Source organism: Pantoea sp. GM01 (genome assembly GCF_000282675.1).
Lineage (GTDB): Bacteria > Pseudomonadota > Gammaproteobacteria > Enterobacterales > Enterobacteriaceae > Pantoea > Pantoea nemavictus.
The window spans coordinates 168,243-258,974 of record NZ_AKIU01000029.1 but is presented as its reverse complement, the minus strand read 5'-3'; the positions used below and the strand labels follow the sequence as shown (position 1 = coordinate 258,974).

Genomic DNA, 90,732 nt, shown 5'->3' with positions numbered 1-90,732 from the left:
GATAAGCGAGGGAACAGCGAGGACGGCGCAGGCGCGGATTGCTAAGGTCCGCGCCTTCGGACCTTAGCCCGGCCGCCGGCTTCACACATTCTGAAACTGCCATATGCATAGCGGGCGGAACCCCCGCAGAGCCAGTACGCTGCTTAACTAACGTGCATTACGCCATGAACGGCGACCCTACGAAAGCCGTACCAGCAGGTAGGGTGCGCATGTAGTTAGGCTTTAATTCGCCGGTCAAGCGTGAAGGGCGCTGAAGTGGCCTGGGCGATAAGGGCTGCAGCGGCGGGGTGATCGGGATGCAAAATGGCATTGTCTTCACCGGTCAAAATGCTCGGCACCGTCAGCAGCAGAGGCAATTTACTCTCCAGATTGAGAAATGCCGCGCCAATCGCCTGTGTCTCTTCCTGCTGCTGATATTTGTGCCAGTCGCTGGGCAGTTTGCTGCTGTCCAGCGCCATAATTTCGCTCTCCGGAATCGGCACGGTAAAGATCACAAAGCGACTCTTCTCCAGCATGGCTTTGCCCGTATGCACCACCAGTTCGAGCGTGGCGAGCGCCTTTGAGCTGCTGAGGTAAACCGTTTTAATGCCGGGCGGATTCCAGCGGCCGCCCCATTTTTCTGCGCCAGCGCCGCTAAACGCCTCGCTGGCGTACTCTTCTTTCACTAAACGATAAAACAGTCGGTAGGGAGCATCCGGTTCCTTCCGTTGCGTCATTACACAATCACTCCGTGTTCCAGACGGCCAATCAGCGTTAACACCGCATCACACCCGGCGGGCGTGCTGAGCATATCCATGGGCAAGGCATCATCCAGTGCCAGTGCAGGTTGATACATCCAGTTCATTGCGGCGTCAACGTCGCCCGCAAACAATTGCAGTACAGCATCCAGAATTTCGAACACCTGATAAACCCGCGCGCCTTGCTCGACGGAGAGCTGCGAACCGGCTTTCTCACGACGACGATAGGTATTGCGATCGATTGAAACCATTTGGGCAACGTCGAGCGGCGTCGCTTTGAGCACCGTGGCAGCGCGTTCAACAATAGCGACATCCAGGCCCTCGGTTATCAGCTGGTGTGCTTTCAGCGGATTGCGTGGCAAGCCCATCTGATCCATAAAGGATTGATGGACGTGCTGGATCAGCGTCGGGTCAAAGACGCGCGCGGCATTGCCGTGATTGAAAGGGGATGCAGTTGTCATAACAACCTCCTGTGCAATGTTCATTTGAACATTTTGATAGTTCAAGTGTACAGCACTGCACAGCGGTTGTCATTTTTTGTCCACGCGTAAAAATAAACGGCGATTAATCCACAATAAATAACGTTGCGCCCTGAGTCGTTGAGGAGCGATGTGCTTCCGCATTGTCCGCAACCTGGTAACTGACGCCAGCGGTTAAGGTGAAGGTGCGTCCATCATCCAGCTCGGTCACCATTTCACCCTGCAGGCACAGCAAAATATGTCCTTTACTGCACCAGTGATCCGCCAGATACCCCGCTGAATACTCGACCATGCGCACGCGAATATCGCCGAAGCGCTGGGTACGCCACAGCGCAAAGCCCTGTTCGCCGGGATGCGTTTCAGGTGCGATGTCGTCCCAGGTGGTGATGCCAAAAGGAAGCTGATCGATTTGCATGCGGATACCCTAATGATATTAAGGCATCCATGATTAGCAGCCAGCGGCCATATTAGCCAGTAAAATCAACTGGCTTCCTGCCACATCTCGCGCATTGCCAGCTCCAGCTTTTTAAACACCCGATAGCGCGAGTCATGGAACGCAAAACGTTCCGCACGCGGCAGCAGTTCGCCAGGATTGATCTGCACCGCCTGCTGCGCGGCTGCGGCGAGATTACGCCATGCGCCGACGCCCACCCCGGCACACAAGGCGGCGCCCAGCGCACCGGTCTCTTTGCACTCTGCCACGCGGATAGGAATGCCCAACACATCGGCAAACATCTGCGGCCAGATACAGCTGCGCGCCGCGCCGCCGGACAAAATCGCATGGGTAAACGGAATGCCGGCCGCACGCAAGCGATCGATATGCGCCCGATGCGCAAAGGTCACGCCTTCAAATAGCGCGAACAGCATATCGGCACGCGTATGCCAGCCGCCAAGACCGTAAAATCCGGCTTTTGCCGGTTCCGATTTGCGCCCGGAATAGAGGTAAGGATGATAGAGCGGCAGCTGCACATTCGGTTGCACGTGGGCCACGATATCGCTGCTGCGCGCGGCGCCCTGACCGCTGCGACCGTCGTCGAATTCACGCAGGAACCAGTCCAGATTGGCCGCTGACGTGGCGCTGGCTTCAATCGCCATATAGCGATCCGTTTCAATAATCGAATTCATAAACACCGGACGCAGATAATCAGGTTTATCCACCACCACCTGATTGATGCTCCAGGTGCCTGCCACAATCGATGCTTCGCCGCTGTTAACCACGCCCGAACCCACCGCGCTGGCCACCACATCGAAAATACCGGCCACCACCGGAATGCCGGCGGGTAAACCGGTGAGCTGAGCTGCCCGTGCGGTGACATGGCCGACCACCTCACAAGATTCACGCAGTGCGGGTAACAGGGCGAGGGCTTCTTCGATGCCGTACAGCGCCAGCAGTTCACGGCTGTAACCCCGTTGGCGATAATCAATCAAACCGGCACCGGCCGCATCCGAATAATCTGCGCTAATGGCACCACTGAGGAAATGGGCGATAACGTCTTTGGCGCAGAGTAAATGGCCGATCTGCGCCCAGCGTTCGGGCTGATGCTGCTTGATCCAGCTGATCAAAACCGGCGTGGCCGCGGGCCAGGGTTTTTGCAGTGAAATCTGGTAAATGCGCTGGTCTGCGCCGCTGCTTTCCAGCGCCTGCACCGTTTCACTGGCGCGATGATCGATAGACTGAATACCAAACAGCGGCTGCTGCTGTTTATCCAGCGCGTACAAGCCGTTGCCGTGGCCGGCAGCGCCCACCGCGATCACATCACTCGCTGGCGTTCCTGCCTGTTGCAAACAGCGGCTCACGGCATCGCTAACGCCATGCCAGATATCCGCGACTGGCCGTTCGGCGTAACCTTCCTGCGGCCGATGCGTTTCGCCAGCGCACTCGGCAACGGACAATACGCGCCCGCTGAGATCAAACAGCACCGCTTTGATCATGGTGTTTCCGGCATCAATACCGACTATCTTCATATCCGACTCCGTTCCATTCGCGAAGACGGCGCACCGCTTAAGCGCCGGTGCAGGTAAGGCTTAACCCTGCTGATAGATTTCCAGTGCGTCCTGGCCGCTGGCACCCTGATGAATAATCGCCATCAGCGCTTTCACCACGCGTGACGGATTATCGTGCTGATAAACGTTGCGGCCATACACCATGCCGCTGGCACCTTGCGCCATCAGCGCAGCGCTTTTTGCCAGCACGCCCGCCAGCTCGCCTTTGCCGCCGCCGCGTACCAGCGTGGGGCAGCGCGCCGCTTCGACCACGCGATGGAAATCTTCCACGTGTTCGGTGGGATCGGCTTTGATGATATCCGCACCCAGCTCACGCGCCAGGCGTACCAGCGGCACAATCTTCTCCACATCGCCAAGGGATCCATACGCCGCGCCTTGCCCGGCGGGCGCCATTACCAGCGGTTCAATCATCAGCGGCATGCCATAGCGATCGCACGCCTGGCGCAGGCGGCCAATATTCTCGACGCACATGCGGAAAATACCCGGCTCATCGGAGATCAGATAGAGATTCACCACCACCGCAGCGGCGTCCATCTGCAGCGCGGCGAGAATCGGCTCATCGGGATTGTGCAGCACCGCCCACATTTCACGATGGCGCGCGGCGTTGTAGGCGTTGCCGACATCGGTGCGCATCACCAGCGCCGGTTTGCGCCCGGCGACGCGCTGCAGCAAATCGGCCTGGCCGTAATTCACCTGAATCGCATCCGGCTGTGCGGCGATCAGGTTATCCATCACTGCCTCTATATTCTCCAGCCCGATAAGAAAATCCGGCTCGTTGGCGATGCCATGATCGATCGCCACATCCAGACATTTGCCGTGTTGCAACAGGCGATGCATGCGCACTTTATTGGTGACTGACATGGGGTGTTTCCTCCTGAAAAACGGTGGGGTAAAGACCGGTGAGGCCGTGTAAACGCGCCAGATTGTTACAGCCGCGTTGCAGCTGCTGCGCGCGTTCGGTGTCGCTCCAGCCCAGCGTGGTCGCCATTAACTGGGCAATTTCCTGCACCAGCGGCGCGTTGAGTTCACCGCAAATCGCCAGCGAGGTGCGGCGCACCAGCAGATCTTCCAACTGGCACACCTGCTCGTGCTCAATCAGATAGCGCAGTTCGAGGTCGCTGTACGCCGCATGATGCTGCAGCGGTTGCTCGCCGTGCTGCTGAATCAGCGCCAGCAGCGGCACGGCGCGGCTGCCGTAGCGTTTAGCCAACTGCCTGACGCGCGGCAGCGGCACGGCAAAACGCTGCGCCAGCTGAGCCAGCCACGGCGTTTGCTCTGAAGGTTGCGGGAAGTCACGGCCACCGCCAATCGGCACCTCGCCGCTGGAGAGCTGGCGCTTTTCCCCCAGCAGACGTAACACCCGATCCGCCGCTTCTTCACCGAACTGGCGGAAAGTGGTCCATTTGCCGCCCACCAGACACAGCGTGCTCCAGGCGCGATTGACGTCGGGCGGCAGCATCACTATTGAGTGATTACGCGAGATTTGGCCGTTGAGTTTGGCATCGCTGGCAGGCAGCGGACGCACGCCGCAGAAGGTGTAAACAATGGCGGAATCAGGCACTTCAACCTGCGGAAAGACGAAGCGCAGCGAGTCGAGAATATAGGCCTTTTCATCCTCTTCACACACCACCGCATCAGGATCGTCAACGCGGATATCGGTTGAACCCACCAGCACCTTGCCGAACCACGGGAACATGATGCAGACCCGGCCTTCCTGATTTTCGAAGTAGACCATTTCGCCATCCAGCATATGCAGCAGCTCCGGATGATCGAGGATCAGATGCGATCCTTTGGTGCCGCCAATCAGCTTCGGCAGGTCGTCGCGAGCAGAGAGTCGTTGATTGAGCCGATCGATCCACGCGCCACCGGCATTCACCAGCACGTGCGGTTGCAGGCGAAAGCGCTCGCCGCTTAGCACATCCTGCAACACCACGGTTTCACCCTCGGCGCTGACCAGCTGCAGATAGTTGAGCGCCAGCGCATCCGGACACGCCTTTTCAGCATCATCAATGAGCTCAAATCCCAGACGTTCCGGCGCGCTGATCCACGCATCGTAGTAACTGGCACTGTATTTCACCCAGGGCGCGAATCCCGGCCAGCGATCGCGCGTGGCGGCTTCATTACGCACCTGATGCTTCGGCATCGAACCATACTGGCGGGTGTAGATGTCGTACAGGCTGAGCCCGGTTTTAATCAGCAATGCACCGCGCCGCGTGGGTTTATCACTGAGGCGCAGAAAGCGGCGCGTGGCGTTGATTAACCCCCCCGCGAGATTGTCGATCGGCACCGTGGTGCGCAGCGGAAAGACATAGTGCGAGGCATTTTTTAACAGGCGATCGCGCTCGGTAACCGACTCTTTCACCAGCGTAAACTCGCCGGTTTCCAGATAACGCAATCCACCGTGGATCATGCGCGACAGCGCACCGCTGGCCGCCTGGCACCAGTCGCCTTTCTCCACCAGAATCGCCGGAATACCTTGCAGCGCCAGTTCACGGAAGGTACTGATGCCGTTAATGCCGCCGCCGACAATCAATACCGGCGTGGAAGACCGCTGGCGCAGGGCGCTCAGACGCTGTTCGCGCGTTTGCCTATTACTCATGGTTCGCTCCTCGGCTGATGGCCAGTTCCAGTACGCCAGCCGCAGTGGATTCATCAGTGACTATCCCTTGCAGCCACTGACCGTGCAGGGCGCAGTGAATCGGGTCGACTTTGTCACGCCCGGCCACCACGGCCATGGAAAAGGGAATGCGCTGCAGTTCGGGCAAGGTCAGTCCGACTAAACGACGGTTGGCGTCAAACGGGGCGGGCTGGCCGTTGGCATCCAGCAGCCAGGCTAACAGTTCACTGCGCGCACCGCTGGTTTCGATGCTGGCCGAAGCGTGGCGTGCCGCCAGGTTGAGATCGTAATAGCTGGAACTGTCGCTATGAATCGATCCTAATCCCACCACCGCCAGCGTGGCATTGCGCGCTTTATCCAGCACCTGTTCGACGGCGCTGATGCCCATCAGCATGTCGCGTTCGTCGGCAGAATCGGTAAACAGCGGGGCGTGGATCTGCCAGGCGTGCCCGCCAAGCCGCGCGGCCATTTCCGATGCCACATGATTAACATCGGTGTAGTGTTTGCCTTGCACGCAACCCAGGGCAGGCACCACCTGCACGTCGTATTTGCGCGTCGGCTGCAGGGCGTCAACTAACGCGCTGACGCCTTTGCCACCGGTGATGGCAATCACATCACCATCCTTTAGGCGTGAAAGCAGATACTCTGCCGCCGCCGCGCCAACCATCTGCAGGCTATGATCCTCGCTGCGCGCCACGTTGGGCGCGACCACCACCTGTTGCAGCTGGCCGAGCGCGGCCAGATCGCTCTCCAGCTGGTGCGCAGACAGCCACGGTGATTTGATGGTGATCTCCACCATACCGCTCTCTTTACCCTGACGAATCAGCCGATTGACGCTGGCCACCGACAGGCCGGTCTCCACCGCGATATCTGACTGCTTCTTACCGTCGAGGTAATACATCACCAGTACCTGGTAAATCTGACGCGCACTATGAAACGCGGGATGTTCGCTAGCAAATTCCATGGGCGATAAGTCCTTATGCAGCACGGTATTTATTCAGTAAGTGATCGATGGACACCGCCGCTAGCAGGATGAGACCTTTGATCAGCTCCTGCCAGTAAACGGAAACGTTAATTAAAATCAGCGAGCTGGTCACAATCGACAGCAGCGCCACACCCAGTACCGCGCCGAGAATCGATCCGGTGCCGCCTTTCAGGCTGGCGCCGCCAATCACCGCCGCCGCAATAACATTCAGCTCCATGCCGACACCAAAGGTGGGCGTGGCCGAGCCGAGCCGCGCCATATAGATGATGCCAGCCACACCGGCGAGCGTTGAGGTCAGTACCGTGACCCACAGTTTGATGCGATTGATATTAATGCCGGAGTAGGCGGCGGCACGTTCGTTGCTGCCGGTATAAAAGACTTTGCGAAAAAGAGTGGCTTTGCGCAGCAGGACGTCAAACAACGCAACCAGGACAAAAAACAGCACGATGACAAACGGAATGCCCCAGATCGCGCCCTGGCCGATGAATTTGAAACTCACGGGCAGAGTAAAGAGTGAGAGCGGCGTGCCCTGAGTCACAATCATGCACAGGCCACGCACAATCACCATCGCCGCTAACGACGCGATAAAGTGGCTGAGGCCGATTTTGGTCACGGTTAATCCCATCAGCAAACCGACCAGCGCCGCCGCGCCAATGCCGCCCAGGCTTGCCAGCCAGGGATCGATGCCGCTCAGGAACAACTGTCCGGCGACCACCATCGAAAGACAAACCACCGCACCAACGGAGAGATCGATACCGCCGACAATCAGCAAAATGGTCATGCCGATGACGACGATGCCTTCAATGGAAAACGACAGCAACATCGCCTTCATGTTGGCCCAGGTGAGAAAGTAGGGCGAGGTAAAGCTCATCACCACGAAGATCAGCGCGATGATGACAATCAATCCCACTTCGCGCTGCTTATGTATGCCGCCGAACAGCGACCAGCGGGATTTTTGCAGGGTGGGCAGGGTGGTATTCATGGTCATACGGCCTCCGCTTCGGGAATGATGCCAGCGGCGAGCCGCATCAGGTTCTGTTCTGTCATGGCTGCACCCGCCACTTCGCCGCTGATGCGCCCTTCATGAATCACGATGATGCGATCGCACAGGCCAATTAACTCAGGTAGCTCCGACGAAATCACCACCAGACCCACACCGTTCGCCGCCAGTTTGGCGAGAATGCTATAGATTTCCGCCTTGGCGCTGACATCCACACCGCGCGTTGGCTCGTCGAGAAACACAATTTCCGGTTGCACCGAGAGCACGCGCGCCAGCGCCACTTTTTGCTGATTACCGCCCGACAGCGAAGAGACCGGATCGCTCAACTTGCCATGCTTCAGTTTCACCTGCTGTGCCAGCGCTTCAGCCTGCTGCCGCTCGCGGCGCGGACTGAGCAGCAGCCGATGATGACTCACCGCATTGATATCCAGCGCCGAGATATTCCATTCGATTGGCATCGCCAGAAACAGTCCGGCATCTTTGCGATCTTCCGATAAATAGACCATGCGCTGTGCGATGCTGGCGGCGTAATTGCGCAGCGTTACCGCTTCGCCTTTAATCCGGATTACGCCGCGTTTGGTTGGCAACAAACCACAAACTCCCTGCGCGATTTCACTGCGTCCGGCGCCCATCAATCCGCCAATACCGAGAATTTCACCGGGACGCAGATCAAACTGGATATCGTGGAAGTGTTTGCCATCGCCCAGTTCGCGCACTTCCAGCAACGGCGACGCCGCACTAACCGGACGTTTATCTGGATAGAGCTGCGACAGTTCACGTCCGACCAACCGGGTAATCACCTCATCGGGCGTCATACTCTGCAGCGTCGCACTGTGTACGGTGCGGCCATCGCGCAGGATGGTGATGTGCTGGCACAGCGCAAAAATTTCCGCCATGCGATGGCTGATATACACCACCGCGATCCCTTGCGCCTGCAGTTGGCGCACAATGGTAAACAGCGTCTGGGCTTCCGGCTCGGTCAATGCGGCAGTGGGTTCATCCAGAATCAGCAGGCGGCAATCGAGCGTCAACGCTTTGGCAATCTCCACCAGTTGCTGCTGCGACAGAGAGAGCTCGCCGACCTTGCGGGTTACCGCTATCGGCGCCAGGCGGTTCATCACCTGTTGGGCCTTTTCACGCAGCGCTTTATGCGGCATCAGCACGCCACGCTGGCTGGCGGCGTGCGCCATCCAGATGTTTTCGTACACGCTGATATCCGGGCACAAGGCAATTTCCTGATGCACCAAACCAATACCCAGCTGTTGCGCTTCGCGCGGCGAACGGATGGTCACCGCCTTACCCTCCAGCAATATCTCGCCGCCGTCCGGACGCAAAATGCCATCAATGATATTCATCAGCGTCGATTTACCCGCGCCGTTCTCGCCGGCCAGCGCATGAATTTCACCGGCGCGCAGGGTGAGATCCACGCCCTGTAAAGCCCGCACCGCGCCAAAGCTTTTACTGATGCCGCGCAATTCCAGTAGTGCCGTCATGATCGTCACCTTTACTCGTTGATGCCTTTGGTACCACGGCGTTTCAGATAGGCATCCCAGCGGAAATCGTCAGCATTTTCTTTTGTCACCACCGCGTAGCCGTTATCGAGGATCGGGAAGGCGAAGGGATTGGTGCCGGTGCGTTTGGCATCATTCATGGGATCGATCAGTTCAGGATGGGCGGCGAGGAAAAGCGTCATAAAGCCCATGTAACCCTGAATGCCCTGATTCGGGTTGATGGCGCCAAACACCTCGCCGCTTTTGATCATATCCAGCACCTTGGCGTTAACATCGACGGTCATCACTTTCACTTTGCCGCCATTTTCCGCGACCGCCTGAGCGGCACCAATCGCCGAACTGGCTTCCGGCATAAAGATACCCTTCAGGTTGGGATTGGCCTGCAGCATCGAGAGTACGGCGTTATAGGCCTTAGAAGGATCCTGATTGGTGGCGGCGCGCGCGACCAGTTTGCTATCCGGGAAGGCGGTTTTCATTTCATTGATAAAGGCGCTAACGCGGCGATCGTGATTATCCTGACCCGGGTTTTCCAGCACCGCAAACTCGGCGCCTTTGCCCATCGCCTTGCCGAGTTCATCAGCGGCAGCTTTCCCTTCGCGGAAGTTGTCTGAGGTGATATAACCCACGCGTTTGCTGTTAGGCGAATCGGCGGCGAAGGTAACGACCGGAATACCCATTTCGGCGGCACGATTAATCGGCTCAATAAAGGGATCGGGATTCATTGGATGCAGAAAGATGCCGGCGGGTTTTTGCGCCAGGATCTGCTCAAAGCTGGAGAGCTGTTGGTTAACGTCATAAGCCGGCGTTCCACCGTAAACGGTTTTACAACCGAGCTGGTGCGCTGCCTGTTTAAACATTTCATACACCGGGAACCAGTATTCAACACCGGTTACCATCACGTTCATGTAGTAGGTTTCGCCGGGCTTACAGCGAAATTGAGGCGCGTCATCAGCGGCGCTTACGGTGCTGGTGAAACTGCTCGCTAAACATAAACTGGCGAGAAGTGCGGTGATTTTTTTCATGTTTTTTCCCCGGAACTGACGCTGAATGTGTATGGCTCAGCCGTGACAACAAAACGCGGAAAAACGAGCCGGGGCGAAATTGAAAATTATTTCTAATGCGTGAAATAATTTTCACAATGTATAAAAGCTGGCGCGGGAAAGATCAATTTATGGTTAATGAATTGTTTCGTAGTTGTGATTGTGTTCACTAATTGCCCATTGCTCCCGGCTAAAACCAAAACTTTCATATGAAATCTATCCAATCTTTTTAATGTGACCTTCATCGATATTTTGAGGTTGCGTGATTGTTAAGTGCTGCCCATTTGTTATGAATGAAGCTTAATTAAGTTTCGAATGAAGCAATCAAGCCAACAAATCGGAGCAGCAAATGAATACAACGTTCACTTCATTGCAACAACCTGATGATTTCAAACAAAACGTTCGCCAGATGAAAAAAGTGCTCAGAGAGCAGATCGGCGATGTAGAAGGGCTGTTTGAACAAGTCAGAGCGAAAATCGTCAGCGAAATAGCGGCAGCGCGTGCAGAAGAAGCGCAATACGGTTCAGCCTGGCCGCAGATTAGCCAGGAAGATATCGCTGCCGGGCGTATCAGCGAAGAGGTGAAGGATCATATTCGTCGGCGCGGTTGTGTGGTGGTCAAACAGACCTTCAGCCGCGATCAAGCATTGGCGTGGGATGAATCGATGCTCAAGTACCTCGATGACAACGATTTCGACAACGTCTATAAAGGCCCAGGTGATAACTTCTTCGGTAATCTTGAGGCTTCACGCCCGGAAATCTATCCGATTTACTGGAGCGAGGCACAAATGTCAGCGCGCCAAAGTGACGCTATGGCGCAGACACAATCCTTTCTCAATCGCCTGTGGAAGTTTGAGTCGCGCGGTACACGCTGGTTCGAGCCAGACGTCAGCATTATCTATCCCGATCGCATTCGCCGCCGTTTGCCTGGCACCACCTCGAAGGGGCTCGGCGCACATACCGATTCCGGCGCGCTGGAGCGCTGGCTGCTGCCGGCTTATCAGCAGGTGTTCAGCAAAATCTTCACCCATCAGTTTGATCAATACGATGCGTGGGATGCCGCACACCGCACCGAAGTGAATGAATACCAATCTGGCACCACCACCAAATGCTCGGCATTCCGCACCTTCCAGGGCTGGACCGCGCTGTCAGATATGCAGATTGGGCAGGGCCTGTTGCATGTGGTGCCGGTACCAGAAGCGATGGCCTATTTGCTGCTGCGTCCGCTGCTGAAGGATGTGCCGGAGGATGAACTGTGCGGCGTTGCGCCGGGTAAAGTGCTGCCGGTTTCTGCGCAGTGGCATCCTGAGTTGATTGAGGGGTTATGCTCGATTCCCGCGCTGCAAGCCGGCGATTCGGTGTGGTGGCACTGTGACGTGATCCATTCGGTTGCACCAGTTGACGATCAGCAAGGCTGGGGCAATGTGATGTACATCCCCGCTGCGCCGCTGTGTGAGAAAAACGCCGCCTACGCCAGCAAAGTGGCACAGGCGCTGGCCAGCGGGGCTTCGCCAGGTGATTTTCCACAGGAGGATTATGAAACCCAGTGGCGCGATCGTTTCACGCTCGATGCGCTGAATGCCAATGGGCGCCGCAGTCTGGGATTGCGCTAAATTTCTGGTAAGCTTGGCAAAAATCTTTCAGTAGCGGGTGTTATGAACGCACGTCATCAGCAAATTATCCAGTTGGTTAGTGAACGCGGCAGCGTCAGTGTCAATGAGCTGGCGCAAACCACCGGCGTATCGGAAGTGACCGTGCGTCAGGACCTCAATCTATTGGAGAAAGGCGGCTTTCTGCGCCGCGTGCACGGTTCTGCCGTGGCGGCAGAAAGCGATGATGTGGGCGCGCGCATGCAGACCCGCTTTGCGGTGAAGAAGCGTCTGGCAGAGCACGCTGCGTCGTTGGTGAACAGCGGTGAAACGGTGTTCATTGAAGGCGGCAGCACCAATGCGTTGCTGGCACGCGAACTGAGCGATCGCAGCGATATCACCATCATCACCGTGAGCCACTACATCGCCGGATTGCTGCGTGAAAAGGGTGGCGATGTGATTATCCTCGGCGGTCTTTTTCAAAAAAGCAGCGAATCGGTGGTGGGGCCGCTGACGCGTTTATGTATTCAACATCTGAATTTCCACAAGGCGTTTATCGGCATTGATGGCTGGGATAGTGTCACCGGCTTTACCGGTCGCGACATGCTGCGCTGTGACGTGGTGAATGCCATTATGGAAAAGCCGACGCACACCATCGCGCTGACTGATTCATCGAAATTTGGTCAGATCCACCCGTTTGCGCTTGCCCCGACGCAGCCGTTTAACACGCTTATCACCGATGCCGAACTGGATGCCGCCTATCAAAAGGCGCTGCGCGCGCAGGGTGTGGCGCTGAATTTGATTTAACTATGAACCCATCATTTCGTGTGTCATTCAAGTGAAAAATAGTGAGTAGGATGTTCGCTGTACAGTACGTATAGGCCTTATATGTACCATACAGAGAACATTGAGGTTAAAATGACGAAATCAGCGCCTGCGCCGTCATTTCATCAGTAATCAAACCGGTAACCAATCCGCTGGCCAGCACCGCGCGAATCGCTGCGACTTTGCTGGCACCGCCGGCTAGCGCCACAATCTCAGCGCGATGTGCCAGATCCAGCTCCACCGATAGGGTGCGCGCCGTCAGGCTGGTGTGGATCATCTGTCCTTTAGCATCAAAGAAATGCCCCAGTAATTCACCCACCGCGCCGGAAGAGGAGATGTCATTAATCTCGGCTTCATCGATCATACCGGCTTCCACCAGCTGAGCGGCAGGTTCCACCGTCCCGATGCCCACCAGTTTGACTTCACTTTGCGCCGCCATGGCAAACACTTCACTTACACCGCGCTGCGCCAGCAAAACGTCACGATCTTCCTGCGTGTTGGCGAAAAAAGGGACCGGCATCATGTAGGCCTGCGCACCGGTTTTCTCGGCGATGCGATGCATCACATCATGCGGATTCAGTGCGTAGTTGCGGGTTAAACAACCGAGCAGCGAGACAAAACGCATATGCGGTGCGTCGATGCGCGGCAGCTGATGGATGGCGGCGGAAAGGGTGCGGCCATGTCCGAGACCCAGGGTGGTGGAGGGGGATGACGTAAGCAGGTTACGCAGGTAATCCGCGCCCGCCATGCCTAATGCGCGCACCGGCAAGCCCTCCTCGCCGAGGTCGGGCGCGACGTGGCAGAAGTTCAAGCCGAACTGCGCGCGCAGTCGATCTTCTAACGCCACGCAGGCGACGATATCGCCATCAATCGATACTTTTACCGCGCCTTCTGCCACCATGCGCGCAATCATGCGATGGGTTTTCACCGACGGCAGGCCGAGCCGTTTCGCCACCTCAGCCTGCGTCAAACCGCCGACGTAGTGCAGCCAGGCGGCACGCAGGGCCAGAGATTCGTCGCGTTCAGTCGAGGTTGAAGCCGTTTTCATCATGTGTGCCTGTGGTTGGTTATGGTTGGGTGATGTGCGTTTTCCCCTCACCCGCCAGCAGGAGAGGGAACTGTCTGCTGCGGCCTGCTCGATTGGCTCCTTCTCCCGCCAGCGGGAGAGGGAACTGTCTGCTGCGGCCTGCTCGATCGGCTCCTTCTCCCGCCAGCGGGAGAGGGAACTGTCTGCTGTGGCATGCTCGATTGGCTCCTTCTCCCGCTGGCGGGAAAAGGTTGGGATGAGGGACAGCGCGCACATCAGTGCGCACATCCCATCACTCCGCTAAATGCAGATCCTGCACCCCGGTATCAATATGCCCCGCCCAGAAGGCAACGCTCTCGGCAATCTCTGCCACCACCTTGCTGTCCGTCGGCTCGCGCTCTTTGAAGCTCAATTCAAGACAGATTTCATTATCCTGCGCGCCGCCGCGCGCCAGCGCGTCCAGCAGCGGCTGCGGTTGAATGCGGCCGCCGGCATTGTACTGCAATGTAAAAGGTCTGTGTCCGCCTTTATCCAGCATGCTCTGCTTAATGTGAATGATCGGCGAGTAACGCGGCACCGCTTCCGCCCATGCGTAGGGATCGAAGTCGCGCGGGTCGGCGGAGGTCACATCGCCGTGATCGATGTCCGCCATCATCCACATTGGCAGCGCGAAAGCGTGCGCGCTCAGGCGCTGTTGCAGCGCTAAACAGGCCGGAATGGTTTCACCAAACTCGCGTCCAATACTCATTGGCTCCCAGAACAGGTATTTCAAACCGGCGGCTTTGGCATGCTCAGCCACCTCAGCCCAGCACTCTATGGCGATATCAATCAGCGCTTCGCGGCGTGCAACATGGTTGAAATCTTGCTGGGTAAAGATGGCAAACTGCGACCCCACCGCGTCACCGCCCAGTTCGGCGGTGATATCGGCGAAGGTTTTGAACCAGTTGACGTAATAGCGGCGCACTTCAACATCAGGGTGGCCAAAATGGTTGAGGCGGCCATACGGCCCGGTCATTCCCGAGGTCACGCGCACGCCAGTAGCGCGCAGCGCCTGCTGCATACGCCGTGTCATGCGGGTGATGGTGGCGGCAGGCCAGCCGGGATTGATGAACTCATGCGTGAGCTGCAGATCACGGATGCGAATCTGCTGCGCCACGGTAGCGATCAAATCCTGCGGATCGGCAAAGCGGTTCACCAGCGGGTTGGTATTCAGTGATAGCGTTAACGGCATGGTTCACCTCTTATCCAGCGTGTGCCCGCAGCGGCGCGGCGGCAGTGAAGGTCGCGTTGAACCACTGCGTGAAGGCTTGCTGCTGTGCGTCATTCAGGTGCAACTGATGTTTGGTGCGGCGCCACAACACATCTTCCGGCTGTTGCGCCCACTCGTTTTCCACCAGATAGCGCACCTCGGCCTCAAACAGTTGCCCACCAAAGTGACGCCCCAGATCGCTCAGCGCATTGGCATGACCGATCAACTTATCGATGCGCGTGCCGTACAACCGCGCATAGTGCTTACGCAGCGGCTGTGGCAGCCACGGCCAGCGCGCCTTTATCTGCTCTAAGAAACTGTCGAAATCGGCATTGGGCATATCGCCGCCCGGCAAGGTGGCGGCGCGCGTCCAGTCGGCGCCCATGTTCGGGAAGTAGGGTGCCAGCTTCTGTATCGCGTGCTCGGCCAGCTTACGGAAGGTGGTGATCTTGCCGCCAAATACATGCAGCAGCGGGGCGTTTTGCTGATCGTCGAGGTCGAATACATAATCACGCGTGACGGCCGACGGGTTGCCTTTGCCATCATCAAACAGCGGACGTACGCCGGAGAAGCGCGTGATCACATCGCTGGCGCGCAGTTTTACCTTGAAGTAGCGATTGACCACATCGATGAGATATTGCTGCTCGCTGTCGTCAGCGGTAACCGCTTCCGCTTTGCCTTGCCACGGAATATCGGTGGTGCCGATCAGCGCTTTGTCGCCTTCATACGGGTTAATGAAAATCACCCGTTTATCCGTGTTCTGCACCAGGTAAGCCTGCTGACCTTCCCAGAATTTCGGCACGATAATGTGAGAGCCTTTCACCAGGCGCACATTGCGGTTGCTTTTGGTGTGGGTGACCTGATTGACGATATCCAGCACCCACGGCCCGGCGGCATTCACTAGCACTTTGGCAAACACGGTGCGTGACGCGCCGCTGGCATCCTGTAGCGTGATCTCCCACTTGCCGTGATGCCGCGTGGCTGCGACACAGCGCGTGCGCGGCAGAATGGTGGCACCGCGCTCGGCGGCATCCAGCGCATTCAGCGTCACCAGACGTGCGTCGTCCACCCAGCAATCGGAGTATTCGAAACCTTTTTGATAGCTATCCAGCAGCGGCGCACCTTCCGGATCGCGGTGTAAATCCAGCGAACGCGTGCCCGGTAATTTCTGACGCCCGCCAAGGTGGTCATAGAGAAACAGCCCAAGGCGCACCAGCCACGCCGGGCGATCGCTGGGGCTGTGCGGCAAAACAAAGCGCATCGGCCAGATAATGTGCGGTGCCGCGTTAAGCAAAACTTCCCGCTCAATCAGCGCCTCGCGCACCAGCCGAAACTCGTAATACTCGAGATAACGCAGCCCGCCGTGCACCAGCTTGCCAGAGCGCGATGAGGTGCCCTGCGCAAGGTCATCTTTCTCGCACATCATCACCGTTAAACCGCGTCCGGCGGCATCGCGCGCAATACCTGCCCCGTTGATACCGCCACCAATCACAAATAGATCCAGCATGTGTTCACTCATGATTTACTCCTTAAAACTGTTTTAGCGCGTGCCAGGCGGCAGGAAGATCGTTACGCATCTGCTGATAGGTGGGGAAAAGCTGGTTATAACGCTGCTGCAAATCGGCCGAGGGCGCTTCGGGCGCATCGAGTAACGGCATCACCCAGGTTTTGACGCAGCTCTCCATCGATGGGTAAGCCCCAATCGCCACCGCCGCCATCATGGCGGCACCCGCCGCGCCAGCTTCTTCGCGCTGGCTGATACGCACCGGTGCGCCAATACAGGCCGAAAGGATCTGCCGTAGCGGCTGTGAACGCACCGCGCCGCCGGTTAAGCGAATTTCGCCCGGCAGGCTGCCCATTGCCTGATAGCAATCGCGGGCCGCCATGCCGATACCTTCGATCACCGCACGCACCAGATCGCCAAAGTTGTGGGTGTAACTCAGTCCGGTAAAACTGGCGCGCGCCTCGGCATTCACAAAGGGTCCACGCTCACCGGCAATCGAAATATAGGGGTGATAGAGCAGGCTGCCGGGCTTCGCGGCGTTGAGCCAGCGATCGATATGTCCGACTAAACGCGCGTGATCGATTTCGCAGCCAAAACTGTTCAGCAGCTCGCTGGCGAGGTTTAACAGCCAATCGAGATTAAGCGTGGACGCCATATTGGTTTGCACCTGAGTGACACAACCCGGCCACGGCAGCGGAATCACATAGCCGGTTTGCGCCGGATTAAGCCACACCTCATCGATGGTGACGCTGCGCAGATGCACGCCGGTGGAACCGACAATCGAGCAGGCGGTATTGGCTTCACCGGTATGCACGCCCGCGCCGAGTGCTGTCATCGCCATATCGACATAGCCAAGGCAGATCGGTGTGCCGGCGCGTAATCCGGTGGCCTGTGCGGCTGCGGCGGTGAGTGGATGCGTGGTTTGCGTACCCTCGATAATGTCTGGCAGCAGCGTGCGACGATGCTCAAGTCCCAGTGCGGCTATCACCTGATCGTCATAGCGCTGGTGGCGGAAGTTGCCAAAGGTAAAGCTGGCCTCCGAAGGATCGGTGGCGCGAATGCCGGTGAGATTGAGATACAGCCAATCTTTGCAGTGCAGCGCCACTTCGCTGTTTGCCAGTAGCTCGGGGTAGAAGCGATCCATATGCGCCAGCTGCGATCCCTGCTGGCAGGTATTGAGCCCGGTGCCGGTGGCGCTAAAGCGTGCGGCGGCTAACGGCTGCTGATTCAGTCTCTCTACCGTCGGTGCCGCGCGCGCATCCAGCCAAATCCATGCATCGCCAACCGGCTGATTATTCGCGCCCACCAGCCAGCTACCGTCGCCCTGGGCGGTCACCGCGACAGCGACCACGCGCGCCGCCAGATTTTCCACCCGATCGCCCAACTTGCGTATCGCCGTCACCGCATCCTGCCAGGTTTGCGTCATCGACTGCTGCGCTGCGCCGCCTTCACTGCGGTAATAGCTATTTCGTACCGATGCGCATGCCAGCTGCGTGCCTTCCAGATCAAACGCCACCGCTTTCACTACCGAGGTGCCGGAATCCAGACCCAGAATGATATCGCCACTATCCACGTACACCTCCGAGAGAAGAAGAGTTCAGTTCATCGCCGTTAATCACCCCGCAAGGTGTTAACGGTCTGTGATGATTTTGCTAAATAATGTCTTACACCACTTCCCACTGAGATAACATATCGATTGTATTATTTTTCTAAAAAACGAATAAATTTCACACGAGAAAGCGAAGTCGATCACGAAATGAGCGATGTAGGCGAGTAAATGAAAATGAAATATCAGGTGGAAAAGCTATACAAGGCGCGGAAATAGCGGTTTGTGACGCGACCGGCATCAATTAAGCGATCCAGATCGCTCTCCTGAAAAAATTGCGCGTCAGCTGTTGACAATTTAGTCACATCAGCACAATTCTCATCACACAAGTTATCACATTTATAACATTATCGGCGCGATTATCGCAGCTGATAGCTTGAGAGGTCACGTTATGTCCGATGTCTCGATACTGGCTCAACAGATTGCCCGTAAGCGGGTTAAGCGCTACGCGGCGATAGGCATTGTGGTGATCGCCGTTATCAGTGCGATGGCGCTCGACACCAAAGTGGTGAAAATTGGCTCCGCTGATGACGCGCAAGAGCAGGGCTTTTCACCCGACAGCTACGGCCAGAAAACCTTCCCAACCATTCAGCAGGATGTGCAGTCACGTGCCGTAGACGCGAAAACCCTGGCCGATGCGCTACAGGCTAATCAGCAGGACGCAGTGCAGAAATATGGCGTAGGGGCGCCGCTGCCGGTGTTCGCGGTAAAACTGCAAGGCGTAGTGCAGGCGGGTCAGATGGGCATTTTCCCGCTGAAAATCGACGGATTAGCGGGGGATATGCAGGTGCGACTGCAAACCGGTCCGGCGATTACCGGCACCGATCTGCGTGACGCCAGCGGCAAGATTCAGTTCGGCGATTTCACTAACCAAATCGAGTATCAAAATGCCGGTTCAGCCATTAATCGCGCAATGAAAACCGCCGTGCTCGACCCGCTGGATCGCGACGCGCTGCCGGGGAAAACCGTGCAGGTAGTCGGCGTGTTCCGTCTGCTCAACGCGAAAAACTGGATGGTGACGCCGGTAAGCATGGAGGTGAAATGAAACCGTTCAATGTTAATCCTGCCTTGCTAAAAGGCGAGGTGATCCTGCAGGCGCGCAACATCAGCAAAATTTACGGCTCCACGCACGCGCTGAAGGGCGTCAATTTCGAGATTCGTCGTGGCGAAGTGACCACGCTGTTTGGTGAAAACGGCGCGGGTAAATCGACGCTGATGAAAATTTTGTCTGGTGTGATTACGCCAACAACCGGGGAAATTCTACTACACGGCGAAGAGAAAACGTTTCGATCCGCCACTGAAGCGCGTGACTGCGGCATCTCGATTATCCATCAAGAGCTCAACCTCGCGCCAAATATGAACGTGCGCGACAACATCTTTATGGGGCGCGAAATCATGAAGCCAGGCGGCGTCGATTACGCTGAAGAGGCGCGCGTGACGGCGCACCTGATGGCGGCGCTGGAAGAGGAGATCGATCCGCTTACGCCGGTAGAAAACCTGCGTCTCGGTCAGCAGCAGATTGTCGAAATTGCCCGCGCGCTATCGGTGAACTCACAGATTTTAATCATGGATGAACCAACGTCGGCGCTGAGCGCGGCAGAGGTAGCGGTACTGTTCCAGGTGATTCGCGATTTAACCAGCCAGGGCGTGGCGATTGTCTATATCTCGCACCACCTGGAAGAAGCGCTGGAGATTACCGACCGCGCGGTGGTGCTGCGTGACGGTGCGATGACGGCGTATGCCAAACGCGATGAGATCGACCTCGAATGGATCGTGCGCAATATGGTGGGCGACCATTTTGATCTTGGCTCGCCGCCGCAGGGTTATGAGTTCGGCCAACCGGCGTTGACGGTAAAAGATCTCACGCTGAAGAGTAAAACCGGCATCCGGCTGGTGGACAACCTGTCACTGGCGGTACGGGCCGGTGAGATCGTCTGCATTTATGGCCTGATGGGCGCCGGACGCACCGAGCTGCTGGAGTGCATCGCCGGACGTCTGCCGCAAAACAGCGGGCAGATTCTGCTGCAGGATACCGATATTTCCGCACTGACCATTTCACAACGCATTCAAATCGGGCTGGCGCTGGTGCCGGAAGATCGGCAACGCGACGGCCTGGTGCAAACCATGTCGGTGGGCGAGAACCTGTCGCTCGCCAGCATCGGCGACTTTGTACGTGGCCTGGTGCTGTCGAGAAGTCGTGAAAAGCAGCTGGTTAACGACAATATTCGCAATGTCACGGTGAAAACCGCCGGCGGCGAAGCGGCGATTGGGTCGCTCTCCGGCGGTAATCAGCAAAAAGTGGTGATCGGCAAGATGCTCGCCACCCGTCCTAAGGTGATTTTGCTGGATGAACCGAGTCGCGGCATCGATATCGGCGCTAAAGCGGAAGTGTTTCGCCTGCTGGCGGAGAACGCCAAAAAAGGGCTGGCGGTGGTGTATACCACGTCGGAAGTGGGCGAGTGCCTGAGTATTGCGCATCGCATTGTGGTGATGAGCAAAGGGCGCATCTCCGCCATCTTCGATGCGTCAGTCAGCAAAGAACGCATTATGGCCGCTTCAGGCGAGTCTCTGGTGGCATGACATGAAAAACGGAGCAAAACAGATGAGTGACAGAACACAAACGCTGGCTTCGCCGCCGGTGGCCGCAGCAAAAAAGCGTGATAAACAGCTCAACGTGGCGCGCCTGCTACTGGAAGGGCGTGCCTTTATCGCGCTGCTGGTGATTATTGCGACTTTTTCCTTCCTGTCGCCTAACTACTTTACCGGCGCCAACTTTCTTACCATGGCGTCACATGTGGCGATCTTCGGCTTGCCGGCGATTGGCATGCTGTTGGTGATCCTGAACGGCGGCATCGATCTCTCGGTGGGATCAACGCTCGGTCTGGCGGGCGTGATGGCCGGATTTATGATGCAGGGCATCAATCTGGAGGCGCTCGGCGTGGTGCTCTATCTGCCAGTGTGGGCGGTAGCGATTTTGACGCTGGTGGTGGGCGCGCTGGTGGGCTTAGTCAACGGCGTACTGATTGCCTGGTTCCGCGTCCCGGCGTTCGTCGCTACGCTTGGCACCATGTACGTGGCGCGCGGTATTGCGCTGCTGATCACCAACGGCCTGACTTACAACAAACTCTCTGGCAGCGAAGCGTTAGGCAATACCGGTTTCGACTGGCTTGGCTTCAACCGCATCTTCAATATCCCGGTCGGCGTGCTGGTACTCGGCGCGGTGGCGCTGGCCTGTGGCTTCCTGCTCAGCCGCTCGGCATTTGGTCGCTGGCTCTACGCTTCTGGCGGCAATGAACGTGCTGCCGATCTGTCGGGCGTGCCGGTGAAGCGCATCAAGATCAGCGTATACGTTTTGTCCGGCGTTTGCGCCGCATTAGCCGGGCTGGTGCTCTCTTCCCAGCTCACCTCGGCAGGGCCAACGGCGGGTACCACCTATGAGCTAACGGCAATTGCCGCCGTGGTGATTGGTGGCGCGGCCTTAACCGGTGGACGCGGTAACGTGCGCGGCACGCTGCTTGGCGCGTTCGTGATTGGTTTTCTCTCTGATGGCCTGGTGATTATCGGCGTCTCTGCTTACTGGCAGACGGTGTTCACTGGTGCCGTGATCGTGCTAGCGGTATTGCTCAATACCTTGCAATACGGGCGGCGCGCTCGCTAATTCACGCGCGCTGCTTCAGCAGCGTGCGGATATCCGTAAAACCTGTACCCCAATAATAACGGAGCACCTACTATGTTCACAAAACGTCTCTTCATCGCTGCTGCGGCGATGGCCATTACCACCTTTGCGGCACCCACCTGGGCCGACAACGGCTTAATGACCATCATCGTTAACGATCCCTCTAACCCTTACTGGCTGACAGAAGGTCAGGTGGCGCAAAAGGCCGCTGAAAAGCTCGGCTACAGCGCCAAAGTCAGCGCGCACAAAGGTGACACCAACACCGAAAGCCAATTGATTGATACGGCGATCACCAACAAATCCAAAGCGATTATTCTCGACCCGGCTAACGCCGATGGATCGGTCGGATCGGTGAAAAAGGCCATCGCCGCTAATATTCCCGTGTTTATCATTAACGCCGAGCTTAATCAGAGCGGCCTCGCCAAAGCGCAGCTGGTCTCGAATAACGCCCAGGGCGCCGCGGTCGGCGCGATGGAGTGGGTGAAGCAGGTGGGCGATACCGCGAACTATGTTGAGCTGGTTGGCCCGCCATCGGATAACAATGCCGCCACCCGCGCCAACGGTTTTGATACCGTATTGACGCAATACCCGACCCTGAAAAAAGTCGGCCAGGAAGTGGCCAACTGGGATCGTACCCAAGGCTTCAATAAGATGCAGTCGCTGCTGCAGGCCAATCCCAACATTAAAGGCGTGATCAGCGGCAACGACGAGATGGCGCTGGGCGCCATTGCTGCACTGAAAGAGGCGGGCAAGCTGAATCAGATTAAAGTTGGCGGCTTTGACGGATCGCCTGATGCGGTTGACGCCGTGAAAGCCGGCACGCTGGCCTACACCGTGATGCAGCCGGTGGCACAGTTCGCGCAGAAAGCAGTAGAGCAGGCGGACAGTTTCCTGAAAACCGGTAAAACCGGTGCCGCATCCGAGAAGCAGCTGTTTGACTGCATCCTGATCACCAAAGAGAACGCCGGCAACTTCGCCTCGCCGTTTGTGTTGAAGCAGTAAGTTACAGAGCGCACAGTCCTGTAGCGGCGCGATTCATCGCGCAATAAATTGCGCCGCTACGGTACGTGCGATCATCATTACCTGTCGTCATTTGCCAAAACCTTGTTTAAACGCTGTAATAAGTGCCGAACCCGCTTTTCGCTTCAAACCGGATGAAATATGGCGCACAACCCGCAGGACTCTTCCCTTGGCGTTTTTATGGCCGAAACCCTCCCCAGCGATAGCCGTCAGGCACGCCAGCTGGCGCGTCGCCAATTGATCGCTGAAGCGGTAATGGCTGAAGGGGCGATTCGCATCGAAGATATCACCGATCGCTTCGGCATCAGTTTGATGACCGCACACCGGGATATCGATGAGATGGTGGAGCGTGGGCTGCTGCATAAATCTCGCGGCGTGGTTTCAGCCACGCCAACCAGCCTCGTCGAATCCAGTGATATTTACCGTGCCACGCGCCAGCTGGAAGAGAAGCAGGCCATTGCCGATGTGGCCGCGACTTATCTGGAGCCGGGCCAGGCCATTTTTCTTGATGATTCCACCACCGTATTGCAGATGGCGCGGCTGCTGGCCGCACGCGCGCCGCTGACGGTGATCACCAACTCGCTAACCTTAATGAACGAGCTGCGCAACGGCCGTGATATCACCTTAATGGGGCTGGGCGGACAGTTTTATCACTGGTGCAATGCCTTTATGGGCCGCATGACGCGCGAAGAGATTGCCAGCCTGCGCGCCGACGTGTTTTTCGTCAGCATGTCGGCGATTATCGACGACGCGGTGTTCCATCAGTCCGCTGAGACGGTAGAAACTAAACGCGCGATGTTTGATGCGGCGCAGAAACGCATTTTGATGATGGATGATACAAAGTTTGAACGTCGGGCGCTGCACCGCTTTGCGCATCTCAGTGAATTCGACGTGGTGATTGTCAATCAGGGCACGCCGGTACCGATTCTGCGCCGTATGCAGGATTTGGGCGTCAACGTCGTAGTGGCACCGATGAAAATAGCCAGCCACGTTCCATCGTAAGCAATGCATTATCACGCTGCGTCTCTTTACATTTATTTAAATATATCGAGACTTAATTGCTTTTTTTAGTTTCTTTAACACTCTTGTTAATTATTCAGGGGTTTCCTAGTCATAATATTGCCAATTTGCTCTACGTTTACTATTCGGCCAAATTTCAGAATGATGGGGTATCTGATGCTGATTAAACTTAAACGTACGCGCACGCATGATGAGGATCGCAATCTGGCGATGTGGTTAGCCACCGCCGCTGGAGTGCTTAATGCGATCGCCCTCGGGGCATTTGGTTTTTTCCCCTCACACATGTCAGGCAATACCTCACAATTATCCAGTGAAGTGTCGAACGTTAATTTCCGCGACATCACCTTTTTAGCTACCATTCTGTTTGCTTTTGTTTGTGGCGCGGTCACCGCCAGAATGGTGGTGATTAGCGGATTGGCCAATGGCAACCGGATTATTTTCTGCCAGATTCTCTGGGTGGAAGGGCTGGCATTAATATTATTATCGCTGTTTGAAATGTTCTTTTATTCATCGGCCAATAATCGCGAAGTTATTGTCATTCTGGGCTTCCTGATGGGCATACATAATTCAACATCAACGCAATTATCCAATGGCCGCGTACGCTCAACCCATATTACCGGCACCTTAACCGATGCCGGGATTTCACTGGCTTCGGTCATAGCGGCGCTGTTTCGTCGCGATCCGTCGAAAAACGTATCCGGGCAGAAGCGCCAGCTGTGGACGCATCTGACCACCATTTTCTCCTTCCTGATCGGTGGCATTGTCGGTTTGATGATGTTCAAACATCTCGGCTTTAAAGCCATGGCGATGGTTGGTGCCATTCTGTTGATAGTCGCCACGCTGGCGATGGTGAGAACGGTGGTGCGGGTAAAGCGCACGGCGGCATAACCTGGTGATGACGAGCAAAGCGGCTCCGCTTAAGCCGCTTTGCTAGTGCCAGCTTCAAATAGGAATTTTTACCTTCCACAGCGTCTGAAAACCCCTTAAATTCACGCCGACGAGCAGTGCCAGTCACAACAGATTGGGTATTTTAACAACAATCAAATAAACACTTTTGCATGCCATAAAATAATGGCAGTGAGGCTTTGTATGCTTTTAAAACGCAGCTGTAAAATTGCTATGGTTATGTTGGTGATGTTTTCGGTGACCGCTTGCGGCATGTCTCATCGTGGCAGAAACACCGCGATTGGTGCCGGTGTCGGTGCCGTAGGCGGCGCGGTATTAACCGGCGGCAGCACCTTCGGCACGCTGGGCGGTGCGGCGATTGGTGGCTTAATCGGACATGAAGTGAGCCGTTAATTTTCTTGCCATTGAGATTCGCTGCCTTATTTAGCGGCAGCGAATCATAACAACCATTACTATCTGGAACACTCCGCTTCATTGCTTATTGCTGGTGAATAGAAAAATGTCTTAAACTTACTCATTTAATCATCCAGATTAACAAGGTATTTGAATATGGAATTTCACCATAAAGCGTGGAAAGAGAAAGCTTTAGATTTAGCTAATCAAGGTATTTCTCTGGGTGTAATCAATGAGAAGCTTGCCTCAGCTTTTGCCTGGGCTGCTGCGGCTGAATTAGCGAAGGCACATCTACGAGACGACGAGATTTATTTCTGGATTTTGGGTGGTTATGGCGCAGCATTAGTGAATTGTCAACGCTATCATGAGGCTATTGAAGCAGCAAAAGAAGCGCTTGATTGGGAAGCGAAGCATGATCAAATACTTTCAAGAATGACAATGGCCCGTGCGCTCTACAATATGGGTGCCATTGACGGTGCAAAAACCTATTTTCAGCAAATCTATGCCATGAAGAGTGAAGACATTTATCAAGCCTTCCCTGAAATTGATCGGCAGACACTCACTGATTTGATCGAATTGTCCTGATACGCCATTCCAATAGGTTTCGGGGCGTTAGTTGCTCGCTGCATTAATCTGGAAAACGTTTGTCATGGAGATTCACCATAGCGAAAAGCGATCGGTGAAGCAGGGCGCGCATTACTGGCCGAGATTCGACGAGCGTTAACTACATTATAATAAAATGGCCTTAGGGCATTTTCGTCTGTGCGATAATTCTGAGCTCAATATCTACGTGGTCGTCAACAATACCGACTAGCCGATCAACGCGGAAAGCCGTGCGTTCGGTATTGATAAAATAGTTAATCGTCTCAGCCTGTGCTGTCGAACACATCAGGAATAAAAGGCTGACTAAATAAGTAGAGCGGATCACGGGTTTACTCCAGTTCTGTATATGCAGAGTTAACACTTATCGAGCCGAATTTATTCAATCTATTTTTCAGGGCGGCGAACGTTGGCTGGAGTCATTAGGGTAGGAGATAAGGTTTGTTGGGCCTGAGTGCGCATTGGCATATCTCATTTAACATAATCAAGATTATGCGCACTTAGATTGTAGCACCCCAATAGTAATGTCCGCCTGGGAGATGCGGATATTTTGTTGGACTGGTTATGTTGAGATCCTCAGATGCTGACGGTATTTCACCGGGCTCATTGCACCTAGTGAGATTTTAATACGCTCCTCGTTATACCAGCGTATGTACCTGTTCAGGAAGCACATAAAATCTTCCAGAGTTGTGCCTGCCCAGTTTCTGCCGTAGTACATTTCATTTTTGACACGCCCGAAGCACCGGATTGGTGATGCATTGCTCTACCGGATACTGACGCTGCTACGCGAAAATTACGTCGGCTTCGGTCCCACACTTGCCGCAAAAACGCTCCAGCCGCGTCACGGTTTTACACCGTTCCGTTTGAGATATTATGCCGCCACCAGACTCTGAACGCGGCACGCTCAACGCCATCCGGATTTTTCAGCCGGACATCCTCTCAGTCAGGCAACATGAACTCAAGCAAACCATGGTAAATACCTGATTAATAGCCCTAATCCACGCCAAAAGCCCCTTCCAATTTAAATTGACTTCAATCTAATTTATGTCAATATATTTGTCGCCAACGGGAAGGCTTTTATCGTCTGTTTTCCTTTGTGCCTGTCGTAAAAAGAGTGATACGTAATCAGAGTGCTGGGGATCTTCGTGGTTTCTACGGGAGCTGCCCCGGTCGAGAATTAGTGGTGATATGAAAGAGTTAAACGATGAAGTGTGCTGTACAGGACCAGAAAATGAAGCACCGGTTACCGTCGATCAGTTTCTGTGCTTTGCACTTTATTCCGCATCCCTTGCGATGACTAAACTTTATCAATCAAGACTAAAGCCCCTTGGCCTGACATATCCCCAATATCTGGTGATGCTCGCACTGTGGGAAAAAGATAATGTCACGGTTTCAGATCTAGGCGCACGCGTTCAGCTCGATTCAGGAACACTCAGCCAGTTGTTAAAACGACTTGAGCAGAGCGGCGTGATCTGCAGAACGCGAGATGTGGGACGCGATGAGCGCAGAGTACTGATTTCTGTTACCGCGCAGGGTCAACAATTGAAAATTGAGGCTGCCGGCGTTCCCGCCGACATGGTGTCAGTGATGGATACACCTTATGAGGAACTGGCGGATTTGACCGTGAGAATTGCCGAGTTGCGTAAAAAACTTATTAGGGCACTCCCCTGACGGGCTTTGAGCATAGGGAAGTCATTCATTCACCTAACTATTTTGGAACAGGCTGTAATTTTATCAGCTAATGAACTCAGGAGTTTTTATGTCATTTGATAAATCAGAAAATATGGATGACATTCATGCGGTAATAGGTCATGCAGTCTCATGCTTGCTTAAATCCGATCAACCTTTGCAAATTGACCTGATCACCGCGCTTTTGAAACAACATGAAGAACAAGCGCCGATTCAGCTCAAAAGAGGTTATGTTGACGCCATGGGCAAAATCGCGGAAAAGATGAGCTAATAAAAGGCGTTGAGCAATGCGTCGATACCTCACAAGGTGTGCCCTTTGCCCTATTCCTGCTGTTCACTGAATTGGTATTACAATTAACAAAAGCGTTGGCATATGAGTTAAAGCAGAGCCTTAAATCAGTGCTTTTTATCATCCCGAGCATAGTTTTGATGACTAAACGTCGCATCACCGAAATCCCGCTCAATACTCAACTTGTTTGTCCTGACGCTATGGCTTCTTATCTCCGTCAACGCGTATTGACAGGCCGCCTTCTTGTAACTTTCTTCTTCTTTTTCCGCCATAAACTCGAGTTTTGCAATGAGTGCCACAGGCGATATCGCAATGCCATCTTCTAAAAGCGCCAGAAGAGCCTCGCCAATCATTCTGTCTTTCATCAGTTCATCGTAACTTCTATTCATCAAGATCTCTGTATTGTCACTGTTTCCCAGGCATGAGTGCGTTAGCAATGGTGTTGTTCTGTCTCGCAAAATCAACATGCGTTGGTCAGGTTAAGAGAAAAATATTGTTTTGTAAAACTGAATCCGCTGCGACGTGCGGCGGTTGCAGCCTGGTGCAGTAAACACGCTATTTATAGCCTGAATGCCACTTCCAGTTTATCGATATGAGCCTGCCATTCTGCCGGTTTTTTCTTCTGGAAAGTTTCCAGGTTAAACAGTTTCCATTTCACTGATGGGAAATCCTGGAAGTTAAGCACATCCAGCAGCAGCTGGACTTGTTTTCTGTAGGTATCCTTCATTGGCCTGACTCCAGTTCCTTTGGAATAGTTATCTGATATTTATTACTCAAACTACCGCCTGGAACGATGACTCTTTTACCACTTCCCAGGTTAATATTTTCGGTTTTTAGAAAACTGAACCAGTCATGACCGGCTTTCTCTGCCATGTAGAGGAAGAGCCTTTTTACTTTTATCGACGTGCAGCTTTCAAGCAGCTTTTGCACGGTGAGTGGCCGCAAATTATTTAAGCCCTCCATCAGCTCGAAGACTTCCATCAACGGCTGGTGATCGGGTGCCAGATAAAGGCATTCCATAATGGCTCGAGCCGGGCTCGATACCTTTACTTTGAATGACTTATGCTCCATCTCAATCAGTCCGAGGTTCGGAGGTAGAAAACCCGACGACTTGCAGTCTATTTGCATACTCCAGTCATAACTCTCATACCATTTGGGCAGCTTCTCCCCAGGCGGACCGAAAAGCATCACGCGATTTTCATTCAGGCCTAGATAATGTGATTTGCCCTGGAGAGCAAGTGCCGTTTTGGCAGCAGGATGGATTGCCATTCCCAGCTGTGACTGTAGAGCATAGAGTCCGCCAAGGTAGTCAACTCTGTCGCCCTTGCGTATCACCGCGCCCGTTCCAATTGACTGAAACCACTGGCTTTTACGGTACTGCTTCTGCAACTCCAGGCTGTATCCCTGCTCTATCAGCCACGCGGAGGTAAGCACCACTCCAGCAGGAATGGTGCTCAACAGATGGTTTAATTTTGATGGTTTTAGGGTAGTCATAATGCTTTTATAGATTATTTTTCAAACCATAGCAAACTTTTGGTTTGAAAATATAATTATTAAGGTACTAAAGGTACCCTTTAGAAAATTTATTTAAACCATTCATTGGGAATTGGTTTGTGGTAAGGCTAGGTTGGCATATAGCGCTGGAGCGCCGTCATTCATTTAAATCTCGCCCGCCACTCCCTAAGGTGCGCCTTCAGCTACAGTTAACATCATCAACCATTTCAGAACGATGACCTGCATGAGCGCTTCATTAACCACTCACCTGTTCGCCCGTTTGCGGCTACTGATTTCAATTATTGCTGGCGTCATTTGTTATTACGCACTTCCGGCGCAGTTAGGCATGATGCAGCGCATGTTAATTGGCTGGAATGCTTTGGCGTGGTTATATCTGTTTTTTATCTGGTTTCGCATGTTGCGCACCGAGGGGAAAGATATTCAGCGCATTGCCAAAATACAGGACCAAAGCGCCGCTTTAGTGTTAGGCATGGTGATTTTTGCTTGTATGATCAGTATCGTCGCGATTCTGAGTGAGCTTTCATCCCTGCACGCTCTCACGGGAACGCCGCGCGCGCTGCATTTACTGCTAACGGCGATGACGCTGATTGTGTCGTGGGCATTACTGCCCAGTTCCTTTGCAATGCACTATGCCCACCATCACTATCTGCACCGCAGCAAAGACGTCACGCCGATGATCTTCCCGGAAAAGCCTGACGATCCCGACTACTGGGATTTTATCTACTTCGCCTTCACCATCGCCGTCGCGTCGCAAACAGCGGATGTTGCCACCGGCACCACGGAAATGCGCAAAATAACGCTGTTGCAATCGGTCATCTCGTTTATCTTCAATCTGGCGATACTGGGGTTATCGGTAAACGTGGGTGCCGGATTGCTGAGTTGAGCCAGCAACAGCAGCGGATTAACGGCGACCTTTAATCACTGACGCTTTCCAGTTGAAATCGCTGACTTCGCTCTCTTTCAACGATTCCGGTTTCTTGCGGCGGGTCGGCGTTTTTTTGGCTTTTTCCGCGATGGCTTTCTCTTTAGCCAGTTTCGTGGTCATAACCTGTTGCCGGGCTTCTGCCGTGAACTCTTTCTCTTTTTTGGCGTCCGGCTCTTTGCCGGTGCGCTGGCGATACTTCTCTACCAACCCGCGCATCACCTCTTCTACCGCCACGCGTTCATTGAGATTGAATTGATCGATGGAAATCATTTTCTTGTCGTTCATAGCGTATCGTCCATTAGTGAATTCGCAGCCACAAGTGTACAGCATTGAGGTGGAATTACCGGCAATGAAGATCGCCCCATTGCCGCTAGCCTGGCTTTCTTGTAACCTTCCCCGTCACCATTTTTAAGGAATTTCTATGAACGATCATCGCTCTAAAGACCCGTTGCACGGCGTAACGCTTGAGATGCAAATCAATGCGCTGGTCGCTCATTATGGCTGGGCTGCACTGGCTAAGCTGATTAATATCAACTGCTTTAAAAGCGATCCCAGCGTTAAATCAAGCCTGAAATTTTTGCGCCGCACGCCGTGGGCACGCGCTGAGGTGGAGGCGCTGTACCTGGATTCACTGGACGATTTCGCCGTTAATAAAAGCGATGATGCCGAGCCCAATCCCTGGACGATGGGTCGCGACAAGTAATTTCAGGCGACAATCCCGCCAACGCTACGTGAAATCTCAGCAATAATCCCCCTGCGCTTTTTCCAGAATTCACGTAGCAGCGTCATTAAACTCACGCACTTTCCCTGCGCGTAATACCACGCAAAACTTCATAACCTTGCCCGCGTCATCACATTTTCCAATGGCTGAGCATATTGTAAGTTTCCATTCTGCATGCCAGTATCGATACATGTATATACATGTATCACCAAGAGATCTCACATCCTACTAACAATAATTCGCCACTCTTAGACGCTTCAGCGAGGAAACTATGTCAGCCGAATCACCTGCAGCAGATTACGCGGGCGCGGATAAACAGCGCCTGTCAGAAACGCGGTCCATTGATTACATTCCACCAGGCGAACGTCACGGCCATCCGTTCAGCCAGTTCACCCTGTGGTTTGGCGGTAACTTGCAAATCACCGCCATTGTGACGGGCGCGCTGGCCGTGGTGTTGGGCGGCGATGTGGTGTGGTCGATTATTGGTTTACTGGTTGGGCAGATTGTTGGTGCAGCGATCATGTCACTGCACGCCATCCAGGGGCCGCGCCTGGGATTACCGCAAATGATCACCAGCCGCATGCAGTTTGGCGTTTATGGTGCGGTGATTCCGTTAGTGCTGGTTTGTATTATGTACGTCGGATTTTCTGCCAGCGGCACGGTGCTGGCCGGCCAGGCGCTGGCTAAACTGATCAATACCAGCAATGCGGCTGGCATGATTCTGTTCAGTGCCATCATTGTGGTGATTGCGGTACTGGGGTATCGCGTCATTCATAAGCTCGGTAAAGTGGCCAGCGTGATTGGCGTCCTCGCCTTTATTTATCTGTTCATCACGCTACTCTCCAGTCATGACTTATCAGCGGTATGGCAAAACCAGCATTTCACTGTCGGCAATTTCTTACTGGCCGTATCGCTCTCCTCCTCATGGCAGATTGCATTTTGCCCGTACGTCTCTGACTATTCGCGCTATTTACCCGAAAATGTCTCAGCGAAGCAACTGTTCAGCAGCGTGTTCTTCGGCACGGTTTTAGGCACTCAGGCTTCAATGACCTTAGGTGTGATCGTCGCAGCCATTGCGGGTAAGGCTTTTTCAGTGAATGAAGTCGGCTATATCGTCAGTTTAGGCAGCAGCGCGACCATGGCGATGGTGATCTATTTCGCGATCTGTTTTGGCAAGATCACCTTTACTACCCTGAACGCCTACGGCAGCTTTATGTCGCTCACCACCATCGTCTCAGGATTTCGGCAGAAAACCTCGCTCAGCCGCGCGGGTCGTATCCTGTTTGTGGTACTGATGGTGACGATCTCTTGCGTCATTGCGTTGATTAGCGAACCGGCATTTCTTAAATCATTTACCCATTTCCTGCTGTTTTTGCTGGCCTTTTTCGTACCGTGGAGCGCGATTAGCCTGACGGATTTCTATTTGATCACCAAAGGAAAGGTCGATGTCCCGGCGCTTTCTCAGCCGCACGGTCGCTACGGCCGCTGGAACTGGGCGGGCATTATTGTCTACTTCTGCGGCGTGCTGGTACAGCTGCCGTTTATTGATAACCCGCTGCATCACGGATCATTAACCTGGATCTTCGCGGGGAATGATGTGTCATGGATTATTGGCTGGTTTGTTACTGCACTGCTGTGGCTCATCGCCAGCAAGTTCGATCGTCGCGGCCGACTAATGCAATCTGTTTACCCCAATCAGTGACGTTGTCACCGCAATTGCATTAATGAATGGCGCTCACAAGTGTATTCTGCTGTGAGCGCATTATCATTCCATCGCCCCGCCGCTACACTTTATCAACGCTGCATATATGGAGAAAAAGATGAGCGAGCAATTTGATGGCAATGGTATTTTCCCGAAAGGGCCAAAAAACGACGCATTGGCACAGTATTTTACCGGTACCAGCTATCTAAACATGCTGACAACCGAAGGCGTCACGATCGGTAATGTGGTGTTTGAACCGGGTTGCCGTAACAACTGGCATATCCATCATGGGGGTGGCCAGATCTTGCTGGTGACGGGAGGACGCGGTTGGTATCAGGCCTGGAACCAACCGGCGCGTCAGTTAGTGTCTGGCGACGTGGTTAACATTCCTGCGGGATTGAAGCACTGGCATGGCGCCGCAGCGGACAGCTGGTTCGCCCACATTGCCATCGCGGTGCCGGCCGAAGGCGCCTCAAACGAGTGGCTGGAACCTGTCTCTGACGAGCATTATCAGCAGCTTTGATGGGTTAATGATGCGAACCTGGTCGCCATCAATGCCGACCAGGTTCGCATGAACGGCTATTTGTAACTGACTATCGTCACCCAGTTCGCATCGCGTCCGGCAGGTGCTTCGCTAACTCGCTTCAGCGCCCCACTTTCTGCATCAATTTCATAGCTACCGATGACCTTACTCTTCTCGCCGCTGGCAATTAACCAGCGTCCATCAGCGGTGATGGCCATGCTGCGCGGCTGCTTCTCCACTTGCCAGCTAGCAATCAGCGTCAGTTTGCCATCGGCGCTATTGACCCGATAGCCGGTAATGGTGCTACTGGTTCGCTCGCTAACATAGAGAAAACGTCCGTCCGGCGTCAGGCCAATATCGGCCGACCAGATGCGTGGCGTGGTGTCGCTATAACCTGGCGGACGCTCACGGCCATGTTCGAGTTTATATTGCGCGGCGACGGCATTCGGCGTCTCCGCCACTTTTACCAGCTCTCCGCTGGCTTCGCGGCGGAATTGCGCGATAATGCCGCCCATCTCGCCGATGTTGTAGAGATAGCGATTGTCAGGTGAAAGCACTGAATGGCGCGGGCCATTTTCCGCAGCCGTTTTGACGTAACCGTTACCCAGCGCAGTTAATTCACCCTGCGCGCTTAGCGTTAGCTGCAGCACGCGGTCGGTGCCGAGATTGCCGACATAAGCAGAATTGCCGCTCGCATCCACAATCACTGAATGTGCCGCATGGCCGGTTTTGAAGCTGCCAACCGGCGGCGCAATCACCTTGCCATCGCTATTGAGCTTATAAACATGCACCACGTCACCGTCGTAAGAGTCGCCGAGCAAAAAGCGTCCCTGTTTATCCGTGCTGATATAAGGATAACTGGCTGCGGCGGTGACGGCGCTGGTTTGGCTCAGATCGCCGGTTTTACTGTCGATGTTCCAGCTCACCAGTTGCAAAGGCTTGCTGCGGATCGCCGCATAAAGATGTCGATGATCGGCACTCAACGCCATTGGCATCACTTTGCCGCCGGCATGGGTACGACCCAGCAATTGCAGCGCACCGGTTTGCTCATTGAGCGCGTAGCGGGCGATGGTGCCGTCATCCGCTTCCGAAACATAAACAAAGGTTTGTGCCAGTAAAGGCGCACTCGCCATCATTGACGCTATTAGCGTCACCGTAGGTAATAAGGTCTTCATCCTGCTCCTTTAGCGTACCAATGACGGACGTTTGGCGTCGTAGCGCCAGTTATCAATCAAAAACTGCATACCCAGCGCATCGTTACGATTCTTGTCCGGCAGCGCCTGATAAAGCGCATGCGCCTGTTCGAGGCGCTCCATATCCAGCTCAATGCCCAAGCCTGGCCCAGGCGGTAATTCCAGATAACCATCGCGGATTTGCGGCGGTTGACGCGTCAGCTGCTGGCCATCCTGCCATATCCAGTGCGTATCGAAAGCCGTCTGACGATCGCCCGGCGCGGCGGCGCCCAGATGCGCCACCATCGCCAGCGAAATATCAAAGTGATTATTGGAGTGACAGCCGGTGGTCAGCCCCCATTCGTTGCACAGCTGTGCCACTACGTTGGCGTTACGCATCGTCCAGAAGTGCGGATCGGCCAGCGGAATATCAATAGCATTAAGCTGTAGCGCGTGATGCAGCTGGCGCCAGTCGTTGGCGATCATGTTGGTGGCGACCGGCACGCCGGTGGCGCGGCGAAACTCAGCCAGCGTTTCCCGCCCGGAATAGCCCTGTTCCGCGCCGCAAGGATCTTCCAGATATGGCACTTTACCCGCCAGCTGTTTGCCAAAGCGGATCGCGTCCTCTAATGACCAGCTGGCATTGGGATCCACCGTCACGCGCGCCTCGGGAAAGCGTGCCAGCAGCGCTTCTACCGTTTCAACTTCCACTTCACCGGCCTGCACGCCGCCTTTTAGTTTGAAGTCGCGGAAGCCGTATTGCTCAACCGCGGCTTCGGCTAAACGCACCAGCGCTGCGCTATCCATCGCCGCTTGATGACGCAGGCGGAACCAGCCCTCTTGCTCATCATCTCCCGAGCGATAATTCATCGTGGTGCGCTTGCGATCGGCGATGTAGAACAAATATCCCAGCACCGGAATGCGATCGCGCTGTTTGCCGCTGGCGAGCAGATCCGCCACCGGCAGATTAAACAGTTTGCCTTGCAGATCCAGCAGCGCCGCTTCTATCGCTGCGGCAGCATTATAGAACTTCTCCGGATTCATCTGCGGGATATGGATGTCGTTGGTATGCGAGGTTTGTTGCAGACGCGCTTCACTGCTGAATAGCTGGCTCAGCGTGGCATTGAGGCGCAGCAGCGAACTGCCCTCAATCAGCGGACGGAACTGCTCCAGCAGTTGCAAGGTCGACGCATGACACGGCGTTTCGCCCACGCCGGTATGCCCGGCAGAATCGGTCAATATCACGATAATGCGCGTGAAGTAGCAATTATGGGCGCCGCCGATGTTCAGTAGCATGCTGTCGTAACCGGCAACCGGCACGATGCGCATCGATTTAATGACTGGACTGTCTGACATGGTTTCTCTCCGTGTGACCGAATGCGGGGGGAACGGGTTTGCGACGCAGCAGCAGCCACAGGCCGGTAATCACTGACACGCTGGTCAGTGCGTAGAGGCCGCCGGTGGTGCTGCCGGTGTGCATTTCCAGGTAGCCGAATACCGTGGGCGCAAAGAAGCCGCCGAGGTTGCCAATCGAATTGATGAGTGCAATGCCGGGTGCGGCAATCGACGCGGGCAATTCACTTTGCGGCATCGGCCAGAAGAAGGCCGCGCTCACCTTGGAACCAATGCAAGCCACAATCATCGCCACAAAGCCAAACCACGGCGTGCCAAGCGTAGCCATAAAGGTGCCGCATGCGGCAATCAGCATGGCGATGCCGAGTCCTTTATCCAGCTTATCGCGATAGCGATCGGTGGCTTTACCCAGCAGAAACAGCGCAACGATGGCGAACAGCCAGGGAATGGCGGTCAGCAGCCCGGTTTCGAAACTGTTGAAGCCCTGAATGCGTTGAATGATTTGCGGCAACCAGAACACCAGGGTGTAACCGGTCATGGTCATCGTGAAGAAGATCAGGCAGTAGGTGAGCAAACTGCGGTCGGCGATCAATCCCCAGCGACTGTGGCTAACGGCATGCTCTTCGCGGGCATCATCCTCAAGCGCCAACTGCTGCGCCAGCGCCTGTTTTTCCGCTTCGCTGAGCCATTTTGCCCCTTGCGGTTTTGATACCAGCACAAAGGCAGCCAGCAAACCGATCACTATCGATCCGCCGCCTTCCATAAACATCACCCATTTCCAACCGGCGATCCCGCCGACATCATGCATCATCAGAATCGCGCCGGTAAGCGGACCGGAAAACAGAAAAGCGCTGGCCGTGGCGCTCAGCACCATCGCCGTGGCGCGGCCTCGCCAGGCGTTGGGCACCCATTGACGAAAATAGAACAGCACGCCGGGAAAGAAGCCAGCTTCCGCCACGCCCAGCAGAAAACGCAGCAGATAAAAATGCAGCGGCGTGCTAACGAAACCGGTCAGCACCACCACCATGCCCCATGTAATCATGATGCGCGTCAGCCACACGCGTGCGCCGAGCTTCTTCAGCATCATATTGCTCGGCACTTCAAACAGCGCATAGCCGATGAAGAACAGCCCGGCACCTAAGCCGAAAGCCGCAGCACTGATGCCCGCATCGGTTTGCAGTTCAGCTTTCACAAAACCGATATTGGCGCGATCGATCTGGTTAACGATCAGCATCAGCGCCAGCATCGGAATAATGCGGCGGAAAAACTTGCCGATGGCGGAGGCGATAAGCGCCTGATGATCGGGGGATAATGGATATTGTTGTTGTGTCATGCGTCACCTGTAGGGATTAAAACACCGTATAGATATACGCAGCAGAGTTAACGCACGGGTATGGGATATTGCCCGAGACCGCTTAGGCAAATGCCCTATGATTGTTAAAATTCATAGGGTTATGTTAATTTCCAACGTAAAGTTTTGTCGCGCTTTGTGCGCTGGCTCAACATCGGCTTTAAAAACAGATGTTGAGCCAGCGCACAAACCTCCCTATTCCTCAACTACACTTGCCTCACGTGAAAACGCTAATAGAGGTAAAAATGTCGCAATCCAATCAACGTAACCAGGCCTGGCTTTTAGCCTCACGCCCTGAAGGCGAACCGGTAAAAGAGAATTTTCGCCTGGTTGAGCAGCCGATTCCTGAACTGAAGGATGGCGAGATCCTGCTGCGCACGCTGTACTTATCGCTTGACCCGTACATGCGTGGGCGCATGGATGACAGCAAATCCTACGCCGCACCGGCTGAGCTTGATCAGCCCATGGTAGGCGGCACGGTAAGCGAAGTTGCTGCATCCAAACATGCCGATTTTAAGCAAGGCGATCGGGTTCTCGCGCAAAGCGGCTGGCAAAGCTATGCGGTGTCAGACGGCACTGGCGTCGCGAAACTGGGCGATCTGCCCCATCCTTCCTGGGCGCTGGGTATTCTCGGCATGCCGGGCTTCACCGCCTTTATGGGATTGATGGATATCGGCCAGCCGAAAGAAGGCGAAACCCTGGTGGTCGCGGCGGCCACCGGACCGGTGGGAGCAACCGTTGGTCAGTTGGGTAAACTCAAGGGCTGTCATGTCGTGGGCGTCGCGGGTGGTGAAGAGAAGTGTCGCTACGCCATTGAGAAGCTCGGTTTTTCCGCCTGCATCGATCATCATCGTGACGATTTTGCACAACAGCTGGCGGCGGCCTGCCCGGACGGTATCGATATCTACTTCGAGAATGTCGGCGGCAAAGTGTTTGATGCGGTATTCCCGCTGCTGAATACCGCCGCGCGCGTGCCGGTGTGCGGCCTGGTTTCTGGCTACAGCAGTCGCGAATTGCCGCCAGGCCCGGATCGCACGCCGCAAATTATGGGCGGCATTCTTAAGCGTCGTATTCGCATGCAGGGCTTTATCATCTTCCAGGATTACGGCGATCGTTATCCGGAATTCCTCAAGGCGATGACACCGCTGGTGGAGCAGCAAAAAATCCACTATCGCGAACATATGATCGACGGATTAGAAAACGCGCCGCAGGCGTTTTTCGACATGTTGCAAGGCAAAAACTTCGGTAAAACCGTGGTGAAAGTGACGCGGTAACTTTTTTGCCATGTATTAGCCTATCGCATAACGACATCGTTACTGTTTATGGTATCGAAGGCAATTTGTCACAGGTTTGGCTGGATAAAAAATAAGCTCAGCCGGAAGCCTTGTACCGCATGGCTTCCGGCGCTGTTTCACGCTTCGCTTGTTCGAATATTGTTAAGATCTGCTTAAAGATTACTGGTAATCCATACAGATAAGGTTCAGGATGGTTGCTCATCCTGGGTTAACGCCCACGGCAATTCACCCTCAATCTGAGGGCTCGTTATGTACTTTTATTCAACTGAAACCGTATGCGCCATTACCGGTGCTAATCGCGCGAATTTGCGTCGCTGGTTACGCGGTGGATTAATTTCTGAAAACCACGTCAATCAGGACTGGAGCCGTCATCAGGTTGATGAAGTTCTGGCCATGATGGCGTTAACCGCCGGTGGTGCCACGCTGTGGCAGATCTATCAGGGACGCCATTGCGGACTGGAATACACCTCCTCAGCCTGGATGGCACGTCGCGGTGATGTATTACGCCAGCTGGAAATCGGCTCCGACCGCGAACTGGCGCGCACCGTGCGCAATCTGGCGGGCGATTACAGCAGCGACGATTTTATCGAGGTGTTGATGAAACCGCTTAACCGCTGGCTGCGCGATGATACCCGTCGCGGCGCATCCCGGCGTCTGGCGCGCTTTCATGATGCCATCCTGCATCACAGCGATTGCGTGAAACGCGCGTCATCACGGCAGCAAAATATGCCTCTGCTGCTGGAAGTGGTGAGTAAAGGCGATGAAACCGAGATTTGGCTGGAAGCGATTCGCCTGACCGGACAAGGATTCTGTGTCGAGGTGGATCAAACTTCGCAACCGATCCTTTATGGTTCTGAAAGCCGCCACGATCATCACCTGCTGTGGTGCGGAGCCGGCATTAGCGAAGAGCGAATGAGCCAGTTCCAGCGTGGACTACGTTCAGGTAAAACCGTGATGCTTAGCGGACCCGACCGTAGTATTCATTCGGCGATTGTGGCTGCGCAAGTCGCTTAGCCGGTGCTGCATGCACCGGCTCTATTTTTTTAATCCTATCCGCACTTTGCTTATGCAAAATAAGTAGTTAGCCACGGCAACAACGGTTAAATCCACTTACACCGACTTCTGTTACGCTCTCGCCTCCCAATCTGGAGGAACAATGAGTTCATTAATCGATATTTTCACCACCCACAAAAGCGACCGCAGTTTCACCGATCAATCCGTTGAGGATGCGGTGCTGGATCGCATCATTTCGGCCGCTTATCACGCGCCTACTTCGGTGAACTCGCAGCAAGTCTCATTGGTGGTCACACGTGATGCCGCGAAACGCGCGCAGATTTCACAAATTGCCGGCGGTCAGCCGTGGATTGCCAAAGCACCGGTATTTATTACCCTGGTGCTGGATATGCATAAATCTCGTCTGGCGATGCAGGCCATCGATCGCGAACAAATTGCGCAGCAGAGTATCGAAAGCATTGTCTCGGGCTCGACCGATATTGGTATTGCGCTGGGTTCAATTATGGCGGCGGCGCGTGCGGAAGGTCTGGGTATTGTGCCGATTGGCGGCATTCGTCGCGATCCGCAGGCGTTAATTAGCCTGCTCGATCTGCCGCAATACACCTTCCCGGTGGCTGGCGTGGTGATTGGTCATGTGGATCAACCTGCACATCAGAAACCGCGTCTGCCGTTAGCCACTTTCCGTCATGAAGAGCAGTATCAGCCTGCCGGGCTGGAGCAACATATCGACGCTTACAATCAGCAGATGGTGCAGCACTGGAAGAACATCGGACGCGATGATGGTGAGAGCTGGAGCGAAAGCGTCAGCGGCTATTATCACAAGATCTACTTCCCGCACGTGCTGGACGCGCTGAAAAAGCAGGGATTTGGCAACGACAAGTAATTTCGTTTCCCCGCGCCGGGTGCGCGGGGAATGAAGAATTAACGCCCTTTCTTTTTACGTCCTGGCTGGGCGAACCGCTGGCGATTAGCCGGTTTCGCGCCCGCTTTCTCACCGGATTTCGCCGCGCTGACGGCCGGTTTTTTCCCCGCTGCGGCCGGTTTCTTCTTCGCCTGCGTCTTCTGCGTTTTTTGATCTTCGGATGATGAGTCCTCAATCAGTTTGAACAGATCGATCAGTTCGTCATCGGTCAAATCCCGCCATTCGCCGAGCGGAATGCCTTTCAGGCTGACGTTCATGATGCGCGTGCGCTCAAGCTTGGTCACTTCAAAACCGAAGTGCTTGGTCATGCGACGAATCTGACGATTCAGCCCCTGAACCAGGATGATGCGAAACACAAAGGTCGACTCTTTCTTAACTTTGCACTTCTTCGTCACGGTGCCGAGCATCGGTACGCCTGCGCCCATGCCGGCAATAAATTCATCGGTGATCGGCTTATCAACGGTAACCACATACTCTTTTTCGTGGTTATTACCGGCACGCAGGATCTTATTCACCAGGTCGCCGTGATTGGTGAGGAAGATCAGCCCCTGCGAATCTTTATCCAGACGACCAATCGGGAACACGCGTTTGCTGTGATTGACGAAATCGCCGATGTTATCGCGCTCACCCTCTTCCATGGTGGTGATGATGCCAACCGGTTTGTTCAGCGCAATCAGCACCAAATCTTCTTCGTCACGCGGTTCAATCAGCTGCCCATTCACTTTCACTTCATCCCCAGCAAATACCTGCGCACCGACGGCCGCGCGTTTGCCGTTAATGAAAACGTTGCCTTGTTCGATATAACGATCGGCATCGCGGCGTGAGCAGATACCGCTCTCGCTGATGTATTTATTCAGGCGGGTAGATGAGTTAGGCAGCATGGTTCCTCCGAAAAAAAACGGACTATACAGCAACCTTAGGCGTTGGTTAAGCGTCGCGACAATCATCAGCATTTCTCTCACCTTAAGATAACAGCACACTAACAATGTGGTTGTTCCTATAGGATCGATCGGCGACAATTCGCCTCCATCGTTTTTTCTTATGACAGAGTGACCCCCCGCATGACACATCAGCCATCGGTGACATGGATTGCATCCGTGCGCACGTTTCTGGCCCGCCTTTGGCCACATCCTTTACCGGTGGGCAAAAAGCAGCGGGTCATCGCCAGTATTGGCGCAGGATTGGGATTAATGATTACCAGCCTTACCAGTCATTGGCTGCTGGGCGAAGTGAATCTGTGGTTTGTCGCGCCGATGGGCGCTTCTGCGGTGTTGCTGTTCGGCCTACCCAATAGTCCGCTGGCACAGCCGTGGTCGATTGTCGGTGGCAATCTGGTAGCGGGCGTCATCGGTGTAACCACCGCGCTGTATATTCCCCATCCTGCGCTGGCATGCGGCGTGGCGGCTTGTTTGACGATTGCCGTGATGTTTCAGCTACGATGCCTGCACCCGCCTAGCGGCGCGGTGGCGCTTACCGCTATTCTTGGCGGCAACGGCGTGCAGCAGTTGGGTTACCACTTTATTCTTACGCCGGTGCTGTTGAATTCGGTGTGTCTGGCACTGCTGGCGCTGGTGTTTAATAATCTGGCCGGACGCCGCTACCCGCATCCGCTGGCGGCGACGGAAGCCAAAGCACCGCCCGTCGTGATTGATGTGCCGATTACGCGCGACGACCTGCATCAGGCGCTGAAAAGTGGCGAGCTGCTGGATATCGATGAAGATGATTTGCAGCAGCTGCTGCAACGTGCCGAAGAGATCGCCATTCGTCGGCAGCGGCTAGCATCATAGTGATGTGGCGTAATGCCGAGAAGTTAAGCGCTGAGCGACTTTCGTTCGCCATCGCTGTCATGCCTGTGGGGTCGCCATTCATGGCGACCAGCTAACTTCCCCGCCATAACCTGTCACGCGTACCGATTCACCCTCAATCTCCACCACGGCAAACGGCACATCCTCTGCACCGTCCAGCATGCCTTTCTGGGTATAAAAGCCTGTTTGACCGATGCGCGCAAAGCCGCCGCGATGGTCATGTCCGGAAAAACAACAAAGTATGTTGTAACTAGAAAGCAGATCTGCCAGCTCACTACCGTTGAGTAAGTTGTGGCTGTTGTGTGGCGCCAGCGGATAGTGGCCAAATACCACCACTTTTTCCCCCTGCTGCGCGGCTTGCTGCAGCTGCTGTTCAATCCACGCCAGCTGTTGTGATCCTACCGCGCCATTCCACGGTTTTGCCTGCGGCTGTTGTCGCGCGGTGAGATCCACCAGCATCGCCTCCGCCTGCGCACGGTCGTCACCGTTCAGCGTGTTGCAATACAGACTGACATCGTTGCCGTCGTAAACAATAAAGCGCCAGCCCGGCAGCCCGAAGGCGTAGTAGCTTTTTGGCAGCGCGGCGGCCTCATTGAGATGCTGCGTAATGGTCTGCGCATCGTGATTGCCCAGCACCACCGCATGCGGATGTTCGAGGCGGTCGTAAAGCGGCAGTATCGCCGCATAGCTGTGCCAGTGGCGATCGACAAGGTCACCGAGCGTGACGACAAAATCCAGCGGCTGCTGATTCAGCTCCTCAATGGCCTGCGGCAGCTTGTGCAACGCCTGCCGATAGTAGAGATTTTTCGCAACATCGGCGTCGATGTCGGCATATTGCGGATCGGCAATCAAACCAAAGCGCAGCGTGCCATTCAGCGGCGCGGCACGCAGGCCAGGCCGTGCATACAACTCGGCGACATCGCCGAGCAACTCACGCTGCAAGGCGGTCAGCGGATGCGGATGCGGATGCGGATGCGGATAAGACACGAAAATCACTCCTTAGCGAATGCCGGCACGCATAAACGACTGAATAAACTGACGCTGAAAAATCAGGAACAGCACCAGCAGCGGCAAGGTGGTCATCAATGTGGCGGCACCAATCAACGCCCACTGCACGCCCTGCTCCGGCGCGGAGAACAGCTGCAGGCCGACAGTCAGCGGCCGAACGTTGACCGAATCGGTGATCACCAGCGGCCAGAGGAAATCATTCCAGTGGAAGCTGATCGATACCAGTGCAAAGGCTACGTAAATCGGCTTCGCCAGCGGAATATAAATTTTGCGCAGAATATAGAATCGGCTGGCGCCTTCGACAATCGCCGCCTCTTCCAGCACCAGCGGAATACTTTTGAAGGTTTGCCGCAGCAGAAAGATGGCAAACGCCGAGGAGAAATACGGCAGCGCGATGCCGGTCAGCGTATCGCGTAAACCCAGCGCACCGATGGTTTTGTAGTTATTCAGAATCAGCACATCGGGACTGATCATCAGCTGCAGCAGAATCAGCGCAAAGATCACGCCGGAGAATTTGAGCCGTAAACGCACCAGCGCATAGGCAGCCATGGTCGCCAGAATCAGCTGCACCACCACAATCATCAGCACCAGCAGTGTAGTGTTGAGAAAATAGCGGCCAAACGGCGCGGCGTGCCAGGCATTGACGAAGTTTTGCAGCGTCAGCGGCGACAGCAGCGCGAAGCTAGCCTGATCCGACGCCGGATGAATCGCCACCCACAACGCCACCAGAATCGGCAAAAACCACAGTAGCGCCGCAAGCCCAATTGCGCTGTTCAGGCACAGACGGCCAACAGAAAGTTTTGGCTTCATTGGTAATGGGCTCGCTTGTCCAACAGGTTAAATTTGATCAGCGCAATGGCGGCGAGGATCACCAGCAGCACCACCGTCATCGCCGCGGCCGCCGGCATATCCCAGAAGCTAAAGGCGGTGCGATAGATATAAAACAGCAGCAGGCTGCTGCTGTTATTCGGTCCGCCGTTGGTCATCGCAATCACCTGATCGACAATGCGGAAAGCATTCATCGACGCGTTGATCAGCACAAACAGCGTGGTGGGCATCAACAGCGGCCACTGCACGCGCCGGAAGAAATAGCGACGCGACGCCCCTTCTATTTGCGCGGCTTCGCTCAGGCGTGGATCGATCTGCTGTAATGCGGCGAGATAGAAAATCATGAAAAAGCCCGCTTCGCGCCACACTGACACCGCCATCAGACAATAGAGCGCGCTTTCCGGTTCGCCGAGCCAGTTGATCGCTGGCAGGGAAAAGAGCGCCAACAGCTTATTCAGCAAACCGAGCTGCGGCGTATAAAAAAACAGCCATAAATTGGCGATGGCGATCATCGGCAGCAGCGATGGAATAAAGAATGCGCTACGCACCAGCGCATTGGCGCGCATCTGTCGATTGACCGCCAGCGCCATTAGCAACGCCAGCGTCACCGCCAGCGGAATGGTGATCGCCGCATACAGCAGGTTGTTCCACAGCGACTGAATAAAGATGTCGTCATCCAGCAGCGCAACATAGTTATCCAGCCCAACAAAATGGGCGGGATGTCCGTTACGTGCCGCGCTAAACAGACTCTCCCACACCGTCGCCACTGCCGGATAGTGCGTAAACAGCAGCAAAAAGCTCAGCGCTGGCAAAATCAGCAGATAACCATACAGCTGCATCGACCATAACCGGGGACGACAAACCGGCGCGACGGTGAGGAGTGTGCTCATGATTATTGGTAGGACTTGAGCAGACGATCGGCCTGCTTCTGCGCGCCTTCCAGCGCTTCAGCCGGCGTTTTCGCCTGGGTGACCGCCGCTTCGACCGCGTGATTCAACGCATCCTGAATCTGCACGCTGTTATAGGTTGAAAGCTCGGGCTGGGCATATTTCAACTGCTCACGCGCCACCAGCGCCTGCGGCACCTGTTTAACGTAATCCTTCATCACCGTGGTGTCCCAGGCAGCTGGCGAGGTGGCCACATAACCGGTGGCGATACTCCAGCGCGCGGCTTGCTCAGGCGATGTCACCCAGCGAATAAATTCCATCGCCGCCTTCTGCTGTTGCGCTGAAGCGTTTTTGAAGACATACAGGTTACCGCCGCCGGTTGGGCTGCCGCGTTGGGTTTTCTCGGGCAGCATCGCCACGCCAAACGGGAATTTTGCATTATCACGCACGTTGGTCAGGTTACCGGTGGTGGTCACCATCATGGCGGTTTTACCGCTAATAAAGTCCTGCGGTGTGGTGCCCCACGCAATCGCGCCTTTCGGCGATACCTGCTCTTTCTGACCGAGATCGGTCAGCCACTGCAGGGTTTCTACGTTGCCCGGCGTGTTGAAGTTAACGGCGGTGCCTTTGCCGTTATCCAGACGGCCGCCGTTGGTGGCGGATAAGCCCTGGAAATTCCAGTAGCCGTTTGGCGTAGACGGAATTTCGATGCCCCATTGGCTGACGCCGTTAGCATCTTTAATCGTCAGCTTCTTACTGAACTCCACCACCTGCTGCCAGTTAGCCGGCGGCGTATCGGCGTTCAAACCGGCTTTCTCAAACGCCTGTTTGTTCCAGTACATCACTACGGTTGAGCGCTGGAACGGCACGCCCCACACTTTGCCGCCAATGTGGCGCAGAAACGCTGGATAGAAACCATCGATCCACTTTTTACCCTCGTCGCCGCTCGCCAGATCGCTGGTGGCAACAATCGCCCCGGCATCTATCAATGAATAGGCTTCGATATCGCCGATCACCGCCATTTGCGGGGCGTTACCACCGCGAAATGCGGTCAGCGCTTTGGTTACGGTGGTGGCATAGTCACCGGTATACACCGGCTGGATACTCACCTCCGGGTGCTGTTTTTGGAAATCAGCCACCAGCGCATCCACGGTGTGGCTGACTTTGCCACCTACCGCGATGGGATAATACATTTGCAGCTTGACCGGATCGGCGGCGAAGGCCGAAGCAGCAACCGCGAGCATTAAAGCAGAGGCAACGCGTGAGTAACGAATCGCAGACATGATTTTCCCTTCAGCAAATGACAATGGTTAAACGGCGTATTTTTTCTGTGCAGTAAACAACTGTTGTTCAGCGGCGAGGCAGCGCTTACCGCTCTCACTGTGGAACAGATATTGTCGGGCGGCGGACCACTGCAATCCCACTTCGCTGCCATCGCTGAAGCGCTGCATTCCCGGCACTTTAACCGTCAACGGCGGCTCAATGCCCGGCAGCACGCACACCAGCAAGGTATCGGCACCCATATATTCAGCGCTGATCACCCGCGCAGTCAGTGCCGCCTGTTCCGGCGCCATCAGCTGAATATCTTCAGCGCGTAATCCCAGGCTCAGCGTCGCTTCGCGGTACTCCACCACCGGTGCGCTGAGATGCATCAGGTAGTGATGAGATCCGTTGCGTTGCAGCGGCAGAATATTCATGGGCGGCGCGCCGATAAACTGCGCGGCGAAAATAGTGGCGGGTTGGTTATAGAGTTGGTCCGGCGTGCCGTGCTGTTCAATGCGGCCATCGTTGAGCAGGATAATGCTATCGGCCATGCTCATCGCTTCGGTCTGGTCGTGCGTGACGTACAGCAAGGTTAAACCGAGTTTCTTCTGCAGCGCGCGGATTTCACGGCGCATGCTTTGCCGCAGCTTGGCATCAAGATTCGATAGCGGCTCATCCATTAAGCACAGCGTGTTTTTGGCGATGACCGCTCTGCCCAACGCCACGCGTTGCTGCTGTCCGCCGGAGAGCTGCGACGGCAAGCGCGCCAGCAATTGATCCAACTCCATCAGCTTGCTCACCTCATCCAGACGCGCAGCATAGGTCTGCTTGTCTTCCCCCCGCGCTTTCAAGCCAAACAGCAGGTTCTCGCGCACGTTGAGGTGCGGAAACAGCGCGTAGGATTGAAAGACCATGGAGAGCTTGCGCTGCGACGGCGGCAGATGCGTGATGTCAGTATGGTTGAAGTGGATCGCGCCCTCATCGGCGGTTTCCAGTCCAGCAATGGTGCGTAGCAGCGTCGACTTACCGCAACCCGATGGACCTAGCAGCGCCACAAAGCTGCCTTCTGCCGCCGCAAAACTAATATCATCCAGGGCGATTTTCTCGCCCCAGGCTTTGGTGATGTGATGAAGCGAAAGGTGGCTCATGCATGCGCAATCCAAAAATCAGAATGGCGGTAAGCTAGCGGAGGGAAATGAAGGATTTATGTCATTGCGGTGACTGCGCGGTTAAACAGATGCGCAATCAATTGCGCCGCTACAACGATTTGCACGCCTTGGTAGCGGCGCGAGTCATCGCGCTCTTGGGATTTTTTACGGGTTAAAATAGTGCTGCTTGAGTATCTCGGCGCCATCATCAATCGCTTTCAGCAGGATCTTTTCGCTGGTAACAGCGTCGCCTGCCTGTAGCGCGTCCAGTAAACGATCATAGTTGTGATGCCCGTTCACGACTTCGGTGGGCTGGGGATAGAGATAGTTAAAGCACGGCCCAATTTGCACCCACAGCTGTTCGATGAGCGCCTCCAGCGTCGGCATTTGCGCGTAGCTGTACAAGGTAAACCGAAACGCACGATTGGCTTCTAACGCCGCTTCCGCATCACCGCTCTGCTTGGCCTGCATAAAGCGCGCACAGAGTTTTTTCAGCTCGGTAATCTGTTTTTTCCCCACAAATGGCGTGGCGGCCTTCACCGCTAAACCTTCAAGCTGCTTACGGATTAACGTAATTTCATCATAACGCTGGCGCGACATTTCTGGCACCAGAAAAGCCGCGGCGGGCGTGGCATCCAGCGCACCGGCAGAAACCAGTCGCAACAACGCTTCACGAACCGGCGTGATACTGGTGCCGAGTTGGGCCGCCAGATCGCGCGTCACCAGCCGTGCGCCAGGTTTCAGCTTGCCGACAATCAGCGCGCTACGCAGCGACGATTCCACCTGCGCGGTCAAACTCATCCGCTGCGCTTTATCCATTTCGATCATAGGTTAAGAGCCTTTTACTGGAATCCGCAAATGGTAAGTTATTTTTAATGTTTTATTGCCAACATCACAGATTATAGGATATATCATGTATTACAAATAAGCACAGTCTTGATTCTGGCAGTATCCACTCTTTTCACTACCTTGCCGTTGGCAATTTTGGGAAACGTTATGAGACTACCTGCAGTGAAGTTTGCCACCACCGCGTTGCTATTTGCTCTGATGCCAGCCGTACAGGCAGCAGAACTGACCATTGGCCAACCTACGTCCGCCACGGCGATGGATCCCGGCTTTCTCAAAGAATCTGCCACGCTGGTAGACAATATTTTCGATACCTTAGTGCGCCGCGCTGATGACATGTCATTACAGCCGGGCTTAGCCACTGAGTGGAAAGCAATCAACGACACCACCTGGCAATTTACCCTGCGCCAGGGCGTGAAATTTACCGATGGCGAGCCGGTCAACGCCGAAGCCGTAAAATTCTCCATTGAGCGTATTTTAGACCCTGCCAATCACGCCCCTACCATCTCTTATATCCGCACCATCAAATCGGTTGAGGTGATCAACGATTATCAGCTGCAGATCCACACCAACGGTCCGGATCCGCTGCTGCCGACGCGTATGAGCCGCTATCCGGCCTACATCGTGCCGCCTGCGTATGTGAAAAAAGTGGGTGCCAGCGAGTTCGCGCGCAAACCGATTGGTAGCGGCGCGTATAAGCTCGATAGCTTCATCCCGGACGAAAAAGTGGTGATGGTCGCTAATGAAACCTACTGGCGCGGCAAACCGGCCATCGATCGCGTCACCTGGCGCCCGATTCCTGAAGCCACTGCGCGTCTCACCGCGCTGCTGACCGGCGAAGTGCAGCTGATCGAAAGCGTGCCGGCCGATTTAGTGCCCGCGCTGAAAAACCGCCCTAACGTCGAGCTGGAGCAGGTGAAAGGTGGCGGGTTAACCATTTACCTCGGCCTTAAAGATGATGAGAAACCGCTGAGTGATGTGCGCGTGCGTCAGGCATTGTCGCTGGCGTTGAACCGCCAGGCGTATACCCAACAGCTGCTGCACGGTTTCGGCACGCCAACCGGCACCATGGCCGGCGCCAATGATTTTGGTTACCTGGCAGTACCAGCCAGCGCGCAGGATGTGGCTAAAGCCAAATCGCTGCTGGCAGCCGCCGGTTACGCTAACGGCTTCACCTTGCGCTTCCAGGCACCGCGCCGCTACATTGCCAGCGCTGATGTAGCGCAAGCCATCGTGCAGGATTTAAGTGCCATCGGCGTGAAAGCCGAGCTGGAAGTGCCGGAGTGGTCGGTTTATACCCAGCAGGTGGCGTCGCAGAAACAGGCACCGATGTACATGCTGGCGTGGGGCTCAACCCAGACGCTGGATGCCGATGCCGCGCTGTTCCCGATTCTGCGCAGCGGCGAGCCCTATTCCACCGTGCATGATGCCGAACTCGATAAGTTGCTCGATCGCAGCCGTCAGATTGTCGATCCCGCTGAACGCAAAAAAGTGTTAGAGCAGATTCAGCAACGCGTGGCGGAGCAACAGCCGCTGCTGCCGCTGTATCGTGAAGATACCTTGTATGCGCACAGCACCTCGCTCAATTTCAAAGGCCGCGTCGATGCCCGCATCCCGCTGTTTGACCTGAGGCTGAAATGATCTCGCCGGGCACCGTGCTGCAGCGCCGTCCGCGCCGCCTGATTTACGGCGATGCGCTGATTGGCTCTCTTTTGCTGATGGTGGTGATTGTCGCGGCGCTAATCTCTCCCTGGCTGCCGTTGCCCGATGCATTAAGCAATAACCTGAATGAGATGTTCTTGCCGCCGGGCAGTTCCGGCGCGCAAGCCACTCACTGGCTCGGTACCGACCAGCTTGGCCGTGACCTGTTATCGCGTATTCTCTCTGGCACCCGATTGTCGCTGCTGGTGGTATTAGTCGCCGCCGCGATTGGCGCGGTGATTGGCGTGGCGCTGGGGATGATTGCAGGCTATGCCGGCGGTTGGGTTGATGCGCTGATCATGCGCTTGATCGACATCCAGCTGGCGGTGCCGTTTATTCTGTTAATTCTGTTGGTGATTGCGCTGATGGGCGCATCGCTCACCAACATCATTGTGATTATGGGCTGCACCAGCTGGGCGATTTATGCCCGCGTGGCGCGCGCCAAAACCTTAGAAATTCGCGAGCTCGAGTACATCCAGGCGGTGCGCGCCATGGGCTTCTCGCCGCTGCGCGTGCTGCTGCGCCATATCCTGCCCAATCTGCTGACGCCGCTGGTGGTGTTGCTGACGCTGGATATCCCGCGCCTGATTGTGCTGGAAGCGTCGGTGGGCTTTCTTGGCATGGGTATTCAGCCGCCGACGCCGACGCTGGGTAATCTGATCGGCGAAGGCCGCTCGTATATGCTGTTGTCGCAGTGGCTGGTGCTCTATCCCGGCCTGGTGATTGCTGCGCTGGTGATTGGCTGCAACCTGCTCGGCGATGCGCTGTTACGCCGTACGCACACAAGGCTGGATTAAGATGCTGAACATTCTGCTCAATCGCCTTGGTCAATCGTTGCTAGTGCTGCTCGGCGTTTCGCTGCTGATTTTCTTTAGCCTGCATATGACGGGCGATCCGGCGGCGCTGATGATGCCGCCCGGTTCCAGCCAGCAGGAGATTGACACCTTTCGCCACAGCATGGGCTTTGATCGTCCGCTGATTTGGCAGTACAGCCACTATCTCGGCGGCGTGCTGCACGGCGACTTTGGTGAATCGCTGCGTTACAGCCAGCCGGTGCTGGCTTTGATTGCCGAACGCTTACCTGCCACCGCGCTACTGGCGGTGAGTGCGCTGGCATGGAGTTCACTGCTGGGTTTGCTGCTGGGTATTATCAGCGCCCTGCGCCCGCACAGCTTGTGGGATTTGGTCTGCCGCCTGCTGGCTTTTTCCGGCCAGGCGATCCCGGTGTTTTGGCTGGGATTGCTGCTGATTTTGCTGTTTAGCCTGAAATTACAGTGGCTGCCCTCCAGCGGTTACGGCACCTTCGCCGCGCTGGTGATGCCCGCGCTGAGCCTTGGCGCCTTTTATATGAGCGCCGTGGCCCGCCTGACGCGCGCCAGCCTGCTGGACGTATTGCAACAGGATTATATCCGCACCGCGCGCGCCAAAGGGCTCAGCGCCTGGCGCATCGTGGTGCGACATGGTTTACGCAACGCGCTGATTCCGGTGATCACCGTGCAAGGCATGTATTTCGCCTCGCTGCTCGGCGGTGCGTTGGTGACAGAAATTATTTTTGCCTGGCCGGGCATTGGTCGTCTGGCGATTCAGGCGATTCAAAACCGCGACTTCCCGCTGGTGCAGGCCATCGTGTTACTCGCCGCGGTGGTGTTTGTGGCGATTAACTTGCTGATCGACCTGCTCTATCTGGTGCTAAACCCGAGGATTCGTTTATGAGTCGCCTTGCTGCCACCTTAGATCTGCTGAGTGAACTGACGCGCTGGCCGAGCGTGGCCGGTCAGCTCGCCGCACAGCGCGGGTTAGCCGCCTGGCTGGAACAGTGGATGGTGGAGCAGTTGCACGCCACGATCGTTTATTCGGTGGTGTCGCAAAACGACGACGCTCCACCGTTGGTGCATGTACGCATCGATAACGGCAGCGACAAAACCGTGGTGCTGTACAACATGTACGACGTAATGCCTGCGGATGATGCCGGTTGGGATGTGTCACCGTTTGTCGGCGGCGTTTGTCACTGGGATGACCTCGGCGCGGTGTTTGTCGGGCGCGGCGCCGAGAACAATAAAGGTCCGGTTGCCGCGCTGCTGATCCTGCTGCGTGAGCTGCAGCAGGATCAGCAACTCGATTTCAATGTCGAAATCCTGCTTGAGGGTGAAGAAGAGATAGGCAGCGGCGCGCTACGGCGTTATCTGGCGCAGCAGCCTTGCCCGATCGCCCCCGCCGAAGCGGTGCTGTTCCCGTCACTGTGCGAATACGGCGGCGGCGCACCGCGGGTTTACCTCGGCTTTACCGGACTGGCTTCCGGGCGTCTGAGCGTAACCGGCGGCGACTGGGGCGGACCGTCTTCAGCGATTCATGCCAGCAATGCCGGCTGGATCGCCAATCCCGCGTGGCGCCTGGTGCAGGCATTGCAGGCCATCGCACCGGCCGAACACAGCGGCGTGCTGGCGTGCAGCACGCCCGATGATGAAGCGAATCCGCTGCTGGCGAGCTTAGCCGAGCGGTTCAGCATCCATGACGAACTGCGTTTTCGTCGCAGCCAGCGCCTGATGATCGAAGGCGACACCCTGAGCTGCCTGCAAACGCTACTTGGCAGCGCGGTATTAACGCTGGCCGAACTGCACAGCGATCCGCCAGGCGGACGGGGTGTGATTCCGTTTCGCGCCAGCGCCGAATTAGCTTTTCGCATTCCGCCGGGCTTCGATCAGGACGCGATGATCGCCACCGCTCAGCAGCGTTTGGCGCAGCCGGATTTAGCCGGTAGCGAACTGCAGCTGTTCGACCGCTACCCCGGCATGCGTTTTAGCCGCCACGCCAGCGGCGTCGATGCACTGATCGCCAGCTATCAAACGCTGGGTGCCGCTCCGCAAATCTGGCCGTGGGCACCGGGCTGCGCGCCCGCCTATGCCTTCGCCGCCGTCGCGCCCGCCTTTCTGATCGGCGGATTAGGCCACGGAGGTAACGCCCATGCCGTCAATGAGTTTGTTACGCTGGCAGGACTGGAACGCTTCCAGCAATCCATGAGCCTATGGCTCACCGCATTCAATGATTCGGCCATTGGCCGGGTCGCGCCACACCAGGGAAACACCGCAGTACATAAAAATACAAGGCTATAAAAAATGAAATCAGTTGAAGAGTTTGAACGCGTTCCGCTCGGCTTCTTCCCCACGCCTCACGAGCCGCTGCCGCGGCTCAGTGAGGCACTTGGGATTACGCTGACGATCAAACGCGATGACTACAGTGGCTTCGGCGGCGGCGGCAATAAAGTCCGCAAGCTGGAGTACCTGATGGCGGAGGCCTGCAAAACAGGCGTCAATGTGGTGATCACCACCGGCGGGCATCAGTCGAACCACGCCCGCATGGTGGCCGCCGCGGCGCGCAAGTTTGGCATGCGTCCGGTGCTGGTGCTGCGGGGCAATCCCCCCGCCAGCTGGCAAGGTAATCTGCTATTGGACAAGCTGTTTGGGGCCGAGGTGCAGTTCCTCGACCCCGACGGCTACTTCACGCAGATTGAAGGTGCGATGCAGGCGCATGCTGATGCGGCGATCGCCCAGGGTGAAACCCCAATGATTATTCCGCTGGGTGGCGCCACGCCACTCGGCGCGTTGGGTTATGTGCGGGCAGTGGAAGAGATGGCGGCGCAGCTGGCACCGAGCCAGACGCCCGCGCCCGACTTCATCGTCGCGCCTACCGGTTCCGGCGGCACGCTGGCGGGACTGCATGTCGGTACGCGCAACTATTGGCCTGAGACCCAAGTGATTGGTGTAAGCGTCAGCGCCAAAGCCGACTGGTTCCAGCCACGCATTGCCGGCATGGCGCAGGATTGTGCCGATCTGCTGCAGTGGCCGCAACGGTGGCAGCCGGACGACATCTGGATTGAAGATGGCTACGTGGGTCAGGCGTACGGCGTTCCGTCGGACGGCGGTATCGACGCTATCTACAAACTTGCTCAGCTGGAAGGCGTATTGCTGGACCCGGTGTATACCGGTAAAGCCATGCACGGCCTGTTCTCGCTGGTGGAACTTGGGCGCATCCCACAAGGATCGCGCGTCACCTTCGTGCACTGTGGCGGTTCTCCGGCGCTCTATCCGTTCGCCGACCGTCTGCTGGAGCAGTAATGGACGCCATGTTGCGGGTGCTGGATGAAGCCACCGTTGCACAGCTGGGTGGCGACGATGTTGCGCTGGCGCTGGACGATGTCAAAGCGGTGGTTCGCCTGATGCGCCTTGGCGAGGCGCAGATGCCCGCCGAAAATCACATCGACCTCGGTACGCCGTTGGGTAAAGCCTATGCCTTACCGGCGCGCGTCGGCGGCAGCTACAACGCTGCGGGCGTAAAGTGGACAGCACATCGTCCACAGCGACCGGATGCACTGCCTGCGGCGCTGGCCTTAACGTTAATCAACGATGCGCACAGCGGCATTCCGCGGGGTCTGCTGGCCAGCGGTGCGTTAACCGCCGCGCGTACAGCGGCGGTGAGCGCGCTGGCGCTCCAGCTCGCGGCACCGCGTCCGGTGAAACGCGTGCTGGTGCTCGGTGCCGGTCTGCATGCGCAGGCCCATCTGCGCATGTTGCAACAGCTGTTTCCGCAGCTGGAGCAAATTGGCGTGTGGAATCGCTCGCCTTATAAACTCAGCGCATTTCGCGAAGTGCAAATCGAAACCGATCTGCCGCTCGCCTTAGCGCAGCCTTATGATGCGGTGCTGACCTGTACCAGCGCCGCGCAGCCGATTGTCGATGCGGCGGCGGTACGTCCCGGCAGGATTATTGTGCAGGTGGGCTACCACGAAGTCAGTTTCGCCGCGATCAAAGCCAGCAGCAAAGTGGTGGTCGATGCCTGGGGCGACTTCGCCCAGCGCAGCGCTAAAAGTCTGTTTCAGATGTTCCGCGCCGGTGAGTTCCGTGAGCAGGAGGTGGCGGCTGACCTCGCTGCGCTGCTACTCGATAACTGGCGTCCGGAGAGGGATGACAGCGTCTATTTCTCCTCGTTTGGCCTGAACGTATTTGATATCGCCCTCGCCGCCCGCGTGTTACAGGCCGCCGAACACGATGAGCTGGGATCACTGCAGTCACTGTTCTCGGGAGTTCTGCATGATCATTGATGTGCACACTCTCCAGCAGCGCCAGGCGTGCGGCGAAACGTTTCTGCTGATCGACGTGCGCGAGTTTGCCGACTGGCAACGCGCCACCTTGCCCGACGCGCAGCACTGTAACGTCTACGACTATTTTATTGAGGATTGCAGCGCGCAAGGGTTAGCAGTGATGGCAGCCGAAGCCGCCACCGCGCTGCAACCGATGTTTACCGCCTGGCCCGGCGCCACGCCGGTATTTTTTGAACAGCAGGTGGGCATGCGATCGCCGCGCGGGGCGTGGTTTGCGTGGCTGCTGCAGCGCGACGATGCGCTAATTCTGGATGGCGGCGTGGATGCGTGGACAGCGGCGGGATTCGAGCTTAGTCCAGGCCTGGGTTTGAGTCGTTCGGTGGCCCACCCTCCCGCAGCCCAGGTGCTGGCGTGGAATGCCGAGATGGTGTGTAGCCGGGAAGCGGTGTTAGCCGCCGATGGCGTGACGGTGATCAACGTCGATGCCCGTCGCCCCAGCGAATTTGATGGCAGTTTTGTCCACGCCTGCTGTCAGCGCGCCGGACGCATTCCTCACTCTGCCCTGTTGTTTTGGGAGGATGTCATTGCTAACGGCCATTTCTTACCCGCAGCGGAAATTGCCGCACGTGCCGCAGCGGCAGGACTGAGTAAAAGTGCCAAACTGCAGGTTTATTGCCATCGCGGTGCCCGCGCCGCCACGGTGTTGGCGGCATTGAAACTGGCGGGCTATCCGCATGTTGCGATCTACGTCGGTTCCTGGCACGAATGGGCCGAACACCACGAACTGCCGCTGTTACACGGCAGCTGAACGTTGCGCTAACGCTTGCTGAATGTCAGGCGCGGCGGCAAGCAGTTGGCGGGTATAGTTGTCCTGCGGATGGTTAATCACGCTGGCCGTGGCGCCTGACTCGACAATCTTGCCGTGATACATCACCACCACGCGATCGCACAGTTGTCGCACCGCGCTGAGATCGTGGCTGATAAACAGCACCGATAATCCCAGCTTGTGGCGCAACGTATTAAACAGCGCCAGAATCTGCCCACGCACCGACAAATCCAGCGCGGCCACTGCTTCATCGGCCACCAGCAGCTTTGGCTCCATTGCCAGCGCGCGCGCAATCGCAATACGCTGACGCTGACCGCCGGAGAATGCGCCCGGTAAACGTCCGGCATGTTCCGCTTTCAATCCCACTAATGCCAGCAGCTCTTTTACCCGCTCATCCACCGCCGCGCCTTTGCGCAGCTGCCAGACGCGCAGCGGTTCGGCGATCTGCTCGCCGACCGTGATCTTAGGATTGAGGCTGGCGTAGGGATCCTGAAAAATGATCTGCGTGTGACGCCGTAAGGTGTGCAGCTGACGGCCTTGCAGATGGCGACCTTCGAAATGCACCTCGCCGCCGTCTGCCGCAATCAGGCCTATCGCCGCGCTGCCCAGCGTGGTTTTGCCAGAGCCGGATTCACCAATCAGCCCGACAATTTCTCCCTGCGCAATCGACAGATTGGCCGGATGCAACACGGTTTGGCGTTTGGCCGGCCACAATGGCAGACGGCGCGGTAGCGGATAACTTTTACAGATATCGCGTAATACCAGCAGCGGCGGCTGTTCCTGCGGTTTGATGGCGTCCGGAATGTGCACCGCCGAGGCAGCAATCAATTTGCGTGTGTAAGCATGGGTCGGTGCGCCCAGCGTGCTGAGCACCGCGCCCTGCTCAACCAGCTGCCCTTGCTGCATCACGCACACGCGATCGGCGTAGCGCGCCACCACCGAAAGATCGTGGGTGATCAACAGGATCCCCATGCCCATCTCCTGCTGTAGCACCTGCAGCAGCGCCAGAATCTGCGCCTGAATCGTGACATCCAGCGCGGTGGTCGGCTCATCGGCAATCAACAACTGCGGCTGACCGCTGATGGCGCTGGCAATCATCACGCGTTGCCGCATCCCGCCCGACAGCTGATGAATATACTGGCGCGCACGCTGCGCCGGATTGACGATACCAACGCGATCCAGCAGCGCAATCGCTTCCTGCTGCGCCTGTTTCCAGCTGAACTGGCGATGGCGCACCAGCACTTCGGCGATCTGCTCACCGATGCGCAGCGTAGGATTCATGCTGGTCATCGGCTCCTGAAACACCGTAGCGATGCGGCAACCGCGCAGTGCCTGGGTTTTACGCGCATCGAGCGGCTCGCCATTGAACACCACGCGACCGGCACTCTGCTCCACGCCAGCAGGCAGTAAGTTCATCAGGGCCAGCGAGGTTAAGGTTTTACCGGAACCCGACTCACCGACCAATGCCAGGATCTCCTGCCGATCGAGATGGAAAGAGACGTTGTCCACCAGCAGGCGCTGATCGTGAGTGTGCAGCGAGAGATGTTCAACCGACAGTAAGCGGGCGTTATTCATCAGGCAGGGATTCTCAACAGGGAAAAATACAGGATATATCCTGCACATAAGGTGAACAAGACCGTTAGGTTATGACACTGCGCGTAGCGGAATAAGCCTGTTTGCTGGCAGGCAAAGCGCGATGGCGCCTCACCTAAACCAAAATGAACAGAAATTTGCCGCTACTGCGACAAACTCAAAATCGTGCGGATGTTCTGCGCGGTTGTCGCAATAATATCAATCGCGCCGGTACGCAGCGCGCCGAGGATCGCCATCGCTTTGGTATTTTCGGCGGCAATCGCAATCACGCAGGGAATTTTGCGTAACTCTTCAATACTGAGGCCAATAACACGGTCGTTCATCACCGTATCAACGTGCTGCCCCTGCGAATTGAAGAAGTCATAGCCGGCGACATCGCCGGTGACGCCCTGATTGACGCTGGCATCGATGATTTCGTGCGGCGTAAACCAGCCGAGTTTAACCATGTAGCTGTTTTCGTTCATGTCGCCGATCCCCACCAGCGCCACATCCGCTTTGCGTGCGCGGTCCAGCGTCTCTTTGATGGTGCCGTTTTGCATAAAGGCATCACGCAGCGCCCGGTTCTCAACATAGGCGGGCGCATACAGCGTTTCGCTGATGCCGCCAAACTTCTTCGCCATGCGGCGGCTGATGTGATCCGCGTTGATGGCATCGCCCGGACGATGAGTGCCGCCAATACCGCTGATGAACAGGCAGTTGCGCGTCGGGACCTGGCCGGGATAATCGGCGACAGCGGCGACATTACGTCCTTGCCCCACGGCGACAATCGCGTCGTCTTTTAGCGACTGCGCCAGATGTGACGACACCAGCGCGGCGACCTGACGTCGCTGCTCGTCCTGATCCGGCTGATCGAGCGCAATCAGCGCACGCTGCAGCTGCGGGAAGCGATTTTGAAGCTGTTGTTCAAGACGCGTACTGAATACCGGATGATAACGCACGTTAATTTCGACGATGCCCTCTTCACGGGCGCGCTTCAGTAATCGGCCGACTTTGATACGAGAAATCCCAAACTTACGCGCAATCTCCTCCTGGGTGATTTCGTCCTGATAATAGGCGACGGCAATTTCCGTCAGCAGCTCGGAGTCCTGAGAAAGCGTGTTTTTTTCCATCCGTAACCTGTCTTGTTTGTGATATCTGAATGCTCAGATTTTCGATTGTGCAACCGCACATTCCGTAGCGGCGCGATTTATCGCGCAATAAATTGCGCCGCTACGGAATGTGCGTGCTGCGAGTAGACTTTGGCAGGGAGTTATATCATTGATACGACTCGCTTCGCCAGACAGCAGCGCCGCGAGTCGTTGGACGCGTCACGCTTAGCGCTTGATCGCGTCGATTTTCAGCATACGGGCAATCACGATATCCAGCTCTTTCTGATCGAAGATTTGCTTCCAGTCTGGTTTCACAATCTTCTCGCGACCGTACTCCATGGCGATCATGCAGGCATCAGAGAACGGGTTGGTGGCGCGGAACGCCACCGCCAGCGCGATCTGAATATGGCCGTACAGCATCGCTTTGGCCGCTTCTTCCGGTACGCCGCTGTGTTTTACGGTTTCATCCAGCGCTTCTTTCATAAATGCGCCGACCATGCAGGCGACGGTCTCCACTAGCGTCGGCTCCAGATACGCCAGTTGCGTTACGGTTACCCAATGTACTTGCTCTACCGGGCCGTACATCACGCTAATTACCTTACTCAGCTCGGCTTTCTGTTCATCAGAACCGCTTTCATAGGAAGCCGCGACATGCTGAACAGCTGCAATACCACCGAACGCATCGGCATGCTCCTCTTTGGTGTAACGCTCGAGGAACACCGACGGATGGCAAGGATGCGCTACCGCGTATTCGATGCCATCACGATGGGCGATCAGATTGGCGTACGCCGCTGCCGGGTCCAGCGTCAGCAGAATCGCGCCCGGTTTCATCTGTGGCACCACGCCTTCAGAGACTTTGCCCAGCACGATATCTGGCACCGCCAGAATCACCACGTCACTCAATGGCACCACGGAGGCGGCATCAGAGAGTTCGCGGCCCTGGGCACTCACCTGCTCTTGTGCCTTCGGCGAGTTCTCACAGTAAAATACCTGGTAATCGCTTTTCTGGAAGTTGGCAGAAATACGCATACCCATTTTGCCGCCCGCGCCAATCACGGTGATGGTTTTCAGTTGCACGCTCATGTTATTACTCCTGATCTTGTTTACTACGTAAGAATTCAACGGTGCGGCGAGTCCATTCGGCTTCTCGCTCGCAGGTCACCGCGGCATCGTCCTGCCATGGCAACCAGTGTTCGACGATTTGGTTAATGCCTTTATCCGCCGGGCGCACGCTGGCGATCATCCGGTCGTAATCCAGCAAGCCTTCGCCCATCGGGCAGCCGGCAAACGTAAAGCCGACCCAGCCATCACGGCGCGTAAAGGCAAAGTCTTTGATGTGCAGATTGCCGACGCGCGCGGCGGTGTTGGCGATCACCTGCTCAGGTAACTCCAGTCCGGCGACACAGTTGGCGGGATCGAGACACACTGCCAGCCACGGCGACAGGAACCGGTTGATCACCGACATCATCGCGCCGCTGTTCACCTGCTCATAGGTCTCCAGACAGAGACGCACCTGCTGGCGGGCGAAATCCGGCAACACGGCGGCAATCAGTTCAGCGGCTTCATCCAGCGACGGGCGATGGTCGGCGGTATAAAACATCGAGCGCACGACCTGTGCATCAAGGATGTGCGCCATATGCAGATAACGCTGCAGATGCGCAGTGCCGAGGCCGCGCGTCCCCAGTTCCAGCGTGATGCCGAGCGCATCGGCCTGCTGCCGTAATGCCAGCAGCTGTGCGTCTGACCAGCTCTCAATCGCCGGATAGTCGCAGATTTGAAACACCGACACATCGAGATCGGCGGTCTGCTGCAGCATCTGCTCCAGCGTCAGCGGGTTGGGCACTTTTGATGACATACGCCAGAAAAAGGCGTAAGTGCTGAGTCCGATACGGCTCATTAACGGCGCTCCTGAGCCAGTTCGCTGGCTTCCTCAATGATGTGTGCCAACGCGTTAGGATCGTGGGCGAAACGGCCAAGGAACAAGCCGTTGACGTCGCTGCCAAGGCGCTGAATCAGTCCCGGCCCGGCGCTGCCGCCGTAAATGACTTTCAGGGTGATGCCCGCCGGCGTGGCCAGCTGCTGCAATCCGGCGCATACCGCGCGGATGTAGCTGTCTGGCGCCGGTTGTGGCGCGCCAATCGCCCATTGCGGTTCGTAGGCAAAGAACACCTCACCTTTTAATCCTTGCTGTGCAGCCTCGGCCAGCGCTTCAGCCAGCTGCTGTTCACACAGCGCGATCGCCTGCTGCGGTTCCGCCTGCTGCTCTTCACCAATGCACAGCACCGGCGTTATGCCGTGGCGCAGCGACATCGCCACTTTGGCGGCGATCTGCACTTTGTCTTCATGAAAATGACGACGACGCTCGGCGTGACCAATCTCGGCCAGCGAACAACCTAACTCTTGCAGCATGCTGGCGCTGACTTCACCGGTCCAGGCGCCGTTCTCTGCCTGACACACATCCTGGCCGCCAAAGCGAATCGGCGTGTTGGCAAAGATCTCCGCTACGGCGGGAATGGCGGGATAAGCCGGCAACACAAACAGACCCACTTCGCCGCTTTTCACTGCCGGATGTTCCGCTACGGCAGCCACATCACGGCACCACTGCAACGTTTGCTGATAGCCGAAATACATTTTTAAACTGACGCCGAGCCAGATTTTTGGCTGAGACATGCTTCAAGCTCCTTGTTCCGAGGCACTGTGTTCTTTTAGCAGATCGCCAACGGTATTGACGATTAACGCCAGCGAAATCGCTCCGGCATCTGGCGTACCCATGCTTTTCTCTGCCAGCGGACGCGCGCGTCCCATCTTCGGCACCAGCTGCGCGGTATCCTGCGCTGCCTTGTCTGCCACCTTTGCCGCGGCTAGCCAGGCGTCGGTTAACGAAGCACCTGCGGCGACCGCTTCATTCAGGCTGTCGCTGAACGGCACCAACACATCGACCATGGTTTTATCGCCAACCCGCGCCTTGCCAAAATGCATAATGCCCTCTTTGGCTTCGCGCACGCCGGTTGCCACACGCTGTGCGTCTGGCGTCTGACGATCGCCGAGCGCGGTACCGAGCGCGGTGAGCGCCACGCCCCACAACGCGCCGGAGGTGCCGCCGGCTTTATCGGCCCACGCATCTGCCGCACGGCACAGCAAACTGCCGGCACCGGCACCGCGCGCGGCGACGTCACGCGCTTTCTCTACCGCACCCAATACGCCGCGCTCCATGCCAATACCGTGATCGCCGTCACCGGCCACCGCATCAATATCGCCGAGACGCTCAGCGTTACGCTGTAACATTTCCGCCACGGATTCGAGTAACTGCAGCACGCGCTTTGCGCTCTCCTGCGACTCAACCGTTGCGGTTGGCAACGCCTCTTCACTGCTCTCTTCCAGCTCGGCGGCGCTCAGCGGCTCAGCAACCAATACGCTCCCTTTGCGATAGGCTGGCGTATTGGTTGGCGCGCGCCACAGGGTTTCCAGCTGATCGTCCAGCCACATCAGCGTCAGCGAAGCTCCAGCCATATTAAAGCTGGTGACGAACTCGCCGACATCCGGCTCAACCACCTGCAGTTTGGCTGCGTCGAGCAACTGCGCCACGCGGCGATAGACGACAAACAGCTCTTCATATTTTACCGAGCCCAGACCGTTGAGGATCACCGCCACGCGCTGACCTTCGGTCTGCTGGATGTCGTCCGGCAGTTCATTCAGCAGACGCTCAACAAAGATCTCTGCCAGCTCATCGGCGCTTGGCATATCCGTCTCTTTAATGCCCGGCTCGCCGTGAATGCCGAGGCCGAGCGCCATGCGCCCTTTTTCCACTTCGAACAACGGATGCGACGCGCCCGGCAGGCTGCAGCCAGAAAATGCCACGCCAAAGGTGCGGGTGCGTTGATTGGCGTGCTGCGCCAGTTGCAGAACCTGTGATAAATCGTGGCCCGCTTCGGCGGCGGCGCAGGCGGCTTTAAATACGCACAGATCGCCCGCCACACCACGACGTTTTTCCTGCTCATCTTTGCCTGCGCTGGAGATATCGTCGGTCACCGCCAGCACTTCACAAGGGATACCTTCCGCCCGCAGGCGTTCGCACGCCTGGCCGAAGTGCAGCACATCACCGGCGTAGTTGCCGAACATCAGCAGCACGCCCGCGCCGTTATGCGCCGCTCGTGCCACGTTGTAAATCTGCTGCGCCGACGGTGAAGCGAATAAATTGCCCATCGCCGCGCCGTGTGCCAGACCTTGTCCAACCAACCCGGCGAAGGCCGGATAGTGGCCGGAGCCGCCGCCCACAATCACCGCGACGGTATTCGGCTCGCTGCGCGTACTGCGCACCACGCCGCCAGCAACCTGACGGACTTTGTCAGCGTTGGCGGCGACAAAACCTTCGATGAGCTCAGCGGCAAAGGCTGAAGGTTGGTTAAACAGGTAAGTCATATTAATGCTCCTGAGCTAAAGAGGTCGGCTGAGACGGCGAGCGACGGCGGTTAAGTAACAGCATAAGGAAGGCTGACAGCAGCATGAATCCACCCACCACGAACATCGGCAAGGCGTAGCTGTTGGTGGCGTCATGCAGCGCGCCGGTAATGTAGCCCGCGGAGAAGCCCGCTACGTTTCCTAAGGTATTGATTAAGGCAATGGCTGCGGCAGCAGAGGCGCCGGTCAGGAATTGCGTCGGTAAGGTCCAGAAGTTCGGCAGTGCGGCGAAGATCGAACTGGCGGTGATCGCAATCACCATGATGGTGGTGAACGGCGAATCCATATACAGCGCCAGCGGTACGCTGATGCCGCCTGCCAGTGCCGGAATCGCGATGTGCCAGGTTTTGCAGCCGCGACGGGTGGCATCTTTCGACCAGAAGAACATCACCACGGCGGCGATCAGGTATGGCACGCCGGTAATCAGCCCTTTTTGCATCACGTTGAAGGTGGTGCCGAACTGCTGTTGGAAGCCGGCGATGATGGTCGGCAAGAAGAACGCCAGTGCATACAGGCCATAGATAAAGCCGAAGTAAATCAGGCACAGCATCCAGACGCGGCCATTACCCATCACTGAGCGTAAGCTGTGTTTCTGATGGCCCTGCTTCTGCTGATGCTCGGCTTCAAGCTCAGCGGTCAGCCAGGTTTTCTCTTCAGCGGTTAGCCACTTGGCCTGACACGGTGAATCCACCAGCCAGAACAGCGCGGCGATACCAATCAAAATCGCCGGAATTGAGACGCCCATAAACATCACGCGCCAGCCTTCCATGCCAAACAGACCATGCTGCTGAATCAGTGAGGCGGCTAATGGCGCACCGAACACCACCGTCAGCGGTTGGGCAAGATAGAACAGCGACAGGATTTTGCTGCGATGACGCCCCGGCACCCACATGCTGAGATAGAGAATCGCGCCAGGGAAGAAGCCGGCTTCGGCGATACCCAACAGCAAACGCAGCGTATACAGACCTTCCACACTGCTCACCCAGGTGAACAGCAGCGAGACAATGCCCCAGCTGATCATGATGCGCGCCAGCCAGCGCCGCGCGCCGAACTTATGCAGCGCCAGATTACTCGGCACTTCCAGCAGGATATAACCAATAAAGAAGATGCCCGACGCCAGGCCGAACTGCAGTGCGGTGAGGCCGAGGTCTTGCGTCATGCCGTTAGGGCCGGCAAACGAAATCGCGGTGCGATCGAGGAAGTTAATAAAGAACATCAGCGCCACGAACGGCACCAAACGCCAGGAGATTTTTCTGATGGTGGATTGCTCCACCGCCGTCATTGTTGGTTGTTTCATAACGCACCTCCACGACGTGCGTGAGTGATCATTTCTTTTGGTGGTGTTGACCAAACGCCAAAGGAGCGCTGGCTGCAGGAGTACTGAGAGGTACGGTGTAAATGACACATGTTCGAGTCCTCGATGGGTCTTCTTGTACATTGGTATAGTCATGCGAACATATGAACAGTACACGGATAAATGTGCACACCTCAACTGCAACACGTGAAAGTGTGAGCGCGCTCATGAGATTTGATTTTGGCTACATTATCGGAGTTTCACCCTGATAAGCGCGGGTAGCAGCGCGCGGGCGGGGTTTTACGCGGGATTTATCGGCGGCAATCACGGTTATTCATATGAACAGCCATTGAACATATGATTGTATTTATGGCAGGCTATAGCTGAACATCTTCTCGCCTGCGGAACAAATGAGCAGGCGTCAATGCACACCCTGCTGGAGTACCATGATGAAAACAATCGCAATTGGCGCCGATGATGCGGCTATCGAATTGAAAAATGTGATTAAAAAACTGCTGGAAGAGAAAGAGTATGTGGTGACGGACTACACCAATGACGCACAAAACGACCGTCCAATGTACCCGGACGTGGCATTTGCGCTGGCCACGGCCATACAGAAAAATGAGTTTGAGCGCGGCATCCTGCTGTGCGGTACCGGCATTGGCGTGGCGATTGTCGCTAACAAGGTGGAAGGCGTGCGTGCCGCGCAGTGCCACGATACCTTCTCCGCCGAGCGTGCCCGCAAGAGCAACAACGCGCAGATCATGACCATGGGCGCGCGCGTTATCGGGCCTGAACTGGCGAAGAACATTGTGAATTCCTGGCTGGCATCGGAATTCGAAGGCGGCGGATCAACCGCCAAAGTTGAGAAAATCGGTTATTACGAGCAAGTGTCCCACGCTAAATAAGCGCCGACCTCGCCCCTCTGGAGAACCTTATGTCTACACGCCGGGAAAGAGCCAACGCCATTCGTGCGTTAAGTATGGATGGCGTACAACAAGCCAATTCGGGACATCCGGGTGCCCCGATGGGCATGGCGGATATCGCCGAAGTGCTGTGGCTCGACTTTTTGCAACACAATCCGCGTAATCCAAACTGGGCCAACCGCGACCGCTTTGTGCTGTCGAACGGTCACGGCTCAATGCTGATTTACAGCCTGCTGCACCTTAGCGGCTACGATCTGCCGCTCAGTGAATTAAAAAATTTCCGTCAGCTGCACTCGAAAACGCCAGGCCACCCGGAATACGGCTACACCGCAGGCGTGGAAACCACCACCGGCCCGCTGGGCCAGGGCATCGCTAACGCCGTTGGTTTCGCCATTGCCGAGCGCACGCTGGCGGCGCAGTTCAACCGTCCGGGCCATGACATCGTAGACCATAATACCTACGTGTTTATGGGCGACGGCTGCATGATGGAAGGTATTTCACACGAAGTGTGCTCCATCGCCGGCACCCTGAAGCTGGGTAAACTGGTCGCCTTCTATGACGACAACGGCATCTCCATCGACGGTCACGTCGACGGCTGGTTCACCGACGACACCGCCAAACGTTTCGAAGCCTATGGCTGGCACGTGGTGCGCGGCGTGGACGGTCACGATGCGGACGCCATCAGGAAAGCCGTTGAAGAAGCCAAAGCGGTTTCCGACAAGCCTTCGCTGCTGATGTGCAAAACCGTGATTGGCTTCGGCTCGCCGAACAAAGCCGGCACGCACGACTCGCACGGCGCGCCGCTGGGCGCCGACGAAATCGCGCTGACCCGCAAGCAGCTGGGCTGGAACCACGGTCCGTTTGAAATCCCTTCAGACATCTACTCGCAGTGGGACGCCAAAGAAGCCGGCCAGGCGAAAGAGTCCGCGTGGGACAAAAAGTTTGCCGCCTACGCCGCCGCGCACCCGGAGCTGGCTGCCGAGTTCACACGCCGCGTGAACAACGAACTGCCGGCTAACTGGGCCAGCGAGTCGCAGACGTTTATCGAGCAGCTGCAGGCCAATCCGGCGAAAATCGCCAGCCGTAAAGCCTCGCAGAACGCCATCGAAGCCTTCGGTAAAATCCTGCCGGAATATCTGGGCGGCTCGGCTGACCTGGCGCCAAGCAACCTCACCATGTGGTCCGGCTCGAAGCCGATCAACGAAGACGCGGCGGGCAACTACATTCACTACGGCGTGCGCGAGTTCGGTATGACCGCCATCGCCAACGGCCTGGCGCTGCACGGCGGCTTCCTGCCGTACACCGCCACCTTCCTGATGTTCGTCGAGTACGCGCGCAACGCCGCCCGTATGGCCGCGCTGATGAAAATCCGTCAGATCATGGTCTACACCCACGACTCGATTGGCCTGGGTGAAGATGGCCCGACGCACCAGCCGGTTGAGCAGATGGCCAGCCTGCGCGTGACGCCAAACATGAGCCTGTGGCGCCCGTGCGACCAGGTTGAGTCGGCGGTAGCGTGGAAGTACGCCATCGAGCGCGTTGACGGCCCGTCGGCGCTGATCTTCTCGCGTCAGAACCTGGCGCAGCAGGATCGTAGCGCTGAGCAGCTGGCTAACGTGGCGCGCGGCGGTTACGTGCTGAAGGACAGCAACGGCACGCCGGAGCTGATCCTGATCGCCACCGGTTCGGAAGTGGAGCTGGCGGTGAGCGCTTACGAGCAGCTGACGGCCGAAGGCCGCAAGGTGCGCGTGGTCTCCATGCCATCCACCGACGCGTTCGACAAGCAGGATGCGGCGTACCGTGAATCGGTGCTGCCGAAAGCGGTGGCGGCGCGCGTGGCGATCGAAGCGGGTATCGCGGACTACTGGTTCAAATACACCGGCCTGAACGGCGCAATCGTCGGCATGACCACCTTCGGTGAGTCAGCGCCAGCGGATCAGCTGTTTAAAGCGTTTGGCTTCACCGTTGAGAACGTGGTTAAAACGGCGAAATCGATTCTGTGAGAGTGAAGCGGCGTCCCAGCGGGACGCCCTTCTTAACTACGCGGTAATACGAATGATTTTTTGCGTCATGCTCATGGCTGAATCAAACGGGCCGGTATTGCGCACGATTTTTACCATCACGCTGGCGCCCACCCAAAGCTGATACAAGCTTTCCGCTACCCGGCCGGGTGTATCATCAATAGCCAGTGAACCCTCTTCAACGCCCGCTTCCAACGCTTCCGCCAGTCGCGAGATGATACCCGAGGTGCCATTTTGCAACGTAACGCGCATGTAATCCGACAGATCGGCAACTTCAGCGCCCAGCTTCACCGCCAGGCACTTGCCCTGACAATCGGAGAACGATTGCGATTCGCGCCACAGCTGCCAGTAGTTCATTAGCCGCTGCGCCATCGTGAGCCCCGGCTGAGCAAGCGTGGTATCAAGCTCAGCCAGATAATCATCAAAATAGCGCGCCAGCATCGCGACGCCGAATGCTTCTTTCGAACTAAAGTAATGGTAGAAAGAGCCTTTCGGCACGCCCGCATCGGTGAGGATTTCATTCAATCCGACCGCCGAAAACCCCTTGCCCGCCATAATACGTTGGCCGGTGGCAAGGATGTGATCGCGGATTTCATTACTGTGTAATTGGGATGTAGTCGTCATAGCGTGAGATTACCAAATACTAGACCAGTCGTCTATGAGCAGATTATACGCAAATTACTGCGATAAGCTACGGGCCGCTTGCTCGATCGCCGCCGCCATTTCCCTTGGCTGTGAGGCATAGAAAGCATGATTGCCTTTCAGTTCCGTCACCGTGCGACAAGGGAGTAGACAGCGGTTCATCCCGATAAGTTTATTGTGCCAGTTGTTTGATTAACTGTTGCGCCGTCTCTGCTGAAGAAGTTGGATTTTGTCCGGTAATCAGCAAACCATCGCTAACCACATATGAACTCCAGTCGGCACCTTTTGAGTACAGACCGCCCTTAGCGATCAGCTCGTCTTCCACCAGGAAAGGCACCACCTTCGTCAGGCCGACCGCTTCCTCTTCGCTATTGGTAAAACCGGTGACTTTGCGCCCTGCTACCAGCGGTTTTCCTGCTGGCGTTTTGACGTGGCGCAGCACGCCCGGCGCATGACATACCAGCGCCACGTGTTTGTTGGCTGCGAGGAAACCTTCGATCAAGGCAATCGAGTGCTTATCTTCAGCTAAATCCCACAGCGGACCGTGGCCGCCTGGGTAAAACACCGCGTCAAAATCCGCAGGTGAAACGCTATCCAGACGAACGGTGGCGGCGAGCTGTGCGGTTGCTGCAGCATCTGCTTCAAAGCGATGGGTTTGTTCGGTCTGAAAATCGGGCTCGTTGCTTTTCGGATCTAACGGAGGGTTGCCGCCTTTCGGTGACGCCAGGGTGATTTCTGCGCCGGCATCTTTGAAGGCGTAGTAAGGCGCAGCCAACTCTTCCAGCCAGAAACCGGTTTTGCGGCCGGTATTACCCAATTGATCGTGTGAGGTTAAAACCATAAGAATCTTCATTGTAAATCTCCTGCTTGCTGGATTTAAACATCTAAACTAGACCAGTCGTCTAGCGCTTGAATTCAAAGTAACAGCAAATAGACCAGTCGTCTAGAAGTTAATTCATTTTTTACTGCCATGAAATGCGCCCGCGTTTGTTACCTTTCTATCCGCTTGCGGGTAATCTATCGCCGTTTGCTCTCTCTCACGGAACCGGAGAAATCATGTCCACCTTACGTTTGCTCATCTCTGACTCACACGATCCCTGGTTTAATCTGGCGGTGGAAGAGTGTATTTTCCGCCAGATGCCAACGACGCAGCGTGTGCTGTTTCTTTGGCAGAATGCTGAAACCGTGGTGATCGGGCGCGCGCAAAATCCATGGAAAGAGTGCAATACGCGGCGCATGGCAGAAGACGGCATTAAGCTGGCGCGCCGCAGTAGCAGTGGTGGCGCGGTGTTTCACGATTTGGGCAACTGCTGCTTCACCTTTATGGCCGGCAAACCGGAATACGATAAAACCGTCTCTACCGCGATCATCCTGCGTGCGCTTGAGCAGCTCGGCATTGCCGCTGAAGCGTCAGGGCGCAACGATATCGTGGTGAATGTTGACGGTGACGTGCGCAAAATTTCCGGTTCCGCCTACCGTGAAACGCCAGATCGGGGTTTTCACCACGGCACCTTTTTAATGGATGCTGATCTGTCGCGTCTCGCCGATTACCTCAATCCAGACATCAAAAAATTACAGGCGAAAGGCATCAGTTCGGTACGATCGCGTGTGGCTAACATCGCCGATTTGGTGCCGGACATCAGCTTTGCAGCGATATGCCGCGAGGTGATTGCCGCCTACTTCGCTTACTACCATGAGCAGTGTGAACCGGAGCATATCTCCCCTGAGGCGCTACCTGACTTACCTGGCTTCAGGCAGCAGTTTGCCCGGCAAAGCAGCTGGGAGTGGAATTTTGGCAACGCGCCGGATTTCTCGCATTTGCTGAATGAGCGCTTTGTCTGGGGCGGCGTGGAGATCCATTTCGATGTGGAACGCGGCGTGATTTCCCGCTGCCAGATTTTCACCGACAGCTTGAACCCTGCGCCATTAGAGACGCTGGCGTTACGCCTGAAGGGCGCGGTATATCGACCAGAAACCATGTCGACGCAAGTCGCGCAGTTGAAAGCGGAATGTCCAGAACAGCTGAATGAACTGAGCCAGCTGGAAAGCTGGCTGGTCAGTAGCTTGAGTTAACTATGATTCAGGTGCGCCGTTGCGCGCACCCGTTCGCTTATTTGCTCTCTGTCTGCACCACTAAATCAGGCTCCTTGCCCACCAATATCAGCGTCAGGCTAAAGGACATGATTAAGGCAATCGCCACACCAGAAACCGCCCAGATAAAGTACGGTCCAATATAGGCTGGCAGACTAAAGATACTGGAAAGAATGTAGCCATATAAACGCACGCCGAAGAAACCAATAAACGCGGATGCCAACGCGCTGGAAACCGTGGCGGCGATAAAGGCTTTTTTGTAGCGGGTTAATACGCCAAACAGCGCCGGTTCCGTGATGCCTAATAGTGCTGAAATGGCGGCTGAAAGTGTTACCACTTTATCCTGGCGATGTTTACTCAATGTCCAGATAGCAAAAGTCGCGCCGGCAATCGACATATTGGCCATAAACATCATGGGCATTAACATGTCATAACCGCGGTCGCTGAAGTTTTGTAGCGCGATCGGTGTCATCGCATGGTGCATACCGGTTAGCACCGCAATAGGCCGGATCGCGCCGACAATCAAGCCGGCAAAGCTGGAAGAAATACTGAATAAGCCTTCAATAAATAACGCTAACCCTTTGCCCAACCAGATGCCCATCGGGCCAATCACCACCAGCGCCGTCAGTGCCGCGAGGAACAGCGTTAAGGTTGGCGTAAAGACGGTCTTCAACACCTCGGGCATAATACGATCCACCCAGCGATGGATATAGCTGAGCGCCAGAATAGAAAAAATTACCGGAATAACGCTGGAGGCATAATTAAACACCGAAACCGGAATCACGCCCATCAGCCAAAACGCACTTACCGCCCCTTCCTGATGTGCCGCCAGCGTTTTAGCCGCGTCGATTAATGTGGGATACATTAAACACGCGGCAACAGCCGCCGCGAGATACTCATTGGTTTTAAATATTTTGGCTGCAGAGACTGCCAAAAAGAACGGTAGGAAATAGAATACTCCGCTGGCGATTAAATCAATCACCATTACCGTATCACTCTTTGCCGAAATCAGTTTTAACGCCACTAATCCGGCCAGCAATCCTTTGATCATCCCTGCCCCAGCAATCGCCGGGACAATAGGCCCGAATACGCCGGAGACGGTATCCATAAACATCGACACCACACTTTTACGTGTTTTTTCACTCGACGCAGTCTGTGCGCTATCGCTATTTAATACCGGAGCGATCTGCTCATACCAGCTATTCACCTGCGGACCAATAATGATTTGAAACTGCTCGCTCTGCATTTGCGCACCCAGTACGCCGGGCAAGGTTTTAATTTCACTCTGGTTAACTTTATTGTCATCAATCAGATCAAAGCGCAGGCGCGTCATGCAGTGCCAGACTTTATTAATATTACTCTTCCCACCCACTAAGTGGATTATATTTTTTATGACTTCCTGCGTTCCCATAGTGGCTCCTGAGGGAAGAAAAATGGTGTGATAAAAGCTGCCGTGGATGGTAATAAATGCCAGAGTGCAAAACAAACCAATAAATCATGATGAAGATCACAAAACCTGCCACAGCAGGACAAATAAACCATTAAATTCCTAATTGGTCCGTTTTTTTAAGGAAAAATTAAAGCTTTCCTAACCAATATTTATTTATTAAAAAAGGGTTTGCGCCTCAATAAAAAGCCAGTAATTATACGCAAAAAATTCTTATCATACTGCTTTGATGTCGAACGCAGTCACTGCGCTGCAGGAGTATTTCTCGTGACCCCAACGATTATTGAGAGTATTAGCTGTTTTATTACCCGTCCCGATCGCCATAATCTGATTACCGTACGCGTCACCACCAATAAAGGCATCACCGGTCATGGCTGTGCGACTTTTCAGCAGCGTCCGCTGGCGGTGAAAACCATGGTTGATGAGTATCTGGTACCGTTATTAGTGGGACGTGATGCCAACAATATTGAAGATTTATGGCAGATGATGAACGTCAATGCCTATTGGCGTAATGGCCCGGTAACCAATAATGCTATTTCAGGGATTGATATGGCGTTGTGGGATATTAAATCACAGCTGGCGGACATGCCTCTCTATCAGCTGTGGGGCGGTAAAGCGCGCGATGCCATTGCAGCTTATACCCATGCCAGTGGAGAAACGCTGGCCGAACTTTTTAGTTCGGTTGATAACGCATTGGCAAAAGGCTATCGCCATATTCGCTGTCAGCTCGGTTTTTATGGCGGCACCGCGAAAGAGCTGAATTCGCCAGAGAACAGCACGGCTGGCGCCTATTATTCTCAGCAAGAGTACATGGCAAATACCCTTGAGATGTTCCGCGCGTTGCGAGAGAAATACGCCCACCGTTTTGAAATCCTGCACGACGTTCACGAACGCCTGTTTCCACAACAGGCCATTCAGCTGGCAAAGCAGCTTGAACCCTATATGCCCTATTTCCTCGAGGATGTGCTGCCGCCGGCGCAAACCGCCTGGCTGGCACAGTTGCGTCAGCAAAGTGCGGTTCCGCTGGCATTAGGTGAACTCTTTAATAATCCGGCTGAGTGGCATGACTTAATTGTAAATCGCCGCATTGACTTTATTCGCTGCCACGTCTCGCAAATCGGTGGCATTACGCCCGCTTTAAAACTGGCGACGCTGTGTCAGGCGTTTGGCGTCAGACTGGCGTGGCATGGTCCAGGCGATATGACACCGATTGGCGTCGCAGTGAATACGCATCTAAATATCCATCTTCACAATGCCGCGATTCAGGAGTTTATTCCGCGCTCGGCGTTGACGGATGCCATTTTCCCAGGCGCGCCGGATATCAAAGAGGGCTATCTTTATCCCCCGCAGGCCTCGGGCATTGGCGTAACGTTTGACCAGGCGTTGGCAGAAAAATATCCGGTGGTGTACCGCCCGCATGAATGGACGCAGAGCCGTCTGCCGGATGGCACTATTCACACGCCGTGATTTAGCGCTGTTCCTGACGGAAGCGCAGATTGTCGGAATTGTGCGGAATCAGGTAGGTGCAGGTGTAATTAATATCAATGATGTCACTGATTTCATACACCTGCCCGCCCTGCAGAATGCCGCGGTTAATAATGTGCATCGCCGGGCTGCCTTTTTTACACTGCAACAGAGCCGCCTGTTCGCGATTAACGTTAATAGCCCGATAGCTGGTGAGCAAATGTGAAATCTGGTAGCCCTTAGCTAACACATATTGCTGTATCGAACGCTCAATCACTTCACCGCTAAGGTCAGCAAATAAGCTGGCGGGCATGCGTGATATTTCGATCTGCACCGCGACATTATCGACAAAGCGCAGGCGGGAAAACTCCCAAATAAACGCGTCATCATTGATGGCGAATATTTGCTGCTCATCGCTGTCCGGGCGTCGTTTGCGCAGGCTAATCGCGCGGTAATGCATCTGGTCGAAGCGTTTTTCGGTGATGGAATTATAAACCAGCGGGTTATTACGTACCGTTTCATTGATCCAGATACCTGAGCCCTGCACGATGCGCACGGCGCCGATACTCACCAACTTCTCCAGCGCCTGGCGAACGGTAAAACGCGAGACACCGTACTCTTCCGCCAGTTGGCGTTCAGGAGGCAATTTGCGCGGTGCCGATGTGTCTTCCTGATAGATCTTGCTCAGCAAATCCTGGGTAATGAACTCTTTCTTTTTCATTGAATTACCCTCCTCCGGTCGATGTTCTGCCGATCATAACACGAGGAGGGTAACGCAACAGGCTGCGTTAGGCGCCGCTGACGGTGCCACTCAGCACCGCAGGCACATCATCCTGCACCATAAACGCCACCAGCGTGGCATCACGCTCACCCGTAAGCGCTGACAATACCGTCGCCGCACTGACGGAGTCGCCCTTATGCAGGCGCTCAGCATCTATTTTCACAATACCGTCCAGCACGGTTATCCAGCTGGAATAGCCTGCGCGCTGCGGAAGTTGCACCCGCTCGCCGCGTTCCAGTTTCACATCATAAATATAAACGGCCTGGCCCAGCGTCAACGGTGCTTCGCTGCCGTGCGGCCCGGCCAGCAGCGTCCAGGCGTTAACTGCTGCACCGTCTTCACGGGTAAAGCTATTAATACGTGCTTCGCCACCAGACCGGGCCGGGCGAATGCTGGCCTGCAGCATCTCGGTTTCGATAAAGGGCGCAGATTGTTCAACACGCGCACCGCTGCCCGCACTCATCATCAGCGCACGTTTCGCGTTGAGTGAAACAGTGGCGCCATTCTCAGTACGGTGCAGCAGCGAGCCGCGCCAGACGTAGCTAAAAATCTCGTCGTCCTGATGAGCTTGCAGCGGGATTTTCGCACCCAGCTGCAGCGTCATCTGGTCGATAATCGCTAACGGCCCGAACGCTGCGCCAGGACGCTGACGCCGAATAGTAAATGGGCCATATTCAAACAGTTGATCGCGATCGGCACGCAAGATGTTCATGGCTATTTTCCTCAATGATTTCTCTCTGACAACCATCATAGAGGCTGAAAAAATCCTGAACAGCAGGCAAAACTGCTCGCTTACATCAAAACTTTTGAATAAGGGAAGCCAGCTGTTTACCTGCCCATCCTGAGACAATATTGATGCATAAGCGGGTGTCGGATAACGCGTTTATACGGTGATCAGGGTGATATTCTCGTCACGAAAGGCGTTGTAAAACTCTTTATTCAGACTCTCTTCAACCACCAGCACATTTATCTGTTCGCAACCTGCAACTGTAAATCTGGCAACCGCGGGGATTTTATCGGCGGTGAGTCCAACGATCGTCTGATTGCTTTGCTTGATCGCCGCTTTTTTAAATTCACAGTCTGCAAAGTCAAAACCGGTGAGCCCCGAGTCGGGACTCATGGCGCATCCGCCGATAAAGGCCTGGTCAAAGATGATATTTCTAAGCTGCTCAATGGCGGTATTCCCTACGCAACCGCCGCTTTTTTTCTGAATATGTCCGCCCAGCATAATGACGTCGATATTGGGATGTTTTAACAGCACGGCAGCAATATCCGGTGCATTGGTGACCACCGTTAATGAGAGCTGCTCCGGCAGCGCCAGCACCATCGCCAGATTAGTGGTGCCCGCATCAACAAATATGCAGCTATCGCTTTTAACCAGGGCTGCGCACTGTTTCGCGATTCTGTCCTTTTCTGCGTGGTTTTGCTGTTTTCGCTGTTGAAATGCATCCGCTTCTGGCAGCTGCAAGACTGCACCACCATACACTTTTTTGCACAGCCCCTCTTTACTCAACTCATGCAAATCGCGCCGGATAGTATGTTCAGATACCTGCATTTGCCTGGCGAGATCCACACACACTACGCGGCCCTGCTCACGTAAAATCTGCCGTATCAATGCCTGTCGCTGTTCAGGGAAAGCCGCATAATCGAGCATATTAATTCCTTAATCCATCACAATCGATCTATACTGAGCATAATCATGCATACGTGCAGTGATTGTCAATTTTCAAGTGCAACCCTATGGGAATCTGCCTTACGCGCATAGGGCATTGATCCGTTTTTAACGAGGAATGAAATGATACAAAAAGCCCTTAGTACCTCCTCCGGCCTTGCGACACGCCTGACGTTCTTCGTGGCGGGCTTCGTTACGGCAACCTGGGCCGTGATTGTGCCTTTCGCGCGCAATAATACCGGCGTTAACGAAGCCATGCTTGGCACTCTGCTGTTGTGCCTGGGTTTTGGTGCGTTGATCGCTATGCCCGTAACCGGTTTATTAACCAGCCGTTTTGGCTGCCGCCGGGTGATCATCGTGGCCATCGGCTTAATCATCCTGAGCACGCCACTGCTGGCTGTAATAGCGGATCCGTTACTGCTCGGGCTGGTACTGCTGGTATTTGGCGTCGGGATTGGCGTGACCGATTGCGCCATGAACATTCAGGCGATTCTGGTCGAGAAACAATCATCTGCTCCTTTGATGTCTGGCTTTCACGGCATGTATAGCTTTGGGGGGATTGCTGGTGCCGGTTTCATGACTCTGCTGCTGTCGCTGGGGATGTCCGTTTTAACCGCAACGCTATGGGTCACTGGCGCAGTGATAGTGTTAACCCTGCTCAGTTATCCCGGCCTGCTGACCTATGCTAATCCCAAAGAGGGGCCCGCCTTTGCCGTGCCGCGCGGTAACGTTTTACTGCTCGGCATTATCTGCTTTGCGGTATTTCTGACGGAAGGGACGGTGCTGGACTGGAGCGCTGTCTACCTGACGCAGGTCAGAAATATCCCTGAGACACTCGGTGGTCTGGGTTATACCTGTTTTGCCATTGCGATGACGTTAGCCCGGCTAACCGGTGACCGTATTATTGCCACGCTGGGTCGGTTACCTGTGGTGCTGGCAGGTGCCTTAACCGCCGCCGTAGGACTGGCGCTGGTCACCTATACGCCTGCATGGCCGTTGGCGTTGCTGGGATACGTCCTGGTGGGAGGTGGCTGTGCCAATATTGTACCGGTCATTTTCTCTGCTGTCGGCCAGCAGAAGGTTATGCCGCAAGCCGTTGCGGTGCCGGCAATCACCACCATGGGCTACCTCGGGGTGTTAAGCGGCCCAGCGATGATCGGCTTTATCGCGCACGCCAGTTCACTGGCCTTTGCGTTCTCACTCATCATGGTGTTGATGCTGATGGTTGGCGCGCTCTCTCTCACACTGAATCTGGGTCAAAACAAGGCAGAAAGGGAAAGCGTATGAAAATTGCCCACGTGGCGTTATGGACGCGAAATCTGGCTGCACAGCAGCACTTCTGGCATCAGTTTTTTGGCGCAACCTCTAACCCGTTGTACGTCAGCAAAAACCGGCCTGGTTTTCGCTCTCACTTCATTAGTTTATCGGAGGGACCCACCCTCGAGCTGATGACGCTTGAAGCGTTAGCGCCAGGGCCGCACGGCGAGGAGCTTACCGGTTGGGCGCATATCGCCATCAACGTGGGCGGCAGAGAAGAGGTCGACTTGATGGTGAAACACGCATCAGAGCAGGGAATTTTAGTCAGTGCCGCCCGGCAAACCGGTGATGGGTTCTATGAGGCGATCATTCGCGACCCCGACGGTAATCTGATTGAAATTGTCAGTGATCAATAACAAAACTGCACAGCCAACCTTCGCTGGCTGCGCAGTTTTCATCTTCAATCTCCTGACCAAACCGCCTGGAGCGCCAAATGCGGGCTGGTTAAGGGCCGCGCATCATGCGTAGATGTGGCATGACGATATGGCTCAGCGCGGTATTTTTCATTCCCAGTGAATGCGCCGCGTTATCGAAAATGGCGATGTTACTGGCAGCGGTGTGCAGGCAGGCAATGGTCATGATTGTTCCCGTTTAGCTTCTGTGCTTCACTTTATTGAATTATTTTATAAAATTATCAATCATTTATTTCAAACGCTAATTGCAACGTTGCAAGGAATTTGAGCATGGCATCCTCTCTTTCGCTGACCGACCTGGGCCCGCGCATCTGCATTCTTGGTCCATCGAACAGTGGGAAATCGACGCTGGCGCAGGCCATTGCCGCTAAAACTGCGTTGCCCCTGATTCATCTCGATCAGCTTTTTCACTTGCCGGACACACATTGGCAGCCGCGCAGCGAAGCGGCGTTCCGTCAGCTGCATCTTGACGCCATTGCAGGTGAGCAATGGGTGATGGACGGCAACTATGTGCGCTGTCTGCCTGAACGTTTGGCGCGTGCCAGTGGGCTGATTCTATTAGATATTCATCCCGCTCATAGCCTGCTGCGTTATATCCGGCGCACCCTGTTTGATGCCCAACGCATTGGCGGTGTTGTCCCGGCACATCAGCGCGAGCACCTGACCTGGGAGATGACGCGTTATTTGCTGGTGACCACGCCGGGCCATCGGCAACGCAATCGTCGTATGTTCGAGCAGTGGACGCTGCCCAAGCTGTTTATCACCTCCCCCTCCCAGCTCAACACCTGCTATCAGGCATGGGGACTGTCACGCGACAAATAAAAAAGGCGCCCATTGGGCGCCTTAGTCTGCTCTGTAACGATTATTTCAGTCGGAATGCGACAACGCTGTCACCCGCCTGGGTGCCGAGCGAACCGTGACCGCCAGCGGCAATCACCACGTACTGCTTGCCGTCTTTACCCATAAAGGTAGATGGCGTGGCTTGCGCACCGGCACTCAGTTCGGTCTGCCACAGCAGTTCACCGGTGGTGCTGTCGTAGGCGCGGAAGAAGTTATCCGCTGTTGCACCGTGGAACACCAGATCACCCGCCGTCAGCAACGGACCACCGTGCGCCACCATGCCCATCGGGAAACCGATTGGGAAGCGGCCAGGCAGGAAGCTGGTCTTCAGGTTTTTGGTGACACCGACGCGGCGCAGCCATTCGGTTTTACCGGTCTTCAGATCCACGCCCACCATGCGGCCCCAAGGTGGCGCAACACACGGAATGCCGAGGCCAGAGGCCAGCTGCTGGATATGAATGGCGTAATCACCGTGGAAGTTTTCGTTCCAGTACGGCTGACCATCTTTGGTGAACAGGCGCTCGGTGGCGGTCTGCTCGCTGCGTTTGATCAGGTTGTACTTGTAGGCCAGACGCACTGGCGCGGCAATCAGCATTTGACGCTGCGGATCGACAGCGACAGAACCCCAGTTGAACACACCAATGTTGCCCGGGAAGATCAGTGAACCGCCTTCGGTTGCTGGTGTCCACGGGTTGCCGTCATAGCGCAGGCTGCGGAAATCCATGCGGCATGACATCTGGTCAAACGGCGTGATGCCCCACATTGACTTCTCGGTCAACGGCTGTGGAATGAAGTTCAGGCTCGATACCGGCTGAGTCGCGGCAAATTTCTCGCCCGCCACGCCACCTTCGGTAGACACTTTCACCTGATTGACTGGATAAACCGGCTGACCGGTAAGACGATTCAGGACAAACAGGTTGCCGGTTTTCGTCGGCAGAATCACCACTGGCTGCTTCTGGCCCTGATAATCGATGTCCACCAGCGAAGGCTGTGACGGATTATCGCGGTCCCACAGATCGTGGTTAGAGCTCTGATAGCGCCATTTGAACGCACCGGTCTGCAGATCCAGCGCCACCAGCGCATCGCGGAACTTCTCGGTGTTGCTGTTTGGATCGCGCTCAATGCCCACTTCATCCGGTGAAGCGTTACCAAACGGCACATAGACTACGCCGTTTTTCAGGTCAGCACTCAGCGTGCCCCACGCCACTGGCGTGTCCTGCGGATAGTTCTGACCCGCGGCGATCGGTGCGGTGTTTTCCGGGTTAGCCGGATCAAAGTTCCACACCAAACGGCCCGATTGCACGTCATACGCACGAATCACGCCTGACGGGTTGCCGCTGTTGAAGCCGTTGTCCATCACTGAACCGCCAACGATCACCAGCTTGCCCGCCACCAGCGGTGCTGCGGTTTGCATCAGCGCATGTGGACGCACTTCGCCCATGTTGGCATGCAGATCAACCACGCCGTTCTGACCGAAATCAGCGCACGGTTTACCGGTATCCGCATCCAGCGCAATCAGCTGAGCATCAGTGGTCGCATTGAAGATACGCTTACGGCAGATGGCCGGATTCGCAGCGCTATCCTGCGCGGCTACCGGGGCTTCTTCGTAATAGCTTACGCCGCGACAGGTTTGGTGCTGCTGCAGGTAAGAGCGATCTTTATTCGGCGTAAACTTCCACTTCACCGCGCCGGTTTCTGGATCGAGCGCGTGCACCTCGTTATGCGGCGTACAGAAGTACAGCATGCCGTTGGCTTTCAGCGGCGTCGCTTCAAAGGTGTATTCAGTCGCATCGGCATCCTGACGCAGATCGCCAGTATGATAGGTCCATGCCACTTCAAGGTTTTTGACGTTCTCTTTGCTGATCTGGTTCAGCGCGGAGAAACGCAGGCCATCGGACGATCCGCCATAAGCGGTCCAGTCGTTAGATGCGCCCTGCTCGCTGTTCTGCTCGCGCGCATTGCTGATGGTGCCTTGTTGCGGAACCGGATCGTAGAAACACAGTCCAATCACCACCACAATCATGATAATCACCGTGCCGCCAAGGAAGCCATGGAAACGGCGCTCACCGCGATACAGCGGCTTCACCACCCACGGCATGGCCAGCCACAGGCCGATCACGCCGAACAGGTCACCGCGCGGGATCCACTGCCACTTATCAAAGCCTACTTCCCAGATAATCCAGGCCAGCGTAATCCACATTAGCACCGCATACAGCGCCAGCGCACTGCGCTGGTTGCGGAACAGTAAAATCGCGGTGATCAGTAATCCCACCGCCATCAGCGCATAGAAAGCGCTGCCGCCCAGCATTAACAGCTTGCCGCCCATGTACAGCAAGGCAATCGCCAGAATCGCGAGCACGATACTGGTTAGTTTGTTAACCATGCTAATCCCTCAACCATTTTCATCAAAAAAACCTCAAAAATAACCCCACATAAAATCAACAGAATTTTAACTTACGTTACCGTTTAGTAAAAACCCGTTGCGAGGTGTGTCGTTAGCTCCGCTAATGAATGTAGTTCGGCTAATGGCTGCTAGCTGCCGCCTCGCTCAATGTGTGACTGAAATCACGTTTCATTTTCGTTGAGAGAATTAATCATTAGGCGAGAAAATTCGCATTTTTTGATAACGGAAAACCATGAAACGGCGCGACAGGATGGCTTTTGCGTCGCGGACATAACCTTGTGCGGATTTGTTACTACGCCCGCCGTAAGAGAAAACTTACGCTGTTTTCTTTTTACCCGGGAAACGTTATGAAATTCACATTATTAGCCAGCTCATTAATCCTCCTCGCTCTCTCTTCACACGCGGCCAGCAACTCGCTGGTGGTGGGCGATCAAAAAGGTAATGCCCGCGCGGTGATGTCCGCCGCCGGTGAACTTAACAATGTGCCTTATGAAATCAAATGGTATGAGTTCCCCAATGCCGCCCCGCTGCTGGAATCGCTCAATTCCCAGCATCTGGATGCCGGTTTAGTCGGCGATGGCCCGCTCTCCTTTGCGGTGGCTGCGGGTGCACAGATTCGTGCCATTCAAGCCTCGCAGTATCTGGGGAACGCCATCGTGGTGAAAAACGCTAGCGCCCTGCACACCATCGCCGATCTAAAAGGAAAGAAAGTGGCAACGGTGAAAGGTTCAGCCGGACAAAATATGGTGCTTAACGCGCTGCATGAAGCGGGCCTGCCGGACAACAGCGTGAGTTTTGTCTTTACTACGCCGTCGGAAGCCACGCTGGCGTTGGACAATGGCGCGGTCGATGCGGTGGCGACCTGGGAACCCTATGTGTCGTTTGCCGTAGCGCAATCCGGCGATCGTATTGCCATTGATGGCAAAAACTCGCCGGTTTCAAATTATCTGGTGGCGACCGATAGCGCCATTGCCAACAAGCGTGAGCAGCTTGCGGACTTCCGTCAGCGCCTGATTCGTGCACGCGCCTGGGGCGTGGCACATCCACAAGCGTACGCCAGCGAGATCGCCAAACTGCTACGCCTGCCGGAAGCGGTGGCGCTGAGTAAGGTGCAGCGCGAAAACAACGCGCCGGTGGAAGATTACGCGTTGGTAGAAAAACGCCAGCAGCTGGCGATCGATACCTTCACGCACGGCGGCCTGATCAAACCCGGCCTAAAAGCAGACAAACTGGTGGATGCGTCGTTTTTTAACACTCAGGAAGCGGTCAAACCATGATGAATCTGGCGCTCTACCTCGACTCTGGCATCCATCAGGGCGGCTGGCGCCATCCTGATGCAGCGGCCACCGGCGGCAGCAACTGGCCGCTATACCGCAGGATTGCGCAGCGCGCCGAAGCGGCCAAGCTGGATCTGATTTTTGTTGCCGACAAGCTGGCGATTGATGATGTGTACGGCGGCCATCTGGCGCAAACCGTGCAGCATCGCCAGGTTGGCTGGTCTGAACCGCTAACGTTACTGGCCGCGCTGGCAGCCGTGACCGATGATATCGGCCTCGGCGGAACCGTTTCTTCGTCCTATTCGGTGCCTTACACCACCGCGCGCCAGCTGGCGAACATTGATCATATCAGCGGCGGACGCGCGGCGTGGAACGTGGTGACCTCGCTAAGCCACGCCGAAGCGCGCAACTTTGGTCGTAGTGAGCACTTCAGCCATGCAGCACGCTATCGCCGCGCCGCCGAATTTATTGAGATCATGAAGGCGCTGTGGGACAGCTTTGAGGAGGATGCGCTGATTATGGATAAAGCGCAGGCGCGCTTTGCCGATCCCGCGCGCTTCCATCGGCTCGATCATCAGGGCGAATCCTTCGATGTGCAGGGGCCGCTGAACCTGCCGCGCCCGCCGCAAGGCCATCCGGTGGTGATTCAGGCCGGCGTGTCCGATGCCTTTATTGATTTGGCGGCACAGCAGGCGGAGATGCTGTTTGTGGTGCAACCGACGCGGGAACGTGCGCAGCAGTTCTACCACACCCTGAAACAGCGCGCGCTGCAGTATCAGCGTCAGCCGGACCAGCTGCGCATTCTGCCCGGCATGGTACCGATCGTTGGGAACACGCAACGTGATGCCGAGGAGCGCGCTGAATACCTGAAATCGTTGATCACCGTGGAGTCCGGGCTGAGCTTTGTCTCGGCCAGCATGAATATCGACCTGTCGCAGTATCCTATCGACGGCCCGGTTCCCGATTTACGCGAGCAGATCACCGGCAGCAAAGGCCGCTTCCAGTATGTGATTGCCAGCGCCATTGAGCAGAATCTGACGTTGGGAGAGATGGCAAAACGCTATGCCGAAAGCCTCTCTTTCCCGGCACCGACCGGCACCGCCGATACCATCGCCAAACAGATGATTGACTGGTATCAACACCAGGCCTGCGACGGTTTCGTCATTCTGCCGACCTATATTGATGAAAGGGAAGATCGCTTTCTGGAACAGGTGGTGCCGCGCCTGCAGCACGCCGGCGTATTCCGGAGCGAATATCAACCGGGCACGCTACGCGATCGTTTAGGTTTAGTAAAACCGGCAAATCGCTTTCACACTTAGTCATCAATTGAAATAATTTAATTAATAGCGCCGCCGCCTCTGCGATTAGTCCTGGCAGGATTGTTCGCAAAGGCGCGAATAAGCGCGTATTTATTGATATTTTATTTAAGGCCCCGACTTAATTCCGATTTAAATTGATTAGCCCGCGCTATATAAAGTTATTTTGGGAGTTTCCTCAGCCTGTCACGCCTGATTCAGCGTGATATAAATCACGTAACTGCTCTGCGGCAATGCCGCTTATAAAAAGAAGGTTATGATGATCAGCGCAGATTCCCTTTTTCGAAAATTACGTTTTCCTTTTAAACTCACACATGCTGCTATTAAATTTCCGGTTGCCAATGCACGCGCCAGACAATATCAGGTGATGTCGCCCGAGCAAACCATTGACCTGCTGCTCAGCAACGATGCCCTGTCCGTAAGCCGCTACGGCGATGGAGAACTGGAAATGACCCTATTCAAAAATATCGGTTTTCAATCTTATGATGAACGTCTCTCAATTCGTCTAAAAGATATTCTGCGCCGTGGCAGCCAGCCGAATAATACCTGCTTATTATGTATGCCGGATGCGTTTCGCGGCACCGGCAATATGCGGTTTGGTTCGGCCCTATTCTGGTTTTTTCATAAAGCGTTTTATTTTCGTCATTATGAAGGCTTATTAAAGAAAAATTATTGCTACGGCAACACCTCTGTTACCCGCCCCTATCATGATTATACGGATAAGCAGCAGGCCGCTCGCGTCTTCAGCAAGTTTAAGCAGCTGTTCAGCGATAAAAAGATCTTAATCGTTGAAGGGAGCGGCACGCGGCTGGGAATGGGCAATGATTTACTCAACGGCGCCCGCGATATTAAACGCATCACTACGCTTAATCGTAACGCCTTCTCGGTTTACAACGATCTCTACACCAGCGTACTGGCGCACGCGCGTGACTACGATATGGTGCTGATGTCCCTTGGCCCTACCGCCACGGTGCTGGCTTACGACCTCAGCCAGCACGGCATCCGCTGTATTGATACCGGCCATATCGATATCGAGTACGAGTGGATGCGCAGTGCCGCGCGCGACAAAGTTCAGGTAGCGGGTAAAAACGTCAATGAAGTCGGCGTGTTACTCAGCGACGCCCCACGCAACGATGATGAGCATTACCGTCAGCAGATCTTGCTGCACGTCGGATTGCCGCAGGAAGCCGTGCTAACCTCGATGGTAATCCATCCACCGCTGGTGTGATTCACTTCGCAAGCAATCGCAAAAAGCACCCTTTTTGCGATTGCTTGCGTTTACACTATTTGCCTTCACGTTTTTTCAACCACTCTTGCAGCTTGCGCAACGAAACGGGTGCCTGATACACCGTCCCTTTTCCATCCTTCAGTGGACGCAGTAGTCCTTGCTCGGCGAGGCTTTTTAAGCGCGCCCGCGCAGTGTTATCGGCAATGCCGAGACGTGTTTTGATGCCGGCAGAACTGAGTAACGAACCCGGTGCATTGAGCGCGATAGCCATAATATCCAGCTCACCTTTAGCTAATGTCATATGTTGCTCAACCCACGTGACCAAACGTTCTCGCTCTTCATGTAACGTGGCAATTTGCTCAGTGAAAGCGTTGACTGCGCGCATGACTACTTCACACTGAAACTGCACGAAATAGGTCAGGTCCATCTCATCCGTTTCGCTATAGAGATAGGAAATGCCGTACTTTACCGCTGCTGCCTTTAATAATTTGCTGATGGAGATGTAGCGGAAAGCACTGTAACCCTGTCGAATGAGATGATGGTAAAACAGCCCGCGCGCGGTACGTCCGTTACCATCATTGAAAGGATGTATATAGCCGATAGCAAAATGAATGACGCAGGCCACCAGTAATGGATGCGAGCCCTGCTGTTCCAGCCGGGCAACTTCGGCACATAGCGCGTCCAAAAGGCCATTGAGCCGCTGATAGTCTGGTGGCTGATGAATGATTTCACCATCACGTCCTGCAACATAGACATCGTTATTATCACGGACTTCACCTGGGCGATATTTCGCATCATTGATGCCCGTGCAGGCGATGTGATGAATTTCCAAAATATCGGCGCGGGTTAGCGGAGCATCGCCTAGCGTGGCAATGTGCTGCATCAGGCGCCAATTGCCCATGATCATGCTTTCATCTTCGTTGCGCGGTGCTCGTCCAACTGCCAGCAACTCCATGGCCACACGTGAGGTGGTCGCCGCGCCTTCTAACTGGCTAGATGAAATCGCCTCTTCCATGATCAACTGCGACATCAAATAGGAGGCGGCATCCTCATTCGTTGGCTCCCCATTACGGGCAAAGGTCATGCGGTCGACCAGCGAGATGGCCGCGGTGATTCTGGGCGTTAAGTTACAGGTGACGCTCTCGTCAGCAATAACAAAGTGCTGTGCCGTTCCACGCCGCTTAAATTTCAACGCGCTCCATAACTTTTCACGTGTTTTGTTATCACTGATACGGCGATAGAGCTCATCAAAATGAAGATAGCGTTCATCCCACTCTGCATAAGTCGTTAGCAGCGCGTTGATCTCATTGACTTGCAAAGAATCAATAAGTTGAGTAGGTGGACGACGTAATTTCATCTCAAGCAATCTCAAAAATGGGGTATTTTGAGTTTACTTGAGATTATCGGCAACGCCAAATGACGCTTGCGCGATAGTTACTTGCCATGCCGCTGGCAGAACGCGGCAAGGTCGGATGACTGAAAATCTGCCAGATTCGCCATGAGCTTCTCCAGCGGCCAGTTCCACCAGGCAATCGCCTGCAGCTGGGCGGCAATGTCCGCAGCAACACGCGTTCGAATCACTTTGGCGGGTACGCCACCAACAATGGTATACGGCGGCACATCTTTGGTGACCACCGCGCCCGCCGCCAGCACCGCACCATCGCCGATGGTCACGCCCGGCAGCACAATCACGCCATGACCAATCCATACATCGTTACCCACAATCACGCGATCGGCACGACGATCGGCGAAAAAGCCATTATCGCGCTCTGCCTGCGCATCATAATATTCCGGGCAATAGGTGAATCGATGCTGTGAGGCGCGATCCATCGGGTGATTGGGCGCACCCAGTCGCACGTGATTGGCAATAGCCGTAAAGCGCCCAATCTGGGTATCGGCGATGCAGCAGTGTTCGCCCAGATAGGAGAAATCCCCCAATTCGCTGTACTCAAGATAACTCTCTGCCAGCACTTCACACTGCTCGCCAATGTGGGTTTCGCGCATACGCACGCTAGGATCGATAACGGTATGTTGCAATTTTGCCGGTTGCACAGCAGTGAGTGCCATAATCAATGCTCCGTCGTGGTCAGATGTCTGGATAACAGGTTGCAACGGGGCAACCGCGAGCCACAACACTACAGCGACAAGATGACACTAATGCTATTGTGCCCTAAATATTTAACTGCATGATTTAATTGATGGTAGCTAGCGGACTGATGATTACATACCGTCTGCCGTACCGTTTCTAGAATGAAGTGACTATTTTTTAGGCGGGATTATTGATCTGTTGCGGATCGCATCGTATGACCTTTCGCATGCTAAGGCAACACGTCCGCGCCGGTCAGCTTCGTCTGCCAGCTCCCCTGCCGTTTGGTTAAGTTCTCTGTACAGGTCGGCAAGCAGATCGCCGGTGCTGGCCCCAACCTTGCCCCCGGAGGTAGTTCCGGTATCGCTGCCACGTCGCTGCTGTAGTTGGGTGATTGCGTTCTCAATCCCAGACTGCAGCCTGCCAGCAGCAAGCTGAGCAGCAGCGCGGGCAGCATTCGCTTTGCGGTTCTCTTCATCGGCTTCTCTCTGTATCTGATCAATGCTTGCCTGGCGAGCCAGCTCAATGCGCCGCTGTTCCTGTGTGAACGCCAGCCGCGCGGCATCATCATCCTTATCGCGCTGATTCCACTTACCCTGCCAGGCGGAATCAGCAGCGGCGTGGCCGGAGGAATAACCCAGGTGATGAACCAGCCACAAAGCGCCCACCACCAGCAGCAGCGCCGCCAGTGGCTTCCAGTACGCTTTCAGGAACGCGAATATCATGCGGCCGCCATGCCGCGCGCAATTGCTGCAGCGCAATCAAGGCCCGAGTACAACGCAGCTTCAGCAGCGCGACGGCGCACCAGACCTTTGAACGGTTTGCCGTTTGCGTTGCTCCAGTATTTGAACTGACGCACCGCGCCATCAAAGTCACGCGCATTAGTGAGCCGCAGCAGACTGGAAGGGTTACCGTTTTTCAGCACCAGCAGACCATCCTTCACGCCCTTTCTACCCGGACCGACGTTAAAGCAGAACGACACCAGCGCATCAAATTGCGCCTGGCTAACAGTGGTGATCAGCGCATTGCTGACCATCGATTCAAACGCAGCTATGTCAGACTTCAGCACCGATTCGGCCTGCGCCTGATTCCATACGATGCCCGGACGAACATCGGTACCGGTGTGGCCATACCCGATTGTCCACGGCGCGGCGCCGGTAGCAGGATCCGGATAGGCCTTCGTGGCCAGCCCTTCAAAATGCTTAATCACGGCGATACCGTTATCTGAGATTTTCACGTTTCTTTCCCCGGTGAGCGATGGTGAAAAGCTGCATGACATTGCCGCGCGTTTTCAGCAGCGCACCACACAGCAGGATTTTTATGAGGAGGTCGGCCCAGTCAGTGCTGACGTGGTAGCCGTAAGAGATGCGGATGGGAACGGAAGCGCAGATCACAATAATGGCGTAGGCCAGCCAGCTCCCCGCCGGTTTGTGAGTAGCGCTCTCGCGGCGGAACGTGAGAAGACGCATTACGATCACGCCGCACAGAATGGCATTCGAAAGCTGTAGCAGGTCATACGTTGTCATGATCGTTACCTCTATTCAGAGCTGCCCTGTGGATTGCCCGAGCGCCGGTAGAGATACATCAAACCTTTGACAGCGACGACTGACATAATCAGCGCAGCACCTGCATATGCTGATTTCACCTCGACCGCATCCGGGCCAACAGAGGCCCACTTGGAAATGATGGCGATAAGAATGCCAGCGGCAGGACGTGAAACCAGTATGCCGGCAATGAAGCTGACAAGAGCCAGAAGAAGACGGCGTTTAATCGGGTATTCCTGGGCGGCTGTTACGAAAATTACCGATCCAGAGAACGCACCAAGCACCACTTCAGGGGGAACACCATAGAAAAAACTGAGCCACGCCGACCCGCTTAGGCCGCTGATGACAGCGGTTGTCCCAGCGCTTGATATTGGATCAGTCATGGAAACCACCTGCACAGTGCATAGCACACCTCCATCGTAGTTAATGGCGGTACTATACACAATAATGCATATGTGGGTTATTGGTAATTTAGGGTTTATCTTAACTGCCGTGCAGGTGGTATTCTTCCCCCAAGCCTGCACATGTAAGCATTTCCTTTACAAATTCTTGCCAAAGTCTTTATAACTGATAAGATTGGTTTATAATTTTCCAGATTCTTCTGCTATCAATTGAATATCATTCAAACTCAAAACTGAGTCAGCACAATGAACAATAAAGTAATTTGCGTCCACCACTTGCGTGGAATAGCTGCGCTGCTAGTCGTTTTTTTCCACTTCAGAAGCTTTCTAGATGGCGTATATACGCAAAATTTAGATTTAGGAACAAAGATTTTTGGAGCCGGTGCGTTTGGCGTCGACTTATTTTTTATGATAAGTGGTTTTATAATCGCCCTAGCAACACACAAGCCTGTGAAATCACTTACATTTATTGTAAGAAGATTCTTTAGAATATATCCATTGTTTATTTTTATATTTGTTATTGGGATATTTACGGTATATGGATATCATTCTTCCAATGAACTGTTCAGATCGGCTTTGTTTATACACAATAATTATTCTAAGCAATCACCAGGCTTTGGCTTTAACATTTTAGGCCCAGCTTGGACTCTTGGTTATGAAGTTTATTTTTACTTTATTTTCATGGTGTCTATGGCATTGAGCCATAAGTATAGATTGTTGATATCATCATTACTAATCATCTTACCAATTGTAATTCTACAATTAATTTTCTCGAGTCAGTTCTCTCTTTCCGCAGACGCAGCTGTAAACGTAAACAACGGGCTGATTAGGTTTGTAAGTTCACCCATACTGGTTGAATTTGTAATAGGCATGACACTTTATTATGTTTACAGCTCGGGAGTTAAGATTGAAAGAAATTACTCTGCCATAATTTATTATTCTTGCTTACTTATATTTCTATCAATGTATTTTTTATCAAAAACATACGGATTCGGGTTAACATCTTTTGGAGTATGGTCTTTAACTCTGCTGGTTGGTTGCTTAACTTATGATAAGTCAATAGGATTTAAAAGTTATAAGGCTTTAGTATTCTTAGGTGATATATCATATTCGTTGTATATGTCGCACTACCTTATAATTAAATGCTTAGAGTTTTATAGGCCATCTTGGTGGTGGGATACCACTGGTATGCCAAAATTTATTTTGGCAAGTTTTATATGCCTTTTCATTGCTACGGCACTGCATTATTTAATTGAAAAACCATTTATAAACTTTGGTAAAAACTTAGAGTCTGCATTTAAAAAACAGATCAAAAATGTAGATCAAGGAAACGTAGCGGCATAACCATAATTATTAAAAGGGCCGAATTTCGGCCCTGCATTTTAACTGTATAAAACTAAACCTAGAGAGATTGCTGTAGTTAAAGGATTCAATACGGCACCAGTAATAGTATACGTGTTTATAACTAAAGTTTTGTTTGCAGTTGAAGACATAAATACCTGATAAGCGCCTATAGGCCGAACAGAAGCATCCTCAATAGCTTTTTGAGTGGCGTGTGCATTGAAAACTATCGTTATGGCTGTACTACTCAATGTTATGGTGCTAATTAGCTCATGGTCATCAAACTTTGTTGCCACACCTGATGCAACTGTTATCCTTGCCTGCCTTGTATAATCTACAGTAAGGTTGGTTACACCAGTCAATCTAGCGAACATTTTCCGAGGGGTTTTTACACCCCTTACTGTTATGTTGTCACACAATCCAGCACCTCCTGTGAATGTGATCATTGCACCCAGCGTCTCGCTGCTGTTATCCGAAGTGTAATCAAGTACTCCGTCAATGATGACATTTTTAGTACCAGGCTGAATTAATATTGGAGTGCCGGCGGTGCTTATGTTGGTCAGCAGATTTGCTATTCTTCCATTTGTCCCTGCTACACTGTATCCGATACAATCCGAACCATTAACAGTTGAATCCTTAGGTTTGACTTCAATTGAAAGCCCACTATCTAAAAACCCTGTCACTTTATTATCGGATGCATCGTAGGTCTGTGTAACGCCATAAACCCCAACGCCGTTTTGATACTTCAATACAGATACACTTAAATTAAAAAGCATACTCTTTTCAATGTATCCATTCTCCACATTATATGAAACACCACCCGGCGCGCCCTCTATGATCGTGTTACCAACTAGAGTTCTTGTGCTCTTTCTAACATTTATCCCCCAAAAATCTCTATTATCCTTATTCCTATACTTGCCTATCATATTTACTGCTAAAGTATTCTGGCATCCGTCATAAGTGTTTCCTCCCCCTCCTCGAGAAACGTAAAGCATATGTCTGCCGTTGTTTGCACTTGAAGCATCAAACTGAACGCCGTCTATGATTGCCTGCCTAGTCTCATCCAAAAAGACTCCGTAACCTCCACGTACAGGAGTTGGATGGTATACGGTATTTGTAGCCCTAACATTTTTGATAACGCTGGATACGGTATTGATATTAGCTACACCTCCTGTAAATCCGTTTGCGTAAAGCCCGTCAATAACTGGATATTCTAAATCCCTTAAAAAAGCTCCGTATGCTGCAACTGCTGCAGCGGACCCATCAGAATCAATAACAGTTCCATATAATTTTGCTGACGATATCCGAATGAAATCTTTATTTGCATTAGATCTTGCATCAGCTAATACACCAGAGCTTGTTTGACTAGTTATATTCAGCTTGCCGCCAGCTCCATCAAATACTTGTTCTTGAGATAAAATTA

At 55.0% G+C, this 90,732-nt stretch carries 87 protein-coding genes and 2 pseudogenes (1 of these 89 cut by a window edge); 38 read left to right on the top strand and 51 right to left on the bottom strand.

Annotated elements, in window-relative coordinates; translation table 11 throughout:
* Positions 1-215: 215 nt before the first annotated feature.
* The 10 genes from PMI17_RS08925 to PMI17_RS08880 all read right to left on the bottom strand — a co-directional run bounded on the left by PMI17_RS08925 (position 216) and on the right by PMI17_RS08880 (position 10,355).
* Positions 216-716 carry an RES family NAD+ phosphorylase gene (locus tag PMI17_RS08925; protein WP_007888418.1) on the bottom strand — a complete coding sequence of 167 codons (501 nt, stop codon included), beginning with the start codon at positions 714-716 and terminating at the stop codon, positions 216-218.
* Positions 716-1,198 (bottom strand): antitoxin Xre/MbcA/ParS toxin-binding domain-containing protein, encoded by a 483-nt coding sequence (locus PMI17_RS08920; RefSeq protein ID WP_007888417.1) that lies wholly within the window; start codon positions 1,196-1,198, stop codon positions 716-718. Before PMI17_RS08920 ends, PMI17_RS08925 begins: the two co-directional genes overlap by 1 nt.
* 103 nt (positions 1,199-1,301) lie before the next feature.
* Positions 1,302-1,631 carry a DHCW motif cupin fold protein gene (locus PMI17_RS08915; RefSeq protein WP_007888416.1) on the bottom strand — a complete coding sequence of 110 codons (330 nt, stop codon included), beginning with the start codon at positions 1,629-1,631 and terminating at the stop codon, positions 1,302-1,304.
* Positions 1,632-1,696: 65 nt separating this feature from the next.
* Positions 1,697-3,181, bottom strand: a complete 1,485-nt coding sequence (locus tag PMI17_RS08910) for an FGGY-family carbohydrate kinase (RefSeq protein ID WP_007888415.1) — start codon at positions 3,179-3,181, stop codon at positions 1,697-1,699.
* A 60-nt stretch (positions 3,182-3,241) separates the two neighbouring features.
* Positions 3,242-4,081 carry a class I fructose-bisphosphate aldolase gene (locus PMI17_RS08905; RefSeq protein ID WP_007888413.1) on the bottom strand — a complete coding sequence of 280 codons (840 nt, stop codon included), beginning with the start codon at positions 4,079-4,081 and terminating at the stop codon, positions 3,242-3,244.
* Positions 4,065-5,819 (bottom strand): glycerol-3-phosphate dehydrogenase/oxidase, encoded by a 1,755-nt coding sequence (locus PMI17_RS08900; RefSeq protein WP_007888412.1) that lies wholly within the window; start codon positions 5,817-5,819, stop codon positions 4,065-4,067. Before PMI17_RS08900 ends, PMI17_RS08905 begins: the two co-directional genes overlap by 17 nt.
* Positions 5,812-6,801: a sugar-binding transcriptional regulator gene (locus tag PMI17_RS08895; protein ID WP_007888411.1), complete on the bottom strand. Its 990-nt coding sequence runs from the start codon at positions 6,799-6,801 to the stop codon at positions 5,812-5,814. The genes PMI17_RS08900 and PMI17_RS08895 overlap by 8 nt, the downstream gene beginning before the upstream one ends.
* Positions 6,802-6,814: 13 nt before the next feature.
* Complete coding sequence (locus tag PMI17_RS08890) at positions 6,815-7,810, bottom strand: ABC transporter permease (RefSeq protein WP_007888410.1); 996 nt, start codon at positions 7,808-7,810, stop codon at positions 6,815-6,817.
* A complete protein-coding gene (locus PMI17_RS08885) occupies positions 7,807-9,315 on the bottom strand; it encodes a sugar ABC transporter ATP-binding protein (protein ID WP_007888409.1) in 1,509 nt (502 codons plus the stop codon). The genes PMI17_RS08890 and PMI17_RS08885 overlap by 4 nt, the downstream gene beginning before the upstream one ends.
* Before the next feature lie 11 nt (positions 9,316-9,326).
* A complete protein-coding gene (locus PMI17_RS08880) occupies positions 9,327-10,355 on the bottom strand; it encodes a substrate-binding domain-containing protein (RefSeq protein WP_007888406.1) in 1,029 nt (342 codons plus the stop codon).
* A 367-nt stretch (positions 10,356-10,722) separates the two neighbouring features.
* Between PMI17_RS08880 and PMI17_RS08875 the strand changes: the two genes are divergently transcribed.
* Both PMI17_RS08875 and PMI17_RS08870 read left to right on the top strand, forming a co-directional pair.
* Positions 10,723-11,985, top strand: a complete 1,263-nt coding sequence (locus PMI17_RS08875) for a DUF1479 domain-containing protein (RefSeq protein WP_007888402.1) — start codon at positions 10,723-10,725, stop codon at positions 11,983-11,985.
* A gap of 42 nt (positions 11,986-12,027) precedes the next feature.
* Positions 12,028-12,768, top strand: coding sequence for a DNA-binding transcriptional regulator YciT (locus tag PMI17_RS08870; RefSeq protein ID WP_007888400.1), 741 nt, complete (start codon positions 12,028-12,030; stop codon positions 12,766-12,768).
* Between the two features lie 106 nt (positions 12,769-12,874).
* Here the strand turns inward: PMI17_RS08870 and PMI17_RS08865 are convergent, their stop codons facing one another.
* From PMI17_RS08865 to PMI17_RS08850, 4 genes are all read right to left on the bottom strand, one after another.
* Complete coding sequence (locus PMI17_RS08865; protein ID WP_081496528.1) at positions 12,875-13,834, bottom strand: sugar-binding transcriptional regulator; 960 nt, start codon at positions 13,832-13,834, stop codon at positions 12,875-12,877.
* A gap of 271 nt (positions 13,835-14,105) precedes the next feature.
* Entirely contained in the window at positions 14,106-15,044 is a 939-nt protein-coding gene (locus tag PMI17_RS08860) for a sugar phosphate isomerase/epimerase (protein ID WP_007888398.1), read from the bottom strand.
* Positions 15,045-15,054: 10 nt separating this feature from the next.
* Positions 15,055-16,581, bottom strand: a complete 1,527-nt coding sequence (locus PMI17_RS08855) for a glycerol-3-phosphate dehydrogenase (protein WP_007888397.1) — start codon at positions 16,579-16,581, stop codon at positions 15,055-15,057.
* A gap of 10 nt (positions 16,582-16,591) precedes the next feature.
* Positions 16,592-18,139 (bottom strand): FGGY-family carbohydrate kinase, encoded by a 1,548-nt coding sequence (locus PMI17_RS08850; RefSeq protein ID WP_007888396.1) that lies wholly within the window; start codon positions 18,137-18,139, stop codon positions 16,592-16,594.
* A 424-nt stretch (positions 18,140-18,563) separates the two neighbouring features.
* On the opposite strand from PMI17_RS08850, the gene PMI17_RS08845 reads away from it, so the two are divergent.
* The 8 genes from PMI17_RS08845 (at position 18,564) to PMI17_RS08810 (ending at position 25,772) form a co-directional block, all read left to right on the top strand.
* Entirely contained in the window at positions 18,564-19,217 is a 654-nt protein-coding gene (locus PMI17_RS08845) for a DUF2291 domain-containing protein (protein ID WP_007888392.1), read from the top strand.
* On the top strand, positions 19,214-20,752 hold the full coding sequence (locus PMI17_RS08840) for a sugar ABC transporter ATP-binding protein (protein WP_007888391.1): 1,539 nt from the start codon (positions 19,214-19,216) through the stop codon (positions 20,750-20,752). The genes PMI17_RS08845 and PMI17_RS08840 overlap by 4 nt, the downstream gene beginning before the upstream one ends.
* Before the next feature lie 22 nt (positions 20,753-20,774).
* Entirely contained in the window at positions 20,775-21,830 is a 1,056-nt protein-coding gene (locus tag PMI17_RS08835) for an ABC transporter permease (RefSeq protein WP_007888390.1), read from the top strand.
* A gap of 72 nt (positions 21,831-21,902) precedes the next feature.
* A complete protein-coding gene (locus PMI17_RS08830; protein WP_007888383.1) occupies positions 21,903-22,850 on the top strand; it encodes a D-ribose ABC transporter substrate-binding protein in 948 nt (315 codons plus the stop codon).
* A gap of 159 nt (positions 22,851-23,009) precedes the next feature.
* A complete protein-coding gene (locus tag PMI17_RS08825; RefSeq protein ID WP_007888381.1) occupies positions 23,010-23,870 on the top strand; it encodes a DeoR/GlpR family DNA-binding transcription regulator in 861 nt (286 codons plus the stop codon).
* A 174-nt stretch (positions 23,871-24,044) separates the two neighbouring features.
* Entirely contained in the window at positions 24,045-24,776 is a 732-nt protein-coding gene (locus PMI17_RS08820; RefSeq protein ID WP_036620629.1) for a YoaK family protein, read from the top strand.
* A gap of 201 nt (positions 24,777-24,977) precedes the next feature.
* The gene (locus tag PMI17_RS08815; protein WP_007888377.1) at positions 24,978-25,187 is read left to right on the top strand and encodes a glycine zipper 2TM domain-containing protein; all 210 of its coding nucleotides are present in this window, start codon (positions 24,978-24,980) and stop codon (positions 25,185-25,187) included.
* A gap of 156 nt (positions 25,188-25,343) precedes the next feature.
* Complete coding sequence (locus PMI17_RS08810; protein WP_007888375.1) at positions 25,344-25,772, top strand: hypothetical protein; 429 nt, start codon at positions 25,344-25,346, stop codon at positions 25,770-25,772.
* A gap of 577 nt (positions 25,773-26,349) precedes the next feature.
* On the opposite strand, the pseudogene PMI17_RS24785 reads toward PMI17_RS08810, so the two are convergent.
* A pseudogene (locus tag PMI17_RS24785) lies at positions 26,350-26,529 on the bottom strand (IS3 family transposase); the annotation flags it as partial.
* A 446-nt stretch (positions 26,530-26,975) separates the two neighbouring features.
* On the opposite strand from PMI17_RS24785, the gene PMI17_RS08800 reads away from it, so the two are divergent.
* Together PMI17_RS08800 and PMI17_RS08795 are read left to right on the top strand one after the other, a co-directional pair.
* Positions 26,976-27,458, top strand: a complete 483-nt coding sequence (locus PMI17_RS08800) for a MarR family winged helix-turn-helix transcriptional regulator (RefSeq protein ID WP_007888373.1) — start codon at positions 26,976-26,978, stop codon at positions 27,456-27,458.
* An 88-nt stretch (positions 27,459-27,546) separates the two neighbouring features.
* The gene (locus PMI17_RS08795) at positions 27,547-27,747 is read left to right on the top strand and encodes a hypothetical protein (RefSeq protein ID WP_007888372.1); all 201 of its coding nucleotides are present in this window, start codon (positions 27,547-27,549) and stop codon (positions 27,745-27,747) included.
* Between the two features lie 125 nt (positions 27,748-27,872).
* Here PMI17_RS08795 and PMI17_RS24475 read toward each other — a convergent pair whose 3' ends face one another.
* From PMI17_RS24475 to PMI17_RS08785, 3 genes are all read right to left on the bottom strand, one after another.
* Positions 27,873-28,154, bottom strand: coding sequence for a hypothetical protein (locus PMI17_RS24475; protein WP_007888371.1), 282 nt, complete (start codon positions 28,152-28,154; stop codon positions 27,873-27,875).
* Positions 28,155-28,324: 170 nt separating this feature from the next.
* Positions 28,325-28,492, bottom strand: a complete 168-nt coding sequence (locus tag PMI17_RS25365; RefSeq protein WP_007888370.1) for a hypothetical protein — start codon at positions 28,490-28,492, stop codon at positions 28,325-28,327.
* On the bottom strand, positions 28,489-29,259 hold the full coding sequence (locus PMI17_RS08785; RefSeq protein WP_007888369.1) for a type IV toxin-antitoxin system AbiEi family antitoxin: 771 nt from the start codon (positions 29,257-29,259) through the stop codon (positions 28,489-28,491). The genes PMI17_RS25365 and PMI17_RS08785 overlap by 4 nt, the downstream gene beginning before the upstream one ends.
* A 244-nt stretch (positions 29,260-29,503) precedes the next feature.
* On the opposite strand from PMI17_RS08785, the gene PMI17_RS08780 reads away from it, so the two are divergent.
* Positions 29,504-30,163, top strand: coding sequence for a DUF1345 domain-containing protein (locus PMI17_RS08780; RefSeq protein ID WP_036620626.1), 660 nt, complete (start codon positions 29,504-29,506; stop codon positions 30,161-30,163).
* 18 nt (positions 30,164-30,181) lie between these two features.
* Here PMI17_RS08780 and PMI17_RS08775 read toward each other — a convergent pair whose 3' ends face one another.
* Entirely contained in the window at positions 30,182-30,490 is a 309-nt protein-coding gene (locus PMI17_RS08775; RefSeq protein WP_007888365.1) for a hypothetical protein, read from the bottom strand.
* Between the two features lie 136 nt (positions 30,491-30,626).
* Here PMI17_RS08775 and PMI17_RS08770 point away from each other — a divergent pair, with 136 nt between their 5' ends.
* The 3 genes from PMI17_RS08770 to PMI17_RS08760 all read left to right on the top strand — a co-directional run bounded on the left by PMI17_RS08770 (position 30,627) and on the right by PMI17_RS08760 (position 33,151).
* Positions 30,627-30,908, top strand: coding sequence for a VF530 family DNA-binding protein (locus PMI17_RS08770; RefSeq protein ID WP_007888363.1), 282 nt, complete (start codon positions 30,627-30,629; stop codon positions 30,906-30,908).
* Between the two features lie 289 nt (positions 30,909-31,197).
* Positions 31,198-32,628, top strand: coding sequence for a cytosine permease (locus tag PMI17_RS08765; protein ID WP_007888360.1), 1,431 nt, complete (start codon positions 31,198-31,200; stop codon positions 32,626-32,628).
* A 118-nt stretch (positions 32,629-32,746) separates the two neighbouring features.
* Positions 32,747-33,151, top strand: coding sequence for a cupin domain-containing protein (locus PMI17_RS08760; protein ID WP_007888358.1), 405 nt, complete (start codon positions 32,747-32,749; stop codon positions 33,149-33,151).
* A gap of 56 nt (positions 33,152-33,207) precedes the next feature.
* Here the strand turns inward: PMI17_RS08760 and PMI17_RS08755 are convergent, their stop codons facing one another.
* Genes PMI17_RS08755 through PMI17_RS08745 form a run of 3 tightly spaced genes read right to left on the bottom strand, consistent with a single transcriptional unit; the run spans position 33,208 to position 37,009 of the window.
* Positions 33,208-34,326, bottom strand: coding sequence for a beta-propeller fold lactonase family protein (locus PMI17_RS08755; protein ID WP_007888349.1), 1,119 nt, complete (start codon positions 34,324-34,326; stop codon positions 33,208-33,210).
* Between the two features lie 9 nt (positions 34,327-34,335).
* Positions 34,336-35,679 (bottom strand): enolase C-terminal domain-like protein, encoded by a 1,344-nt coding sequence (locus PMI17_RS08750; protein ID WP_007888348.1) that lies wholly within the window; start codon positions 35,677-35,679, stop codon positions 34,336-34,338.
* Complete coding sequence (locus PMI17_RS08745; RefSeq protein ID WP_007888347.1) at positions 35,657-37,009, bottom strand: MFS transporter; 1,353 nt, start codon at positions 37,007-37,009, stop codon at positions 35,657-35,659. The genes PMI17_RS08750 and PMI17_RS08745 overlap by 23 nt, the downstream gene beginning before the upstream one ends.
* Before the next feature lie 263 nt (positions 37,010-37,272).
* Between PMI17_RS08745 and PMI17_RS08740 the strand changes: the two genes are divergently transcribed.
* The 3 genes from PMI17_RS08740 to PMI17_RS08730 all read left to right on the top strand — a co-directional run bounded on the left by PMI17_RS08740 (position 37,273) and on the right by PMI17_RS08730 (position 40,219).
* Positions 37,273-38,301 (top strand): NADP-dependent oxidoreductase, encoded by a 1,029-nt coding sequence (locus PMI17_RS08740; RefSeq protein WP_007888346.1) that lies wholly within the window; start codon positions 37,273-37,275, stop codon positions 38,299-38,301.
* A 270-nt stretch (positions 38,302-38,571) separates the two neighbouring features.
* Positions 38,572-39,336: a hypothetical protein gene (locus PMI17_RS08735; protein WP_007888345.1), complete on the top strand. Its 765-nt coding sequence runs from the start codon at positions 38,572-38,574 to the stop codon at positions 39,334-39,336.
* A gap of 142 nt (positions 39,337-39,478) precedes the next feature.
* The gene (locus PMI17_RS08730) at positions 39,479-40,219 is read left to right on the top strand and encodes a nitroreductase family protein (RefSeq protein ID WP_007888344.1); all 741 of its coding nucleotides are present in this window, start codon (positions 39,479-39,481) and stop codon (positions 40,217-40,219) included.
* Positions 40,220-40,257: 38 nt separating this feature from the next.
* Here PMI17_RS08730 and rluF read toward each other — a convergent pair whose 3' ends face one another.
* The gene (gene rluF / locus PMI17_RS08725) at positions 40,258-41,139 is read right to left on the bottom strand and encodes a 23S rRNA pseudouridine(2604) synthase RluF (protein WP_007888343.1); all 882 of its coding nucleotides are present in this window, start codon (positions 41,137-41,139) and stop codon (positions 40,258-40,260) included.
* Positions 41,140-41,319: 180 nt separating this feature from the next.
* Between rluF and PMI17_RS08720 the strand changes: the two genes are divergently transcribed.
* The gene (locus PMI17_RS08720) at positions 41,320-42,045 is read left to right on the top strand and encodes an HPP family protein (RefSeq protein WP_052013347.1); all 726 of its coding nucleotides are present in this window, start codon (positions 41,320-41,322) and stop codon (positions 42,043-42,045) included.
* Between the two features lie 78 nt (positions 42,046-42,123).
* Here the strand turns inward: PMI17_RS08720 and PMI17_RS08715 are convergent, their stop codons facing one another.
* From PMI17_RS08715 to PMI17_RS08690, 6 genes are all read right to left on the bottom strand, one after another.
* Positions 42,124-43,050, bottom strand: coding sequence for a metallophosphoesterase (locus tag PMI17_RS08715; protein ID WP_007888341.1), 927 nt, complete (start codon positions 43,048-43,050; stop codon positions 42,124-42,126).
* A gap of 12 nt (positions 43,051-43,062) precedes the next feature.
* On the bottom strand, positions 43,063-43,881 hold the full coding sequence (locus PMI17_RS08710) for a carbohydrate ABC transporter permease (protein ID WP_007888340.1): 819 nt from the start codon (positions 43,879-43,881) through the stop codon (positions 43,063-43,065).
* Complete coding sequence (locus PMI17_RS08705; protein ID WP_007888339.1) at positions 43,878-44,789, bottom strand: carbohydrate ABC transporter permease; 912 nt, start codon at positions 44,787-44,789, stop codon at positions 43,878-43,880. The genes PMI17_RS08710 and PMI17_RS08705 overlap by 4 nt, the downstream gene beginning before the upstream one ends.
* 2 nt (positions 44,790-44,791) lie before the next feature.
* A complete protein-coding gene (locus PMI17_RS08700; protein ID WP_007888338.1) occupies positions 44,792-46,069 on the bottom strand; it encodes an ABC transporter substrate-binding protein in 1,278 nt (425 codons plus the stop codon).
* Between the two features lie 27 nt (positions 46,070-46,096).
* Entirely contained in the window at positions 46,097-47,197 is a 1,101-nt protein-coding gene (locus PMI17_RS08695; RefSeq protein WP_007888337.1) for an ABC transporter ATP-binding protein, read from the bottom strand.
* 165 nt (positions 47,198-47,362) lie between these two features.
* The gene (locus PMI17_RS08690) at positions 47,363-48,025 is read right to left on the bottom strand and encodes a GntR family transcriptional regulator (RefSeq protein ID WP_007888336.1); all 663 of its coding nucleotides are present in this window, start codon (positions 48,023-48,025) and stop codon (positions 47,363-47,365) included.
* 168 nt (positions 48,026-48,193) lie between these two features.
* On the opposite strand from PMI17_RS08690, the gene PMI17_RS08685 reads away from it, so the two are divergent.
* Genes PMI17_RS08685 through PMI17_RS08655 form a run of 7 tightly spaced genes read left to right on the top strand, consistent with a single transcriptional unit; the run spans position 48,194 to position 55,647 of the window.
* The gene (locus PMI17_RS08685) at positions 48,194-49,684 is read left to right on the top strand and encodes an ABC transporter substrate-binding protein (RefSeq protein ID WP_007888335.1); all 1,491 of its coding nucleotides are present in this window, start codon (positions 48,194-48,196) and stop codon (positions 49,682-49,684) included.
* A complete protein-coding gene (locus PMI17_RS08680) occupies positions 49,681-50,541 on the top strand; it encodes an ABC transporter permease (RefSeq protein ID WP_007888334.1) in 861 nt (286 codons plus the stop codon). The genes PMI17_RS08685 and PMI17_RS08680 overlap by 4 nt, the downstream gene beginning before the upstream one ends.
* Before the next feature lies 1 nt (position 50,542).
* Entirely contained in the window at positions 50,543-51,457 is a 915-nt protein-coding gene (locus PMI17_RS08675) for an ABC transporter permease (RefSeq protein ID WP_007888333.1), read from the top strand.
* Positions 51,454-52,854 (top strand): M20 family metallopeptidase, encoded by a 1,401-nt coding sequence (locus tag PMI17_RS08670; RefSeq protein WP_007888332.1) that lies wholly within the window; start codon positions 51,454-51,456, stop codon positions 52,852-52,854. The genes PMI17_RS08675 and PMI17_RS08670 overlap by 4 nt, the downstream gene beginning before the upstream one ends.
* Positions 52,855-52,857: 3 nt before the next feature.
* On the top strand, positions 52,858-53,856 hold the full coding sequence (locus PMI17_RS08665; protein WP_007888330.1) for a 1-aminocyclopropane-1-carboxylate deaminase/D-cysteine desulfhydrase: 999 nt from the start codon (positions 52,858-52,860) through the stop codon (positions 53,854-53,856).
* Positions 53,856-54,839 carry an ornithine cyclodeaminase gene (locus PMI17_RS08660; RefSeq protein ID WP_007888329.1) on the top strand — a complete coding sequence of 328 codons (984 nt, stop codon included), beginning with the start codon at positions 53,856-53,858 and terminating at the stop codon, positions 54,837-54,839. Before PMI17_RS08665 ends, PMI17_RS08660 begins: the two co-directional genes overlap by 1 nt.
* Positions 54,829-55,647, top strand: coding sequence for a rhodanese-like domain-containing protein (locus PMI17_RS08655; protein ID WP_007888328.1), 819 nt, complete (start codon positions 54,829-54,831; stop codon positions 55,645-55,647). The genes PMI17_RS08660 and PMI17_RS08655 overlap by 11 nt, the downstream gene beginning before the upstream one ends.
* Here PMI17_RS08655 and PMI17_RS08650 read toward each other — a convergent pair.
* From PMI17_RS08650 to PMI17_RS08620, 7 genes are all read right to left on the bottom strand, one after another.
* Positions 55,633-57,240, bottom strand: coding sequence for an ABC transporter ATP-binding protein (locus PMI17_RS08650; protein WP_007888327.1), 1,608 nt, complete (start codon positions 57,238-57,240; stop codon positions 55,633-55,635). The two genes, PMI17_RS08655 and PMI17_RS08650, sit on opposite strands and share 15 nt — an antisense overlap.
* Positions 57,241-57,401: 161 nt before the next feature.
* Entirely contained in the window at positions 57,402-58,367 is a 966-nt protein-coding gene (locus tag PMI17_RS08645) for a sugar-binding transcriptional regulator (protein ID WP_007888326.1), read from the bottom strand.
* Positions 58,368-58,571: 204 nt separating this feature from the next.
* The gene (locus PMI17_RS08640; RefSeq protein ID WP_007888325.1) at positions 58,572-59,429 is read right to left on the bottom strand and encodes a phosphogluconate dehydrogenase C-terminal domain-containing protein; all 858 of its coding nucleotides are present in this window, start codon (positions 59,427-59,429) and stop codon (positions 58,572-58,574) included.
* Positions 59,430-59,433: 4 nt separating this feature from the next.
* Positions 59,434-60,243 carry a sugar phosphate isomerase/epimerase gene (locus tag PMI17_RS08635; protein WP_007888324.1) on the bottom strand — a complete coding sequence of 270 codons (810 nt, stop codon included), beginning with the start codon at positions 60,241-60,243 and terminating at the stop codon, positions 59,434-59,436.
* On the bottom strand, positions 60,243-61,016 hold the full coding sequence (locus tag PMI17_RS08630) for a triose-phosphate isomerase family protein (protein ID WP_007888323.1): 774 nt from the start codon (positions 61,014-61,016) through the stop codon (positions 60,243-60,245). Before PMI17_RS08630 ends, PMI17_RS08635 begins: the two co-directional genes overlap by 1 nt.
* 3 nt (positions 61,017-61,019) lie before the next feature.
* Positions 61,020-62,765, bottom strand: coding sequence for a dihydroxyacetone kinase family protein (locus tag PMI17_RS08625; protein WP_007888322.1), 1,746 nt, complete (start codon positions 62,763-62,765; stop codon positions 61,020-61,022).
* Position 62,766: 1 nt separating this feature from the next.
* Positions 62,767-64,101 (bottom strand): MFS transporter, encoded by a 1,335-nt coding sequence (locus tag PMI17_RS08620; RefSeq protein ID WP_007888320.1) that lies wholly within the window; start codon positions 64,099-64,101, stop codon positions 62,767-62,769.
* Between the two features lie 446 nt (positions 64,102-64,547).
* Here PMI17_RS08620 and PMI17_RS08615 point away from each other — a divergent pair, with 446 nt between their 5' ends.
* The gene (locus PMI17_RS08615; protein ID WP_007888317.1) at positions 64,548-65,006 is read left to right on the top strand and encodes an RpiB/LacA/LacB family sugar-phosphate isomerase; all 459 of its coding nucleotides are present in this window, start codon (positions 64,548-64,550) and stop codon (positions 65,004-65,006) included.
* Between the two features lie 29 nt (positions 65,007-65,035).
* Positions 65,036-67,027, top strand: coding sequence for a transketolase (gene tkt, locus PMI17_RS08610; RefSeq protein ID WP_007888314.1), 1,992 nt, complete (start codon positions 65,036-65,038; stop codon positions 67,025-67,027).
* A gap of 36 nt (positions 67,028-67,063) precedes the next feature.
* On the opposite strand, the gene PMI17_RS08605 is transcribed toward tkt, so the two are convergent.
* Both PMI17_RS08605 and PMI17_RS08600 read right to left on the bottom strand, forming a co-directional pair.
* Complete coding sequence (locus PMI17_RS08605; RefSeq protein WP_007888312.1) at positions 67,064-67,669, bottom strand: TetR/AcrR family transcriptional regulator; 606 nt, start codon at positions 67,667-67,669, stop codon at positions 67,064-67,066.
* Positions 67,670-67,859: 190 nt separating this feature from the next.
* Complete coding sequence (locus tag PMI17_RS08600) at positions 67,860-68,540, bottom strand: type 1 glutamine amidotransferase domain-containing protein (protein ID WP_007888309.1); 681 nt, start codon at positions 68,538-68,540, stop codon at positions 67,860-67,862.
* A gap of 203 nt (positions 68,541-68,743) precedes the next feature.
* On the opposite strand from PMI17_RS08600, the gene PMI17_RS08595 reads away from it, so the two are divergent.
* Positions 68,744-69,760, top strand: coding sequence for a lipoate--protein ligase A (locus tag PMI17_RS08595; RefSeq protein WP_007888308.1), 1,017 nt, complete (start codon positions 68,744-68,746; stop codon positions 69,758-69,760).
* 37 nt (positions 69,761-69,797) lie between these two features.
* Here the strand turns inward: PMI17_RS08595 and PMI17_RS08590 are convergent, their stop codons facing one another.
* Complete coding sequence (locus PMI17_RS08590; protein ID WP_007888306.1) at positions 69,798-71,189, bottom strand: PTS transporter subunit EIIC; 1,392 nt, start codon at positions 71,187-71,189, stop codon at positions 69,798-69,800.
* A 303-nt stretch (positions 71,190-71,492) separates the two neighbouring features.
* On the opposite strand from PMI17_RS08590, the gene PMI17_RS08585 reads away from it, so the two are divergent.
* A complete protein-coding gene (locus PMI17_RS08585; RefSeq protein ID WP_007888304.1) occupies positions 71,493-72,692 on the top strand; it encodes an enolase C-terminal domain-like protein in 1,200 nt (399 codons plus the stop codon).
* A gap of 1 nt (position 72,693) precedes the next feature.
* Here the strand turns inward: PMI17_RS08585 and PMI17_RS08580 are convergent, their stop codons facing one another.
* The 3 genes from PMI17_RS08580 to PMI17_RS08570 form a co-directional block, all read right to left on the bottom strand.
* On the bottom strand, positions 72,694-73,410 hold the full coding sequence (locus PMI17_RS08580) for a GntR family transcriptional regulator (RefSeq protein WP_007888302.1): 717 nt from the start codon (positions 73,408-73,410) through the stop codon (positions 72,694-72,696).
* 67 nt (positions 73,411-73,477) lie between these two features.
* Entirely contained in the window at positions 73,478-74,182 is a 705-nt protein-coding gene (locus PMI17_RS08575) for a pirin family protein (protein ID WP_007888301.1), read from the bottom strand.
* 171 nt (positions 74,183-74,353) lie between these two features.
* Complete coding sequence (locus PMI17_RS08570) at positions 74,354-75,124, bottom strand: DeoR/GlpR family DNA-binding transcription regulator (protein WP_007888300.1); 771 nt, start codon at positions 75,122-75,124, stop codon at positions 74,354-74,356.
* A 141-nt stretch (positions 75,125-75,265) separates the two neighbouring features.
* Between PMI17_RS08570 and PMI17_RS08565 the strand changes: the two genes are divergently transcribed.
* Both PMI17_RS08565 and PMI17_RS08560 read left to right on the top strand, forming a co-directional pair.
* A complete protein-coding gene (locus PMI17_RS08565) occupies positions 75,266-76,429 on the top strand; it encodes an MFS transporter (RefSeq protein WP_007888299.1) in 1,164 nt (387 codons plus the stop codon).
* Positions 76,426-76,815 carry a VOC family protein gene (locus PMI17_RS08560; RefSeq protein ID WP_007888289.1) on the top strand — a complete coding sequence of 130 codons (390 nt, stop codon included), beginning with the start codon at positions 76,426-76,428 and terminating at the stop codon, positions 76,813-76,815. Before PMI17_RS08565 ends, PMI17_RS08560 begins: the two co-directional genes overlap by 4 nt.
* A 109-nt stretch (positions 76,816-76,924) precedes the next feature.
* Here PMI17_RS08560 and PMI17_RS25780 read toward each other — a convergent pair.
* Positions 76,925-77,038, bottom strand: a pseudogene (locus PMI17_RS25780) (glutamate racemase); the annotation flags it as partial.
* Positions 77,039-77,142: 104 nt separating this feature from the next.
* Here PMI17_RS25780 and PMI17_RS08555 point away from each other — a divergent pair.
* Positions 77,143-77,694 (top strand): hypothetical protein, encoded by a 552-nt coding sequence (locus PMI17_RS08555; protein ID WP_007888281.1) that lies wholly within the window; start codon positions 77,143-77,145, stop codon positions 77,692-77,694.
* Positions 77,695-77,734: 40 nt separating this feature from the next.
* On the opposite strand, the gene PMI17_RS08550 is transcribed toward PMI17_RS08555, so the two are convergent.
* Positions 77,735-80,095: a membrane-bound PQQ-dependent dehydrogenase, glucose/quinate/shikimate family gene (locus PMI17_RS08550; protein WP_007888279.1), complete on the bottom strand. Its 2,361-nt coding sequence runs from the start codon at positions 80,093-80,095 to the stop codon at positions 77,735-77,737.
* 368 nt (positions 80,096-80,463) lie between these two features.
* On the opposite strand from PMI17_RS08550, the gene PMI17_RS08545 reads away from it, so the two are divergent.
* From PMI17_RS08545 to PMI17_RS08535, 3 genes are all read left to right on the top strand, one after another.
* On the top strand, positions 80,464-81,393 hold the full coding sequence (locus PMI17_RS08545; RefSeq protein ID WP_007888274.1) for an aliphatic sulfonate ABC transporter substrate-binding protein: 930 nt from the start codon (positions 80,464-80,466) through the stop codon (positions 81,391-81,393).
* The gene (locus PMI17_RS08540; protein WP_007888273.1) at positions 81,390-82,712 is read left to right on the top strand and encodes an NtaA/DmoA family FMN-dependent monooxygenase; all 1,323 of its coding nucleotides are present in this window, start codon (positions 81,390-81,392) and stop codon (positions 82,710-82,712) included. The genes PMI17_RS08545 and PMI17_RS08540 overlap by 4 nt, the downstream gene beginning before the upstream one ends.
* 256 nt (positions 82,713-82,968) lie before the next feature.
* Positions 82,969-83,937, top strand: a complete 969-nt coding sequence (locus tag PMI17_RS08535) for a GT-D fold domain-containing glycosyltransferase (RefSeq protein WP_007888271.1) — start codon at positions 82,969-82,971, stop codon at positions 83,935-83,937.
* A 55-nt stretch (positions 83,938-83,992) separates the two neighbouring features.
* Here PMI17_RS08535 and PMI17_RS08530 read toward each other — a convergent pair whose 3' ends face one another.
* The 6 genes from PMI17_RS08530 to PMI17_RS08505 all read right to left on the bottom strand — a co-directional run bounded on the left by PMI17_RS08530 (position 83,993) and on the right by PMI17_RS08505 (position 87,950).
* Complete coding sequence (locus PMI17_RS08530) at positions 83,993-85,294, bottom strand: Fic family protein (RefSeq protein WP_007888270.1); 1,302 nt, start codon at positions 85,292-85,294, stop codon at positions 83,993-83,995.
* A 77-nt stretch (positions 85,295-85,371) separates the two neighbouring features.
* Positions 85,372-86,004, bottom strand: a complete 633-nt coding sequence (locus tag PMI17_RS08525; RefSeq protein WP_007888269.1) for a DapH/DapD/GlmU-related protein — start codon at positions 86,002-86,004, stop codon at positions 85,372-85,374.
* 192 nt (positions 86,005-86,196) lie between these two features.
* Positions 86,197-86,748 (bottom strand): DUF2514 domain-containing protein, encoded by a 552-nt coding sequence (locus tag PMI17_RS24470; protein ID WP_007888268.1) that lies wholly within the window; start codon positions 86,746-86,748, stop codon positions 86,197-86,199.
* Positions 86,745-87,260, bottom strand: coding sequence for a lysozyme (locus PMI17_RS08515; protein ID WP_007888267.1), 516 nt, complete (start codon positions 87,258-87,260; stop codon positions 86,745-86,747). The genes PMI17_RS24470 and PMI17_RS08515 overlap by 4 nt, the downstream gene beginning before the upstream one ends.
* A complete protein-coding gene (locus tag PMI17_RS08510) occupies positions 87,244-87,549 on the bottom strand; it encodes a phage holin family protein (protein WP_007888266.1) in 306 nt (101 codons plus the stop codon). Before PMI17_RS08510 ends, PMI17_RS08515 begins: the two co-directional genes overlap by 17 nt.
* 11 nt (positions 87,550-87,560) lie before the next feature.
* Positions 87,561-87,950, bottom strand: a complete 390-nt coding sequence (locus tag PMI17_RS08505) for a putative holin (RefSeq protein ID WP_036620672.1) — start codon at positions 87,948-87,950, stop codon at positions 87,561-87,563.
* A gap of 264 nt (positions 87,951-88,214) precedes the next feature.
* Between PMI17_RS08505 and PMI17_RS08500 the strand changes: the two genes are divergently transcribed.
* Positions 88,215-89,312 carry an acyltransferase gene (locus PMI17_RS08500; RefSeq protein ID WP_007888261.1) on the top strand — a complete coding sequence of 366 codons (1,098 nt, stop codon included), beginning with the start codon at positions 88,215-88,217 and terminating at the stop codon, positions 89,310-89,312.
* 38 nt (positions 89,313-89,350) lie between these two features.
* Here PMI17_RS08500 and PMI17_RS24465 read toward each other — a convergent pair whose 3' ends face one another.
* Positions 89,351-90,732: the 3' portion of a hypothetical protein gene (locus PMI17_RS24465; RefSeq protein ID WP_007888259.1), read on the bottom strand. The gene runs 820 nt beyond the window's last position; 1,382 of the gene's 2,202 nt are visible here — the last part of the coding sequence; its start codon lies beyond the right edge, outside the window; its stop codon occupies positions 89,351-89,353.

Bases quoted from the DNA above. Each gene is read 5' to 3' on its own strand.
- PMI17_RS08595 (WP_007888308.1), top strand. From the start codon at position 68,744: ATGTCCACCTTACGTTTGCTCATCTCTGACTCACACGATCCCTGGTTT.
- PMI17_RS24470 (WP_007888268.1), bottom strand. From the start codon at position 86,748: ATGATATTCGCGTTCCTGAAAGCGTACTGGAAGCCACTGGCGGCGCTG.
- PMI17_RS08820 (WP_036620629.1), top strand. From the start codon at position 24,045: ATGCTGATTAAACTTAAACGTACGCGCACGCATGATGAGGATCGCAAT.
- PMI17_RS08600 (WP_007888309.1), bottom strand. From the start codon at position 68,540: ATGAAGATTCTTATGGTTTTAACCTCACACGATCAATTGGGTAATACC.
- PMI17_RS08925 (WP_007888418.1), bottom strand. From the start codon at position 716: ATGACGCAACGGAAGGAACCGGATGCTCCCTACCGACTGTTTTATCGT.
- PMI17_RS08655 (WP_007888328.1), top strand. From the start codon at position 54,829: ATGATCATTGATGTGCACACTCTCCAGCAGCGCCAGGCGTGCGGCGAA.
- tkt (WP_007888314.1), top strand. From the start codon at position 65,036: ATGTCTACACGCCGGGAAAGAGCCAACGCCATTCGTGCGTTAAGTATG.
- PMI17_RS08630 (WP_007888323.1), bottom strand. From the start codon at position 61,016: ATGTCTCAGCCAAAAATCTGGCTCGGCGTCAGTTTAAAAATGTATTTC.
- PMI17_RS08780 (WP_036620626.1), top strand. From the start codon at position 29,504: ATGAGCGCTTCATTAACCACTCACCTGTTCGCCCGTTTGCGGCTACTG.
- PMI17_RS08835 (WP_007888390.1), top strand. From the start codon at position 20,775: ATGAGTGACAGAACACAAACGCTGGCTTCGCCGCCGGTGGCCGCAGCA.
- PMI17_RS08840 (WP_007888391.1), top strand. From the start codon at position 19,214: ATGAAACCGTTCAATGTTAATCCTGCCTTGCTAAAAGGCGAGGTGATC.
- PMI17_RS08580 (WP_007888302.1), bottom strand. From the start codon at position 73,410: ATGAAAAAGAAAGAGTTCATTACCCAGGATTTGCTGAGCAAGATCTAT.
- PMI17_RS08785 (WP_007888369.1), bottom strand. From the start codon at position 29,259: ATGACTACCCTAAAACCATCAAAATTAAACCATCTGTTGAGCACCATT.
- PMI17_RS08645 (WP_007888326.1), bottom strand. From the start codon at position 58,367: ATGGAAAAAAACACGCTTTCTCAGGACTCCGAGCTGCTGACGGAAATT.
- PMI17_RS08755 (WP_007888349.1), bottom strand. From the start codon at position 34,326: ATGAAGACCTTATTACCTACGGTGACGCTAATAGCGTCAATGATGGCG.
- PMI17_RS08605 (WP_007888312.1), bottom strand. From the start codon at position 67,669: ATGACGACTACATCCCAATTACACAGTAATGAAATCCGCGATCACATC.
- PMI17_RS08710 (WP_007888340.1), bottom strand. From the start codon at position 43,881: ATGAAGCCAAAACTTTCTGTTGGCCGTCTGTGCCTGAACAGCGCAATT.
- rluF (WP_007888343.1), bottom strand. From the start codon at position 41,139: ATGCTGCCTAACTCATCTACCCGCCTGAATAAATACATCAGCGAGAGC.
- PMI17_RS08880 (WP_007888406.1), bottom strand. From the start codon at position 10,355: ATGAAAAAAATCACCGCACTTCTCGCCAGTTTATGTTTAGCGAGCAGT.
- PMI17_RS24475 (WP_007888371.1), bottom strand. From the start codon at position 28,154: ATGAATAGAAGTTACGATGAACTGATGAAAGACAGAATGATTGGCGAG.
- PMI17_RS08620 (WP_007888320.1), bottom strand. From the start codon at position 64,101: ATGAAACAACCAACAATGACGGCGGTGGAGCAATCCACCATCAGAAAA.
- PMI17_RS08560 (WP_007888289.1), top strand. From the start codon at position 76,426: ATGAAAATTGCCCACGTGGCGTTATGGACGCGAAATCTGGCTGCACAG.
- PMI17_RS08575 (WP_007888301.1), bottom strand. From the start codon at position 74,182: ATGAACATCTTGCGTGCCGATCGCGATCAACTGTTTGAATATGGCCCA.
- PMI17_RS08900 (WP_007888412.1), bottom strand. From the start codon at position 5,819: ATGAGTAATAGGCAAACGCGCGAACAGCGTCTGAGCGCCCTGCGCCAG.
- PMI17_RS08740 (WP_007888346.1), top strand. From the start codon at position 37,273: ATGTCGCAATCCAATCAACGTAACCAGGCCTGGCTTTTAGCCTCACGC.
- PMI17_RS08565 (WP_007888299.1), top strand. From the start codon at position 75,266: ATGATACAAAAAGCCCTTAGTACCTCCTCCGGCCTTGCGACACGCCTG.
- PMI17_RS08615 (WP_007888317.1), top strand. From the start codon at position 64,548: ATGAAAACAATCGCAATTGGCGCCGATGATGCGGCTATCGAATTGAAA.
- PMI17_RS08815 (WP_007888377.1), top strand. From the start codon at position 24,978: ATGCTTTTAAAACGCAGCTGTAAAATTGCTATGGTTATGTTGGTGATG.
- PMI17_RS08675 (WP_007888333.1), top strand. From the start codon at position 50,543: ATGCTGAACATTCTGCTCAATCGCCTTGGTCAATCGTTGCTAGTGCTG.
- PMI17_RS08510 (WP_007888266.1), bottom strand. From the start codon at position 87,549: ATGACAACGTATGACCTGCTACAGCTTTCGAATGCCATTCTGTGCGGC.
- PMI17_RS08825 (WP_007888381.1), top strand. From the start codon at position 23,010: ATGGCGCACAACCCGCAGGACTCTTCCCTTGGCGTTTTTATGGCCGAA.
- PMI17_RS08845 (WP_007888392.1), top strand. From the start codon at position 18,564: ATGTCCGATGTCTCGATACTGGCTCAACAGATTGCCCGTAAGCGGGTT.
- PMI17_RS08905 (WP_007888413.1), bottom strand. From the start codon at position 4,081: ATGTCAGTCACCAATAAAGTGCGCATGCATCGCCTGTTGCAACACGGC.
- PMI17_RS08890 (WP_007888410.1), bottom strand. From the start codon at position 7,810: ATGACCATGAATACCACCCTGCCCACCCTGCAAAAATCCCGCTGGTCG.
- PMI17_RS08640 (WP_007888325.1), bottom strand. From the start codon at position 59,429: ATGAGCGTGCAACTGAAAACCATCACCGTGATTGGCGCGGGCGGCAAA.
- PMI17_RS08800 (WP_007888373.1), top strand. From the start codon at position 26,976: ATGAAAGAGTTAAACGATGAAGTGTGCTGTACAGGACCAGAAAATGAA.
- PMI17_RS08505 (WP_036620672.1), bottom strand. From the start codon at position 87,950: ATGACTGATCCAATATCAAGCGCTGGGACAACCGCTGTCATCAGCGGC.
- PMI17_RS08535 (WP_007888271.1), top strand. From the start codon at position 82,969: ATGATCAGCGCAGATTCCCTTTTTCGAAAATTACGTTTTCCTTTTAAA.
- PMI17_RS08705 (WP_007888339.1), bottom strand. From the start codon at position 44,789: ATGAGCACACTCCTCACCGTCGCGCCGGTTTGTCGTCCCCGGTTATGG.
- PMI17_RS08670 (WP_007888332.1), top strand. From the start codon at position 51,454: ATGAGTCGCCTTGCTGCCACCTTAGATCTGCTGAGTGAACTGACGCGC.
- PMI17_RS08765 (WP_007888360.1), top strand. From the start codon at position 31,198: ATGTCAGCCGAATCACCTGCAGCAGATTACGCGGGCGCGGATAAACAG.
- PMI17_RS08680 (WP_007888334.1), top strand. From the start codon at position 49,681: ATGATCTCGCCGGGCACCGTGCTGCAGCGCCGTCCGCGCCGCCTGATT.
- PMI17_RS08555 (WP_007888281.1), top strand. From the start codon at position 77,143: ATGGCATCCTCTCTTTCGCTGACCGACCTGGGCCCGCGCATCTGCATT.
- PMI17_RS08870 (WP_007888400.1), top strand. From the start codon at position 12,028: ATGAACGCACGTCATCAGCAAATTATCCAGTTGGTTAGTGAACGCGGC.
- PMI17_RS08545 (WP_007888274.1), top strand. From the start codon at position 80,464: ATGAAATTCACATTATTAGCCAGCTCATTAATCCTCCTCGCTCTCTCT.
- PMI17_RS08700 (WP_007888338.1), bottom strand. From the start codon at position 46,069: ATGTCTGCGATTCGTTACTCACGCGTTGCCTCTGCTTTAATGCTCGCG.
- PMI17_RS08860 (WP_007888398.1), bottom strand. From the start codon at position 15,044: ATGCCGTTAACGCTATCACTGAATACCAACCCGCTGGTGAACCGCTTT.
- PMI17_RS08920 (WP_007888417.1), bottom strand. From the start codon at position 1,198: ATGACAACTGCATCCCCTTTCAATCACGGCAATGCCGCGCGCGTCTTT.
- PMI17_RS08795 (WP_007888372.1), top strand. From the start codon at position 27,547: ATGTCATTTGATAAATCAGAAAATATGGATGACATTCATGCGGTAATA.
- PMI17_RS08865 (WP_081496528.1), bottom strand. From the start codon at position 13,834: ATGAAAACGGCTTCAACCTCGACTGAACGCGACGAATCTCTGGCCCTG.
- PMI17_RS08895 (WP_007888411.1), bottom strand. From the start codon at position 6,801: ATGGAATTTGCTAGCGAACATCCCGCGTTTCATAGTGCGCGTCAGATT.
- PMI17_RS08500 (WP_007888261.1), top strand. From the start codon at position 88,215: ATGAACAATAAAGTAATTTGCGTCCACCACTTGCGTGGAATAGCTGCG.
- PMI17_RS08540 (WP_007888273.1), top strand. From the start codon at position 81,390: ATGATGAATCTGGCGCTCTACCTCGACTCTGGCATCCATCAGGGCGGC.
- PMI17_RS08750 (WP_007888348.1), bottom strand. From the start codon at position 35,679: ATGTCAGACAGTCCAGTCATTAAATCGATGCGCATCGTGCCGGTTGCC.
- PMI17_RS08660 (WP_007888329.1), top strand. From the start codon at position 53,856: ATGGACGCCATGTTGCGGGTGCTGGATGAAGCCACCGTTGCACAGCTG.
- PMI17_RS08625 (WP_007888322.1), bottom strand. From the start codon at position 62,765: ATGACTTACCTGTTTAACCAACCTTCAGCCTTTGCCGCTGAGCTCATC.
- PMI17_RS08550 (WP_007888279.1), bottom strand. From the start codon at position 80,095: ATGGTTAACAAACTAACCAGTATCGTGCTCGCGATTCTGGCGATTGCC.
- PMI17_RS08530 (WP_007888270.1), bottom strand. From the start codon at position 85,294: ATGAAATTACGTCGTCCACCTACTCAACTTATTGATTCTTTGCAAGTC.
- PMI17_RS08635 (WP_007888324.1), bottom strand. From the start codon at position 60,243: ATGAGCCGTATCGGACTCAGCACTTACGCCTTTTTCTGGCGTATGTCA.
- PMI17_RS08760 (WP_007888358.1), top strand. From the start codon at position 32,747: ATGAGCGAGCAATTTGATGGCAATGGTATTTTCCCGAAAGGGCCAAAA.
- PMI17_RS08735 (WP_007888345.1), top strand. From the start codon at position 38,572: ATGTACTTTTATTCAACTGAAACCGTATGCGCCATTACCGGTGCTAAT.
- PMI17_RS08770 (WP_007888363.1), top strand. From the start codon at position 30,627: ATGAACGATCATCGCTCTAAAGACCCGTTGCACGGCGTAACGCTTGAG.
- PMI17_RS08810 (WP_007888375.1), top strand. From the start codon at position 25,344: ATGGAATTTCACCATAAAGCGTGGAAAGAGAAAGCTTTAGATTTAGCT.
- PMI17_RS08665 (WP_007888330.1), top strand. From the start codon at position 52,858: ATGAAATCAGTTGAAGAGTTTGAACGCGTTCCGCTCGGCTTCTTCCCC.
- PMI17_RS08915 (WP_007888416.1), bottom strand. From the start codon at position 1,631: ATGCAAATCGATCAGCTTCCTTTTGGCATCACCACCTGGGACGACATC.
- PMI17_RS08590 (WP_007888306.1), bottom strand. From the start codon at position 71,189: ATGGGAACGCAGGAAGTCATAAAAAATATAATCCACTTAGTGGGTGGG.
- PMI17_RS08875 (WP_007888402.1), top strand. From the start codon at position 10,723: ATGAATACAACGTTCACTTCATTGCAACAACCTGATGATTTCAAACAA.
- PMI17_RS08745 (WP_007888347.1), bottom strand. From the start codon at position 37,009: ATGACACAACAACAATATCCATTATCCCCCGATCATCAGGCGCTTATC.
- PMI17_RS08720 (WP_052013347.1), top strand. From the start codon at position 41,320: ATGACACATCAGCCATCGGTGACATGGATTGCATCCGTGCGCACGTTT.
- PMI17_RS08730 (WP_007888344.1), top strand. From the start codon at position 39,479: ATGAGTTCATTAATCGATATTTTCACCACCCACAAAAGCGACCGCAGT.
- PMI17_RS08695 (WP_007888337.1), bottom strand. From the start codon at position 47,197: ATGAGCCACCTTTCGCTTCATCACATCACCAAAGCCTGGGGCGAGAAA.
- PMI17_RS08885 (WP_007888409.1), bottom strand. From the start codon at position 9,315: ATGACGGCACTACTGGAATTGCGCGGCATCAGTAAAAGCTTTGGCGCG.
- PMI17_RS08570 (WP_007888300.1), bottom strand. From the start codon at position 75,124: ATGCTCGATTATGCGGCTTTCCCTGAACAGCGACAGGCATTGATACGG.
- PMI17_RS08830 (WP_007888383.1), top strand. From the start codon at position 21,903: ATGTTCACAAAACGTCTCTTCATCGCTGCTGCGGCGATGGCCATTACC.
- PMI17_RS08525 (WP_007888269.1), bottom strand. From the start codon at position 86,004: ATGGCACTCACTGCTGTGCAACCGGCAAAATTGCAACATACCGTTATC.
- PMI17_RS08775 (WP_007888365.1), bottom strand. From the start codon at position 30,490: ATGAACGACAAGAAAATGATTTCCATCGATCAATTCAATCTCAATGAA.
- PMI17_RS08685 (WP_007888335.1), top strand. From the start codon at position 48,194: ATGAGACTACCTGCAGTGAAGTTTGCCACCACCGCGTTGCTATTTGCT.
- PMI17_RS08690 (WP_007888336.1), bottom strand. From the start codon at position 48,025: ATGATCGAAATGGATAAAGCGCAGCGGATGAGTTTGACCGCGCAGGTG.
- PMI17_RS08650 (WP_007888327.1), bottom strand. From the start codon at position 57,240: ATGAATAACGCCCGCTTACTGTCGGTTGAACATCTCTCGCTGCACACT.
- PMI17_RS08910 (WP_007888415.1), bottom strand. From the start codon at position 3,181: ATGAAGATAGTCGGTATTGATGCCGGAAACACCATGATCAAAGCGGTG.
- PMI17_RS08855 (WP_007888397.1), bottom strand. From the start codon at position 16,581: ATGAGTGAACACATGCTGGATCTATTTGTGATTGGTGGCGGTATCAAC.
- PMI17_RS25365 (WP_007888370.1), bottom strand. From the start codon at position 28,492: ATGAAGGATACCTACAGAAAACAAGTCCAGCTGCTGCTGGATGTGCTT.